The organism is Aureimonas sp. AU20, from assembly GCF_001442755.1.
In the GTDB taxonomy this organism is placed as follows: Bacteria; Pseudomonadota; Alphaproteobacteria; order Rhizobiales; family Rhizobiaceae; genus Aureimonas.
Genome location: NZ_CP006367.1, coordinates 1701947 through 1816735 on the forward strand (window position 1 = coordinate 1701947; position 114789 = coordinate 1816735).

General features: G+C 67.2%; 95 protein-coding genes, 3 tRNA genes and 2 pseudogenes (1 of these 100 running past the window's edge). 45 read left to right on the plus strand and 55 right to left on the minus strand.

Annotated features, from left to right (window positions below; translation table 11 throughout):
• Positions 1-206: 206 nt before the first annotated feature.
• From M673_RS07470 to cpdR, 4 genes are all read right to left on the minus strand, one after another.
• Positions 207-281, minus strand: a tRNA-Val gene (locus M673_RS07470).
• 128 nt (positions 282-409) lie between these two features.
• Positions 410-484, minus strand: a tRNA-Val gene (locus M673_RS07475).
• Positions 485-670: 186 nt separating this feature from the next.
• Positions 671-745, minus strand: a tRNA-Val gene (locus M673_RS07480).
• Between the two features lie 68 nt (positions 746-813).
• Positions 814-1179 carry a cell cycle two-component system response regulator CpdR gene (gene cpdR, locus M673_RS07485; protein WP_019996719.1) on the minus strand — a complete coding sequence of 122 codons (366 nt, stop codon included), beginning with the start codon at positions 1177-1179 and terminating at the stop codon, positions 814-816.
• A 154-nt stretch (positions 1180-1333) separates the two neighbouring features.
• Here cpdR and M673_RS07490 point away from each other — a divergent pair, with 154 nt between their 5' ends.
• Positions 1334-2242 carry an N-formylglutamate amidohydrolase gene (locus M673_RS07490; RefSeq protein WP_082639224.1) on the plus strand — a complete coding sequence of 303 codons (909 nt, stop codon included), beginning with the start codon at positions 1334-1336 and terminating at the stop codon, positions 2240-2242.
• 121 nt (positions 2243-2363) lie between these two features.
• Complete coding sequence (gene hisN, locus M673_RS07495) at positions 2364-3143, plus strand: histidinol-phosphatase (RefSeq protein ID WP_061974961.1); 780 nt, start codon at positions 2364-2366, stop codon at positions 3141-3143.
• Between the two features lie 19 nt (positions 3144-3162).
• Here hisN and M673_RS07500 read toward each other — a convergent pair whose 3' ends face one another.
• On the minus strand, positions 3163-4218 hold the full coding sequence (locus tag M673_RS07500) for an alpha/beta fold hydrolase (RefSeq protein ID WP_187301310.1): 1056 nt from the start codon (positions 4216-4218) through the stop codon (positions 3163-3165).
• A 525-nt stretch (positions 4219-4743) separates the two neighbouring features.
• Here M673_RS07500 and M673_RS07505 point away from each other — a divergent pair.
• Positions 4744-5205 carry an Hsp20 family protein gene (locus M673_RS07505; protein WP_061974965.1) on the plus strand — a complete coding sequence of 154 codons (462 nt, stop codon included), beginning with the start codon at positions 4744-4746 and terminating at the stop codon, positions 5203-5205.
• 137 nt (positions 5206-5342) lie between these two features.
• On the opposite strand, the gene M673_RS07510 is transcribed toward M673_RS07505, so the two are convergent.
• Together M673_RS07510 and M673_RS07515 are read right to left on the minus strand one after the other, a co-directional pair.
• Positions 5343-5555 (minus strand): Rmf/CrpP family protein, encoded by a 213-nt coding sequence (locus M673_RS07510; RefSeq protein ID WP_061974967.1) that lies wholly within the window; start codon positions 5553-5555, stop codon positions 5343-5345.
• 87 nt (positions 5556-5642) lie between these two features.
• Positions 5643-6692: a threonine aldolase family protein gene (locus tag M673_RS07515; protein WP_061974969.1), complete on the minus strand. Its 1050-nt coding sequence runs from the start codon at positions 6690-6692 to the stop codon at positions 5643-5645.
• Between the two features lie 575 nt (positions 6693-7267).
• Here M673_RS07515 and gltB point away from each other — a divergent pair.
• Positions 7268-11899, plus strand: a pseudogene (gene gltB / locus M673_RS07520) (glutamate synthase large subunit); the annotation flags it as partial.
• A 379-nt stretch (positions 11900-12278) separates the two neighbouring features.
• Positions 12279-13733: a glutamate synthase subunit beta gene (locus M673_RS07525; RefSeq protein ID WP_061974973.1), complete on the plus strand. Its 1455-nt coding sequence runs from the start codon at positions 12279-12281 to the stop codon at positions 13731-13733.
• 92 nt (positions 13734-13825) lie between these two features.
• Here M673_RS07525 and M673_RS07530 read toward each other — a convergent pair whose 3' ends face one another.
• Both M673_RS07530 and M673_RS07535 read right to left on the minus strand, forming a co-directional pair.
• Positions 13826-15220: an SGNH/GDSL hydrolase family protein gene (locus M673_RS07530; RefSeq protein ID WP_061974975.1), complete on the minus strand. Its 1395-nt coding sequence runs from the start codon at positions 15218-15220 to the stop codon at positions 13826-13828.
• A gap of 4 nt (positions 15221-15224) precedes the next feature.
• Complete coding sequence (locus M673_RS07535) at positions 15225-16445, minus strand: lytic murein transglycosylase (protein ID WP_061974977.1); 1221 nt, start codon at positions 16443-16445, stop codon at positions 15225-15227.
• Between the two features lie 228 nt (positions 16446-16673).
• On the opposite strand from M673_RS07535, the gene galU reads away from it, so the two are divergent.
• Positions 16674-17591, plus strand: coding sequence for a UTP--glucose-1-phosphate uridylyltransferase GalU (galU, locus tag M673_RS07540; RefSeq protein ID WP_061974979.1), 918 nt, complete (start codon positions 16674-16676; stop codon positions 17589-17591).
• A gap of 82 nt (positions 17592-17673) precedes the next feature.
• Here the strand turns inward: galU and M673_RS07545 are convergent, their stop codons facing one another.
• On the minus strand, positions 17674-19398 hold the full coding sequence (locus tag M673_RS07545) for an outer membrane beta-barrel protein (protein WP_061974980.1): 1725 nt from the start codon (positions 19396-19398) through the stop codon (positions 17674-17676).
• Positions 19399-19601: 203 nt separating this feature from the next.
• On the opposite strand from M673_RS07545, the gene M673_RS07550 reads away from it, so the two are divergent.
• A complete protein-coding gene (locus tag M673_RS07550) occupies positions 19602-20582 on the plus strand; it encodes a KpsF/GutQ family sugar-phosphate isomerase (protein WP_082639227.1) in 981 nt (326 codons plus the stop codon).
• A gap of 193 nt (positions 20583-20775) precedes the next feature.
• Positions 20776-21897, plus strand: coding sequence for a sensor histidine kinase (locus M673_RS07555; RefSeq protein ID WP_244493058.1), 1122 nt, complete (start codon positions 20776-20778; stop codon positions 21895-21897).
• Between the two features lie 4 nt (positions 21898-21901).
• Here M673_RS07555 and M673_RS07560 read toward each other — a convergent pair whose 3' ends face one another.
• Genes M673_RS07560 through M673_RS07615 form a run of 12 tightly spaced genes read right to left on the minus strand, consistent with a single transcriptional unit; the run spans position 21902 to position 33692 of the window.
• Positions 21902-22252 (minus strand): cytochrome C oxidase subunit IV family protein, encoded by a 351-nt coding sequence (locus M673_RS07560; protein ID WP_244493057.1) that lies wholly within the window; start codon positions 22250-22252, stop codon positions 21902-21904.
• Positions 22249-22878, minus strand: a complete 630-nt coding sequence (locus tag M673_RS07565; protein WP_061974986.1) for a cytochrome c oxidase subunit 3 family protein — start codon at positions 22876-22878, stop codon at positions 22249-22251. The genes M673_RS07560 and M673_RS07565 overlap by 4 nt, the downstream gene beginning before the upstream one ends.
• Positions 22875-24560: a cytochrome c oxidase subunit I gene (locus M673_RS07570; RefSeq protein ID WP_061974988.1), complete on the minus strand. Its 1686-nt coding sequence runs from the start codon at positions 24558-24560 to the stop codon at positions 22875-22877. The genes M673_RS07565 and M673_RS07570 overlap by 4 nt, the downstream gene beginning before the upstream one ends.
• Positions 24557-25519, minus strand: coding sequence for a cytochrome c oxidase subunit II (gene coxB, locus M673_RS07575; protein ID WP_061974990.1), 963 nt, complete (start codon positions 25517-25519; stop codon positions 24557-24559). The genes M673_RS07570 and coxB overlap by 4 nt, the downstream gene beginning before the upstream one ends.
• Complete coding sequence (locus tag M673_RS07580; protein ID WP_061974991.1) at positions 25519-26292, minus strand: hypothetical protein; 774 nt, start codon at positions 26290-26292, stop codon at positions 25519-25521. The genes coxB and M673_RS07580 overlap by 1 nt, the downstream gene beginning before the upstream one ends.
• Entirely contained in the window at positions 26292-26816 is a 525-nt protein-coding gene (locus M673_RS07585; RefSeq protein WP_061974993.1) for a hypothetical protein, read from the minus strand. Before M673_RS07585 ends, M673_RS07580 begins: the two co-directional genes overlap by 1 nt.
• On the minus strand, positions 26813-27826 hold the full coding sequence (locus M673_RS07590) for a hypothetical protein (protein ID WP_061974995.1): 1014 nt from the start codon (positions 27824-27826) through the stop codon (positions 26813-26815). The genes M673_RS07585 and M673_RS07590 overlap by 4 nt, the downstream gene beginning before the upstream one ends.
• On the minus strand, positions 27823-28344 hold the full coding sequence (locus M673_RS07595; protein WP_061974998.1) for a c-type cytochrome: 522 nt from the start codon (positions 28342-28344) through the stop codon (positions 27823-27825). Before M673_RS07595 ends, M673_RS07590 begins: the two co-directional genes overlap by 4 nt.
• The gene (locus tag M673_RS07600) at positions 28341-28865 is read right to left on the minus strand and encodes a DUF3341 domain-containing protein (RefSeq protein ID WP_061975000.1); all 525 of its coding nucleotides are present in this window, start codon (positions 28863-28865) and stop codon (positions 28341-28343) included. The genes M673_RS07595 and M673_RS07600 overlap by 4 nt, the downstream gene beginning before the upstream one ends.
• Positions 28862-30199, minus strand: a complete 1338-nt coding sequence (gene nrfD / locus M673_RS07605) for an NrfD/PsrC family molybdoenzyme membrane anchor subunit (protein WP_061975002.1) — start codon at positions 30197-30199, stop codon at positions 28862-28864. The genes M673_RS07600 and nrfD overlap by 4 nt, the downstream gene beginning before the upstream one ends.
• Complete coding sequence (locus tag M673_RS07610) at positions 30196-33039, minus strand: 4Fe-4S dicluster domain-containing protein (RefSeq protein WP_187301311.1); 2844 nt, start codon at positions 33037-33039, stop codon at positions 30196-30198. Before M673_RS07610 ends, nrfD begins: the two co-directional genes overlap by 4 nt.
• Positions 33036-33692, minus strand: a complete 657-nt coding sequence (locus M673_RS07615) for a cytochrome c3 family protein (RefSeq protein ID WP_061975006.1) — start codon at positions 33690-33692, stop codon at positions 33036-33038. The genes M673_RS07610 and M673_RS07615 overlap by 4 nt, the downstream gene beginning before the upstream one ends.
• A gap of 263 nt (positions 33693-33955) precedes the next feature.
• On the opposite strand from M673_RS07615, the gene M673_RS07620 reads away from it, so the two are divergent.
• The 3 genes from M673_RS07620 (at position 33956) to M673_RS07625 (ending at position 37276) form a co-directional block, all read left to right on the plus strand.
• Positions 33956-34294 carry a cupin domain-containing protein gene (locus M673_RS07620; protein ID WP_061975009.1) on the plus strand — a complete coding sequence of 113 codons (339 nt, stop codon included), beginning with the start codon at positions 33956-33958 and terminating at the stop codon, positions 34292-34294.
• 52 nt (positions 34295-34346) lie between these two features.
• Positions 34347-34499: a hypothetical protein gene (locus tag M673_RS24555; RefSeq protein WP_156421091.1), complete on the plus strand. Its 153-nt coding sequence runs from the start codon at positions 34347-34349 to the stop codon at positions 34497-34499.
• Positions 34500-34597: 98 nt separating this feature from the next.
• Complete coding sequence (locus M673_RS07625; RefSeq protein WP_061975010.1) at positions 34598-37276, plus strand: bifunctional acetate--CoA ligase family protein/GNAT family N-acetyltransferase; 2679 nt, start codon at positions 34598-34600, stop codon at positions 37274-37276.
• A 28-nt stretch (positions 37277-37304) separates the two neighbouring features.
• Here M673_RS07625 and M673_RS07630 read toward each other — a convergent pair whose 3' ends face one another.
• From M673_RS07630 to M673_RS07650, 5 genes are read right to left on the minus strand one after another with little or no spacing between them, the layout of a single operon-like run.
• Positions 37305-38381 carry an ABC transporter ATP-binding protein gene (locus M673_RS07630; protein WP_061975012.1) on the minus strand — a complete coding sequence of 359 codons (1077 nt, stop codon included), beginning with the start codon at positions 38379-38381 and terminating at the stop codon, positions 37305-37307.
• Positions 38382-38403: 22 nt separating this feature from the next.
• Entirely contained in the window at positions 38404-39513 is a 1110-nt protein-coding gene (locus M673_RS07635; RefSeq protein ID WP_061977722.1) for a Gfo/Idh/MocA family protein, read from the minus strand.
• A 14-nt stretch (positions 39514-39527) separates the two neighbouring features.
• Positions 39528-40400, minus strand: coding sequence for a carbohydrate ABC transporter permease (locus M673_RS07640; protein WP_061975014.1), 873 nt, complete (start codon positions 40398-40400; stop codon positions 39528-39530).
• Positions 40390-41346: a carbohydrate ABC transporter permease gene (locus tag M673_RS07645; protein WP_061975016.1), complete on the minus strand. Its 957-nt coding sequence runs from the start codon at positions 41344-41346 to the stop codon at positions 40390-40392. The genes M673_RS07640 and M673_RS07645 overlap by 11 nt, the downstream gene beginning before the upstream one ends.
• Before the next feature lie 3 nt (positions 41347-41349).
• Positions 41350-42636 carry an ABC transporter substrate-binding protein gene (locus M673_RS07650; protein ID WP_061975018.1) on the minus strand — a complete coding sequence of 429 codons (1287 nt, stop codon included), beginning with the start codon at positions 42634-42636 and terminating at the stop codon, positions 41350-41352.
• 120 nt (positions 42637-42756) lie between these two features.
• Between M673_RS07650 and M673_RS07655 the strand changes: the two genes are divergently transcribed.
• The 5 genes from M673_RS07655 (at position 42757) to M673_RS07675 (ending at position 48091) form a co-directional block, all read left to right on the plus strand.
• Complete coding sequence (locus tag M673_RS07655) at positions 42757-43446, plus strand: TetR/AcrR family transcriptional regulator (RefSeq protein ID WP_061975020.1); 690 nt, start codon at positions 42757-42759, stop codon at positions 43444-43446.
• Positions 43447-43597: 151 nt separating this feature from the next.
• Positions 43598-44758 carry a Gfo/Idh/MocA family protein gene (locus M673_RS07660; RefSeq protein ID WP_061975021.1) on the plus strand — a complete coding sequence of 387 codons (1161 nt, stop codon included), beginning with the start codon at positions 43598-43600 and terminating at the stop codon, positions 44756-44758.
• 11 nt (positions 44759-44769) lie between these two features.
• Complete coding sequence (locus M673_RS07665) at positions 44770-45939, plus strand: dihydrodipicolinate synthase family protein (RefSeq protein ID WP_061975023.1); 1170 nt, start codon at positions 44770-44772, stop codon at positions 45937-45939.
• A complete protein-coding gene (locus tag M673_RS07670) occupies positions 45936-46769 on the plus strand; it encodes a sugar phosphate isomerase/epimerase family protein (protein ID WP_061975025.1) in 834 nt (277 codons plus the stop codon). The genes M673_RS07665 and M673_RS07670 overlap by 4 nt, the downstream gene beginning before the upstream one ends.
• A 74-nt stretch (positions 46770-46843) precedes the next feature.
• Positions 46844-48091 carry a Gfo/Idh/MocA family protein gene (locus M673_RS07675; protein ID WP_061975028.1) on the plus strand — a complete coding sequence of 416 codons (1248 nt, stop codon included), beginning with the start codon at positions 46844-46846 and terminating at the stop codon, positions 48089-48091.
• A gap of 18 nt (positions 48092-48109) precedes the next feature.
• Here M673_RS07675 and M673_RS07680 read toward each other — a convergent pair whose 3' ends face one another.
• The gene (locus M673_RS07680; protein ID WP_061975030.1) at positions 48110-48739 is read right to left on the minus strand and encodes an alpha/beta hydrolase; all 630 of its coding nucleotides are present in this window, start codon (positions 48737-48739) and stop codon (positions 48110-48112) included.
• Positions 48740-48807: 68 nt separating this feature from the next.
• Complete coding sequence (locus tag M673_RS07685) at positions 48808-49749, minus strand: ring-cleaving dioxygenase (protein WP_061975033.1); 942 nt, start codon at positions 49747-49749, stop codon at positions 48808-48810.
• A gap of 110 nt (positions 49750-49859) precedes the next feature.
• Between M673_RS07685 and M673_RS07690 the strand changes: the two genes are divergently transcribed.
• Positions 49860-50753, plus strand: a complete 894-nt coding sequence (locus M673_RS07690; RefSeq protein WP_148639994.1) for a LysR family transcriptional regulator — start codon at positions 49860-49862, stop codon at positions 50751-50753.
• A 99-nt stretch (positions 50754-50852) separates the two neighbouring features.
• Here M673_RS07690 and M673_RS07695 read toward each other — a convergent pair whose 3' ends face one another.
• From M673_RS07695 to M673_RS07710, 4 genes are all read right to left on the minus strand, one after another.
• Positions 50853-51959, minus strand: a complete 1107-nt coding sequence (locus M673_RS07695; RefSeq protein ID WP_061975034.1) for a sn-glycerol-3-phosphate import ATP-binding protein UgpC — start codon at positions 51957-51959, stop codon at positions 50853-50855.
• A 10-nt stretch (positions 51960-51969) separates the two neighbouring features.
• A complete protein-coding gene (locus tag M673_RS07700) occupies positions 51970-52857 on the minus strand; it encodes an ABC transporter permease subunit (RefSeq protein ID WP_061975036.1) in 888 nt (295 codons plus the stop codon).
• Between the two features lie 10 nt (positions 52858-52867).
• A complete protein-coding gene (locus tag M673_RS07705) occupies positions 52868-53761 on the minus strand; it encodes a carbohydrate ABC transporter permease (protein ID WP_061975038.1) in 894 nt (297 codons plus the stop codon).
• Between the two features lie 73 nt (positions 53762-53834).
• Positions 53835-55172 carry an extracellular solute-binding protein gene (locus M673_RS07710; RefSeq protein ID WP_061975040.1) on the minus strand — a complete coding sequence of 446 codons (1338 nt, stop codon included), beginning with the start codon at positions 55170-55172 and terminating at the stop codon, positions 53835-53837.
• Between the two features lie 264 nt (positions 55173-55436).
• On the opposite strand from M673_RS07710, the gene M673_RS07715 reads away from it, so the two are divergent.
• A complete protein-coding gene (locus M673_RS07715; protein WP_061975041.1) occupies positions 55437-56321 on the plus strand; it encodes a glycerophosphodiester phosphodiesterase family protein in 885 nt (294 codons plus the stop codon).
• Positions 56318-57103 carry an inositol monophosphatase family protein gene (locus M673_RS07720; RefSeq protein ID WP_244493056.1) on the plus strand — a complete coding sequence of 262 codons (786 nt, stop codon included), beginning with the start codon at positions 56318-56320 and terminating at the stop codon, positions 57101-57103. The genes M673_RS07715 and M673_RS07720 overlap by 4 nt, the downstream gene beginning before the upstream one ends.
• A gap of 77 nt (positions 57104-57180) precedes the next feature.
• Here M673_RS07720 and M673_RS07725 read toward each other — a convergent pair whose 3' ends face one another.
• The 6 genes from M673_RS07725 to M673_RS07750 form a co-directional block, all read right to left on the minus strand.
• Positions 57181-58260 carry a tartrate dehydrogenase gene (locus M673_RS07725; RefSeq protein WP_061975044.1) on the minus strand — a complete coding sequence of 360 codons (1080 nt, stop codon included), beginning with the start codon at positions 58258-58260 and terminating at the stop codon, positions 57181-57183.
• A gap of 14 nt (positions 58261-58274) precedes the next feature.
• On the minus strand, positions 58275-59657 hold the full coding sequence (locus M673_RS07730; RefSeq protein WP_061975047.1) for an aminotransferase class III-fold pyridoxal phosphate-dependent enzyme: 1383 nt from the start codon (positions 59655-59657) through the stop codon (positions 58275-58277).
• A 145-nt stretch (positions 59658-59802) separates the two neighbouring features.
• Entirely contained in the window at positions 59803-61476 is a 1674-nt protein-coding gene (locus M673_RS07735; RefSeq protein WP_061975049.1) for an ABC transporter ATP-binding protein, read from the minus strand.
• Position 61477: 1 nt separating this feature from the next.
• On the minus strand, positions 61478-62365 hold the full coding sequence (locus M673_RS07740; protein ID WP_374755544.1) for an ABC transporter permease: 888 nt from the start codon (positions 62363-62365) through the stop codon (positions 61478-61480).
• Positions 62362-63318: an ABC transporter permease gene (locus M673_RS07745; protein WP_061975051.1), complete on the minus strand. Its 957-nt coding sequence runs from the start codon at positions 63316-63318 to the stop codon at positions 62362-62364. Before M673_RS07745 ends, M673_RS07740 begins: the two co-directional genes overlap by 4 nt.
• 65 nt (positions 63319-63383) lie before the next feature.
• Positions 63384-65003: an ABC transporter substrate-binding protein gene (locus tag M673_RS07750; RefSeq protein ID WP_061975053.1), complete on the minus strand. Its 1620-nt coding sequence runs from the start codon at positions 65001-65003 to the stop codon at positions 63384-63386.
• Between the two features lie 261 nt (positions 65004-65264).
• Here M673_RS07750 and argE point away from each other — a divergent pair, with 261 nt between their 5' ends.
• The 3 genes from argE (at position 65265) to M673_RS07765 (ending at position 68562) form a co-directional block, all read left to right on the plus strand.
• Positions 65265-66407 carry an acetylornithine deacetylase gene (gene argE, locus M673_RS07755; RefSeq protein ID WP_061975055.1) on the plus strand — a complete coding sequence of 381 codons (1143 nt, stop codon included), beginning with the start codon at positions 65265-65267 and terminating at the stop codon, positions 66405-66407.
• 124 nt (positions 66408-66531) lie between these two features.
• Positions 66532-67809, plus strand: a complete 1278-nt coding sequence (locus tag M673_RS07760) for an NAD(P)/FAD-dependent oxidoreductase (RefSeq protein ID WP_061975057.1) — start codon at positions 66532-66534, stop codon at positions 67807-67809.
• 39 nt (positions 67810-67848) lie between these two features.
• Positions 67849-68562, plus strand: coding sequence for a GntR family transcriptional regulator (locus M673_RS07765; RefSeq protein ID WP_061975059.1), 714 nt, complete (start codon positions 67849-67851; stop codon positions 68560-68562).
• Between the two features lie 21 nt (positions 68563-68583).
• Here M673_RS07765 and M673_RS07770 read toward each other — a convergent pair whose 3' ends face one another.
• The 4 genes and pseudogenes from M673_RS07770 to M673_RS23590 form a co-directional block, all read right to left on the minus strand.
• Complete coding sequence (locus M673_RS07770) at positions 68584-69519, minus strand: 2-hydroxyacid dehydrogenase (RefSeq protein ID WP_187301312.1); 936 nt, start codon at positions 69517-69519, stop codon at positions 68584-68586.
• Between the two features lie 14 nt (positions 69520-69533).
• Entirely contained in the window at positions 69534-70664 is a 1131-nt protein-coding gene (locus M673_RS07775) for an NAD(P)/FAD-dependent oxidoreductase (RefSeq protein ID WP_061975061.1), read from the minus strand.
• A complete protein-coding gene (locus M673_RS07780; RefSeq protein ID WP_061975063.1) occupies positions 70661-72034 on the minus strand; it encodes an FAD/NAD(P)-dependent oxidoreductase in 1374 nt (457 codons plus the stop codon). Before M673_RS07780 ends, M673_RS07775 begins: the two co-directional genes overlap by 4 nt.
• 80 nt (positions 72035-72114) lie before the next feature.
• Positions 72115-72336 (minus strand): annotated as a pseudogene (locus M673_RS23590) ((2Fe-2S)-binding protein); the annotation flags it as partial.
• A 309-nt stretch (positions 72337-72645) separates the two neighbouring features.
• Here M673_RS23590 and M673_RS07785 point away from each other — a divergent pair.
• The 6 genes from M673_RS07785 to M673_RS07810 all read left to right on the plus strand — a co-directional run bounded on the left by M673_RS07785 (position 72646) and on the right by M673_RS07810 (position 79087).
• Positions 72646-73314 (plus strand): haloacid dehalogenase type II, encoded by a 669-nt coding sequence (locus M673_RS07785; RefSeq protein ID WP_061975065.1) that lies wholly within the window; start codon positions 72646-72648, stop codon positions 73312-73314.
• Positions 73311-74048 carry a cupin domain-containing protein gene (locus M673_RS07790; RefSeq protein ID WP_061975067.1) on the plus strand — a complete coding sequence of 246 codons (738 nt, stop codon included), beginning with the start codon at positions 73311-73313 and terminating at the stop codon, positions 74046-74048. Before M673_RS07785 ends, M673_RS07790 begins: the two co-directional genes overlap by 4 nt.
• A 103-nt stretch (positions 74049-74151) precedes the next feature.
• A complete protein-coding gene (locus tag M673_RS07795) occupies positions 74152-75255 on the plus strand; it encodes an NAD(P)/FAD-dependent oxidoreductase (RefSeq protein WP_061975069.1) in 1104 nt (367 codons plus the stop codon).
• A 1-nt stretch (position 75256) separates the two neighbouring features.
• On the plus strand, positions 75257-76732 hold the full coding sequence (locus M673_RS07800; protein WP_061975072.1) for an aldehyde dehydrogenase family protein: 1476 nt from the start codon (positions 75257-75259) through the stop codon (positions 76730-76732).
• A gap of 11 nt (positions 76733-76743) precedes the next feature.
• Entirely contained in the window at positions 76744-78204 is a 1461-nt protein-coding gene (locus M673_RS07805) for an NAD-dependent succinate-semialdehyde dehydrogenase (protein ID WP_061975074.1), read from the plus strand.
• A gap of 31 nt (positions 78205-78235) precedes the next feature.
• The gene (locus M673_RS07810) at positions 78236-79087 is read left to right on the plus strand and encodes a GNAT family N-acetyltransferase (RefSeq protein ID WP_061975076.1); all 852 of its coding nucleotides are present in this window, start codon (positions 78236-78238) and stop codon (positions 79085-79087) included.
• Between the two features lie 57 nt (positions 79088-79144).
• Here M673_RS07810 and M673_RS07815 read toward each other — a convergent pair whose 3' ends face one another.
• The 5 genes from M673_RS07815 to M673_RS07835 all read right to left on the minus strand — a co-directional run bounded on the left by M673_RS07815 (position 79145) and on the right by M673_RS07835 (position 84445).
• Complete coding sequence (locus tag M673_RS07815) at positions 79145-79636, minus strand: Lrp/AsnC family transcriptional regulator (RefSeq protein ID WP_202814298.1); 492 nt, start codon at positions 79634-79636, stop codon at positions 79145-79147.
• 125 nt (positions 79637-79761) lie between these two features.
• Positions 79762-81750, minus strand: a complete 1989-nt coding sequence (locus M673_RS07820) for a putative bifunctional diguanylate cyclase/phosphodiesterase (protein WP_061975079.1) — start codon at positions 81748-81750, stop codon at positions 79762-79764.
• A gap of 232 nt (positions 81751-81982) precedes the next feature.
• A complete protein-coding gene (locus M673_RS07825) occupies positions 81983-83044 on the minus strand; it encodes a magnesium transporter CorA family protein (protein WP_061975081.1) in 1062 nt (353 codons plus the stop codon).
• A gap of 196 nt (positions 83045-83240) precedes the next feature.
• Positions 83241-83591 (minus strand): hypothetical protein, encoded by a 351-nt coding sequence (locus M673_RS07830; protein WP_061975082.1) that lies wholly within the window; start codon positions 83589-83591, stop codon positions 83241-83243.
• A gap of 134 nt (positions 83592-83725) precedes the next feature.
• The gene (locus M673_RS07835; RefSeq protein ID WP_061975084.1) at positions 83726-84445 is read right to left on the minus strand and encodes a L,D-transpeptidase; all 720 of its coding nucleotides are present in this window, start codon (positions 84443-84445) and stop codon (positions 83726-83728) included.
• A gap of 303 nt (positions 84446-84748) precedes the next feature.
• Here M673_RS07835 and M673_RS07840 point away from each other — a divergent pair, with 303 nt between their 5' ends.
• From M673_RS07840 to M673_RS07855, 4 genes are all read left to right on the plus strand, one after another.
• A complete protein-coding gene (locus tag M673_RS07840) occupies positions 84749-85627 on the plus strand; it encodes a branched-chain amino acid aminotransferase (protein ID WP_061975086.1) in 879 nt (292 codons plus the stop codon).
• A 120-nt stretch (positions 85628-85747) separates the two neighbouring features.
• Positions 85748-86350 (plus strand): superoxide dismutase, encoded by a 603-nt coding sequence (locus M673_RS07845; RefSeq protein WP_061975088.1) that lies wholly within the window; start codon positions 85748-85750, stop codon positions 86348-86350.
• A gap of 187 nt (positions 86351-86537) precedes the next feature.
• The gene (locus M673_RS07850) at positions 86538-86981 is read left to right on the plus strand and encodes a c-type cytochrome (RefSeq protein WP_061975090.1); all 444 of its coding nucleotides are present in this window, start codon (positions 86538-86540) and stop codon (positions 86979-86981) included.
• A gap of 12 nt (positions 86982-86993) precedes the next feature.
• A complete protein-coding gene (locus M673_RS07855; protein ID WP_061975092.1) occupies positions 86994-87932 on the plus strand; it encodes a c-type cytochrome in 939 nt (312 codons plus the stop codon).
• 49 nt (positions 87933-87981) lie between these two features.
• Here M673_RS07855 and M673_RS07860 read toward each other — a convergent pair whose 3' ends face one another.
• Together M673_RS07860 and msrB are read right to left on the minus strand one after the other, a co-directional pair.
• Positions 87982-90087, minus strand: a complete 2106-nt coding sequence (locus M673_RS07860; RefSeq protein ID WP_061977727.1) for a S9 family peptidase — start codon at positions 90085-90087, stop codon at positions 87982-87984.
• A gap of 93 nt (positions 90088-90180) precedes the next feature.
• Complete coding sequence (msrB, locus tag M673_RS07865) at positions 90181-90594, minus strand: peptide-methionine (R)-S-oxide reductase MsrB (protein ID WP_061975094.1); 414 nt, start codon at positions 90592-90594, stop codon at positions 90181-90183.
• Between the two features lie 199 nt (positions 90595-90793).
• Between msrB and M673_RS07870 the strand changes: the two genes are divergently transcribed.
• The 8 genes from M673_RS07870 to M673_RS07905 all read left to right on the plus strand — a co-directional run bounded on the left by M673_RS07870 (position 90794) and on the right by M673_RS07905 (position 97531).
• Positions 90794-93169: a putative monovalent cation/H+ antiporter subunit A gene (locus M673_RS07870; RefSeq protein WP_061975096.1), complete on the plus strand. Its 2376-nt coding sequence runs from the start codon at positions 90794-90796 to the stop codon at positions 93167-93169.
• Entirely contained in the window at positions 93166-93585 is a 420-nt protein-coding gene (locus tag M673_RS07875; protein WP_061975098.1) for an MnhB domain-containing protein, read from the plus strand. The genes M673_RS07870 and M673_RS07875 overlap by 4 nt, the downstream gene beginning before the upstream one ends.
• A 12-nt stretch (positions 93586-93597) precedes the next feature.
• Positions 93598-93975, plus strand: a complete 378-nt coding sequence (locus M673_RS07880; RefSeq protein WP_061975100.1) for a Na+/H+ antiporter subunit C — start codon at positions 93598-93600, stop codon at positions 93973-93975.
• Positions 93976-94087: 112 nt separating this feature from the next.
• Complete coding sequence (locus M673_RS07885) at positions 94088-95776, plus strand: proton-conducting transporter transmembrane domain-containing protein (RefSeq protein ID WP_061975102.1); 1689 nt, start codon at positions 94088-94090, stop codon at positions 95774-95776.
• Complete coding sequence (locus M673_RS07890; RefSeq protein ID WP_061975104.1) at positions 95776-96249, plus strand: Na+/H+ antiporter subunit E; 474 nt, start codon at positions 95776-95778, stop codon at positions 96247-96249. The genes M673_RS07885 and M673_RS07890 overlap by 1 nt, the downstream gene beginning before the upstream one ends.
• Entirely contained in the window at positions 96246-96614 is a 369-nt protein-coding gene (locus tag M673_RS07895) for a cation:proton antiporter (protein WP_061975107.1), read from the plus strand. The genes M673_RS07890 and M673_RS07895 overlap by 4 nt, the downstream gene beginning before the upstream one ends.
• Positions 96611-97021 carry a monovalent cation/H(+) antiporter subunit G gene (gene mnhG / locus M673_RS07900; RefSeq protein WP_061975109.1) on the plus strand — a complete coding sequence of 137 codons (411 nt, stop codon included), beginning with the start codon at positions 96611-96613 and terminating at the stop codon, positions 97019-97021. The genes M673_RS07895 and mnhG overlap by 4 nt, the downstream gene beginning before the upstream one ends.
• Before the next feature lie 135 nt (positions 97022-97156).
• Positions 97157-97531 (plus strand): DUF423 domain-containing protein, encoded by a 375-nt coding sequence (locus M673_RS07905; RefSeq protein WP_061975111.1) that lies wholly within the window; start codon positions 97157-97159, stop codon positions 97529-97531.
• Between the two features lie 51 nt (positions 97532-97582).
• On the opposite strand, the gene M673_RS07910 is transcribed toward M673_RS07905, so the two are convergent.
• Together M673_RS07910 and mprF are read right to left on the minus strand one after the other, a co-directional pair.
• Positions 97583-99016: a virulence factor family protein gene (locus M673_RS07910; protein WP_061975113.1), complete on the minus strand. Its 1434-nt coding sequence runs from the start codon at positions 99014-99016 to the stop codon at positions 97583-97585.
• Positions 99013-101589 (minus strand): bifunctional lysylphosphatidylglycerol flippase/synthetase MprF, encoded by a 2577-nt coding sequence (gene mprF, locus M673_RS07915; RefSeq protein ID WP_061977728.1) that lies wholly within the window; start codon positions 101587-101589, stop codon positions 99013-99015. Before mprF ends, M673_RS07910 begins: the two co-directional genes overlap by 4 nt.
• 359 nt (positions 101590-101948) lie before the next feature.
• Between mprF and M673_RS07920 the strand changes: the two genes are divergently transcribed.
• From M673_RS07920 to M673_RS07930, 3 genes are all read left to right on the plus strand, one after another.
• Complete coding sequence (locus M673_RS07920; protein ID WP_061975115.1) at positions 101949-103364, plus strand: NAD(P)-dependent oxidoreductase; 1416 nt, start codon at positions 101949-101951, stop codon at positions 103362-103364.
• Between the two features lie 32 nt (positions 103365-103396).
• Positions 103397-104740, plus strand: coding sequence for an NAD-dependent dihydropyrimidine dehydrogenase subunit PreA (gene preA, locus M673_RS07925; RefSeq protein ID WP_061975117.1), 1344 nt, complete (start codon positions 103397-103399; stop codon positions 104738-104740).
• Positions 104741-105040: 300 nt separating this feature from the next.
• Entirely contained in the window at positions 105041-107428 is a 2388-nt protein-coding gene (locus M673_RS07930; protein ID WP_148639995.1) for a putative bifunctional diguanylate cyclase/phosphodiesterase, read from the plus strand.
• A 23-nt stretch (positions 107429-107451) separates the two neighbouring features.
• Here the strand turns inward: M673_RS07930 and M673_RS07935 are convergent, their stop codons facing one another.
• Positions 107452-108099 (minus strand): TetR family transcriptional regulator C-terminal domain-containing protein, encoded by a 648-nt coding sequence (locus M673_RS07935; RefSeq protein WP_061975120.1) that lies wholly within the window; start codon positions 108097-108099, stop codon positions 107452-107454.
• 231 nt (positions 108100-108330) lie between these two features.
• On the opposite strand from M673_RS07935, the gene M673_RS07940 reads away from it, so the two are divergent.
• Positions 108331-109578, plus strand: coding sequence for a Zn-dependent hydrolase (locus M673_RS07940; RefSeq protein ID WP_061975122.1), 1248 nt, complete (start codon positions 108331-108333; stop codon positions 109576-109578).
• 27 nt (positions 109579-109605) lie between these two features.
• Complete coding sequence (gene hydA, locus M673_RS07945) at positions 109606-111054, plus strand: dihydropyrimidinase (RefSeq protein ID WP_061975124.1); 1449 nt, start codon at positions 109606-109608, stop codon at positions 111052-111054.
• Between the two features lie 54 nt (positions 111055-111108).
• On the opposite strand, the gene M673_RS07950 is transcribed toward hydA, so the two are convergent.
• A complete protein-coding gene (locus M673_RS07950; protein ID WP_061975126.1) occupies positions 111109-114264 on the minus strand; it encodes an efflux RND transporter permease subunit in 3156 nt (1051 codons plus the stop codon).
• On the minus strand, positions 114261-114789 hold the 3' portion of the coding sequence (locus M673_RS07955) for an efflux RND transporter periplasmic adaptor subunit (protein ID WP_061975129.1). It continues 719 nt past the right edge of the window; only the last 529 of its 1248 coding nucleotides appear in the window; its start codon lies off the right edge, out of view — the gene reads right to left on this strand; its stop codon occupies positions 114261-114263. Before M673_RS07955 ends, M673_RS07950 begins: the two co-directional genes overlap by 4 nt.

The window sequence follows — 114789 nt, forward strand, 5'->3', positions numbered from 1 at the left end:
TGAAAGCGAGTTTTCCGTGGCGAGCGTCAGTCCGTGCGGATCTCGTTCTTCTGACGGGTAAGAATAGCTTGTCAGCTCACTGATCCGACCTGCCAGGCCCTGCGAACGGGGAGAGGATGTTCATCTCAGCCGCGCCATAACGGCATCCCAGGGCAAACCGAAATCGGTTCAGAGACCAAATTCAGAGATAAGGGAGTTGGCTCGAATGGTGGGCGTGACAGGGATTGAACCTGTGACCCCTACGATGTCAACGTAGTGCTCTCCCGCTGAGCTACACGCCCATTCGATGGAGCGCATAGACCATGTTCTTGGCCTGTCGTCAAGAATGCGGAGAGGCGAAAACAGCCGCTCGGATCGTTTTTAGACGAAACGCATGTCGGATTTTTGAAGGCTGGTGGGAAGCGTCGAATGGTGGGCGTGACAGGGATTGAACCTGTGACCCCTACGATGTCAACGTAGTGCTCTCCCGCTGAGCTACACGCCCATTCGACGAGGCGGATAGACCATGTTCGGCCTGCGTCGTCAAGAATGGGAATGGACGGAAAAGGGAAGAAGGAGAAGGCGCGAAACGCGCCCGTCACCGATGCTGCAACGCGCGGTTCGCTTCGCTACCATAGTGCTACGTAAGCCTGAAAGAGGCTTCACGTCGACCGGATTGGGAAGGCTCGAATGGTGGGCGTGACAGGGATTGAACCTGTGACCCCTACGATGTCAACGTAGTGCTCTCCCGCTGAGCTACACGCCCATTCGATGACGCGCTTAGGCCATCTTGCGGCGGCGAGGTCAAGTGATTCCCGCCGCCTTGCCGATGCCTCAGGCAGCGTCCTGCAGCATCTTGCCGACCTCCTCGACCAGCTCGCGCAGGTGGAAGGGCTTGGACAGGATCTTGGCGTCCTTGGGGGCCTTGGAGTCGGGGTTCAGCGCCACGGCGGCAAAGCCCGTGATGAACATGACTTTCAGGTCCGGGTCGAGCTCCGTGGCGCGGCGCGCCAGTTCGATCCCGTCCATTTCCGGCATGACGATGTCGGTCAGGAGCAGCGAGAAGGGCTCCTCGCGCAGCCGCTCGTAGGCCGATCCGCCATTGTCGTAGGCCGTGACCTCGTAGCCCGCCTTTTCCAAGGCCTTGGCGAGGAAGCGGCGCATGTCGTTGTCGTCTTCGGCCAAAAGGATTTTGTACATTCGTCCATGTCCGTCTGCCGGGTGAGCCCGGATGGAAGCCCGTATCCGACGATCCTTTTAGCAGATTGCTTAAACAAGGGCTAAATGGAATGTTCAGGAGGCTTTGAGACCTTATATTCGACCAGGAAGGCTTAAGAAAGGGGAAGGAGCGACGTTGCAGACCGCCATACCGAGCTTTGAAACGGCGGCCGGCCCGTGCCCAGCCTTCGAGATCGTCGAACCTGTCGATCAGACGCTTCCCTTCGTCTTCTGCTCGCCCCATAGCGGGCGGGCCTATCCCAGCGATTTCGTGGCGCAGAGCCGGCTCGGGCCGGACGCGATCCGCCGCTCCGAGGATCTGTTCGTAGACCAGCTCTTCGACTTCGTGCCCGCGCTCGGCGCGCCCTTTCTTCTGGCGCGGTTTCCGCGCGCCTATCTCGACGTGAACCGCGAGCCCTACGAGCTCGACCCCGGCATGTTCGCCGGCGCCTTGCCCGACTTCGCCAACTCGGCCTCCGTGCGCGTCGCCGGGGGGCTCGGCACCATTCCGCGCATCGTCGCCGAGCGCGAGGAGATCTACCGCGCCAAGCTGCCGCTCGCCGAGATCGAGCGGCGCGTCGACGGTATCTACTTTCCCTTTCACGAGGCGCTGGAAGGGCTGATCGAGCGCACGCGCCGCCGCTTCGGCTTCGCCATCCTGGTGGACTGCCATTCCATGCCCTCCTCGGTGCGGCTGATGCCGGGCGGGCGGCGGGCGGACATGGTGGTGGGCGACCGGTTCGGAACCAGCGCGCTGCACGCCTATGTCGCCATGATCACCCAGCGCCTCGGCGCGATGGGTTACGAGGTGACGCGCAACAAGCCCTATGCCGGCGGCTTCATCACCGAGCGCTACGGCCGGCCCAGGCGCGGCGTCCATGCGATCCAGATCGAGATCAACCGGGCGCTCTATGCCGACGAGGCGGCCTTCCTGCCACATGAGGGGTTCGCGGCGCTGCGGCGCGATCTCTGGAGCCTCGTCACCTGCTTCGCGGACGAGGTGGAAGCCGGCTGGCAGGGCGAGGCGGCGGCCGCCGCGGAGTAGGGCGGCGCAGGGCTGCGGGCGCGTTCGCCGCTCTCAGCGCGTTCCGCGCGTCCGGCAGCCCCCTTGGCCTTGCGGGGCAAGCTGAGTCATATGGGCGGCGCCTCAGCCGAAGGATTCGTCCATGCAGCTTCCCGATGCCGACTTCCTGTTCCGCCTCGCCGACGTGGCGGCCAAGGAAACCTTGCCCCGTTTCCGCCAGCCGCTTCTCGTCCATAACAAGCCGCGCGAGGGCTACACGTTCGATCCCGTGACTGAGGCTGACCGCGAGGCCGAGAAGGCGATTCGCCGTGTGATCGAGGAAAGCTTCCCTACCCATGCCATTCTGGGCGAGGAGTTCGGGCGCACGGGCGAGGGCGATCTTCTCTGGGTGATCGATCCCGTTGACGGGACCCGGCCCTTCATCTGCGGCGTGCCGGTCTGGGGCACGTTGATCGGGCTGACGGTCCGAGGCGTCGCGCAGTTCGGGATCATGAGCCAGCCCTATACGGGCGAGCGCTTCTGGGCGACGCCGGAGGGCGCGTGGAGCGACGGACCGCTCGGCCAGCGAACGTTGCAGGTGCGCGATGTCGGCGGCCTGGAAAGTGCCACGCTGTTTTCGTCGGCGCCCGAACTGTTCAAGAACCCGTTGAAGGCGCGCTTTCAGTCCCTGGTGGATCAGGTGCAGCTGACGCGATTCGGCGCCGATTGCTATGCCTTCGCCATGCTCGCCTCCGGCCATGTCGACATCTGCGTCGAGCCCGGCCTGCAGCCCTACGACATTGTCGCGCTGACCCCTCTGGTAGAGAAGGCGGGCGGCGTCATCACCACGTTCAGCGGAGATCGGCCGGAAGAGGGCGGCGACGTCATCGCCGCCGCGACGCCCAAGCTGCATGAAGCGGCGCTGCGCATCCTGAACGGCTGAGCCGCCTTCGCTCCCAGCCTCAGTTGGCTCCGGCGGGAAGCGCTGCCACCAGCGCTTCTTCCACCAGCGCCGTATCCACGGCCGGCTCGGGAGGCCGCACCCGCGGCAGGGCGGAGTCGAGAAAGGCCTCGAAGGCGGAGAGGGTCGGCTCGCGAAAGCGGTCGGCCTCCTGCAGCAATTCGTGGCGGGCGCCCGGCACGCGCAGGAAATGCCCCGAGCGCATGCGCCAGGCCAGCCGCTCGGCGGTGCGTTTGGAGACGATGCGATCGGCCCCGGCCGCGATAAAGAGCGTCGGGATGCGCATCCGGGCGATACGATCGGAATCGTCGAGGCGCCGCTGCGCTTTCAGGACGGCCCGTAGCCACGAAGCCGAAAGCGAATCGACGAAGAGATCGGGCGCCGCGATCTGAAGCGCGAGATTGCGCTCGACGCGAGCGCGGTCGGAGGTCAGCGGATTGTCGGCGAGGCTGGCGCCCGGCTCGATGCGGCGGGCGCGGCGCAGCGGCACCCGGCCGAGCCCCGCCCAGTGCAGCGAGCCGGCGAGGAAGCCGATCAGCCGCGTCTTGAAAGCCGAGCCGGGCAGGCCGACGAAGGGCGCGAGCAGCACCATGCGCTCCACGCGCGGCTCCAGCCGTTCCATCGCTGCGAGCGCCACCAGCCCGCCCATGGAATGAGCAAGGATCGCGTAAGGGCCTGGGCAGCGCGCCAGCACGACCTCCGAAAAGACGCGTAGGAGATCGTCGGCGTAATGCCCAACGCGCGTGACGTGGCCGACCGTCGGGCTGCGCGTGCTGCGGAAGGAGCGGCCCTGGCCGCGCCAGTCGAAGGTCGCGACGCAAAAGCCGAGGCGGTTGAGATCCCGCATCGTCTCGAAATATTTCTCGCTCGCCTCGTTGCGCCCCTGAAGCAGGATCACCGTGCCACGGCTTGGACCGCCCTCCGCTCCGAGCGCCAGCGCATAGCGCAGGCGGCGCTCCCGGCCGAGATCCAGGAACCCGAATTCGACATCCGTGGGCGGCGGATTGTCCGGCGAGCCGACGAAGGGCGCGGCCAAGGGAGCGGAGGTTTCGGACACGAGATGACACTCCCTTCGAACGGCCATGCCGCCCGCCGCAACCAGGCGGGACGCCCGAAGCTTATAGCCAGGCCGAAGGGGGAAAGGCGAGGGCGTGAGGGTGGAGCGATCTCCTCGGGGCCGCTCAGGCGCGGGTGCGCAAGCGCGAAAGGGAGCCGACCTCGCATTGTGGACGAGGCCGGCTCCGCGCAACCCTGGCGGAAGGGACGGGACGCCAGGACTGTGTCCCCCCAGGCCTTTCGACCCAGCGGAGCCCGGAGATTGCGACATGGCGGATGAACGGAGGCGGAAGAGCCCGTTCAGGCGGCGTTCATCCGGTGCGCGAGCCGCAAGCTCTTGTTCCAAATGGTTGAAAAAATCCGCACGAAAAATTCGGAGGCAGGCTTGAAGGCCGATTTGGAGCTTACCATCTCCAACTCGTGGCCGCCGAACGGGGCCACTGACCCGAAGCCCTCCGCCGAAACGGGGAGGACAATCGCTTCGCGTCAAAGTCGCAAACCTGTTGCTTCCTTATGGAGAACGACCATGCGTCATGTTGATTTCGCACCCCTCTATCGCTCCACCGTCGGCTTCGACCGCCTGTTCTCGATGCTCGACACGTTGGGCTCGAACGAGGCCGCCCAGAGCTACCCGCCCTACAATATCGAGCGCACCGGCGAGAACGCCTACCGCATCACCATGGCCGTGGCCGGCTTCGGCGACGGCGAGCTTTCGATCGAGTCGCGTGAGAACACGCTGACCGTCAAGGGCGAGAAGGCGGAAGCCGAGGGCGAGAAGGCCGAATTCCTGTATCGCGGCATTGCCGGCCGCACCTTCGAGCGCCGCTTCCAGCTGGCCGAGCATGTCGAGGTAAAGGGTGCCAGCCTGAAGAACGGCCTTCTGCACATCGACCTTCTGCGGGTGATTCCCGAGGCGATGAAGCCGCGCCGCATCGAGATCTCGAACGCCAACGCCAATGCGAAGACGATCGAGGCCAACGCAGCCTGATCGGCCTGTTACTTTCTGAGCATGAGAACGGCGTCCTTCGGGGCGCCGTTTTCGTTGCCGCGCTCGGCTTAAAGACAAAAAAGGGCCGGGTGCGCGATTCACGCATCCGGCCCTTTGGAGTTCAGAGGCTCAAGGCGTCAGTGCCGCGCCTCGGAGGCCGTGCCTGTCGCGCCAGCCGTGGAGTCGCCCGCCGTGCTCGACCGGAAATGGCCGGGATCGGTGTTGCGGCTCTCGGTCCAGCCTGCCATCCATTCCGCCCGAAGGCTCGACCCGACGGGATATTCGCAGGACGACATCGGATGGTTGTTCTGGAAGGCCAGTTTGCCTTGATGAAATGCGTCGGTCGCCATGAGTTCCTCCTCGTTGACTGACGTCAGGAGAAAACTCGCGAAGCCGGCCTCCGTTCCCTGATTTTCAGCGAAGCGAATCTCGCAACCTCAGGCGATCAGCGATCCGAACCGGTCGACATCCGCCGCTTCCGTCGACCAGCTGGTGACGAGCCGGACGAGCTGCTCGTTTTCGCCGAGCCGCCCCGCGCTGCCATGGGGCATGTTCCAATCGTAGAACACGGCGCCCTCGGCTCGCAGCGCCTCGGCAGTAGGCCGCTCCAGGATCGCGAAGACCTCGTTGGAGCGCGTTTCCCAGGCTTGGCGCGCGTGGCTGGAAGCATCGATGCCGGCGCGCAGCCGGTGGGCCATCGCGTTGGCGTGGGATGCGAGTTCCAGCCAGAGCCCGTTTTCGAGATAGGCCATGAACTGCGCCGCCATGAAGCGCGTCTTGGAAAAGAGCTGCGCGCCGCGCTTGCGGATATAGGGGAATTGCCGGGCTTTGTCGGGGTCGAAGAAGACTACCGCTTCGGCGCACCAGCAGCCGTTCTTGGTGGCGCCGAAGGACAGGATGTCGATGCCCGCCCGCCAGGTCATGTCGGCGGGCGAGAGGTTGGTGGCCGCCAGCGCGTTGGCGAAGCGCGCCCCGTCCATATGGAAGGCGAGGTCCTGCTCGTGGGCGATGGCGGCGATGGCCGCAATCTCGTCCAGGCCGTAAAGCGTGCCGACCTCGCTTGCCTGGCTGATCGTCACCGCCATGGGCTGGCCGGCATGGATGAAGCCGGGGCGGAAGCGCGCAAGCTCGTGGCGGAGATGATCCGCGTCGATCCGACCGAGCGCGCCGTCCACCGGCGCCATGCGGGCGCCATGGGTGAAGAATTCCGGCGCGCCGCACTCGTCCTCCACCACATGCGCCTCGCGGTGGCACATCACCACACCGCCCGGCCGGTTGACGGCGGCGAAGCTCAGGGAGTTGGCCGCCGTTCCCGTGCCGACGAAGAACACTGCCACCTCGCGCTCGAAGATTTCGTTGAAGCGCCGCTCCACGGCCTTGTCGAGTTCGCTGGCGCCATAGGCGGCGGCCATGCCGGCACCATGGGTGGACAGGGCGGTGGAGATGGCCGGATGGGCGCCGGACCAATTGTCGGATGCGAAGATCATGAGAACCTTTCCCGCAGAAACCGCTTGAGAGCCTGTTTGATAAGTCTGCCGGTCCGGCCCTGCGGCTCTTTTGCGCCGAGGCTTCGTCGCCGATCCTCGCCGATGCCGCCAGCATCGGCGAGGATCGGCGCCTTGCGAGCTTTGAGAGATCGCTCGCCGACCTTTCGCCGCAGACCTATCAAACAGGTTCGAACCAGCCCTTGCGCGCTTCAAACCGGGCCGTCAACGAGTTAGAAACACTCTTGAAAAAATCCAGGGAACCTGCGATAAGCTCGGAAATATGGCAGCAATGCTGACCTAATTGTCGGCGCGAAGCCGCAACATCGAACCCCGCAGACAAACGGGGCCTTGGAGTTCGGGGCCAGGATTGGCCCCTGTCGAAACGGGATCGGTTTCGGGCGTGGCGGTTCTCAGTACCGACTGCGCCTCGTGGCCTGCCCGCAGGTTGAGCCCGCCTCGAGGCGCGGCTCGTGAAAGGGAGACGTGACGCGATGACGAAGACGCCATCCATTCTCGAGATCGAGGCCGCACAGGCTACGACCCCGCGTGTCGCCACCGTCAAACCCCGCACCTTGCCGGCGGCCCAGGGTCTCTACGATCCCGCCCGCGAGCATGACGCCTGCGGCGTCGGCTTCATCGCGCACATGAAGAATCAGAAGTCCCACTCGATCGTCGAGAAGGGTCTGAAGATCCTTCACAATCTGGAGCATCGCGGCGCTGTGGGCGCCGATCCGCTGATGGGCGACGGCGCGGGCATGCTGGTGCAGATCCCGCATACCTTCTTCAAGGCCGAGATGGCGACCCAGGGCGTCGAACTGCCCGAGGCCGGCCAGTACGGCGTCGGCTTCGTCTTCATGCCCAAGGAAGAAGAGCGCCGCCTGCACTTCAAGGACCTGTTCGAGCAGGCCGTGCAGGAAGAGGGCTGCGTCGTGCTCGGCTGGCGCGAAGTGCCGGTCGACAATTCCTCGCTGTCCAAGGCGCCCGATATCGCCGCCACCGAGCCGGCCCATCGCCAGATCTTCATCGGCCGCCCCGCCTCGGCGCAGACGGACGACGAGTTCGAGCGCAAGCTCTACATCATCCGCAAGGTCGTATCGAACCGCGTCTATGCCGAGGCGCAGTCGGTCGACACCGACTTCTACGTCGTGTCGCTGTCCTCGCGCACCGTGGTCTATAAGGGCATGTTCCTGAGCTATCAGGTCGGCGCCTATTACCGCGACCTGAAGGACGAGCGTTTCGAGTCCGCGCTCGCCCTCGTGCATCAGCGCTTCTCCACCAACACGTTCCCGTCCTGGCGCCTCGCTCACCCGTACCGGATGGTCGCGCACAATGGCGAGATCAACACGCTGCGCGGCAACGTCAACTGGATGGCGGCGCGTCAGGCCTCGGTGGATTCCGAGCTCTTCGGCAACGACATTTCCAAGCTCTGGCCGATCTCCTACGAGGGCCAGTCCGACACGGCCTGCTTCGACAACGCGCTCGAACTCCTGACGCAGGGCGGCTACACGCTCGCCCATGCGATGATGATGCTGATCCCCGAGGCCTGGGCCGGCAACAAGGAAATGGCGCCCGAGCGCAAGGCTTTCTACGAGTATCACGCCGCACTCATGGAGCCGTGGGACGGTCCGGCCGCCGTGTGCTTCACCGACGGGCGCCAGATCGGCGCGACGCTGGACCGCAACGGACTGCGGCCGGCACGCTATGTCGTGACCGACGACGATCTCGTGATCCTCGCCTCCGAGGCCGGCACGCTGGAAGTCGCCGAGGAGCGCATCGTCCGCAAGTGGCGCCTCCAGCCGGGTCGCATGCTTCTGATCGATCTCGAGAAGGGCCGCATCGTCTCCGACGAGGAAGTGAAGGGCGAGATCGCCACGGCCAATCCCTACCGGGACTGGCTGAAGTCGACGCAGCTTATCCTGGAAGACCTGAAGCCCGTGCAGCCGCGCGACTCGCGCGCCGACGTGTCGCTGCTCGACCGTCAGCAGGCCTTCGGCTACACACAGGAAGACACGAAGATCCTGATGGCGCCCATGGCCACGACCGGCCAGGAGGCCATCGGCTCCATGGGCACGGACACGCCGATCTCGGCCATGTCCGAGATGTCGAAGCTCCTTTACACTTATTTCAAGCAGAACTTCGCGCAGGTCACCAATCCGCCGATCGACCCGATCCGCGAGGAACTGGTGATGAGCCTCGTGTCCTTCATCGGACCGCGGCCCAACATCTTCGACCTGGAAGGCACCTCGCGCCGCAAGCGGCTGGAAGTGCGCCAGCCGATCCTGACCAATGGCGACCTGGAAAAGATCCGCACGATCGGCCACACCGAGGACCGGTTCGACACCAAGACGCTCGACACGACCTATCCGACCGAGCAGGGCGCGGCCGGCATGGTCGGCGCGCTGGAGCGTCTGTGCGAGCGGGCCGAGGCGGCGGTCGTCGGCGGCTACAACATCATCGTCCTGTCCGACCGACAGATGGGCCCCGATCGCATTCCGATCCCGGCGCTGCTCGCGACGGCCGCCGTGCATCATCACCTGATCCGCAAGGGCCTGCGCACCGCCGCCGGCCTCGTCGTGGAATCGGGCGAGCCGCGCGAGGTGCATCACTTCGCCTGTCTCGCCGGCTACGGCGCGGAGGCAATCAACCCCTATCTCGCCTTCGACACGCTGCTGGCCATGCATGCGCGCGGCGACTTCCCGCCGGAAGTCGACGTCAAGGAAGTGGTCGGCCGTTACATCAAGTCGGTCGGCAAGGGCCTGCTCAAGGTCATGTCCAAGATGGGCATCTCGACCTATCAGAGCTATTGCGGCGCGCAGATTTTCGACGCGATCGGCCTCAAGTCCGATTTCGTGAAGCGCTACTTCTTCGGCACCTCGACGACGATCGAGGGCGTGGGCCTGGAGGAGATCGCCCGCGAGACGGTGGAGCGGCACACGCGCGCCTTCTCGGCCGATCCGGTGCTCGCCCGTTCGCTCGAGATCGGCGGCGAATACGCCTACCGCATGCGCGGCGAGGCCCATATCTGGTCGCCCGACGCCGTGGCCGCGCTGCAGCATGCCGTGCGCCTCGATAGCTACGCGACCTATAAGGAATATGCCGCGATGGTGAACGGCTCGGCCGTCGCCAACCAGACCATTCGCGGCTTGTTCAAGATCCAGCTCGCCGAGGACTTGGGTCTCCAGCCTGTGCCGATCGAGGAGGTCGAATCGGCGGCCGACATCGTGCGCCGCTTCTCCACCGGCGCGATGAGCTTCGGCTCGATCTCGCGCGAGGCGCATTCGACGCTTGCCGTCGCCATGAACCGGATCGGCGGCAAGTCGAACACGGGCGAGGGTGGCGAGGAGCCCGATCGCTACGCCGTTCTGCCGAACGGCGAGGTGAACCCGGAGCGCTCGGCCATCAAGCAGATCGCGTCCGGTCGCTTCGGCGTGACGACCGACTATCTCGTCAATGCCGACATGCTGCAGATCAAGGTCGCGCAGGGCGCCAAGCCCGGCGAGGGCGGTCAGCTGCCCGGCCACAAGGTAGACGCGACGATCGCCAAGACGCGCCACTCGACGCCGGGCGTCGGCCTGATCTCGCCACCGCCCCATCACGACATCTACTCGATCGAGGATCTGGCGCAGCTGATCTTCGACCTGAAGAACGTCAACCCGGCGGCCGACATCTCGGTGAAGCTCGTCTCGGAAGTCGGCGTCGGCACGGTGGCTGCTGGCGTCGCCAAGGCGCGCGCCGACCACATCATCGTCTCTGGCTATGACGGCGGCACCGGCGCTTCGCCGCTGACCTCGATCAAGCACGCCGGCTCCCCCTGGGAGATGGGTCTGGCCGAAACGCAGCAGACGCTGGTGCTCAACGGGCTTCGCTCGCGCATCGCGCTGCAGGTCGACGGCGGTCTTCGCACCGGACGCGACGTCGTCATCGGCGCGCTTCTGGGCGCCGACGAGTTCGGCTTCTCCACCGGCCCGCTGATCGCGGCCGGCTGCATCATGATGCGCAAGTGCCATCTGAACACCTGCCCTGTGGGCGTGGCGACGCAGGACCCTGTGCTGCGCAAGCGCTTCAAGGGCACGCCAGAGCACGTCATCAACTTCTTCTTCTTCGTGGCGGAAGAAGTGCGCGAGATCCTGGCCGCCATGGGCGTTCGCTCGATGGCCGAGCTGATCGGCCGTTCCGAGCGGCTCGACAAGCGCGAGCTGGTCGATCACTGGAAGGCCAAGGGGCTCGACTTCACGCGCCTGTTCCACAAGCCGGACGCGCCGGTGGAGGAGACGCTTTGGACGCGCCGTCAGGAGCATCCGATCGCGGACGTGCTCGATCGCAAGCTGATCGAACAGGCCAAGGTCGCGCTGGAAACACGCCAGCAGGTGCGCATCGAGACCGCGATCTCAAACGTCGATCGCTCGGCCGGCGCCATGCTGGCGGGCGAGGTCGCCAAGCGTTTCGGCCATAAGGGGCTCGCCGACGACACGATCTCCGTGAAGCTGACCGGCACGGCCGGCCAGAGCTTCGCGGCCTTCCTGGCGCGCGGCATCACCTTCGATCTCGTGGGCGACGGCAACGACTATGTCGGCAAGGGCTTGTCGGGCGGCAAGATCATCGTTCGGCCGCGCGAGAACACCCGTATCGTGCCCGAAGAGTCGATCATCGTCGGCAACACGGTGCTCTACGGTGCCATCGCCGGCGAGTGCTACTTCCGGGGCGTGGCGGGCGAGCGCTTCGCCGTGCGCAACTCGGGCGCCATCGCGGTGGTCGAGGGCGTGGGCGACCATGGCTGCGAGTACATGACCGGCGGCGTGGTGGTGATCCTCGGGCATACGGGCCGCAACTTCGCGGCCGGCATGTCGGGCGGCATCGCCTATGTCTACGATCCCGAGGGCAACTTCGCCAACCGCTGCAACATGGCCATGGTCGAGTTGGAGCCGGTGCCGGAGGAGGACGACCTCCTGGAGAAGCTGCACCATCACGGCGGCGATCTTCAGCACAAGGGCCGGGTCGACGTGTCCTCGAACATGACCGGCCATGACGACGAGCGGCTCTACAAGCTGATCTCCAGCCATCTCCACTACACGGGCTCGACCCGCGCCAAGGAGATGCTGGACAATTGGGAGAGCTACCGCCCGAAATTCGTGAAGGTCATGCCGGTCGAGTACCGCCGTGCCCTTCTCGAAATGGAGCGGGCGCGCATGGGCGTCGCCGCCGAATAAGGCGATGCGGCTTTAGGGCCGGTTCCGTCAGGTGGTGGCGATCGCGATCGCCGCCGCCACTCCCCTCGGGGTCTGGTGGGTGAACGGCTTTCTGCCGCTGCCCGCCAAACTGCTCGGCGCCACGCTGGGTTTTTCAAATTGGGCTTGGTGGTCGCTTCGAGGCGTCTGACCTTTTCTCGATCGACTCACGGTCGGAGAAGGGGAGACGCCCCGGCGGGACCCCGACAATCGCTCGCGAAGTCTGGACGCGTTCTATTCTCGCGGAATTTGGTGTAATGCGACGCACGTCGACGCGGCCCGGTGGTTCGGGCCAGCGGGCGTCGCGCTGCGGTCTGCCGCCGCATGGCTCATGCGGCGGAACTGGAGACGGAGGGGCATTATGGGCAAGGTGACGGGCTTTCTCGAGATCGACCGCCAGACGGCGAAATACCAGCCGGCGTCCGACCGCATTCGCCATTTCCGCGAATTCACCCTGCCCATGTCGGACGAGGAAGTCGGCAAGCAGGCGGCGCGCTGCATGGATTGCGGCATTCCCTTCTGCCACGGCCCGACGGGCTGCCCCGTCCACAACCAAATCCCGGACTGGAACGACCTCGTCTATTCCGGCGACTGGGAAACGGCGATCCGCAATCTTCACTCCACCAACAATTTCCCCGAGTTCACCGGCCGCATCTGCCCCGCGCCTTGCGAGGAAGCCTGCACGCTGAACCTCGAGGATTCGCCGGTCGCCATCAAGACGGTGGAACAGGCGCTGGCCGACAAGGCCTATAAGCTCGGCCTCATCAAGCCGCAGCCGGCGGAGAAGCCGACCGGCAAGCGCGTCGCCGTGATCGGCTCCGGCCCCGCCGGCATGGCCGCCGCGCAGCAGCTCGGCCGCGCCGGCCACGACGTGCATCTGTTCGAGCGCGAGTCCCGCCCGGGCGGTCTGCTGCGCTACGGCATCCCCGACTTCAAGATGGAAAAGCACTGGATCGACAAGCGCGTGGAGCAGATGGAAGGCGAGGGCGTCACCTTCCATTGCGGCGTCGATGTCGGGCGCGACAAGACGCTGGCCGAGCTTCAGGCCGAGTTCGACGCGATCCTTTATTGCGGCGGCGCCGAGCGCCCGCGCGATGCCGGCATCCCGACGCACGGGCTGGAAGGCATCTATGACGCGATGCCCTATCTCGTGCAGCAGAACCGGCGCGTCGGAGGCGAAAAGGTCGAGAGCTCGGGCTGGAACGCGGGCGAGATCTGGGCCGGCGCCAAGCATGTCGTGGTGGTCGGCGGCGGCGACACGGCGTCCGACTGTGTCGGCACCGCCTTCCGCCAAGGCGCGGTGAAGGTCACGCAGCTCGACATCCGCCCGCAGCCGCCCAAGACCGAGAACAAGCTCGAAGTCTGGCCCTACTGGGCCACCAAGATGCGCGTGTCCTCGTCCCAGGCCGAGGGTGCGGTGCGCGAGTTCCAGGTCGCCACGCTCGAATTCGTCGGCGAGGACGGCCAGCTCACCGGCGTCAAGTGCGCCCAGGTGGACGAGAAGCGCAAGCCGATCCCCGGCACCGAGTTCGTCATCAAGGCCGACCTCGCCTTCATCGCCATCGGCTTCGCCGGCCCATTCATGGACGGGTTCATGGCGGATGCGGGCGAGGCGCTGAAGACCAAGGCGGACAGCCGCGGCAATGTCTCGGTGCTCGCCGACGACCAGCGCTATCTCACCTCGGTCGACAAGCTCTACACGGCAGGCGACGTGCGGCGCGGGCAGTCGCTGGTGGTCTGGGCCATCCGCGAGGGGCGCCAAGCCGCGCGCGCGATCGACCTCGACCTCATGGGCTCGACCACGCTGCCGCGCTGAACCAGCGAGACGTCAAACCGATCGGAAAGGCTCGCCTCCACGCCGGGGCGGGCCTTTTTTTTGACGGAAGCTCCGGGCCTGCGCCGATCCCGTCAGTTGACGACGGACGTGTCTGGCGTTCCCGCCTTTCCGGGGGCAGGGGCCGGCGCGGGGTCCTTGGGCTGGGGCGTGGCGGTGGGGCCGGGCGCGGGGAGGCGGAGCTCCTCCAGGCTCGTCGTGCCGCGAAAGACGATGGCATTGTCGCGCGTGACCGGGGAGACCGCCGTGTCGCGCCCGGTCCAGTTGAACTGGTCGGCCCGGCCGGCCATGGCCGAGGTGACGACGCCCTCGCGCACCAGCTTGTCGCGCGGCGAACCGGCCCCGCCGGCCGCCTGCTGCGGTCCGCCCAGCAACTGGTCGCCGCCATCGAGTCGGGGGTCGGCGAAGGAAACGGGGGGCGTGGCGATGGCGAGCGCGGCGTCGGCGGCGGTCGGCAGATCCTTGGCGGAGAGCTGCTGGGTGCCGAGGCTCGCCACGAAATCCTCGACATTCAGACCGAGCGCCTTGGTCACCGGCTTTTCCACGAAGAAGGCGAGCTTCTCCTGGCCCGCGCCGGTCAGCGTGATGCCGTCGGAATTGCGCAGGCGCACGCTCTGGCCGGCCGTGTCGGGGCCGGACGACACGAAGCTCCCATTGGCGTCGGTGAAGCCGTTCCAGATATCGACATATTCGCCGCCCGCCATCAGCGCCACGGTGCGGAACACGTCGTTGAAATAGACCATGTCCTCGGTCGCGCGGTCGGCCTGGAAGGCGGGCATGCCGACCCAAAGCAGCGGCACCTTGTGGTCCCGCACGGCCTCGGCCAACGCCTTGGCGCGCTTGGCGTAGAGATCGGCCCATTCCTGGCTGCGGAGTGGCAGGGCGCCGTCCGGCGCGCGGATCGCCTGCCGGTCGTTGGCGCCCAGCATCACCACCACGGCGGCGGGCTTGGTCTCGTCGATCAGGGCGCTGATGGTGGCCGGCCAGTCGCGATGGTCGTCGCGCACGAGGCCGGAGGAGCCGTCGACGCGACTGGTGACGCGGATGTCGCGGTTGTCGGCAAAGGCGTTGTCGAGCCCCTTGGCGAGCGAGCCGGCCATGAAGTCGCCAATCACCAGGACGTTTCGCGCCGTCTCGCTCTTCTCCACCGGGCCTGACGCGGCGGCCGCCGCCGCTGCGGCCGGGGCCGCGCGCGAGGGGCTGCGCCGGGTCTGCTGCTCGGCGGGCGCCTTCTTGCGCGGCTGCTGCTTGCGGATCACGCGTTGGGGTGGTGGCGGAGCCTCGTAGACGCGGTAGGACGGCCGGCTGTTGCGCGGCGGGCCGCCGAACAGCATGTCGAGAAGCGAGCGCGGGCGGTCCTGCGCCAGAGCCTCCCAAGGCAGAAGAACCACCGCCACGGCCAGCGCGAGAACCGGGGCCAGCCTTGGACGGCCCTTGTGCTTGGCTTTGTGCGGCGTGCGGTCCGTCATGCGATCATTGTCTCCGCAGAAGCTCCAAGAGCGCCTTCGAGGCGTTGCCGTCCTCTTCCATGCCGGCCCGGCGCTGGTAGGCGGTGATGGCGGATTTCGAGCTTTCGCCGATCTTGCCGTCGATCTTTCCGTCGTAGAGCCCATGCTGGGTCAGACGCTGCTGCACTTCGTAGCGCTCTTCCATGCTCAAGGGAACGTAGCCGCGCGGCCAGGGCTGCGCGAAGGCGCCGTAGCCGGCGATCCGGTCGGCCAGATGGCCGACGGCAAGGGCGTATTTGTCGGCATTGTTGTAGCGCTTGATGACGAAGAAATTCTTGGTCATCAGGAAGGCCGGGCCGTTGGCGCCTGCTGGCAACAGCAGATTGGCGCGGTCTCCGGGCGTCGGGAAGGCGCGGTTGCTGACGCGCTTGTAGCCGAGCTGCTGCCATTGCGACAGGGTCTTGGCGGCGCGCTCCTGCTTGGCCGCGCCGGCCGGGGCGACGACCTCGTAACCCCAGGTCTTGCCGCTCTGCCAGCCGTTCTTGCGCAGGAGATTGGCGGCGGTGGCGAGTGCGTCCGGCACAGAGCGCCAGATGTCGGGATGGCCGTTGCCGTCCATGTCCACGGCATAGGCCTGGTAGCTTGTCGGGATGAACTGCGTGTGGCCCATGGCACCGGCCCAGGAGCCGGTCAGCCCCTCGGGCGTGACATGGCCGTCCTGCACGATCTTGAGCGCGGCCAGAAGCTGCTGGCGCGCGAACTTGGCGCGCTTGGGGTCGAGATAGGCGAGCGTCGCCAGGGCGCGCGGCACGCTCTTCATCACGTCCTGCCGCTCCAGGATGCGGCCGTAGTTGGATTCCATCGACCAGATGGCGAGGAGAATGTGCCGGTCGACGCCGAAGCGCTGCTCGATCCGGTCGAGCCAGGGCTTGTACTTTACCAGCATGCGCCGACCTTCGGCGACGGATTCCTCGTTCACGCGGTTGTCGAGATAGTCCCAGATCCGGTCCTGAAACTCGGGCTGGAAGCGCGCCTTCTGAATGACGTCGGGATCGGGCTCGGACACGCCGTCGAAGACCCGCTCGTAGACGCGCCGGCTGATGCCGCTGGCGACCGCCGTCTTCTGGAAGCCCACGATCCAGTTGCGAAAGCCCTGATCGGCAAGTGCGGGGCTGGCGGCCAGACTCGCTAGAACGAGCGTGGCGGCGCCAATGCGGGCGAGGCGGGCGGTGATCGGTCCAGGCATAGGCGGATCCTTCGTCGGACTGGTCGGGGCTTTGACCTCGGAGCTTACGGACAGGATGTAAACGCTTCGTTTACCACGTCTGGACACGATAATCTGAAGTCGGTCTGGCAGCGACCACACCTTCCAGTTTTCTTGGGCTAAAACGGGGCATCGCGCCATGCCCGTCGACAGGTTATGCTTTCGTGATTTATGGGTTAGGTCGGGTCCACCCGTTGGAAGGATGAGTGTATGCGCAAGGTCAGAAAGGCCGTATTCCCAGTCGCAGGTTTGGGAACGCGGTTTCTCCCCGCCACAAAGGCCATTCCGAAGGAAATGCTGACGGTCGTCGACCGGCCGGTTATTCAGTATGTCGTCGATGAGGCCCGCCAGGCGGGGATCGAGCATCTGATCTTCGTGACGGGACGCAACAAGGGCGTCATCGAGGATTACTTCGATATTCAGGTCGAGCTGCAGAATACGCTGACCGAGCGCAACAAGCAGATCGAGCTGCAACTGCTGGACAGCATCCAGCCCAAGGCCGGCACGGCGAGCTTCACGCGCCAGCAGGCGCCGCTCGGCCTCGGCCACGCCGTCTGGTGCGCGCGCGATCTCGTCGGCCCCGAGCCCTTCGCGCTTCTCTTGCCCGACATGATCATGCAGTCCGAGGAAGGCTGCCTGAAGAAGATGGTCGAGCTCTACGAGCAGACGGGCGGCAACGTCATTTCCGTCGAGCAGTGCGACCCGGCCGAGGCCCACAAATACGGCATCGTCGGCAAGGGCGGCGAAGTCGGTTCCGGCTTCAAGGTCGACGGCATGGTCGAGAAGCCGAAGAACGAGGAAGCCCCCTCGAACTACTTCATCTCGGGCCGCTACATCCTGCAGCCGGAAATCTTCGACATTCTGTCGACGCAGGAAAAGGGCGCCGGCAACGAGATCCAGCTGACCGACGGCATGCTGAAGCTCGCCCAGAACCAGGACTTCTTCGCCTATCCCTTCACCGGCCGCACCTTCGACTGCGGCTCCAAGGAAGGCTTCATCCAGGCGAACGTCGCCTTCGCCCTGTGGCGTCCCGACATTCGCGGCAAGGTCTTCGACAATCTGCACGAGCTGATGGCGACGGTGGAGCCGCAGGAGCGCCGCGCCACGGAGCGCAAGGCGGCGGAGTAACGTCCCCCTCCATCCTTATCGAAAGGGGCGCCGTCGGCGCCCCTTTTTCATTCGGGCCGGTTTTCGTTCGGGGCTGGGCGCCTCAGTTCTGGAGGCGCACGCCAAGGCGCACGGAATTGGCGTCGTAGCTGTTGCCGGCAAAGGCGGCTTCGAACCGGTCGTAGCGATAAAGGCCGGTCAGCGCGAGATGCCGGTTCAGCCAGTAGGTGAACCCCGCTTCGCTGCTATAGACATATTCGTTGGCCAATCGCTCGCGGTCGCGAAGCCCGGCGATGAGCGTGCCGTTGAGGTCCAGCCGCGCGGTGGCGCGGTGACGAAGGCCGAGGCTGATCTGATAAAGCGTCGCCGTGTCGAGCCCCGTGGTCTCGGGCTCGAAGAAGGTCGCGCCGCGCAGGGTCACGTCGGTTCCGCGCCGGGGCGACCAGTTGAGAAGCGCGTCGATCGTCGGGCTGCCGATGGTCGGCAGGCTGTCGTCGTCCGGCAGGTTCCAGGCATAGCCGAGCGCGAGTTCGCCCGAAAACTTCTCGCCGCGATCGAAGCCGAGACCGCCGCGCAGCGCGGGGATGAGGCTGTCCCGGCTGAGCCCGCCCGTCGTCGCGCGGTCGAAGACGCGGCGGCCGAGGCTGGCTGCAAGAAACGGATGCAGCGCGGCGCGCTCGCTCAGCGTCGCCTTGAGGCCCGCCGTGTAGGTCGTGAAGCTGTCGTCCAGCGAGCGGTTGCCGCCGGCCCGGTCCGACAGGTCGTCGCGCACGGCCTGCAGCGAGGCGGTCGTGTCGAGCTGGCCGAAGCGCTTGTCGAGTTCAGCCCCGAAGGAATAGCGCAGAACATCGGCGCGCGAAGTGGCGTCCTGCGCCACGCCCGCCGTCAGATCGTCCTGCCGGCTGAAGGACACGGCGCCGCGCAGCACCGCCGTCGTGTCGCGCGTGAGATCCAGCCGCAGCCGGCCGTCCGCGTCGATCTGTGGTTCCTCCTCCAGCGGGCCGGCGAAGTTGCGCCGGTAGGTCGCGGCGGCGTTCAGCTCGGCCTCGTGGCGGGACCAGTCCGAGATCAGTCGGGCCGCGAGCGTGGTCTGGCTGAACGCGCCCTTCACGCCGTCGCGCGATACGGTGAGATTGTCCGACACGCCGAGGCTCTGGTCGAGCGTGAGATAGCCGAGGAACGAGCCGATGCGCGTGCCGAGCGGCGCGAAGGGCTCAGCCGTGCGGGCGCCGGGCACGATGCGGCGCAGGCTGGTGAGCCCGTCGGTCAGGCGCCGATTGCCGATTTCGTCGAGCGTCGGGCTGCGAACCGGGCCGATCGCCTGAAAGAGGCTGGGCGCGCTGGCCTCCGCCGCCTCATCCCGCACGGGCGCGGTGCGGCGGGGCGGCGCCTCGACATCTTCCGCTTCCGCCGCGCGTGCCGCCGCCGGATCGCGCCGGTTTTCCCGCTGCGAAACGCCGGGATTGTCCAGAAGGCTGGGCGCGGCGTCCGGCAGACGGGTGGAGGGGCCGCTGTCCGGCCGCTCCGAGCCGAGGCGCGCGCCGCGCCCGGTGGAAAGATCCAGGCTGCCGGGGTCCATGGGCGGGGCGAGAGAGGGGCTTTGCGAGCGCAAGGGCGCCACGAGCCGCTGGTCCGACAGACGGCCGTCGCCGTTTGCGAGCGAGCTTGGCGTGCCGCTTGCTGCATCGGAATCGTCCGTGCCCGCGGCTGCGCTGGAGGCGGCCGAGGTCGATCCCTGCTGGCCGAGGCTCGTGCCGGACAGGAGAGCCAGGCCGCAGGCGGCCAGAATTCCGCAAGCGACAGCGCGGTGTCGAACCCAGACGGCCATGCTCGGTCGGTGTCCTTAGCCTTCGCGCCGGATTGTCCGGCCAAACCAAATCTCACCAAAAGGTAAACCAGCATGGTTAAACCAACCTTGCGGCGGTGTAGGTCGAGGAAAGCGCGCGGCGGTACGGCAAGCGCTTCGGCGGTGGCATTCCCGGCCTCCGGCGGGTAGGACACGCGCATCGGCAATCCGAAATGGCGTTCCTCATGTCCGAGCTTACCCCCTCCGCCGGCATCGCATCGGCGCTTCGCACGGTGGCGACCGAGGCCGAAGGTCTGCGCGAACTGGCTCTGGCCTTGCAGGGGCCGCTCGGGCCCGCCTTCGAACAGGCGGTGGCGCGCATCGCCGCCGTGCCCGGACGGGTGATCGTCACCGGCATCGGCAAGAGCGGCCATATCGGCGCCAAGATCGCCGCCACCTTCGCCTCCACCGGCACGCCGGCCTCCTTCGTCCACGCGGCGGAGGCCAATCACGGCGATCTCGGTATGATCGCCTCGGGGGACGTGGTGCTGGCACTGTCGAAGGGGGGAGAAAGCGCGGAGCTGAAAAGCATCATCGCCTATACCCGCCGCTTTTCCATCCCGCTCGTGGCCATCACTGCCGCCGGCGACTCCACGCTTGGGCGGGAGGCCGATCTCGTGCTCCTCCTGCCGCCGGTCGAGGAGGCCTGTCCGCACGGGCTGGCGCCGACCACGTCGACGCTGATGCAACTGGCGCTAGGCGATGCGCTCGCAGTGGCGCTCCTGGAAGCGCGGGGCTTCTCGCCGAGCGATTTTCGCGTCTTCCACCCCGGCGGCAAGCTCGGCGCCATCCTCACCCATGTCGGCGACATCATGCATCGCGGCGAGGCCATGCCGCTCGTGGCGAGCGGCAGCTCCATGTCGGAGGCTATCCTGGCGATTTCGCGCAAAGGTTTCGGCTGCGTCGCCGTGATCGGCGCGGAGGACCGGCTGCTCGGCATCATCACCGACGGCGACCTGCGCCGCCATCTTGCGCCCGATCTCCTCAGCCGCACGGTGGACGAGGTGATGACCCGCGCGCCCAAGACGATCCGCCCCGACATGCTGGCGGTGAAGGCGCTGGAAATCCTTAATTCCTCCAACATTACCGCATTGATGGTGGTGGAACACGAGCACCCCGTGGGCATCCTCCACCTGCATGATCTCCTGCGGATCGGGGTGGCGTGACGCGACGGGGATTTACACGTATAGGTTTCATCGTTAGCCGAAAGACTTGAAGTCTTCCGGCTTTGCCGAAACAGTCGCCATAGGCCCGACCGAAGGCTGCTATGAAAGCCTTCGGCAAGGCATGTTGCGTGGAATGACGGATAGGGGCGAGGGGAGGCGGGCACAGATGGCGCCGAACGAGCCGATCAGGGCAATGCGGGTAGAAACGAACTCGATGCACGAGGATGGGGTGATCTGGGACGCCATTCGGTCGGTCGCCTGGGAGAAGACGTCGCTGGGTCCGATGGACGCCTGGCCCTTCACGCTGCGCGCCCTCCTGCGAAGCCTCCTCCTGTCGAAGCAGCCCATGTGCCTGTGGTGGGGGCCTGATCTCCTGCAGTTCCACAACGAAGCCTATCTGCCCATGCTCGGCGCGCGCGCCGACAAGTCGGTGGGCCAGCCCTTCGAGGTTCTGTGGAGCGACGTGCTCGACGGCGTTCTGCCCTATCTCAAGGAAGCGCTGGCCGGGCGCGGCACCTGGGTCGAGGACCTGCCGCTGACCATGATGCGCAACGGCTATCCCGAGGAGACCTTCTGGTCCTTCTCCTATAGCCCGCTCTTCGACGATGTCGGGCGGATCGCCGGCGTACTCAATGTCGTGACCGAAACCACGCGGCTGATGCGCGAGCGACAGGAACTGGAAGCGCTGAACCGCAGCCTGTCCGAAAGCCTCGCGCGCCAGGAGGAGGGCGAGCGCCAGCGCCGCGTTCTCCAGCGCGAACTCTCGCACCGCATGAAGAACACGCTGGCCATGGTGCAGGCCGTTGTGACGCAGAGCCTGCGCCACGCGACCTCGATCGAGGAAGCGACGGTGGTGGCCTCCTCGCGCATCCAGGCGCTCGGCCGCGCGCAGGACATGCTGACGGAAACCGACTGGACCATCGCCGACCTCCGCGCCGCCGTGGAAGCCGCGATCCAGCCGCATGTCGACCGGGAAGGGCGCTTCGTGCTCCAAGGGCAGACGCTCGATCTCTCGGCGCAGCAGGCCATGGGCATCGCCCTGGCGCTGCACGAGCTGGCGACCAACGCGGTGAAATACGGCGCGCTGTCGGTGGACGAGGGGCGGATTCACCTCAGCTGGGGGCAGGCCGAGGACGGCTCGTTCCAGTTCGAATGGCGCGAGGAGAACGGCCCCGAGGTGAAGCCCGCCAGCCGCAAGGGCTTCGGCACGCGCCTCACCGAACGGGTCGTGCCGGGCTATTTCAACGGTCAGGCGCAGACCGACTTCCAGCCGACCGGCGTCGTTTATCGCCTGCGCGGCCAGCTTTCGGTCTGATCTGCTACTTCCGCAGGAGAAGCGGCGCGTCGGCGGGTTGGCCGCCGGGTCTCGTCTGCCGCTGCTCGATCGGCTGGCGAAACGGGTAGTCGGTGAAGGTGAGTGCGCACAGCGCCGCCAGCCAGAACACGCCCGCGAAAGCGGCCAACCGAATCAAAGCCGGCGAGCGCCCCAGTTTCATGAAGACGAGCGCCACGAGACCGGCCTTCGCCAGCGCGATGCCGTAGCTCGCGACGCCGTTCAGCTGCCCAAGCGGGACGAAGGCGAGCGCGATGGTGAGCGCCAGAAGCGCCATCAGCGCCGCGCCCATCAGCAAGCCCTGCCGCCAGAGGCCGCCCTCGCGCGCCGCGCTCACGCTCGGCCGCCGAGGTAAAGCAGCGGAAACAGGAAGATCCAGACGACGTCCACGAGATGCCAGTAGAGGCCGAGCGAGGGCAGGAAGCCTGATCGGCCATAGGCGAGCGAGCCCCGCCGAATGCGCCAGATCGTGATGAGCACGATCACGATGCCGATCGTCAGGTGGATCGCATGGATGCCCGTCATCACCCAGTAGAAGCCGAAGAAGAGCTGGGCGCCGGGCTCGGTCAGGGCAAAATGCGGCCCCGGCACGAGGCGTTCGGCGATGTCCTCGCGATATTCAAAGAGCTTCACCACCAGAAAGCCGAGGCCGAAGGCGGCGGTGAGAGCGAGGCAGAGGATCGTCTCGCGCTTGCGCATCTGCTCGGCCGCCTTGTCCGCCACGGCCATGGTGACGCTGGAGGCCAGGAGAATGGCGGTGTTGACGCTGCCGAGCACGATGTTGGTTTCCCGCGCGGCGGCCAGCATGCCCTCCGGGTGCAGTTGCCGGTAGACGCTGAAGGCAAGGAACGCCGAGCCGAAGAACAGGATCTCGGTGGCCAGGAAGATCCACATGCCGAAGGCGGCCGCCAGTCGCTGGCGCTCCAAGTCCTCGAAGGGCTCGTGCAGGGCCTGCCCGCTCATGCCCCGGCGCCTTGCGGGTTATGAGGCCGCCGGCCCTCGGGCGCCTCGTGCAGCGGCGCCTCGGTTTCGGGGTGGTAGTCGTAGGCCTGCTCGCGCACCTGGGGCGTCTTGAGGAAGTTCTCGCGCGGCGGCGGCGAACTGGTCTGCCATTCCAGCCCCGTCGCGCCCCAAGGGTTGGCCTCGGCGCGCCGGCCCCAGATCAGCGACCAGCCGAGATAGAACATCGGCAGCGCATAGGCCGCCGCCAGCACCGCCGCCCCGGTGGAGGAGGCGACATGGTAGATCTGAAACTCCGGCGCATATTGGTGATAGCGCCGGTTCATCCCGAGATAGCCCATGAGGAATTGCGGGAAGAAGGTGAAGTTGAAGCCGAAATACATGAGGATGGCGGCAAAACGCGCCCATCCGTCCGGCGCCATGCGGCCGGTGATCTTCGGCCACCAGAAATGCAGCGCGCCGAAAAAGGCCGAAACCGCGCCGCCCACCATGATGTAGTGGAAATGCGCCACGACGAAATAGCTGTCGGTCACATGCACGTCGACCGGCAGCGAGGCGGTGAAGAGGCCGGACAGGCCGCCCGTCGTGAACAGGCCGATGAAGCCGAGCGCGTAGATCATCGGCGCCTCGAAATAGATCTGACCGCGATAGAGCGTGAAGGTCCAGTTGAAGACCTTGATGGCCGAGGGCACCGCCACCACGAAGGACAGGAACGAGAAGACCAGGGCGGCGAGCGGCGACATGCCGGCCACGAACATGTGGTGGCCCCAGACGAAGAAGCCGATCACAGCGATGCCGAGGATGGCGTAGATCATCGCGGTGTAGCCGAAGACGCGCCGACGCGAGAAACAGGCGACGAGCTCGGAGATCACGCCGAAGGCCGGCAGGATCATGATGTAGACGGCGGGATGGCTATAGAACCAGAACAGGTGTTGGAACAGGACGGGATCGCCCCCTTGCGCGGGGTCGAAGATCGGCAGCCCGAACAGGCGCTCGGCCATCAGGAGGAGGAGCGTGATGGCCAGAACCGGCGTCGCCAGCACGATCACCAAAGCGGTGGCATATTGCGTCCAGACGAAGAGCGGCAGGCGCATCCAGCGCATGCCCGGCGCGCGCAGCGTGTGGATGGTGACGATGAAGTTGATGCCCGTCGCGATGGTCGAGAAGCCGGCGACGAAGACGGCCATGGCCGCGAGGATGACGTAGCCATTGGCGAAGAGCGAGGAAAAGGGCGTGTAGAAGGTCCAGCCCGTGTCCACCCCGCCGAGCACGAGGCAGGCGATCACCAGGAGCCCGCCGACCGTGTTGAGATACCAGGAGAAGAGGTTCAGCCTGGGAAAGGCCATGTCCTTCGCCCCGATCATCAACGGCAGGAGGAAATTGCCGAAGGTGGTGGGGATCGAGGGCACGAGGAAGAACCAGACCATGACCACGCCATGCAGCGTGAACAGCCGGTTGTAGCCGTCGTTGGAGAAGAAGCGGCCCGACGGCGAGATCAGCTCCAGGCGCATCAGCGTCGCCGCCGCGCCGCCGACGAAGAAGAATAGCGTGATCGAGCCGAAATAGAGAAGTGCGATGCGCTTGTGGTCGGTCGAGAGGAGCCAGGAGCGCAGCGAGTGCCCGTCTTCGAGATAGGAGGGCAGTTCGTGTCCGCCGAGCGCGGGCGTCTGCAGGGATCGCGTCATGGGGCGGCGCTCCGCTGGGGGGCCAAAGAGGAGGAGGCAAGCGATCGGATATAGGCGACGAGCTTGGCCAGATCGCTTTCCGAAACGGTGCCTACGAAGCTCGGCATGATCGGCTCGAAGCCGGCGGCGATCTCGCGTCGGGGCTGGAGGATGGAGTCCCGGATATAGCGCTCGTCGGCCAGGACCTTGGTCCCGTCGCTCAAAGGGATTTCGCGCCCGTAGAGGCCGGCGAGGTCGGGCGCGTGGACGGCGGAGCGGCCGGCATGGCAGCCGGCGCAGCCCAGCTGAACGAAGAGCGCCTCGCCTTTCTTGCCGAGATCGTCGCCCTCCGGCTGCTCGGCCAGCCAGCGCGCATAGGCGTCCTTCTCCATCACGACGATCGACCCGCCCATCAGCGAGTGGTCGGTGCCGCAATATTCCGCGCAGAAGAGATGGAACGTGCCGGTGCGGTTGGCCTGGAACCAGCCCTGCGTCAGCCGTCCGGGCAGGATGTCCCGCTTGAAGCGGAAGGCGGGCACCCAGAAGGAATGGATCACGTCTTCCGAGGTCATGGCAAGGCGGATCGGCGTGTCCACCGGCATGTGCAGCGCGTTTATCTCCCGCGCGCCATTGGGATGCTGCGTCTTGAACATCCACTGCTTGGCCGTGACGTGGATCTCCATGGCGTCGCTCGGGGGCTGGAACTCGGACAGATTGGCCGAGCCCGCCCACCAGAAGACGAAGAGAAAGAGAAAGAAGGTCGCTGCCGTCCAGCCGATCTCGAACTCGCGCCGCGCGAGCCGGGGCAGGGCGCCGCGCTTCGCCTTGGAGCCGTGGCGATAGCGCACGGCGAAGGTGACGAGCAGCACGAGAACCAGGAGCAGCACGGCGCCCGACAGGGCGAGAAGCGCGAAGAACAGGCGATCCACCACGACGCCCTGCGTCGAGGCTGCGGGAAGCCAGAAGATCGGCTTGTCCATCACACCGCCTCCTTGCCTGCCGTGCGGCGCATTAGCAGGGCCAGCAGCAGGGCGAGGCCGAGCAGCGTCGCGACGCCCAGCGCGCGCAACACGAGCACGATGTCGGCGGTGTAGACTCCGCGCGCGGGGTCGAAACTATAGCAGCGCAGCGAGATGCGCTCGAACAAGCCCCCGGCATGGCCTCCGCTCGCCTCCACCAGGGCTTTCCGCAAAGTGTTGGGCATTAGCGCAAGCGCGCCGAGCGGGCGCACCACCCGGCCCTCTCTGGTAATGGAGAGAGCGGCGGCAGGGTGGGCGAATTGGTCGGTTTCGCTGTCGTACCGGTAGCGATAGCCGACCGCCTCGGTGAGCTTGGCGACGCTGGCTTTGTCGGTGCGGGCGAAGACGGCGCGCGGGTCGGCTGCGTTCCCCCAGGTTTCGGCCCGCATGCGCGCGGCGTCGGCGGCTGTGTCCTTCGGGTCCAGCCCGATGACTAGGAGGCCTGCGTCGAGATCCTGCATGTCGGGGCTAGAGAAGGCGGAGGCGGCGATGCCAAGTGCCGGGCCACAGACGCCGGCGCAGGTGTAGTCGGCAAAGACCAGAAGCCAAGCCGGCCGCGCGGCGAGGATCGCGCGAAGGGACGCATTCTGCTCCCCGACTTGCAGCGAGGTGTTTAGCGGCAGCGCGGCGCCGGGCGGCGGCTCCAGCGCCACGCCGTCGAGTGCGGCCGGCGCCAGCGCGGCCGAGGCTGGGCCAGCAAGGAGCAGGAGGAGAATCGGGAGAAGCCGGCGCATCATGGGTTTCGTCCCTGCGCCTGCTCGGCGGCGTTCACGGCGCGCGCACGGGCGTCGTCCGGCGCGCCGGCTTCGAGCGGCTGCCAGGCCCGCGCGCCCATCCCGGCCACGAGATCCATGGCCCGGCCGATCGGGATTTCGACGCGTCCTGTGGTTCGGTCCACCCAGCCCGTCCGGTTCAACCGTTCGCTCTGGGCAGCGCTGAGCTTCTCGAGATCGGACCGCGCGTCGATCTGAAGCCTCGGCTCGGGAAAGTCGCTCACCGTCTGCGACGCCGGCATGGGACGAACGACCTCCGCCGCCATCCAATAAAGACCTGTCAGCGCGGCGGCGAGAAACACGACCCAGCCCGCGAGGATCGTAAGGATCAGGCCGCTGCGCACGCCGGGCGGTTCGGGATCGTGGCCCTCCGGCTCGGCCCGGTGCAGCCAGCGTCGGGGCAGGGCGGCGAGCCGGCGCAGCGCCGCGAACACGGGGCGGGCGGCGAGGCTCTGCCGATGGTCGGAGGACGCTCCGCGGCTCATGCCCTTCGCTCCCCAGCCAGGGTCGGGATCGCGGCCGTGGCACCCAAGAGCACGAGCAGCACCAGCCAGAATAGAGCACCGGGCTCCCAACTCGGCACAGCGAACCAGAGGGCGCGCAGCCCGACCCCGACCGGCACGGCCACTGCGAGCGCTCGGCGCACTTCGGTGGCGCGGCGCCAGCTTTTGCGAAATACCGTCAGCACCGGCATGAGCGCCGCCAGCAGGAAGGCGAGGCCGAGAAGGGAAAGGACCCAGCCGCCCCGCGCGCCATACCAGCGCGCCTGCTCCGGCAGGTTGCCGTCATAGGCCACCAGAAACTGCATGGCGTCGAGATAGGTGAGGCCGAGCGCGAAAGTGGCGGTGAGCTTGGCCCAGTCCTCCGCCCGCTCTCCCGTTGCGCTTCCGCCCGCAAAAGCCGCGCTGGCCAGCAGGAACGAGATGGCAAGGCTCATGGGAAAGGCGGTGGAGCGCAGCGGCTCGGCCAGCGCCAGAACCCAATCCACGCCGGCTGTGCTGACGCTCACGCCGAAAAGGAGGAGGCCGAGACCCGCGAGCGCAGGCGAGGGACGCTCGCGTCGGATGACGAAGATCGCCAGCCCGTTCCACAAGCCGAGCGTGATCAGCGTGCGAAGCACGAGCGCCGGCGCGCTGAAGTAGAAGCGCGCCGCGTCGGCCTTAACGATCAGCTCCGGCGCGCCGGCCCAAAGGAAGACGGAGGGCATGAAAAGGAGCGGCGGCAGGGCGAGGCAGCAGACGAAGGGGAGGTAGCCCGCGCCGGCAAGCAGCGCCGGCCGGGCGCTGCGGCCCCATTCGCCCCCGGTCAGGGCATGGACGAGAAGAAGCAGGACGCAGCCCATCGGCGCCGGCAGGAAGGCGAGGAGCGCGGCATGGGCGAGGCGAGGCGCGGCGACGGGCGCGACCAAGAGCGAGACCGCCAGAAGGAGGGCGAGCGCCGCAGCGGGCAGGACCCAGCCGCGCCGGTGCGCGACAAAGGATGGCGACAGGCTCATCGCAGCGCCTCCGCCAGATCGGGCACGTCCGCCGCCGGGGCGTCTCGCGACAGTTGCAGGGCGCGGATATAGGCGGCGATCGCCCAGCGATCGCGTGGCTCGACGCGGTCTCCATAGGGCAGCATGGCGCCGTAGCCCTTTCCGATGACCTCGACGAAATGGCTGGCGGGCGCGGCGCGCAGCCGGGCCGAATGATAGGAGGGCGGCGGCGAGAAGCCGCGCTGCACGACGATGCCGTCGCCATCGCCCGCCAGTCCATGGCAGGGCGCGCAGAGGTCGCGATACATCCGCTCGCCTCGCTCCACCAGCGGCCGGTCCAGCGGCGGCGGCTCGGCGATGGCGAGCAGCCGCGCGCCCGCACCGCGCGCCACGACCCCCTCGGGCAGCGGTTGCCAGCTCGTGCCGCTGTGCCAAAGGGTGCTGGCCTCGTAGGGGCGCAAGGAGGGCTGCTTTTGCATGTCCTGGCCTGAACAGCCGGCGAGCGCGACAGCCGCGAGAAGGGGGATCGCGCGCCTCATACGGGCGGCACCTCGTGAACGGCGATTGCCCCGAGCGCGCCGAGATGCGCCCGCCCTTCCGCCTCGTCCGCCGGTTCGATCTCCAGGAAGAAGCGGTCCTGCGTGGCGCGGGTGAAGTCCGGCACGCCGAAGAGGGGATGGTGGAGCCGTGGCAGGCCGCAGCCGACGAGAAGAGCGACGAAGCCCGAGACGGCCGCGCCGAGAATGGCGAGCTCGAAGATCGCGAAGCCGAAATCCGGCCAACTGGCGAAGGGCCGCCCGCCGGCGAGGACCGGCAGGATCTGGGTGGCCGAGACCCATTGCAGCGCGACGCCAAGAGCCGCGCCGCCAAGACCGCCGAACAGAAGCGCCAACGGCAGGCGCGACGGACGGATGTCCTCGATCTCGGCGAGCAGCCCCTCGACGGGCAGGGGCGAATAGGCGTCGGTGACGCGGTGCGGGCTGGTCTGGCGCGTCAGGCGCGCGGCGTGGAGCAGCTGCCGGGGGCCGTCGAACTCGCCGAGGAGGCGGGGCGCGCTCATCGCTCGCCCTCCGGCACAAGCTGGCGGACCTCGTGCATGGAGACCGCCGGCATCAGCCGCAGGAAGAGGCAAAAGAGAAAGACGAAGAATCCGATCGAGCCGGCCAGCAGCAGCCCGTCCCAGAGTGTCGGCGCGTAGATCTGCCAAGTGGAGGAGACAGGCGGGCGCGAAAGCGTGTTGATGATGAGGAGGATGCGCTCGAGATACATGCCGACATTGACCAAAAGCCCGATGGCGATCAGCGCCGGGATGCTTCGGCGCATCGCGGGGAACCAGAGAAGCTGCGGCAGGGCGACGTTGCAGAGAAGCTGCGTCCAGTAGAGCCAGGCATAGGCGCCTGTGAACTCGAAGGCGACGAGCGTGCGGTCCGTCTCGCTCCCGGCCACCAGGGCTTGGAAGGATTCCGTCGCATAGGACAAGCCCATGACGATCGAGCCGGCAAGGAGGATCTTGGCCATGGCGTCGAAATGATCCAGCGTCACTAGCCCTTCGACCCGGAGAAAGCTGCGCACGGCGGCGGCGAGAACCAGCACCATGGCGAAGCCGGAAAACATGGCGCCCACCACGAAATAGGGCGGGAAGATCGACTCAGCCCAACCCGGCATGGTGCTGGCCGCAAAATCCATGCCCACCACGCTGTGTACGGAGACGACCAGCGGCACGCCGAGCGCGGCCATGATCCGGTAGAAGCTCTCGTAGCGCGCCCAGTGCCGCGCCGATCCGCGCCAGCCGAGCGCCAACACGCCGTAGAACACCTGCGCTCGGCGCGTGCGCGCCCTGTCGCGCAAGGTGGCGAAGTCCGGCAGGGCGCCGACGAACCAGAAGAGAAGGGAGAAGACGAGATAGGAGAGGATGGCGAAGAAGTCCCAGACCAACGGGCTCTTCCACTGCGGCCAGGCGCCCATCGTGTTGGGATAGGGCGCCACCCAGTAGAAATAGATCGGCCGGCCGAGATGCAGGATCGGAAACAGGCCGGCGATCGAGGCGGCGATCAGTGTCATCGCCTCGGCGAAGCGGTTGATCGAGGAGCGCCAGTGCTGGCGCGTCAAAAGCAGCATGCAGGAGATCAGCGTGCCGGCATTGCCGATGCCGATCCACCAGACGTAGTTGGCGATCGGAAAACCCCAGACCACAGTGGAATTGTTGCCGAAGATGCCGATGCCCCGAAACAGAAGCCAGAAGATGCTGCCGCCCATCAGCAGCGTGCCGGCGCAGCCGATGGCGAAGGCGATCCACCAGCCACGCCCGGCGCGCTGTTCCAGGAGCGGGTCCGATACCGCGGCGGTGACGGAGGCATAGCTGGCGCCTTTCGGCAGAAGGGCGGCGCCGCTCATCCCGCAGCCTCCTCCGGCCCGGCCGGATTGCTGACGGCGGCGAGATAAGTGGTGCGCGGCCGCGTGCCGAGCTCTTCCAGAAGCGTGTAATGGCGGGGGTCGTCGCGCAGCGCCCGGATTGCGGAAGCCTCGCCGTTCAGGTCCCCGAAGCGGATCGCCTTGGTCGGGCAGGCCGAGGCGCAGGCCGTGGTCACTTCGCCCTCCCGGATGCGCCGGCCTTCCGCCTCCGCGTCCCGCCGCGCGCCGGAAATGCGCTGGACGCAGTAGGTGCATTTCTCCATGACGCCGCGCCCCCGAACGGTGACGTCGGGATTGAGATGCGCGGGCAGCGGGTCCTTGCCGAGATTGGCGTATTCCTGGCCGTTGCCATAGCCGAAGAAGTTGAACCGTCGCACCTTGTAGGGGCAGTTGGCCTGGCAGAAGCGTGTGCCGACGCAGCGATTGTAGACCTGGTTGTTCAGCCCCTCGTGATCGTGGACGGAGGCGCCGACCGGGCAGACCGGCTCGCAGGGTGCCTTCTCGCAATGCATGCAGGGCACGGGCTGGAAGCGGGCGCGCGCTTCGCCCTCGGGCTCGCGATAGCTGTCGATGCGCAGCCAATGCATGTCGCGGCCACGGCGGATCTCGTCCGGCCCGACCACGGGCACGTTGTTCTCGGACTGGCAAGCGACCACGCAGGCATTGCAGCCGATGCAGAGATCGGTGTCGATCACCATGCCCCAAGCATAGGTCTCGCCCGGCGGCTGCGCCGCAGTCTCGTAGCTCTCAGTGGGATAGAAACTCTGAGGGGGAGGCGCGGCGGGCCGCAGGCGCTGGCCGGCCAGAAGATCACGCAGCGCCATCGCGGGCGCGACGTCCGGCCCGTGCTCGTCCAGCGTCCAAGGCGTGCGCGGCATGGCGTCGGCTTCGCCCGCAACGGTAAGCCGGACGCCGCCGATCTGCCATGGGCTGGCGGTCGTGCGCAGCCGGTAGGCGTCCGTGCCGAGCCCATTGCCGATGGCGCCAGCACGGGTGCGGCCATAGCCCAGCGTCAGGGTCAGCGCGCCGCGCGCCTGGGCCGGATCGAAGAGAAGCGGCGCCTCGACGGCGCGTCCATTCGCCTCGATCCGAACCGCGTCGGTCTCGGCCAGGTTGCGCGAGGCCGCGTCCTCCGGGTGGATGCGCAGGGCGTTGGTCCAGACCTCGTGCGTCACCGGACGGGGGCATTCCTGCAGCCAGGCATTGTTGGCATAGCGCCCGTCCCACACGCCGCTGTCGGGGCGCAGCGTCAGTGCGAGTTCGCTTGCAATGGCGGGCGGGGACCAAGGCGGCGGCACGGCGGGCGCGCTAAGTTTGAGGGGCGTCGCGGCCGTGCCGGGGATCACGCCGTCCTCCACCACGCGCAGCCACCAGCGCTCTAACTCCTCCGAGCCCTGCCGCTCCGCCCATGTCGCGCGCACGAGATCGCGCGAGGCGGCGTCCCGTTCGCCCAGGAGCAGCGCTATGAAGCGGTGCCGGTCCAGGGTCTCGTAGAGAGGGCGGATCAGCGGCTGCGCGATCGCCGCCGTGCCGTCCACGGCGCGAAGGTCCGACCAATGTTCCAGCGGATGGCTTTCCGGCACATGCCAGAGGACCTCTGCCGCCGTCTCGTCCGCCTGGAGTCCGAGATGAAGCGAAAAGCCGGCCTTGTGGATCTTCTGCGCAAAATCGAGATCGGCCGGCGCGTCGTAGGCCGGGTTGGCGCCGAGGATCAGCAGCGTATCGACCCGCCCGGCGTCGAGTTCGCCCGCGAGGGTCGCGATGTCTTCTCCGTGGCCGCGCGGATGCGGGTCCACCGGCTCGATCAGGTCCAGCGCCGTGCCGAAGCTGCCGAGCGCCCCGTTCAGCCAGAGGCCGAGCGCGTGAAGCTCCGGCGGCTGGTCTTCGCCCACGAGGACCAAGGCGCGCGGGCCGGCGGCCACGAGATCCCGCACCAGGGCCTCGATGATCGGATCGTCGCCGGCTTGGGCAAGGGGGGTCTGAAAGCGCCGCATCAGCGTGTCCGCGAAACGCGCGATAGCGTCGGGCGCCAGCGCCTGCCTGTGGTCGGCCACGCTGCCGGTCAGCGACAGCGCGGACTCGACGGCGTAGAGCCGCAGGCCGGGCTCCCGGCGGGCGCGCCGCGCGGCATAGCCCGCCGCATTGCGAAGCTGCGCCGGGCCGAAGCCGAGCGGATCGGCGCTAAGGCAAAGAACGAGGTCGGCCCGCTCCCATTGCGGCAGAAGGTCGAGCCGCCGGCCGAAGGCGATCTCGGCCCCCGCCTGTGCCTGATCGTCATGCACCGCCTCGTGGCGGTAATGCGCCATGGCGGGAAAGGCCGCCTGCAGCGCCGCCATCTGGCGCAGGAGCGTTGGCGAGGTGATCCGGCCGGTGAGGATCGCAAGACCCGCGCCGCCACTGGCCCGCAGCGCGTCGAGGCGCGGCGCGAGTTCCGCCAAGAGCCCGTCCAGCGTCGCGATCTGCCCTTGCTTCAAGACGGTTCGCGAGCGGCCGGGGTCGTAGAGGCCGAGCACGTCGGCCTCGCTGAAAATGTCGGTGGCCCCGAGGCTCGCCGGGTGCCGCTCGTTGCCGGATATCTTGATCGGCCGCCCGTCGACGGAAGTAGCGAGCACGCCGCGCCCATAGCCGCCGAGGGGCAGGGCGGTGGCGAAGCGCAGCGGCTCGCCGACGGGCAATCCGTCCGCCCAGCCGCCGGGGCCGGCGACGGCCGGAACGATCTGGGCGGCGGGCTTGCAGCCGGCAAGCGTCGCGGCCATGCCCCCGGCCAGAAGGCGCAGAGCGTCGCGGCGATTGAGCGGGGCGAGATCGAAAGCGCCGCTCATCGGTGGCACACCGAGCAGTCGGTGAGATGTTTCACGTCGATGCCATGCTCGGCGATCAGCGCGTGGCCGCGCGCCTCCTGGTCGGCTGGCGGGGTCCATTCGAAATCGTAGATGCGATCCTGCGGCCGCAATTGGCGCTCGGGCGCCTTGTGGCAGTCGAGGCACCAGCCCATGGTCAGCGGCGCGGCTTGGCGCATCAAGGGCATGGTCGGCACGTCGCCATGGCAGGAGGAGCAGCCGACGCCATTGGTGACGTGGACGCTGTGGTCGAAATAGACATAGTCCGGCAGGTTGTGGACGCGCTGCCAGACCAACGGCTTGTTCTCCGCCAAGCTGCGGCGCACAGGCGCCAGCATCTCGGCCGATGTCCAGATCTGCGAATGGCAACTCATGCAGACCTCGGTCTTGGGCATGCCGGCAAAGGCGGTCTTTTCCACCTGCGAGTGGCACATGGCGCAGCCGATGCCGAGTTCGCGCACGTGATGCTCATGGCTGAAGGGCGGGTTCTGGTGCAGCGTCAGCGACTGGCCCGTCACATGGTTGGAGTTCATCAGGGCATAGGCCAGGAGGATGGACACGACCGGCAGGACCGGGATCGCCACCAGCGCGAGGCGGGCGATCGTCGTCGCGCCGGGGGAGAAGATCTGGGCCATGCGCTGCGGGGCGGGCTATCGGACGCGCCAGCACGGCACTTTCCTCGGCACGGCCGCTCGATCTCGCGCCCGGCGCAGTCCCGCTTCCCGTCCCGCCATGCCGCATCCCCTTCAAGCCACCCCGCTCGAACCGTTCTAAAGTCTAGTTCACGAAAGCGTGTCGGCTAGCCCTTTCGCTCGTTTGCAACCGGTGAGTCGCAAGACCGGCCGGAACGGCGCGCGGCGGGCGCCGTTGATCGCAAACAGCAATTGGGACGGATGCGATGAGCAAGACGCAACTGAAGACGCGAGCCGGCGACAGTGCGCCGCAGGGAGACGACGGCGAAATCCGTCTGGCGGCGGGCGAGAGCCTGTCCATGCGCATGTGGAAGGACGAGGAGCCGAACGAGGATAAGCCGCTCCGGACCAACGACTACGAGACGGTCGGCTATGTCCTGTCCGGCCGCGCCGAACTGCTGGTGAACGGTGAGACGATCCCGCTGGAGCCCGGCGATTCCTGGTTGGTGCCAAAAGGCGCCGAGCACACCTATCGTATCCTGGAGCGCTTCACCGCGATCGAGGCCACGAGCCCGCCGGCGCTGAAAGCCGGGCACGGCGCCTAAGCCGGCCTGACGCCGCCCGAAACCGCTTTCACCTCATGGGAAATTCGACAGAATGGACAGTCAAAACGGCCAATCCGACCCGCTCCTGCGGATCTGGCGCCTCTTTTTCGGGGGCAGCGAAGCGTTGGGCATGACGCGCCTCATGGTGGTGCTGTCCGCCTTCATCCTCTTCGGGGGGCTTTTCTTCGGCATCATCACGCGTTGAATGAGCGTGTGGGCGTTGATCGCGATCAAGGCCCGCCGCCTCGCCCCGTGCTGAAACGAGGGCGGGACTGAAAGCCGGCGCCGTGAACGAGGACGAGCATGACCATCCGCAATCTCGACGCCGTGTTCGAACCCAAGGCCATTGCGCTGATCGGCGCGAGCAACCGGGAAGGTTCGGTCGGCGCGGTTCTGGCGCGCAATCTCTTCGGTTCGGGCTTCGCCGGGCCGGTCATGCCGGTGAACCCGCACGAGCGGGCGATCCGCTCCTCGGTGAACTTCCGCTCCGTCGCCGAGCTTCCCGAGGTGCCCGATCTCGCCGTGATCGCGACGCCCGCCCACAGCGTGCCGGGGCTGATCTCGGAGCTTGGAGAGCGCGGCTGCCGCGCGGCGGTGGTGATCTCGACCGGCTTTGCCGACAAGGGCCTGCGTCAGGCCCTCCTCGAGGCCGCGCGGCCGCATCTCCTGCGCATCGTCGGGCCGAACTGCATCGGCATCATCTCGCCCGGCATCGGCGTCAACGCGAGCTTTGCTCATCTCACGCCGCGCGCAGGGGATCTCGCCTTCGTCAGCCAGTCCGGCGCCATCGCCACGGCCGTGCTCGACTGGGCCGACGTGCGCGAGATCGGCTTCTCGCATGTCGTCTCGATCGGCGACATGAGCGATGTCGATATCGGCGATCTCCTCGACTATCTCGCGCTGGACACCAAGACCCGCGCCATCCTCCTTTACGTCGAAAGCATCACGAATGCGCAGAAGTTCATGACCGCCGCGCGCATCGCGGCGCGCACCAAGCCGGTGGTGGTCATCAAGGCGGGTCGCTCGGGCGCGGGCGCCAAGGCAGCCGCCTCGCATACCGGGGCGCTGGCGGGGCGCGACGCGGTCTATGACGCGGCCTTCCGCCGCGCCGGCATGTTGCGCGTCGGCTCGCTGCGCGAGCTCTTCGAGGCGGTGGGCACGCTCGCTTCCGGCATTCGACCCAAGGGCAACCGGCTCGCCATTCTCACCAATGGCGGCGGGGCCGGCGTGCTGGCGGCCGACACGCTCAGCGAAGCCGGCGGACAGCTTGCGGCGCTGTCGGCCGAGACGATGGAACGGCTGGAGGCGATGCTGCCGCGCGACTGGTCGCATGCCAATCCGGTGGACATTCTGGGCGATGCGCCTGGAGCGCTCTACGGCCGCGCGCTCGACGCGCTTCTCGAAGACCCCGCGCAGGACGCGGTGCTGGTGATGCACTGCCCGCAGGCCGTGGCGGACGGGCTGGATGCCGCGCGCGCCACGGTGGCCAGCGCCGCGCAGCGGCGCGGCGCTGCGGTGCTGACCTGCTGGTTGGGGGAGCGCGCGGCGCGCGAATCGCGTCGCCTCTTCGCCGCGCGGGGCATGCCGACCTACCAGACGCCCGACGAATCCGTGCGCGCCTTCATGCAGCTCGTGGATTACCGCCGCAACCAGGAGCTTCTGATGCAGACGCCGCCAGCCATTCAGCCCGGCGTGGCGGATGGGGAAGCGGCCCGAGCCATTCTCGCGCGCGCCGGGGACGAGGGGCGCGCCGTCTTGACGGAGCCTGAGGCCAAGGCGCTGCTGGCCGCCTACGGCATTCCCGTGGCGCAGACCCGGATCGCCCGCAGCCCGGAGGAGGCCGCGCGCGTGTCGGAGGCGATCGGCTACCCCGTGGCTTTGAAGATCCTGTCGCCGGACATCACTCACAAGTCGGATGTCGGCGGCGTGCGGCTGGAACTCGACAGCCCCGAAATGGTGCGCGAGGCGGCCGCGCATATGCTGAAACTCGTGGCCGAGCGCCGCGCCGACGCTCGTATCGAGGGCTTCACGGTGCAGGCCATGATCCAGCGCCCGCGCGCGCACGAGCTGATCCTCGGCGTAGACACCGACGCCGTGTTCGGCCCCGTGCTCCTGTTCGGCCGAGGCGGCACGGCGGTGGAGGTGATCGCCGACCGCGCCATCGGTCTGCCGCCGCTGAACCTGCCGCTCGCCCACGACATGATCGGCCGCACGCGCGTTTCGCGCCTCCTGAAGGGCTATCGAGACCGCCCGCCCGCCGACACGGACGCGGTCGCCGCGACGCTCGTCAAGCTCTCGCAGATGATCGCCGATTTCGACGAGATCGCCGAACTCGACATCAATCCGCTTCTGGCGGACGAGGCCGGCGTCATCGCGCTCGACGCGCGCGTCGTTCTGCGCGCGTCGTCCGGCGAGCCGCGTTCGCGCTTTGCCATCCGGCCCTATCCCAACGAGTTGGAGCAGGTCGCCCATTCCCGCTCCGGGTCGAGCTTCTTCCTGCGCCCGATCCGCCCGGAGGACGAGCCTGGCATCGTGGAGATGATCGCGCGATCCGACTCCGAGGACGTGCGCCTGCGCTTCTTCGCGCCGATGAAACGGATCGGTCATGCCTTCGCCGCGCGACTGACTCAGATCGACTATCGCCGCGAGATGGCCTTCGTGGCCACAAGGGCGGGCGAGCCGCATGGCGACATCCTGGGTGTCGCCCGAATCGTGTCGGACCCGGACGAGGAAAAGGCCGAGTTCGGCATCATGGTGCGCTCCGACCAGAAGGGCCGGGGGCTTGGCTGGCTCCTGATGGAGACGATCCTCGACCATGCCAGTCGACGGGGCCTCGCCCGTGTCTATGGCGAGGTCCTGGCCGAGAACCGCGCCATGCTCGCCATGGCCGAGGACCTCGGCTTCGTCCAAAGCCGCCATCCGGAAGACGTCGCGCTGCGCCGGGTCGAGGTGGACATGTCAGCCTATCGCCGAGGGCGATAGGCCGGTCACCCGGCGGGAACAGCGGGAATCAGACCCGTCGACCGTCGGCCCCGAAGAGATGCGCCTGAGCGGGATCGAAGCCGAGCGGGATGGTCTCGCCGGGGCGGATCGGCTGCTGGCCGTCGAGCAGCACCGTGGTCGCCTCGCCGGCTTTCGTGTTGGTGTAGACCACCGTGGAGCCGCCGAGATGTTCGACCAGCTGCACCGAGGCTTCGCCGAGCCCGGCGCGCGCGTCTCCGGCCCGCAGATGCTCGGGCCGCACACCGAAGGTCAGTTCCTCGCCGGCGCGCGCCTCCAGCGGCCGTTCGAACTCGACCCGCAATCCGCCGATGTCGATCGTGCGCCGCGACGGGTCGCCCTCGGCCATGCGCGCCTTAAGGAAATTCATCTTCGGCGAGCCGATGAAGCCGGCGACGAAGCGGTTGGCCGGGTGGTTGTAGAGATCGAGCGGCCGGCCCGCCTGCATGACGCGGCCTTCCTTCAGCACCACGATCTTGTCGGCCATGGTCATGGCCTCGACCTGGTCGTGCGTGACGTAGATCATCGTGTTGCCGAGTTGCTGGTGCAGCCGCGTCAGCTCCACGCGCATCTGCACGCGCAGCTCCGCGTCGAGATTGGACAGCGGCTCGTCGAACAGAAAGATCTTGGGCTCGCGCACGATGGCGCGGCCGATGGCGACGCGCTGGCGCTGGCCGCCCGACAGGGCCTTCGGCTTGCGCTGGAGGAGCGGGCCGATCTGCAGGACATCGGCCGCCTCCTTCACGCGGCGCTCGATCTCCGGCTTCTTCATGCCCGCCGTTTCCAGCCCGAAGGCGAGGTTCTTGTAGACGCTCATATGCGGGTAGAGCGCGTAGGACTGGAACACCATGGCGATGCCGCGCTTGGAGGCCGGCACGTCGTTCATGCGGGCGCCGTCGATCAGGAGATCGCCGCCCGAAATCTCCTCCAGCCCCGCGATCATGCGCAGAAGCGTGGACTTGCCGCAGCCGGAGGGGCCGACGAAGACGGTGAAGTCCCCGGGGTCGATCGCAAGGTCGATGCCGTGGATGACCCGAAGGCCGCCATAAGTCTTCTCGACGCCGCCGAGCTGGATGCTGGTCGCCATTGAGCACTCTCCCGATTGTCGTTCAGTCCTGCGGCTGCCAGCTCGCGTATTTCGGATGGTCCGGCCCGATCGGCAGTTCGACGTCGGTGCCTGAATCCGCCGAGGCATAGACGGCGGTCACGAGTTCCAGCGAGCGCCGGGCGTCGCGGCTCGTCACCGGCGGCGGCTCGCTCGCCATCAGCGCCTTGTGGAAGGCGGCCATCTGCCCCCGGAACCGGCGCCCCACCGGCTCGAAATCGCTCAACGCCTCCTCGATCGCCGCAGCCACCTCGTCGTTCGCCGGCAGGATCGTCCAAGGCCCGTCGCCGGGCGAATAGGGCTCGTGCGTGCTCTCGATGGTCACGTTCTCGAAATGGAGGCGCAGCCGGCTGATCTCGTCCTGACTGCCGAGCGTCGCGGTGGAGGAGAGGAACGCGCCGCTCTGCATGCGCCAGGAGGCCGAGACGCAGTCCTCCACCTCGATTGCGTTCACGCGCGTCGCCGTACGCGCGAAGACGCGGTCGATCGGGCCGAAGAGGAAGGTTGCGAGATCGTGGATATGGATGGCGTGGGTCATCAGGACGCCGCCGAGCTCGGTCTTCCAGCGCCCGCGCCAGGGATTGTCGTAATAGTCGGCGGTGCGCTTCCAGAAAGTCTCGGCGACGCCGACATAGGGCTTGCCGGCAAGGCCCGCGTCGATGATGCGCCGAGCCTGCATGGCGCCGTCGCCGAAGCGATACTGGAAGATCGGCATGAGCCGCCCCCGCGCCCGCGCCTCGGCCTCGATGATCTCGTCCACCTCCTTGAGGGAGCCGACCAGCGGCTTCTCGCACACCACATGCTTGCCGGCCGCCAGAGCCTTCAGAATCATCGACTTGTGCAGACCGGGCGGCGTGCAGATGTCGATCACGTCGATGTCGTCCCGCCCTAGCAGCGCGTCGAAATCAGTCACGCGATCGCGAACGCCGAACTCCTCGCCCACCGAGGCGAGGCGGGCCGGGTCGAGATCGCAGAGCGCGGCGAGATCAAAGCATTCGGGCGCCGGCTGGTAGCCTTCGACGATATGCGAGCGGCCGATGCCGCAACCGACCACGGCGACGCGAAGGCGCCGGGTGGGCGTGGCGATGGCTTGGGCGGGGAGCGTGACGTTCATCGGGTCAGGGTCCATCAGCGCTTCATGCCGGTCGTGGCGATGCCCTCGATTAAGAGGCGCTGGAAGAAGAGGAAGAACAGGAAGACCGGCAGGAGGGAGAGGTTCGACATGGCGAAGAGCGAACTCCAGTCCGACGAGCCGGTGGAATCCACGAAGGAGCGCAGGCCGAGCTGCACCGTGTAGGTGTCGATGTCGTTGAGGTAGATCAGCGGGCCGAAGAAATCGTCCCACGTCCAGATGAAGGAGAAGATCGCCGCCGTCGCCAGAACCGGCAGCGAGAGCGGCAGCATGATGCGGATGTAGATGCGCCAGGGAGAGCAGCCGTCCATGATCGCCGCCTCGTCCAGCTCGCGCGGGATGCCGCGAAAGAACTGCACCATCAGGAAGATGAAGAACGCGTCGGTTGCGAGGTATTTCGGCACGATGAGCGGCAGCGGCGTGTTCACCCAGCCCATTTCCAGGAACATGATGTACTGGGGAATGAGCACGACGTGATAGGGCAGCATGAGCGTGCCCAGCATCAGCGCGAACCAGAAGTTGCGTCCGGCAAAGCGTAGCCGCGCGAAGGCGAAGGCGGCGAGCGAGCAGCCCAGCACATTGCCGATCGTCGCCAGCACCGAGATGGTCAGCGAGTTCCAGAAGAACTGGCCGAAGCTCACCTGCAGCCCCGTCCAGCCCCGGACATAGGCGGAAAAGTCCACCGCCGAGGGGATCAGCGACGACGTGCCGAAGAGTTCCTCCTCCGGCCGCACCGAACCCGAGATCATCCAGAGGATGGGATAGAGCATCAGGAGCGAGGCGGCGATCAGCGCCGCGTGGGTGAGGACGGAGCGAACCGGAGAGCGATGGTCGTGGCGCCGGGGCGGGGGCAGGGCCTCAGTCGTCATAATGCACCCAATAGCGAGCCGACAGGAACGAGAAGGCGGTGAAGGCGGCGACGATCACGACGAGGATCCAGGCAAGCGCCGAGGCATAGCCCATGCGCAGGAATCCGAAGGCCTCCTGATAGAGATAGAGCGTGTAGAAGAGGGTCGAATTGATCGGGCCGCCCGTGCCTTCCGAGATGATGAAGGCCGGCGTGAAGGCCTTGAAGGCGTCAATCGTCTGGATCACCGCGTTGAAGAAGATCACCGGGGTCAGCAGCGCCAGCGTAATGCGGAAGAACTGCCGCGCCTTCGAGGCGCCGTCGATCTCGGCGGCCTCGTACATGTCGGCCGGGATCTGCCGAAGGCCCGCGAGGAAGATGATCATCGGCGAGCCGAACTGCCAGACGGCCAGCACCACCAGCGTATAGAGCGAATAGTCGGGATTGGAGATCCAGCTCGGCCCTTCGATGCCGAAGAACTGCCAGAGCGCCATGTTGACGAGCCCGTCGGAGGCGAAAAGCTGGCGCCAGAGAACCGCGATGGCGACCGAGGAACCCAGAAGCGAGGGCAGGTAGAAGATCGCGCGATAGACCGGCAGCGCCCTCAGACCCCGGTTGAAGGCCAGCGCCACGAGAAGCGCGAAGGCGAGCTTCAGCGGAACCGAGAGGGCGACATAGAGAAAGGTCACCGACATGGCCGATGCGAATTTCGGATCGGCCGTCGCGATGCGCACGTAGTTGGCCGCGCCGACCCAGTTGGGCGAGCGGATCAGATCGTAGTCGGTGAAGGAGAGATAGAGCGAGGCGAGGGCCGGCCCGAGCGTCAGGCCGAAGAAGCCGATCAGCCAGGGCAGGAGAAAGAGATAAGCCGGCCCGTTGCGCGCCCAGGAGCGCCGCGCCGCGCCGGGCGCGCTGGCCGCCGGCGCCTTCGCGCTCGGCAGCCCTGCGACCTCGGTGTGGATGCTCATGGCTCAGCCTCGCTTGAGAATGGCGCTCGCTTCCTTGACGAGATCCTCGCCGGCCTGCTTGGCCGTCTTGCGACCGAAGCCGACCTCCTCGTTGATGCGCTTCTGCACGAAGGCGACCTCGCCCGCGCCCGGCGGCGGGGAGGGCGGCAGCGGGCCGACATCGGGGGTGATGAGGGCGATATAGTCGACCATCGCCTTTTCCACGTCGGCAAGCTGCGGGGTCAGCAGCGCGCGCATGGATTCGGACGCCGGCACGCCGCGCTCGGTGCCCAGCGCCTTGATGCCCTCGGGGCTTGCCACCAGAAAATTGGCGAAGGCGAGCGCGGGCTCGGCCGGCGCGTTGGCCGAAAGGCTGATGAGCATGGAGGGCTTGAGGTAGTGGCCCGACGGCGCCCCGGCCGAAACGCGGGGATAGGGCGCCAGCGCCAGCTTGCCCTTGTTCAGCTTCTGATAGCCCACGAACTGGTTGGAATGCATGAAGGCGGTGGCCGCCTTGCCGGTGGTGATGGCGTTGGTCTCGATATTGAGCTGGTCCAGCGCCTGGATGTCGGCCGGCACGCAGGCCTTGCGCTCACGCAGGTCGGCCCAGAGCGCGAACCATTTCTCGGCGTCGGCCGGCTCGTAGCCCAGCGCCCCCTCGGCGGTGTAGAGCGACTTGCCGTTCTGGCGCAGCCAGAGCTCGAAGCTCGGCTCCACGCCGCCGGCGTCCGCCAGCGCGAAGATGCCGGGGCGAGCGCGGTTCTTGGCGAAGGCGGCCGCGCGTTCGCCGAGCTCCTCCCAGGTCATGCCCGCTTTGGGCGGCTCGGTCTTGGCCTTTTCCCAGACCGCCGCATCGTAGACCATGGAGGAGGAATTGACGCCGAGATTGATGCCGTAGAGCTTGCCGTCCACCCGGCCGGAATCGATGTTGGCCTGGCCGAAATCCTCGATCTTCAGCGCCTTGCCGATCTGGTCGTCCATCGGCATGAGCGCGCCGCGCCGCGCATATTCGAAGATGTAACGGTAATCCATCTGGATGAGATCGGGCGCGTTGCGGCCCGCGACCTGGGTGGCGAGACGCGGCCAGTAGTCGGACCAGCCTGCGAACTCGCCCACGATGTCGGTCTGCGGCGCCACGCCCTTGTAGGCCGAGATCGCCGCCTGTGTCCGATCGGCCCGCTCCTGGCTGCCCCACCAGAGGAAGCGGAGGCGCTGGGCCTGTGCGAAGGCCCGCCCGCCGCCCAGCGTGCCGAGGGCCAGGGCGGCCGCGCCGCCTTGCAAAAGGCTCCGCCGCGTCACCGAAAACGTCATCGCATTCCTCCCCAGAAACCCGCTCTCCCAAGCGGGGCGACGATCGGCTGGTTGCCGATTTATAACCGTTTGGTTACAAGAGTGACCATTGATCCCGGACCTTGTCAAGCAGGAGGGGGAATGGACGATCCATCCCTGGAACACGCCGAAGTTGAGGGTGAGGGCGCGCCGCCTTCAAAGGCCGGGGCGGAGCGCCCGACCCGCAACCCCGAGCGCACGCGGGCCGCGATCCTGGAGGCGGCGCGGCGCGAGATCGCGGAAAAGGGGCTGGCCGGGGCACGGGTGGATGTCGTGGCCCGCCGGGCCGGCACCAACAAGCGTATGATCTACCATTACTTCGGCGATAAGGACGCGCTCTACCTCGCCGTCCTGGAAGAGACCTACCATCACATCCGGCAGGCCGAGCGAAGGCTCGATCTCGCGCGCCGCGAGCCGGAGGAGGGGCTGGCCGAACTCGCGCTTTTCACCTGGCACTATTATCTCGACCACCCGGAATTCCTGAGCATTCTCGCCACCGAGAATCTCAACCACGCCCGCTATCTCCGGCAGGCGCCGGGCATTGCCGAAATGCACTCCAACTTTCTGAGCGAGCTTGCCGATGTGCTGCGGCGCGGCGCGGAAAAGGGCGTCTTCAAGGCGGCGCTCGATCCGGTGAAGGTCTATCTCACCATCGCCTCGCTCGGCTTCTTCTACCTCTCCAACCGCTACACGCTCTCCACCATCTTCCGGCGCGACCTGCAGGCGCGCGGCGAACTGGAGGACTGGGGCGAGCATATCGTGGCGACGGTCCTGGCCTCCGTTCGCATCTAACCTTGGTTGCGCTGCAAAAACGAGGGGCTGCTTTCGAAGGCGGTTGACAAGACGGCCGAACCATCCTCACAAATAACCAAACGGTTACAAGTGCTCCATTCGTGAGTGCGACAGGCCGGCGGCCGGGAGGGCCGCGTGGGGAGGACATCGGATGAAACGTATCGGCGTGATCATGCACGGCGTCACCGGGCGCATGGGCTACAACCAGCATCTGGTTCGCTCGGTGGTGGCGATCCGGGCCCAAGGGGGCGTGACGCTTTCGAACGGCGAGACGGTGATGCTCGACCCGATCCTGGTCGGGCGCAACGGCGCCAAGATCGAGGAGATCGCGCGCCGCCACGGCATCGAGCGCTGGACCACCGATCTCGACGCCGCGCTCGCCAACCCGGAGGACACGCTGTTCTTCGACGCCGGCACGACACAGATGCGCGGACAGCTGCTGACCAAGGCGATCAAGGCGGGCAAGAACGTCTATTGCGAGAAGCCGATCGCCGACACGATGGCCGAGGCGATGGAGGTGGCGGACCTCGCCCGGCGCTCGGGCGTCAAGCACGGCGTGGTGCAGGACAAGCTCTTCCTGCCCGGTCTTCGCAAGCTCGCCATGCTGCGCGATTCCGGCTTCTTCGGCCAGATCCTCTCGGTGCGCGGGGAGTTCGGTTACTGGGTCTTCGAGGGCGACTGGCAGCCGGCCCAGCGCCCCTCCTGGAACTACCGCTCGAAGGACGGCGGCGGCATCATTCTCGATATGCTCTGCCACTGGCGCTACGTGCTCGACAATCTGTTCGGCGAGGTGCGGGCGGTCTCCTGCCTCGGCGCCACCCACATTCCGCGCCGCGTGGACGAGCGCGGCCAGCCCTACGCGGCCGATGCCGACGACGCGGCCTATGCCACGTTCGAGCTGGAAGGCGGTGTCATCGCGCAGATCAACTCGTCCTGGGCGGTGCGCGTGCGGCGCGACGATCTCGTCACCTTCCAGGTGGACGGCACCCACGGCTCGGCCGTCGCGGGACTGACGAAATGCTGGACGCAGCACCGCGTCAACACGCCCAAACCCGTCTGGAACCCTGACCAACCGCAGGGGATCGACTTCTATCGCACCTGGGACGAGGTGCCCGACAACATCAGCTACGACAACGGCTTCAAGGCGCAGTGGGAGCAGTTCATCCGCCATATCGCGGAAGACGGCCCCTGGCCCTACGGGCTGATGGAGGGTGTGAAGGGCGTGCAGCTGGCCGAGCTCGGGCTGCAATCCTGGCGCGAGCGCCGCTGGCTCGACGTGCCCTCGCTGGGTGCGCGCTCCCTGGCGGCGTGAGGGCTCGAGACATGACGCAGATCCGCCTTCCGACCGGGGCGCGAGGGGGCGAGACCTATCGCCTGACCGGCACGCCCATCGCGCTCGAGCGCCGCCGGTCGCAGGATTTCAACCGCGTCGCCTATGCGGCGGCGCATGTCGTGGCCGATGCGTTGGGTGAGTCCGATCCTTGGCTGGAGCCGGCGATCGATTGGGATGCCACCCTGCGCTTCCGCCACCGGCTCTGGGATCTCGGCCTCGGCGTGGCGGAGGCGATGGACACCGCGCAACGCGGCATGGGCCTCGGCTGGCCGCAGGCGCAAGAGCTGATCCGCCGCTCCTTGCGGGAGGCGCGCACGCGCGACGACGCTCTCATCGCCTGCGGCGCGGGCACCGATCACCTCTCGCCCCGGCCCGGCCTGTCGCTCGACGACATCGTCTCGGCCTACGAGGAGCAGGTCGGCTTCGTGGAAGGCGAGGGCGGGCGCGTCATCCTCATGGCGAGCCGGGCGCTCGCCGCCGGCGCCAAGGGGCCGGACGATTATCTCGACGTCTATGGCCGCGTGCTGTCGGGCGCGCACCGGCCCGTCATCATCCATTGGCTGGGCGAAATGTTCGATCCGGCGCTGGACGGCTATTGGGGCGCGGCCGACCACGCCGCCGCGATGGACACCTGCCTCCAGATGATCGAGGCGAACGCGGCGAAGATCGACGGCATCAAGATCTCGCTCCTGTCGAAGGAGAAGGAAATCGCTATGCGCCGTCGGCTGCCGGCGGGCGTGCGCATGTATACGGGCGACGACTTCAACTATGCCGAACTGATCGCCGGCGACGAGCACGGCCATTCCGACGCGCTGCTCGGCATTTTCGACGCCATCGCCCCGGCAGCTTCCGCCGCCCTGGCGAGCCTGGAGCGCGGCAGCACCAACGAGTTCCACGACATTCTGGAGCCGACCGTCGCCCTGTCGCGCCACATCTTCCGGGCACCGACGCGCTTCTACAAGACGGGCGTCGTGTTCCTCGCCTGGCTTAACGGGCTGCAGGATCATTTCACCATGGTGGGCGGGCAGGAGAGCGCGCGCTCGACCCTGCATTTCACTGAACTGTTTCGCCTGGCCGACAAGGCCAATGGGCTGGCCGACCCGGACGAGGCGGCACGGCGCATGGGGCATTTCCTGGCGGTGCGGGGCGTGGCCCAATGAGCGTCAACGAGAACGTCGAAGGGCTTTCCATCAATTTCGCCACCGTGCGCCAGGGCGGCTCGTTCGGCGCCATCGTCGACGCCTGCCTTCGCCACGGCATCACCGCCATCTCGCCCTGGCGCGAGCATGTGGAGGCGGCGGGGCTCGGCGAGGCGGCGCGGATCGTCCGCGACAACGGCCTGCGCGTGTCCGGCCATTGCCGGGGCGGGTTCTTTCCCGCCGCCGACGAAGCGGGGCGGCGCGCGGCGATCGACGCCAACAAGCGCGCGGTGGACGAGGCGGCAGCGCTTGGCGCGGCCTGTCTCGTCCTGGTGGTCGGCGGCCTGCCGGCGGGCTCGCGCGATCTGCCGGGCGCGCGCGCCATGGTGGCGGAGGGCATGGCCGAGCTTCTGCCCTATGCGCGGGCAGCCGGCGTGCCGCTGGCGATCGAGCCGCTGCATCCCAGCTACGCCGCCGACCGCGCCTGCATCAACACGCTGAAACAGGCGCTCGACCTCGCCGATACGCTGGGCAAAGGCGTGGGCGTCGCGATCGACGTCTACCATGTCTGGTGGGACCCGGACTTGGAGACGCAGATCGCGCGTGCCGGCCGGAACGGGCAAATTCTCGCCTACCACATCTGCGACTGGCTGGTGCCGACAAAGGACCCGCTCAACGATCGCGGCATGATGGGCGACGGAGTGATCGACCTCAAGCGCTTCCGCGCGCTGATCGAGGCGGCGGGGTTCCACGGGCCGCAGGAGGTGGAGATCTTCTCGCACCATTGGGGCGCGCGGCCGTTGGACGAGGTTCTGGCGACCTGCGTGGAGCGCTTCCGCGCGGTTTGCTGACAGGCGAAGAGGCCGGGCGGGACGCCGCCGGCCCTTCGGAAACGTCGATCCGCCGAAAGCGGACGGGAGGGGTGATGGCACAGGGTATCAAACGCATCCGCTATGCGCTGGTCGGCACCGGCAATCGCGGCACCACCATGTGGGGCCGTGAGCTTCTGGCGGGCTGGAGCGAGTTCGTCGATCTCGTCGGCATCTGCGATCTCAACCTGATGCGGGCCGAGCGGGCGCGGGCGATGATCGGCTCCGACGCGCCGCTCTATGCCGATTTCGACGCTATGCTGGCGGAGCTGAAGCCCGCGCTTGTCGTGGTCTGCACACCGGACGATACGCATGACGACCTGATCGTCCGGGCGCTGGAAAGCGGCGCCGACGTCATCAGCGAAAAGCCGATGACCACGACGCCCGAAAAGGTCGCCCGCATCCGCGAGGCGGAGGCGCGCACCGGCCGGCGGGTGGACGTGTCCTTCAACTACCGCTTCTCCCCAACCTCGGCGCGGATCAAGGAACTGATCGAGGAAGGCGCAATCGGGGAGGTGACCTCGGTCGACTTCCACTGGTATCTCGACAACCAGCATGGCGCCGACTACTTCCGCCGCTGGCACGCCTTCACGAAACATTCCGGCTCGCTCTTCGTCCACAAGGCGACCCACCATTTCGACCTTCTGAACTGGTATCTCGATTCCGATCCGGTGGAGGTGAAGGGCTTCGGCCAGCTTCTGCACTACGGGCGCAACGGCCCCTTCCGGGGCGAGCGCTGCCGCACCTGCCCGCACAAGAGCGAGTGCGACTATTATTTCGACCTGTCGGCCGATCCGTTTCTCGACGCGCTCTACGAAGAGCCGTCCGGCGTCGATGGCTATGTCCGGGATGCCTGCGTGTTTCGCGAGGAAATCGACATTCCCGACACGATGACGGCGGCAATTCGCTATCGCAGCGGGGTTCAGGTCTCCTATTCGCTCAACACCTACATGCCGATCGAGGGGCACCACATCGCCTTCAACGGCCATCGCGGCCGGATCGAACTGCGCCAATACGAGCGCCAGCCCTGGAGCGTGCCGCCGGCGGACGAGATCGTGGTGATGAAGAGCTTCGGCGGCGGCACGGAGCGGATCTGGGTGCCGCACGAGCCGGGCGGCCATTACGGCGGCGACAACCGGATGCGCGACATGATCTTCAAACCCGGCTCCAACGACCGGCTGCGCCAGCGCGCGGGATCGCGCGCCGGCGCCATGTCGGTGCTCTGCGGCCTGGCCGCGTTGGAAAGCTCGCGCGCTGGCGGCGCGGTCGCCATCCAGCCGTTGTCGCCGGAACTGACGCGATAGGGCGGCAGCCGGCTTTTCTCAGGCGAAGGACGCGGCCAGCCATTCCCGCGCGATGGCGAGATCCATCTGGCCGAGCCCGTGGCCGGTCGGCAGGGTCTCGTGCGTCAGCGTGGCGCCGCCGGCCTGGAACTGGCGGGCGAGGCGCGCGGCGTTCTCGGCCGGCACGATCGGGTCCATGCCGCCCGACAGGAGCAGCACGGGCTTGCCCTGGAGGTCGAATTCCGGCGGCTCGGCGAAAGGCACCATGGCGCGGATCAGGACGGCGCCGGCCAGGGTCTCGGGCGCCAGCATCATCAGCGCGCTCGCGATATTGGCGCCGTTGGAGAAGCCCACCGCGATCGGCCGGTCCAAACCGTGATGCTCGCGCGCTTCTTCGATGAAGGCCCCCAGTTCGCGCGCCCGCAGCCGGAGGTCCGCCTCGTCGAACACGCCCTCGGCCAGGCGGCGGAAGAAGCGCGGCATGCCGTTTTCCAGGATGCGCCCGCGCGGCGACAGCAGCGCCGCGCCCGGCGACAGGAGCCCGCCGAGCGGCAGGAGATCGGTCTCGTCCCCGCCGGTGCCATGCAGGAGAAGCAGCGGCGCCAGCCCCTCCGCGCTTGCGGGAGAGAAGCGGTGGATCATGGAAAGATCGTTGCTGGGAAGGTCCATGGCAGGGCTCCGAACGGGAGAGGAGGGGGTGCCGGGGCGCCTTTGGGCGCCCCGGGCAAGGATGGGTCTCAGGCCGGCTCGCCCAGCGAAGGCAGGTGCCCTTCGATGCGCGAGCGATGCCCTTCCAGAAAGTCCGGCAGCTTCAGCGCCTGGCCGAGCGCGGCGGGCGCTTCGTCCACGGCGAAGCCGGGCTGGTCCGTCGCGATCTCGAACAGGACGTGGCCGGGCTCGCGGAAGTAGATCGAGCGGAAGTAGTTGCGGTCCTTCTGCTCGGTCGTCGCGATGCGATGGTTCTCCCGCAGCTTCTGCGCCATCGCCGCTTCCTCGGCGTCGTCCGCCGCGCGAAACGCGACGTGATGCACCGTGCCCGCGCCCGGGCGGGGCTTCAGGAAACCGCCGACGGCGCGAATGTCCACGATGCCGCCCATGGCCGTGCCCGGCACCTGGAAGCGCGTCACCGAGCCCTCCGTCGCGCCTTGCGCAAAGCCGAGCACGTCGGTCAGCACGGCGCCGGTGGGCGCCGCTTCCTCGAGGAGGAGGCTGACGGAGTGGAAGCCACGAATGGCATGCTCGGCCGGCACCTCACCCGCGCTCCAGCCCGGCTCGGCCTCCGCCCCGGGAACGGCAACCAGCGCCAGACGCATCCCGTCGGGATCACGGAACGCGAGCACCGTCTCGCCGAAGCGCTTGTCGATCGGATCGAAGGCCACGCCCTTTTCCAGGAAGCGATGCGTCCAATAGCCGATCGCGCCTTCCGGCACGCGGAAGACGGTCTCCTGCGTTTCGCCGACGCCAAGCCGCCCGGGCGCGGCGTGCTCCCACGGAAAGAAGGTGAGGATCGTGCCCGGCGCGCCGGCCTCGTCCCCGTAGTAGAGGTGCCACGTGCCGGGATCGTCGAAATTCACCGTGCGCTTCACCAGCCGCAGGCCGAGCGTGCGCGTATAGAAGCCGACATTGCGGCTGGCCGGGCCGGCGATGGCCGTGACGTGATGGATACCGTGCTGGCTCATGATGGATCTCCAAGGCTTGATGTCTTGGCTGAAACATAGTCGCAGTGATTTTCGGCTATAACCCCTCTATCCATTGCGTTAATGCAATGATGAGATTGCGGAGCAGGGTCTTGGCCGGGTTCGAGACATTGAGTTGGGATGACTTTCGGCTGATCCGAGCCGTGGCGGAAACGCGCACGCTTCCCGCCGCCGCCGAGAAGCTGGGCACGGCCCATTCCACCGTGTTCCGCCGGCTGCGCTCGATCGAGACGGCGCTCGGCTGCGCCCTGTTCGAGCGCAACAAGGCGCAGTTGGCCCCGACCGTGGCGGGCGAGGAGATCGCCGCGCTGGCGGTGCGGATGGGCGAGGAGGTCGATGCCGTCGCGGTGCGGCTGGCCGGGCGCGAGCCGCTGCCCTCCGGCGAGGTGCGGGTGACCACCAACGACTCGCTGCTGATTCATCTCCTGACGCCGATCTTCGCGAGCTTTCTCGCGGCCTGCCCGGCCGTGCGGCTCGACATCGCGCTCGGCAATTCCGCGCTGAACCTGTCGAAGCGGGACGCCGACGTCGCGATCCGCGCGACCGACAACCCGCCGCCCAACCTCGTGGGGCGCAAGGCGGCGCGCATCGCCTGGGCGCTCTACGGCGCGGGGGAGGAGGGGGAGGGGCCGCGCCGCTGGGTGACGCTGGGCGATGCCATGGGCGGCATGCGCGTGGTGCGCCATGTCATGAGCGAAGCGGGGGCGGAGGGCGTCGGCTACCGCGTCAATTCCGTTCTCGGCATGGCCGAGGCCGTGGAGGCGGGGCTCGGCGTCGGCTATCTCCCCTGCTTCGTCGGCGATCGCCGCCTGGGCCTCAAGCGGCTGGCGGAGCCGGACGAGCGTTTCGCCACCGATCTCTGGCTGCTCACCCACGCGGACCTGCGCCAAGTGCCGCGCGTGCGCGCGCTTCTCGACCATCTGGCCGAGGGCGTGGCGCACGAGAGGCCCCTGATCGAGGGCGAGAGGAAGCGCGAGCCCGCCTGAAAGCGCGGCCGCGCCCGGCCTTGCGCTCCGTGACGCGCGAACGGCGAAAGCGCTCCCGCGCGTCCGGACAGGCCCTGACACCCGCCGTCGCCGCCCGGCTCAGACCGGCTCCGGCACGCGTTCGCGATGAAGGTCCAGCCGCAGGCCGGTTTCGGCGTCGAAGGCATGGAGCCGATCGGCCGGCAGTTGCAGGCCGATCCGGTCGCCGCTGCCGATGGGCATGGCGTCTGTCACCGTGACGGCGAAGAGCGTGCCGCCGAGTTCGGCATAGACGACGCGCGAGGCGCCGAGTTCTTCGATGAAGTCCACCACCGCCTCGGCGCTGCCGGGCGCGCCGACCCGCGTCAGGATGGCGTGTTCGGGGCGGATGCCGATCTCGACGCGGCGCGCGCCGAGGCCGACGCGCGAGCCGACGGGAAGCGCGATGCGGTGGCCGTCCTTGAGGCGGATGGCGTCGTCGGCCTCGAGCTCGCCGGACAGGAGCGTCATGGGCGGCGAGCCGATGAAGCTCGCCACGAAGCGCGTCGCGGGCCGCTCGTAGATCTCGGCCGGCGAGCCGACCTGCTCGACATGGCCGGCGTTCATGACCACCAGCCGGTCGGCCAGCGTCATGGCCTCGACCTGGTCGTGCGTCACGAAGATCGAGGTGGCCGAAAGGCGGCGATGCAGCTTGCGGATTTCCGCGCGCATGGTGACGCGCAGCTTGGCGTCGAGATTGGACAGCGGCTCGTCGAACAGGAAGACGCTGGGCTCGCGCACGATGGCGCGGCCCATGGCGACGCGCTGGCGCTGCCCGCCTGAAAGCTGCGCCGGCTTGCGGTCGAGAAACTCGGCAAGGCCGACCACCGCCGCCGTCTCGCGCACCCGCCGCTCGCGCTCCGCCTTGGGCACACCCGCGACCTTCAGCGCGTAGCCGATATTCTCGGCCACCGACATATGGGGGTAGAGCGCGTAGTTCTGGAACACCATGGCGCAGCCGCGCTCGCGCGGCTCCAGCTTGTTGACGACGCGCCCGTCGATGGCGATCTCGCCGCCCGTGATGTCTTCCAGCCCGGCGATCATGCGAAGCAGCGTGGACTTGCCGCAGCCCGAAGGCCCGAGGATCACCACGAACTCGCCGGAGGCGAAGGCGAGGTCGATGCCGTGCAGCGTCGCCTTGGCGCCGCCATAGGATTTCCGAAGGTTCCGAATGTCGATCTGCGCCATGGCCCCCTCCTTATTTCTCGGTTGCGATGAGGCCGCGCACGAACCAGCGTTGCAGCACGGCGACGACGATGAGCGGCGGAAGCACGATGATCAGCGCGCCCGCATTGGTGACGTTCCAGTCCGGCAGCCCGTTCTCGGAGGGGCGGAGCGCGCGCAGCGCCGTCATGGCCGTGGAGTAGGAGGGGTCGGTCACCATCAGACGCGGCCAGAGATACTGGTTCCACGTGTCGGCGAAGAGGATGGTGGCGAGCGCCAGCATGTTGGTGCGCGACAGCGGCAGAAGGATGTCGACGAAGAAGCGCCAGGGGCCGGACCCGTCCATGCGCGCCGCCTCCGCCAACTCGTCCGGCACGGTCATGAAGAACTGGCGGAACAGGAACGTGCCCGTGGCGGTGGCGACCAGCGGCAGGGTGAGGCCGGAATAGGTGTTGAGGAGGTTCCAGTCGATGCCGACCTCGATGCCGGTCAGCGTCTGGATCAGGAGGCGGAAGGGCTGAAATGCGTCGGCGGCGATATTGTAGGTCGGCACGACGCGCACTTCGAGCGGCAGCATCAGCGTCATGAAGACGAGCCAGAAGAAGACCATGCCCCAGCGCGAGCGGAAATAGACGATGGCGAAGGCGCTGAGCGCCGACACGGCGATCTTGCCTGACGTCACCAGCCCCGCCATGACGAAGCTGTTGAAGAGGGCCAGGCCAAGGTCGGCGCGCTGCCAGGCGGCGGCGTAGTTCTTCAGCATCTCGCCGCCCGGCACGAAGCTGAAGGGCACGGCGTTGACCTGGGCGACCGACTGCGTGGAGGCGCAGATCACGATCCAGAAGGGAACCAGCACCAGCGTCAGCGCGACGAACAGGATCGCGTAGGTGACGATGTTGGCGAAGGGGGTTTTCTCGATCACGGCCAGCCCCTCAGCGATAATGCACGCGCCGCTCGACGAAGCGGAACTGGACGAAGGTGAAGACCATGATGATGGCGATGACCATGAGGCTCTGCGCGGCAGCGCCGGAATAGTCGAGCCCTTCGAAGGCTTTCGCCACGATGTTGAAGACCATGACGTTGGTGGCGTTGTTGGGGCCGCCATAGGTGGTGCGGTCGACGATGCCGTAGGTGTCCTTGCCGACGAAGCTTTCCGTCGCGATCAGAATCAAGAGGAGGAACAGCGTCGGCGTCAGCATCGGGATCTGGATGTCGATGGCGCGGCGCAGCGGGCCGGACCCATCCATGGCGGCGGCCTCGGTCAGCGAGCGCGGGATCGACTGAAGGCCCGCCAAAAGGAAGATGAAGCAGTAGCCGACCCATTTCCAGACGAAGCAGGTGATGATCAGGATCATCGCGTGGCTGCCGTATTTCGCCGGGTTCCAAAAGTCGGGATGCGCCGCGTTGACGATCGCCATCAGCCCACGTTCGGGCGAGAGGATGAAGAGAAAGGCGGTGCCGACCGCCGGTCCGGCCAGGGCATAGGGCCAGATGTAGAAGAAGCGGAAGAACTTCGAGCCCTTGAGCTGCCGGTCAACGGCGAGAGCCAGGACCAGGGCGAGGGCGAGCGTGATGAAAGTGCTGGAACAGGCGAAGATCAGGCTGACGCGCACCGAGTTCCAATATTGGGTGTCGGCGAAGACGGAGGTGAAGTTCTCCCAGCCGACGAAGATGCGCTCGCCCGCGCCGCCGAAGGCCGGCTCCAGCGTGAAGGCCCAATTCATGACCGAAACGGCCGGCCAGTAGAAGAAAAGGAAGATGAGCAGGAGCTGTGGCAGGGCGGCGACGGCCGGAACCCAGCGGCTCTTGAAGACGACGCGCTTCATGGGAGATATCCGCTATGAGGCGCGCCGCCGGCCCCTGACGGAGACCGGCGGCGCGGGTTGAAGGCAGGTCGGCTCAGTTCAGCGTCTGGCCGGCATAGGTCTTCTCGAAGCGGCGCAGCAGCGTGTTGGAGCGCGCGGCGGCTTCGTCGAGGCTCGTCTGGACGTCGGCGTTCTGCATGAAGATCGCCTCCAGCGCGGTCGAGAACTCCTTGCGGATCTGCGTGTAGTTGCCGAGGCGGATGCCGCGCGTGTTGTCGGAGGGCTCGGTGAAGCTCAGGCTCTCGATGGCGAGTTCGCGGCCCTTGAACTGCGGCTTGTCGTAGAAGCCGTTGGCCTTCATCGCCTGGAAACCGGTCTTGGTCACCGGGATGTAGCCGGTGACGGTGGACCACCATTCCACCATGTCGGGCTGGGCGATGAAGTTCAGGAAGGCGGCCGCGCCCTTGTATTCGGCCTCGGGGCGATCCTTCATGACCCAGAGCGATGCGCCGCCGACGAGCGACTTCTGGCGCTCGGTGCCCTCGAAGACCGGCAGCATGGCGACATGCCACTCGACGCCGGCGGGAATGGTCTTGCCGACCGTGCCGTGATCGGCGATCGAGCTCATGGCCATTTGGCAGGTCTGCGACGAGAAGGCCGGGATCGGGTCCATGCCGAGCGCCTTGGTCTTCACGACGAAGAGCTTCTCGTCCGCCTGCTTCTTCCAGAACTTGATCTCGTCCACGACCTTCGTCTTATTGAAGACGACTTCCGCGTCGAGGCCCTTATAGCCGTTGGCCTGGGTGGCGATCGGCTGGTTGTGGATGGCGGAGAACTGGTCCAGCGAGAACCAAGGGTCGAAATTGATGGCCATCGGGCATTCGAAGCCCGCGTCCTTCAGCTTGCGGGCGTCAGTCGCGACCTGTTCCCAGGTCTTCGGCGCGTCCGTGATGCCGGCCTTCTTGAAGGCGTCGGCATTGTAGTAGAAGACGGCGGTCGAGGAATTGAAGGGGAAGGACTGCAGCTCGCCCTTCGCCGTGGCGAAGTAGTTGGCAATGCCGGGGAAGTAGTTGTCCCAGTCGATCTTGTAGCCGCTGTCGGCCATCAGCTTCTTGGCGGGGACGAAGGCGTTCGACATCATGAGGTCGAGCGTGCCGGCGTCGTAGACCTGGGTGATCGCCGGGTGCTTCTTGGCGCGATAGGCGGCGATCGTGTTCTGCAGGTTGGTGTCGTAGGCGCCCTGGCTGACGCAGTTGATTTCGTAGTCCGTCTGCGAGGCATTGAACTTGGTGCAGGCTTCCTGCACCCGCTCGCCGAGATCGCCAGAAAGGCCGTGCCAGAACTCGAACTTGACCGGGGCGGCCTGCGCCGTGCCCGACAGACCTGCCAAAAGCGCAAGCGCGCTCGCCGCGCCGAAGATTTTCGTCAGCATCTTAGCCCCATCGATCCGAAAAATTGTTGCCGAACTCTTGTTGTTCGTCGCGGCGCTCTACTAGGTAATGGCGGACGGCGAGTACAATGAAGTTTGGATGACGGTCCGTGAAACAGACATTCGCGGTTTTGTTTCACATCCGTCAAAAATCCATGACGAGACTGTCACCGAGGTGACATGAGGTCCGTGCTAGCGCCCGGCTCGGCGTCCACCGCTTCTCGCCGTGAGATCAGCCTTTCCCCTTCACAAATCGTCCGAGCCCCCATGACCTCCCGTTTCGCCGCTCCCGCCGCCGAGCCGCTGTCGCTGCGCTCTCCCGTTCTGGATTTCGACCCGGCCGATATCCTGGTGATCGCCCATCGCGGCTCCTGGGCGCGGGCGCCCGAAAACTCTATCCAAGCCATTCGCGACGCCATCGCGCTCGGCGTCGGCATGGTGGAGATCGACGTGCGCCAAGCCGCCGACGGCGCGATGGTGGTGATCCACGACGACACGCTGGACCGCACCACGGAAGGAACCGGCCCCGTCCGCGCTGAGACGGGCGAGGCCATCCGCCGGATGCGGCTTCGTGAGCGGGGCGGCGGCAAGGGCGCGGCACTGACGGAGAAGCGGGTGCCTTCGCTCTTCGAGGCGCTGGAAGAGGCGCGCGGGCGCGTGCTCGTCAATATCGACACCAAGTCGGTGAGCGAGCTGCCGGCGGTCTCGGCCGAAATCCTCAGCGGCGGCTTCGGCGCCGGCGTGGTCGTAAAGGCCGAGCTGAAATCCGGCGAGCTGGCGCAGCTGCCGACCGATCATCCCGCCTTCGGCCCGCTGCCCTTCATGCCAGTCGTCGTCTCGGCGCCGCAGGGCTTTGCCGGCGATCTCGCCGCGCTGGCGCCGCTGTCGCCGTTCATGATCGAGTGCAAGCCCCATTGCGTCGCCGATCTGGAAACGGGCATGGAAGTGGCGCGCACGATCGGCGCGCGGATTTGGCTCAACACGCTGGACGTGGCTCACATGACCGACTTCAACGACACGGCGGCCATGGCCGACCCCGACGCCATCTGGGGGCGGTTGCTCGATCTCGGCGTCGGCGCGATGCAGACCGACGAGTCGCAGGCTCTCGTCGCCTATCTCGCCGGGCGCGGTCTTAAGAGCGCCCGTCCGTGACGCTCGCGCGCATGGCGCGCCGCGACGCGGCGAGCGAGATCGTGAAGGCCGCAGCGAACGACGCGCTCGGCTTCTTCTCGCAGCGCGCGGGGCTGGCGGTCGAGACCAAGGCCGGTCCGCGCGATTTCGTGTCCGACGCCGATCGCACGATCGAGACGCGCGTGCGCGCCCTGCTGGCCGAGCGCTTCCCAGGCGAGGCCGTGGTCGGCGAGGAAGCGGGCGGAGAGACCGCCGCGCGCTACTGGATCGTCGATCCCATCGACGGCACGTCGAACTTCCTCGCCGGCTCGCCGCTCTGGGGCGTGTCGCTCGGCTTCGTGGAGGAGGGCGAGCCCACCGTCGGCGCCATCGCCGCGCCGTGCCTCGGCGAGCTCATGGCCGGGGCCAAGGGGGCCGGCGTCCTGCGCAACGGCGTTCCGTTCGAGCGCCGGGTCACGGTCGAAGGGCTGGGTCTGGTGTCGCTTGGAGACAGTCCCGGCGAGGATTTGGAGGCCGCGATCGCGCTGCAGCGCCGCCTGCGCGAGCGGAACTGGATCGTGGAATCCTTTCACTGCACGTCGGTCTCCATGCTGTTTGCCGCGCTCGGTCGTTTCGACGGGCACATCCAGCCGGTGACGACGATGTGGGACATCGCCGGCGGCGCCGCGATCTGCCGCGAACTGGGGCTGGAGGTCGAGATCGGCCAGCACGCGGACGGCGCCTATGCCATCCATGCAGGGACGGCCGCGCTCCTGCGCGATGCGCTCGAAGAAGGCGAGAGGGCGGGCGTCGCCGCCCAATAGTCTCCCGCCGAACAGGCAAAAAGGCCCCCGTCGATCGCTCGGCGCGGGCTTTATTATGTCAGGGGATCGCGCCGAGATCAGCCCTCGAAGACGCGCAGCACGGCATCGCCAGCCTGGCCGGTCGAGGCCTCGCCCTTGAGATCGCGCGTGCGTCCCTCCGGCGTCTGAAGCGCGGTTTCGATCGCCGCGACGAGGGCCGCTGCGGCTTCCGTCTCGCCGAGATGCTCCAGCATCATCGCCGCCGTCCAGATCTGGCCGATCGGATTGGCGATGGCCTGGCCCGCGATGTCGGGCGCCGAGCCGTGGACCGGCTCGAACAAGGAGGGGAAGCGCCCTTCCGGGTTGATGTTGGCCGAGGGCGCGATGCCGATCGTGCCCGTGCAGGCCGGACCGAGATCGGAGAGGATGTCACCGAAGAGGTTGGAGCCCACCACCACGTCGAACCGGTCCGGGTTCAGGACGAAATGCGCGGTGAGAATGTCGATATGGTACTTGTCCCGCCGCACGTCGGGATAGTCCGCGCCCACGGCCTCGACCCGCGAATCCCACCAGGGCATGGTGATGGCGATGCCGTTGGACTTGGTGGCCGAGGTCAGGTGCTTCTTCGGCCGGGCCTTTGCCAGATCGAAGGCGAAGCGCAGGATGCGGTCCGTTCCGTGGCGGCTCATCACCGTTTCCTGGATCACCACCTCGCGCTCGGTGCCAGGGAACATGGTGCCGCCGACGGCGGAATATTCGCCTTCCGTGTTCTCGCGCACCACCATGAAGTCGATGTCGCCGGGCTCGCGGCCCTTCAGCGGGCAGGGCACGCCCGGCATGAGGCGCACCGGGCGAAGATTCACATACTGGTCGAACTCGCGGCGGAACTGCAGGAGCGAGCCCCAGAGCGAGATGTGGTCGGGCACTTTCTGCGGCCAGCCGACGGCGCCGAAGAAGATCGCGTCCATCGGCGAAAGGATCGCCTTCCAGTCGTCCGGCAGCATCTTGCCGTGCTGGAGATAATAATCGCAGGAGGCAAATTCGTGGTGCCGGAGGTCCAGCGTGAAGCCGAAGCGACGCGCCGCCGCCTCCAAGAGCTTGACGCCCTCGGGCATGACTTCGAGGCCGATCCCGTCCCCCGGGATCACGGCGATCGTGTAATGTCTGGTCTCGCTCATATCGACCCTCTCCCTCAAGCCGCCAGGGCGCCGCGAATGTCGGGGATCTCGAGCAGCCCGTCCAGCACCGCCTCGAACCGGTCGACGAGCAGGTCGATCTCCTCGATCGTGCAGACCAGCGGCGGGGCGAAGCCGACGATGTCGTCTGCGAAGGCGCGGAAGATCAGCCCCTTCTCGTAGCCGAGGCGGCTGAGATACTCGGCGACCTTGAGGTCGGCCGTGGGCTTCAGGCGCTTCTGCTTGTCGGTCACCAGCTCGACGCCCGCGAGCAGGCCGCGCACTCTGACGTCGCCGACCAGCGGATGGCTTTCCAGCGCCTGCAGGCGCTGCGTGAAATGGGCGCCCGAGCGCTGGCCGTTCGCCAGGATGCCGCCCTCGGTGTAGAGGCGCAGCACTTCGAGGCCGACGGCGGCCGAAACCGGATGGGCGGAATAGGTGAAGCCGTGGCCGATCGGCTTGCCGGCCGGCGCGTTGTCGGCGATCGCCCGGTAGATCGTGTCGGACAGGAGCACCGCGCCCATCGGCGAATAGCCGGATGTGAGGCCCTTGGCGACCGTCATCAGATCGGGCACCACGCCGTCATGCTCGCAGCCGAAGAGCGGGCCGGTGCGCCCGAAGCCGGTGATGACCTCGTCGGCGACAAAGAGAATGTCGAGTTCGCGGCAGGCCTCGCGCATCGCCTTCAGCCAGCCGTCGGGCGGCACGATCACGCCGCCCGAACCCTGCACCGGCTCGACGAAGAAGGCCGCGACATTCTCCGCCCCCAGTTCCTCGACCTTGGCGCGCAGCGCCGCGACGGAGGAGGCGATGACGCTGGCATCGTCCGATCCGTTCGGGTTGCGATAGGGATAGGGCGAGGCGATGTGGTGCTGGATCGGCATCGGCGCGTCGAACCCGTCATGGAAGACGGGGAGCGCGGTGAGGCCCGCGCCGACCGTGGAAGAGCCATGATAGCCGCGCTGGAGGGCGATCATGTGCTTCTTGGTCGGGCGGCCCGTCACATTGTAGAAATAGCGGATGAAGCGCACGGCCGAATCCACAGCGTCCGAGCCGCCGAGCGTGAAGTAGACATGGTTGAGATCACCCGGCGCCAGCTCTGCGATGCCGGCGGCCAGCCGGATGGCGGGCTCGGAGGAGAAGTGGAAATAGCCGGTGGCATAGGGCAGGCGGCGCATCTGCTCGGCCGCCGCTTCCACGATCGACTCGTGCCCGTAGCCGACATTGACGCACCAGAGGCCGGAGAAGCCGTCGATCAACTCGCGCCCCTCGCTGTCGGTCAGCATCACGCCCTTGGCCGACTGAAGCACGGTGGCACCGCGCTTCTCGTGCCCGCTCCAGGACACGACGGGGTGGATCAGGTGCTCGCGATCGAGTTCGATCAGGGAGTTGGCGCGCATGGGACGGGCTCCGGTGGAAAGGCTGGAGCCCGAGATTGATCCCGTTCGCGCGGAAGATGGTGCCGGGGCCGGCGCGTGCGCGGCCCATTTCGAAGCGTTTGCGGGCGGCGTTCCGGCAGAAGATCGCGGCTGAAGCCGCCCCCCGTCAGGCCGCCTGCTGGCGCTTGGCGTTCACCTCGTCCAGCCAGCCGGTGCGCAGTTCCGGCACGGAGGAAAGGAGCAGCTTGGTGTAGTCCTCGCGCGGGTTGGCGAGCAGCGTTTCGGTCGGCCCGCTTTCCACGATGCGCCCGTTCTGGAGCACCAGGACCTCGTCGCTGATGGCGCGCACCACGCCGAGATCGTGGCTGATGAAGACATAGGACACGGCGAGTTCGCGCTTCAGCTCGGCCAGAAGGTCGAGGATCGCCTCGGCCACCACCGTGTCGAGCGCCGAGGTGACCTCGTCGCAAAGGATCACGTCGGGATCGGCGGCGAGCGCCCGGGCGAGATTGGCGCGCTGCTTCTGCCCGCCCGACATTTCGGACGGCAGACGGTCGAGAACGCCGGCGGGCAGGCGCACGAGATCGAGCAGCCTCAACGTGCGCTTCTGTCGTTCGGCGGCACCGAGGCCATGATAGAAGGCGAGGGGGCGGCCGAGGATCTCGCCGATCGTCTGCGCCGGGTTCAGCGCCGTGTCGGCGTTCTGGAAGACGATCTGCACGCGGCGAAGCTCGTCGCGCGGGCGCTCGTTTAGGGACGGCGCCAGGACCTTGCCGGCGAGCCGCACCTCGCCCCGCGACGCCGGCAGGATGCCGGCGACGACGCGCGCGAGCGTCGACTTGCCCGACCCGGACTCTCCGATGACGCCCAGCGTGCCGCCCTTGGGCAGACGGAATCCGACATCGTCTAGAATGCGCACCTTGGGGCTGCCGTCGCGCTCGCGCTGGCCATAGCCGGCCAGAATTCCCTTGGCTTCCAGAATGGGCGCTGCGGCATGGTCCGGTCCGGGCGCGCCCTCGCGCCGGCTGGCGGGCTCGGCGGCGGCCAGGAGCTGGCGGGTATAAGGGTCCTTGGCGTCGGTGATGATCTCCTGCGTCGGCGCCACTTCCTTCAGGCGGCCGTCGCGCAGCACGGCGATGCGATCGGCGATCTGTGCCACCACGGCAAGGTCGTGGCTGACATAGATGCCGGTGATGCCGCGATCGCGCACCGCCTTCTTGAACGAGCAGAGAACCTCGATCTGCGTGGTGACGTCGAGCGCGGTCGTCGGCTCGTCGAAGATCACGAGGTCGGGGTCGTTCAACAGCGCCATGGCGGCGAGGAGCCGCTGCAACTGTCCGCCCGAGACCTGATGCGGATAGCGGTCGCCGATCGTGTCGGGATGCGGCAGGGCGAGTTCGCGAAACAGCGCCTTGGCCTTGGTTCGCGCCTCGTCCGCGCCCATCGAGCCGTGAATCACAGCGCTTTCGATGACCTGCGCCATGATCGTGCGGCTGGGATTGAACGAGGCCGCCGCGCTCTGCGCGATATAGGCGATGCGGTTGCCCCGGATCTGGCGTAGCGCCTTCTCGCCCGCCGCCGTGATGTCGGTGCCGAACACTTCGACATGGCCGGAATGGATGTGGCAGCCCTTGCGGGCATAGCCCATCGTGGCGAGCGCGATCGTGGTCTTGCCCGAGCCGGACTCGCCGATCAGCGCCAGGACCTCGCCGCGCTGGATGGTGAAGTCGATATTCTCGACGATCACGGTTTCCTCGCGCCGCTCGCGCGCCACGACGCGAAGGCCCTTGACCACGACCTGGCCGGAGGTGCGAAGCCCGCTTGCCTTGAGATCCGTCATGTCAGGCTTTCCCCGCGCCGGCCCGGCGGCGGCCGGGCAGATTGTCGATGAAGAGATTGACGCCGATGGTGAGGATGGCGATCGCGATCGCCGGGACGATGACGGCCGGCGCGCCATAGGGAAGGCCGGCGATGTTTTCGCGCACCAGCGAGCCCCAGTCGGCTTCCGGCGGCTGCACGCCGAGCCCGAGAAAGGAGAGGCTGGACAGGAGCAGAACGACGAAGACGAAGCGCAGGCCGAAATCCGCCAGAAGCGGCCCCAGCATGTTGGGCATGATTTCGCGCATCATGATGTAGCCGCGCCCTTCGCCGCGCGCCCGGGCGGCGAGCACGAAGTCTTCCTGCGCGATGTTGACTGCGAGCGCGCGCGTGATGCGGAAGCAGCCCGGCACGTAGATGAAGGCGAGCGTCAGCGTCAGCACGGGAAGCGACGAGCCGAGACCGGCCACCAGGACCAGCGCCAGCATCTTGGACGGGATGGAGGTGATTGCGTCCAACGTGCGCGCCAGGGCGCTGTCGGCAAGGCCGCCGATGACGGCCGCGAACAGGCCGAGCGCGATGCCGCAGGAGCAGGCGAGCGCGGTGGCGACGAAGGCGATGCCCACAGTGTAGCGAGCGCCGAGCAGGACACGGCTCAGCATGTCGCGGCCGAGATAGTCGGTGCCGAGCGGATAGGTGGCGCTCATCGGGCCGAACACGTCGAAATCTACGATCTCGCCGGCGTCATGCGGGGCCAGCGTGGTGCCGAACAGGGCGGTCAGCACGGCGAGAAGAATGAGAACCCCGCCGATCACCGTCATGGCGTTGAGATGAAGCCGGCGTTTGGGACGGGTCTCCGGCATGGGCTGGCTCACGGACACGAGGGGAGTGGAGCGGGCAAAGGGGCTCATCGATGACGCAGCCTCGGATTGGAGACGATGGCGATGATGTCGGCCATGGTCACGAGGAGGAGATAGACGGCGCAGAAGACGATGGCGCAGGCCTGCACGACGGGCATGTCGCGCATGGACACGCTGTCTACCATCAGCTTGGCGATGCCGGGATAGTTGAAGATCGTCTCGACGATGATGACGCCGCCGAGCAGATAGGAAAGGCTGAGCGCGACGGCGTTGGCAACCGCGCCCACCGTGTTGGGCAGCGCATGGCGCAGGACGACGCGAAGCGGGCTCGCGCCCTTGAGGATCGCCATCTCGACATAGGGCGCCTTCAGCGCCTCGATCATCGCGGCGCGGGTCATGCGCACCATCTGCGCGACGACCACGAAGGACAGGCTGACCACCGGCATGGCGACGGCGCGCAGGAACTGAAGCGGCGTCGCCGAGGGCGGCAGGAAGGAGAGGGCCGGCAGCCAGTGCAGATGCACGGCGAAGATCAGCACTGCCAGCGTCGCGACCAGGAATTCGGGAACCGACACGACCGAGATGGTGAGGATGCCGACCGTGCGGTCATAGGCCGAGCCGCGCCAGACGGCGGTGGTGATGCCCAGAAATAGCGCGAGCGGCACGGAGATGGCCGCTACGATGCCGGCCAGCGTCAGCGAGGAGGTCAGCCGCGTCCAGATCAGGTCGCTGACCGGCTGGCGGCTGACCAGCGAGAGGCCGGCGTCGCCTGTCACCAGGCCACCCAGCCAATGCACGAAGCGCAGGAGCGCCGGCTCGTCGAGGCCGAGCGCGGTGCGCAGGCCCGCGACGGCGTCCGGCGTTGCGCTCTGGCCCAGAATGGCCTGCGCCACGTCGCCCGGCAGGAGCTGCGTCGCGCCGAACACGACGAAGGACACGAAGAACAGAGTCCCCAGCGCCACCGCGAGGCGCCCGGCGACGAGTTTTCCGATGCGGCTGTTCATGCGCTTGGCCTTTCAAGAAACCGCCGGCGCCCCGTTTGGAGCGCCGGCCGGGACCTTTGTTCGGATCAGGCGTCGAGCCAGACGTGCTCGCCGAAGGCAAAGCCCATCATGGGGCCGGTGGTCATCGGCTTCATTCCCTTCAGCGTCTTGGAATGGACGTCGAGATTGGAGGTGAAGGCCGGGATGATGACGCCGGACTCGTCGTGGATGAGAGCCTGCGCGTCGTGGTACATCTGCTTGCGCTTGGCGTCGTCCGTCTCGGCGCGGGCGCCGACGACCAGCTGGTCGAACTTGGGGTTCTTCCAGCGCGACTCGTTCCAGTCGGCGTCCGAGAGATAGAAGAGGCTGAGCAGGAGATCGGCGGTCGGGCGCGGGTTGATGTTGCCGAAGCCGACCGGCGACTTCATCCAGTAGTTCGACCAGAAGCCGTCCGAGGGCACGCGCTGGATGTCCAGCGTGAAGCCGACCTTCTTGGCTTCCTGCTGCAGGAGGGTTGCCATCTCCACCGAATTGTCGGCGGCGGGCGAGGCGACGATCGGGATCGTCTGGCCAAGGACGCCGGCCTTCTCGAAGTGGAACTTCGCCTTGTCCGGGTCGAAGGCGCGCTGCGGCAGGTCGGCGTGGAAGCGGTTGGACTTGGGGATCGGCTGGTCGTTGGCGACCTCGGCATAGCCGCGGAAGATCGCCTTCTGGATCTGCTCGCGATTGGTCAGATACTTCATGCCCATCACGAAGTCGGGGTTCTGGCCCGGACCCTCGTCGAGGCGGATGATGAGATTGGTGTAGTTGCCGGCGTCCGTGCGCAGAACGTCGAAGGCGCCGGCGCCCTCGATCACCGCCAGCGAGCGCGGGTTGATCGTGGAGGCGAGCTGCACGTCGCCCGACATCAGCGCGTTGACGCGGGCCTGCTCGTCGGCGAGGCCGAAGAACTCGATCTGGTCGAGATAGGGCGCATTGGGGCGCCAGTAGTTCTCGTTGCGCAACGCGATCGTGCGCACGCCCGGCTGGAACTCGCCCAGCTTGAACGGGCCGGTGCCGACACCCTTGGAGAAGTCGGTCGTGCCGTCCGGCACGATCAGGAACTGGCTGGTGCCGAGGATCGTGGGGAAATCGGCATTGGCGCCGGTCAGCGTGATCTGGACTTCCGCGTCACCATTGGCCGAGATTTCGGCCATCTGAGCGGCGAGCTTCTGCGCCTTGGAGCCGATCGCCGGGTCGAGATGGCGCTTCAGCGAGTAGAGCACGTCCTTGGAGGTGAAGCTCTTGCCGTCGTGGAAGGTCACGCCCTTGCGCAGCTTGAAGACCCAGACCTTGGCGTCCTTGGTCTCGAAGCTTTCCGCCAGCGCCGGCTGGGGCGCGCCGCTTTCGTCGATCGTGGTCAGGCCGTTGTAGAAGAAGTTGCAGCGCGTGTAGTCGGAGGCGTTGGACGCCTTGGCCGGGTCCAGCGTGTCGGCCGTCGAGGCGGCGTAGCTGGCGACGCGGATGGAGCCGCCGCGCTTTGGCTCGGCGGCGAAAGCACGGGTCGCGCCGGCGAAAACCGAGCCGCCCATGGCGAGGCCCATGCCGGCGAGGCCGAGCATGGCGAGCACTTCGCGCCGGTTGGCGCCCCTGCGGACGGTGTCGAGAACCAGAGTGCGGTCCTTCGGCGACATGGCTTCGAATGCGTCTGCGTCGAGCTTCGACATCGTCGTCTTTCCTTCCGGCATGGCTGTTGGTGGCTGAAATGATGGCGGTGACGGAGGGCTATCGGCGTCCTTGTTGCAGCGCCGCATTTTTGCGCAGTCTCGCGTCGGCACAAACAAACAGCATCATCCTCGTAGGATTGTCAACAATCAGAACGGCGTGGTAACGCTTTTTGTGAGGGCGCCCCTCTTGCGGGCGCCTCCAGGCATCCCATCGACGCCGACCCGGCACGCGCCCTCGGCATCGCCCAGAGGCAGATCCGCATGTCCGAACTCCTTCCGCTTCTCGAGCGCCTCGTCGGCTTCCCCTCCGTCTGCCGCACGCCGAACGGCGAGATCGCAGGTTTTGCCCGCGACAGGCTCGCGGCCGCCGGCGGCGAGGTGACGATGATGACTGGCCCGGAGGGCGACCGGGTCAATCTCTTCGCCAGCTTCGGGCCGCGCGACGTGCCGGGCGTCATTCTCTCCGCGCATCTCGACGTGGTGCCGGCTCCGGCGGAGGGCTGGGGCGGCGATCCGTTCCGGCTGCGGCGCGAGGGCGATCGGCTGATCGGGCGCGGCGCGGCCGATATGAAGGGGTTCGTCGCCGCCGTCCTTTCCATGCTTCCCGAACTGCCCGAAAATCTCAGCCGCCCCGTGCATGTCGCCCTGTCCTATGACGAGGAGATCGGCTGCGTCGGCGTGCGCCACATGATCGAGCGGCTTCCCCAGCTTTGCGCGCCGCCGGAGGCCTGCATCGTGGGCGAGCCCTCCGACATGCGCCCCGTGCTGCGCCACAAGGGCAAGGTCGCGGGTCGCGTCACGATCCACGGGCGCGCCGGCCATTCCTCGCGGCCGGACCTTGCCGACAACGCCGTGCATCTGGCGGCGGACGTGATCGCCCTCGTTCGCGCTCTGCACGAGGAATATGCGGCGAAAGGCCCGTTCCATCCGCAGTTCGAGCCCGCAGCCTCGACGCTCCAGGTGGGCGTCGTCGGCGGGGGAACGGGCGTCAACATCGTGCCCGATCTCTGCCGCGTCGAATGGGAGGCGCGGGCCGTGCCGGGCGTCGATCCCATGGCGATCGCCACTGAACTCGACCGGTGCATCGCCGTGCTGCTGCGCCCGCTGCAAGTGGCGGGGCGCAGCCTGCGGGTGGAGAGCGAGATCCTCTCGGCCTATCCCGCGCTGGATCTTCCCGACGACGCGCCGCTGCGCGGGCTCGCCGAGCGCATCTCCGGCCATGCCGCACTCGGCGCGGTCAGCTACGGCACCGAGGCCGGCCTGTTCCAGGCGGCGGGCGTGCCGTCCATCATCTGCGGCCCCGGCAGCATCCGCGAGGCGCATCGCCCGAACGAATCCATCGGCCTGGACGATTTGGAAAGCTGCCGCGCGGCCCTTCGCCGCCTCTTCGCGGAGCTGACCTGACGCTGCGTCCAAAGGGTCGGACGACTTACGTTATAATTGTTGACAATCATACGATATAGATGAAGATGGGGCTGGATCTGCAAGGACGAACCTCGCAGCCGCTTCCCCCACAGGTGATTTGGCCATGAAGCTCGCATCCTATTGGCTCGATACGGCGCCGGCCTTCACGCTGGGCGCTGAAGGGCCCGTGCCCGGCCGGGTGGACGTGGCGGTGGTCGGCGGCGGCTTCACCGGCCTTTCGGCCGCCCTCGCGCTGGCCAAGCGCGGCGCGAGCGTCGCGGTGCTGGAAGCGGGCGAGGTGGGAGGCGCGGCCTCGGGCCGCAATGGTGGCCAGTGCAACAACGGCTTCGCGCTCGACTTCCGCTCGGCCTCGGCGATGCTGGGCGAGGAGCGCGCCGTCGCGCTCTACCATTCCTATGACGCGGCCGTGGACACGGTGGAGCGGCTGGTGCGCGAGGAGGGGATCGACTGCGATTTCCGCCGGGGCGGAAAGCTGAAGCTCGCCGCCAAGCCCGAGCATTTCGACAAGCTGCAGCGCACGTTCGAGGCCCTGTCGAAGCGGGCCGACCCCGACACGATGCTGGTCGCGCCCGGCGACATCCGCTCCGAGGTCGGCTCCGACGCCTTTCATGGCGGGCTCGTCTATAAGAAGAGCGCTGGCATGCATGTCGGCAAGTTCGCACGCGGCCTCGCCTCGGCCGCCGTGCGCCATGGCGCCGGCGTCTACGAACACGCGCCCGTGCGCGGCCTCAAGCGCCTTCAGGGCACGGCGCACGAGGTGGAGACCGCGCGCGGCACCCTGCGCGCCGAGCAGGTTCTGCTCGCCACAGGCACCTCGACCATCGGCCCGCTCGGCTGGTTTCGCCGCCGCATCGTGCCGATCGGCTCCTTCATCATTGCGACCGAGCCGCTGGCGCCGGACCTGATCGACCGCCTCATGCCGACCCGGCGCATGGCGACCGACTCCAAGAATGTCGGCACCTATTTCCGCATCACGCCGGACAACCGGCTCCTGTTCGGCGGGCGCGCACGCTTTGCCGTGTCCAACCCAGCGCAGGACGAGAAGAGCGGACGCGTCCTGCGCCGCACGCTCGACCGCGTCTTCCCCGAACTGGCGGGCACCCGCATCGACTATTGCTGGGGCGGCGTGGTGGACATGACCTCCGACCGCCTGCCGCGCGCGGGGGTGAAGGACGGGCTGTTCTATTCGATGGGCTATAGCGGCCACGGAACGCAGATGGCGACCCATATGGGCGGCGTCATGGCCGAGGTGCTGGAAGGGCGGGGCGAGCGCAACCCCTTCGCCGGGCTCGACTGGAAGGCCGTGCCGGGCCATTTCGGGCCGCCGTGGTTCCTGCCTTTCGTCGGCGCCTACTACCGCCTTCAGGATGTTCTGCACTAGAAAGACTGCGGGTCGAACGAGTTCGAACGGGATGATGCGATGAGTGCCGGAGCAGAGAAGCGTGCCCCCAAGCGCCTGGTGCGCACCACGCTTTCGGGACAGATCGCGGAGGGCATCCGCGCCTCGATCCTCGACGGCACCTTCGCGCTCGGCTCGCAACTCAACGAGATGGAGCTGGCCTCCACCTTCGGCGTCAGCCGTGGGCCGGTGCGCGAGGCCTTGCAGCGTTTGATCCAGGAAGGGCTGCTGCGTTCCGAGCCCCATCGCGGCGTGTTCGTGCCCGAGCTTTCGCCGGCCGACCTCCTCGACATCTATTTCGTACGCCGCTCGCTGGAGCTTGTCGCCATGCGCCGCATCATGGAGAAGCAGGATCGTCGCGCCGTGGTGGCCGATCTCAGCGCCATCACCGAGCAGATGAAGGACGCGCTGAAGCGCGAGGACTGGCTGCGCATCGCCGATCTCGACATGCAGTTCCACCGGCGCATGGTGGACGAGGCGCGCAGCGACCGGCTCAGCCGCTCCTTCGCCACGCTCCAGGCCGAAACGCGGCTCTGCCTGCAGATGCTGATGGGCGGCTACAAGGAAAACGCGCTTCTGGTCGAGGAGCACGAATGCCTCGCCCGGCTGATCGACGAGGGCAAGGTGGACCCGGCGCTCGCCGAGCTGGAGCGCCATTTCGGCGATCCGGTGCGCACGCTGGAGCGCGCCAACGCCCTGCGCAACAAGGAGAAGCTCGACGCGGAAGCGGCCTGACGCCGCCTCCGCTTCGACATCTCAATAGGCCCGGCTGCGATCCACCGTATTCTCGGCCTTCTGCCCGCTGCGCAAAGCCCGAATGCCCCGGATCACCTGACGCGCCGCGCCGGCCGGATGGGTCGCGCTGGCGATATGCGGGGTGATCCAGACCTCGGGATGCCTCAGGAGCGGGTCATCGGCGGCCGGCGGCTCGGCGGCGAGCACGTCCAGCACCGCGCCGGACATCTGACCGGTTTCGAGCGCGGCGAGGAGATCGGCTTCCACCAGATGCCCGCCGCGCCCGACATTCACCAGTGCCGCACCCTTCGGAAGCTGGGCGAAGAGGTCCGCGTTCAGGATGCCACGCGTCGCCTCCGTCAGCGGCAGGAGGCACACCAGACTATCGGTGCCAGCCAGAAACGCCTCGCGCTCCTCGCCCCCCGCGAAACACTCGACACCGGCAAGCGACTTGCGCGAGGCGCTCCAGCCGCGCACGGGAAAACCGAAGGCCTGCAACCCGGCGGCGACCGCTTGGCCCATGACGCCGAGGCCGAGAATGCCGACGCGCCGATCCGCCGCGCGGCGAAGCGGGCGCGCCTGCCAGCGCCCGGCGCGCGCATCCTCGACATAGAAGGGCAGGTCGCGGTGCAAGGCGAGCACGGCCATCACGACATATTCCACCATGGAGGCGGTGAGGTCGGGATCGACCATACGCACCACGTCCATCCCCGGCGGAAAGGCGGCAATCGGCAGATGGTCGATGCCCGCGCCGATGCAGAAGAAGGCCTCGACCTTCGGCATGGCGGCAGCGAGATTCTCGGGCGGCGTCCAGGCGACGAGATAGGGCGCACTCGCCGCTTCCCCCGCCGGGTCCCAGTCCACCAGTTTCATGTCAGGCGCCTCGGTGCGGAACACGTCGTGCCACACGGCGCCGCGCACCGGATCGGACTTGTAGGCGACGAGGATCGGGTCCATCGCGTTTTCCATTCTCAAGCAGCCGCGCCGCTGAAGCGGGCGATGGAATAGGGCTCGATCGGGGTCGTGGTCGCGCCCGTCGCAATCAGCTCGGCCATCACGTCGCCGACGCCCGGCCCAATCTGGAAGCCCGCGCCGCAGAAGCCGAAGGCGTAGAAGAGGCCCGGCGTCGTGGCGCTCGGCCCCATGATCGGCACGTCGTCCGGCAGGTAGCTCTCGACGCCGCTCCAGGTGCGGATGATGTTGACGCGGGCAAGCCCGGGGATCACTCGGCGCATCTGCTCGAACTGGCCGAGAATGTTCTCCGGCAGGACGCTCGCCCGGTTCGTCTCGTTGGAGGCGGGGCCGCGCGTCGAGCCGCCATAGACGACGTTGCCGCGCTTCACCTGCCGGAAATAGACGGTCTCCTTCACATGCGGCGTCGAGACACCGAAGGTCGGCCCCAGCCGATAGGGCAGGGGTTCGGTCACCGCCATCTGCGGCCCGTGCACGGCGAGCGGCACGCTTTCGCCGAACTGCGAGGAGAGCTTGTTGCCCCAGGCGCCGGCCGTCACCAAGACGATCGGTGCGCGGAACGTGCCTTTCTCCCATGTTTCCACGGTGAAGTCCGCGCCGGTCTTGCCGATCGACAGGACCTCGGTGCCTTCCTCGACCCGCGCGCCGGCGCGCGCCGCCGCCCGGCCGAAGGCGGGCGCGGTGAGGCGCGGATTGGCGTGGCCGTCGATCGGCGCGAAGCAGCCGGCGATCGCATCCCGCCCGAGATAGGGAAAGCGCGCGCGCAGCGCGTTGCTGCTGATCATTTCGAGAGCGAGCCCATAGGGGCGCGCGTCGTTGGCATAGGCTTCGAGCTTGGCGGCTTGTTCCGGCGTGTAGCAGATGCGCAGATGACCGGAGGCGACGAACTCGCAATCCTCGCCGATCAGCTCCGGCAGCCGGCCCCAGATGTCGCGCGCCCGGTTGGCGAGCGGCAGCTGGTGGAGATAGCGGCCCTGCCGGCGCACATTGCCGAAATTCGTGCCGCTGGCCTGCTGGCCGGTGAGCCCGCGCTCCAGAAGCGTGACCGACAGGCCGCGCCGGCGCAGGAAGAAGGCGGCCGAGCACCCCATGATGCCGCCGCCGACCACGATGACGTCGGACTGGTTCACGCGCTTTCCTCCGTAAGAGTGGCGACCGAGAGCGGCTTCACCGGCGCCTGTCCGCGCAGACGTCCGGCCTCGCGGAGGCTGGAGCCCGTCGCCTCGGCGAGGATTTCGGCCGCGGCCGAGCCGCAGAAGCGGCCCTGACAGCGGCCCATGCCGACGCGCGACAGGGCCTTTGCCCGGTTGAGCTCCGGCGCGCCCTTGGCCTTGGCCGCCTCGCGCAGGTCGCCGGCCGTGATCGCCTCGCAGCGGCAGAGGATCGTCTTGTCCTCGACGCGCCGCGCCAGATGCGCCGGCCAGGGAAAGGCCTCGGCCAGCCCGTCTCGAAAGCGCTCCATCACACTCATGGTGCGGCGAAGCTTGTCGCGCTCGGCCTCGTCCACCGGCAGGCCGAGATCGCCGAGCACGGCCAGCGCGGCGAGGCGCCCAGCCGTCTCGGCCGCGTCCGCGCCCAGAACGCGAATGCCGTCGCCCGCGAAATAGACGCTCGCGCGCGGCGAGCGTCCGTCCGTATCGATCTCCGGGCGGAAGCTCTGCGTCGTCTCGTCGAAGGTGAAGGGGCAACCGGCGAGATCGGCAAGCTGCGTTTCGGAGCGCAGGTGAAAGCCCATGCCGACCGCGTCCGCCAATGTGCGATGCTCCGCGCCCTTGGCGTCCCGCCACAGGACACCCGCCACGCTGCCCTCGCCCTCGATGGCGAGCGGCGTCACGCCGTTGTGGACGGGAACGCCCTTGGCTGCGAGCACGGCGCGGAAATAGAGCCCGCGCGCCAGGAATTCCGGCCGCACGGCAAGCTTGGGCAGGGCGCGCGCTTGAGCCGAGGCGGGCGAGGTGTCGAGCACCGCTGCCACCACGGCGCCGGCCTTGGCGTATTGATAGGCCACGAGATAGAGAAGCGGCCCCGTGCCGAGGAAGACGACGCGGCTGCCGATCGTGCAGCCCTGCGCCTTCAGCGCGATCTGCGAACCGCCGAGCGAATAGCAGCCCGGCTTGGTCCAACCCTCGACCGGCAGAAGCCGGTCCGTCGCGCCGGTCGCGAGAATCAGCGCGTCGAAACGCTCCGCCCGCGCCACGCCGTTCGAGACGAGATGCAGCGTTTGCTCGCGCAGGTTCCAGGCGAGCGTTTCGGGGTGGTAGTCGATACGGGGTTGAAGCGCCTCGAACACGTCATGCAGCGCCTTGGCCCGCCCGGCGTCGAAGCCGTAGAGCGCCTTGTGCGTGCGGCCGTGGGTGAGCGGCGGGCGGCGGTAGATCTGCCCGCCGGCGCGGGGCGCCTCGTCCACCACGATGGGCTTGAGGCCCGCTGCCACCAGCCGCTCGGCGGCGCGGATGCCCGCCGGGCCGGCGCCGACGACGATTTTGCGGGGAGTGGCCATGCGTCCTCCGAGGGAAAGCTGGTGACGATGCGCAGGCCTGGTTCGGCCGGCGTGGTGCAGGCGCGCAGGCGGTCGCCGTCCGGCGTCCAGACCCAGCAGTCCTGGCAGGCGCCCATGAGGCAGAAGCCGGCGCGCGGCCCGTCGCCGAACTCCGACTGGCGCAGCGTGCCGCGCGACAGGAGCACGGCGGCCATGACGCTGTCGCCCTCCAGAGCGGACACGGGCTGGCCGTCCACCTCGATTTCGATCGATCGCCGGCCGGTCTCGGCGACCCGGCGGAAGCGCGGCACCATCACCCGCATCTCCTTGTCTGGAACATGGAGTCATTCTAGGCGAATGCGCCGCCCAAGGGGATGGGGCGGGCGCCCCGCGACGGCACGTTCATGCGAAGCCAGGGAGGCCGGCGGCAAATCATGCTGCGAACCCGCCGCGAGACCCCTCTCTGGAGGCCGGATTTCGGGTGAAACGGGTGGCGTGGCAGCAGGACATGCTGAGCGCGCGGCGGAGAACGATAGGAACGGCGCGAAAAGGCGCGGGCTGCCCGGCGCGATCCGCTGCGGGCAGGCCTATGCTCTTCCCATCCGCCCCGCCGCCTTCCGAAGAGAGATCAGATGGCCCGCTTCGCCCCCAAGTTCATCACCTTCGACTGCTACGGCACGCTCATCTATTTCGAGATGGCCCCCGTCGCCCGCGCGCTCTATGCCGACCGCGTCGCCCCCGAAGCGATGGACCGCTTTATCGCGGACTTCTCCTCCTTCCGTCTGGACGAGGTCCTGGGCGCCTGGAAGCCCTACAAGGATGTGGTCGCCAATGCCCTGCAGCGCACCTGCAAGCTGAACGGCGTCGCCTATAGCGATTCCGACACGGACGCGGTCTATGCCGCTGTGCCGACCTGGGGCCCGCATCCCGACGTGCCCGAAGCGCTCGCCCGCGTCGCCAAGGAGTTCCCGATCGTCGGCCTCACCAATTCCATGGTGGATCTCATCCCGCCCTCGATCGAGAAGATCGGCGCGCCCTTCCACGCCGTCATCACGGCGGAGGAGACCGGCGCCTACAAGCCGCAGATGAAAGGCTTCGAGTATATGCTCGACAAGCTCGGCGCCCGCCCGGAGGAGGTAATGCACTGCTCCTCCTCGTTCCGCTACGACCTGATGACCGCCCATGACATGCATTTCGGCGCGCGGGTCTTCGTCAATCGCGGCCACGAACCGTCCAACCCGAAATACTCCACGCACGAGATCGCCGACATTCGCGGCCTGCCTGGGCTTCTGGGCCTGTGAGCGCGCTGGCTCAGAGCGCGAGCCAGCGCACGTTCCACGACCTTCGCGCCTTCGCGGGCGATCGCAAGGCCGGCACCGCCGTGGCGCCGGATGGCGACGCCTTCCTGTCCGCCCGCCGCCTGCTGCCGATCGAGAAGGGCGCCGTCACCGTCGCCGCGATCGACCTGCCGGCCGGCTCGGGCGAGGTGGCCTCCCTTGCGGCGGACGAGTTCGTCATCGCCGCCGAGGGCGAGGTGAGCTTCACCGACGCGGACGGACGCACGGTGGACCTCGCCGAAGGGCGCAGCCTCGTTCTCGCCAAGGGCGCGCGCTTTCGCTGGAGCACCGGCAGCGGGGCATCGCTTCTCGCCGTGACCTACTCCAATGGCGGTGGCTCAGTGAACGGCATCGTGCCGATCGACGAGACGGCCAAGCTCGAGGCGTCGAACCCGCCGCTCGCCGCGCTGCTGGTCGGCGAAACGCCGAGCTGCCGCAACCACACGGACTATCGCTCCGGCGACGGCGAGTTCGTCTGCGGCACCTGGGATTCCACGCCCTATCACCGCCTGCCCATGGTCTACCGCCATTACGAACTGATGCATCTCCTGGCCGGCTCCGTGACCTTCGTGGACGAGGCCGGGCGGGAAGGGACGTTCCGCAAGGGCGACATCTTCCTGGTCGAAGCCGGCGCGTCCTGCTCCTGGGACAGCCGCGAGCATGTCTCTAAGGTCTACGCCATCCATCGCCCGGCCTGACCGCGCCGACCATCGACCGGACGGCGTCCTCCCGTCGCCGCCCGGCTCTCTCCCCTTCTGCCGCCGGGCTTCGCCATGGCGGCGCCAGAGCCTGGAGTGTCCCATGAGTCGTGCCGTCATCATCGGGGGAGGGATCGTCGGTCTCTCGATCGCCCGCGCGCTTCTGAAGCGCGGCCACGAGGTGCACGTGATCGACCAGGGGCCGATCCCGAATCCCGAGGGCGCTTCGGTCGATCGCCATCGCATGATTCGGCCGCACTATGGCGCGGCCACCGGCTATGCCCGCATGGTGGCCCCGGCCTTCGAGGCCTGGGACCGGCTCTGGGCCGATCTCGGCGAAACGCATTTCGAGAACACCGGCGCGATCTCGATCTCGCTGGAGCCCGGCGACTATGCTGCCAAGACTCTGGCGAGCTTTCGCGAAGCCGGCATTCCGCATGAGGTGCTGGACAAGGCCGGCGTCGAGGAGCGCTGCCCGCAGCTGATCCTTCCCGAGGCCGCCTGGGGCGTCGTGGCCGAGCCGGCCGGGCCGCTCTTTGCCGACCGCATCGTGGCGGGCCTTGCCGATTGGCTGCGCTGCAACGGCGCGACGCTGGAGGAGAACTGCCGCATCGCCCGCGTCGAGCCGGACGCGGCGCGCGCCTGGCGCGAGGACGGCAGCGAGATCAATGGTGACCGGCTGGTGGTGGCGGCCGGCGCCTGGCTTCCCGGCCTGATGCCCGAGCAGTTTGGCGAGGCCCCGGCCTATCGCCAGGCGCTGCTCTATATCGACCCGCCGCAGGACTATGCCGAGGCTTGGCGCGACGCGCCGCCCATCGTCACGCTCGGCGACCACACCGGCTACACGCTTCCCGACCGGCGCGGCGCCGGCCTCAAGATCGGCTACAGCAACCACCGCCGCCGCGCCCGGCCCGATGTCGAGGGCTTCGCGTCCGACTTCGAGGCGGAGTCGCAGGCCATCTTCCAGCCGTTCGTGCCTTATCTGCGCAAGGCCGAGGCCTATCGGCCGCTGCGCCTGCAGCTCGGCTATTACGTGCTCTCGCCCGACCGGCGCTTCCGCTTCGAGGCGGCGGGCAAGGGGCTCGTCATCACCGATTGCGACGGGCAGATGTTCAAGTTCGGCCCACTGGTGGGGGAGCGCGTCGCCGGCATGTTCGACGGTGCCGAAAGCGCCGAGTCGCTGAAGCATTGGGCGGCGGGATACTGAGATGAGCCTGTCCTTCGATCCCGCCTCCGTTCGCCTTCCCAACGGCCATTTCATCGGCGGCGAGCTGGTGAGCGAGGGCGTCGATACGCTGCCCTTCGTGCGCCCGTCCGACGAGCGGGTGGTGGCCGACCTGCCGGTGGCCGATGCCGCGATCGTGGCGCGCGCCGTCGAGAACGCGCATCGGGCGCAGCGCGCCTCGGGCTGGGGCACGATGGCACCGCGCGATCGCGCCCGCCTTCTGCGCCGCTTCGCCGACCTGATCGAGGCCAAGGGCGAGGAACTCGGCCGCCTGGAGGCGGTGTCCTCGACACGCCCGATCACCGCCGCCATGGCCTATGATGTGCCGGCGACGGCGGAGGCGTTTCGCTTCTTCGCCGAATATGCCGACAAGTCGGGCGGCGAGGTCGCGGCCACGCGCGCCGATCATCTCGGCCTCATCATCGCCGAGCCCTACGGCGTCGTCGCGGCCATCACGCCGTGGAACTTCCCGCTCTCCATGGTGTCCTGGAAGGCCGGCGCTGCCATGGCAGCGGGCAATGCCGTGGTGGTGAAGCCCTCGGAGATGACGCCCTTCTCCACCGTTCGCCTCGCCGAGCTCGCGATCGAGGCCGGTATTCCGGCCGGCATCTTCAATGTCGTGCAGGGCGACGGACGGCGCACGGGCGACGCGCTCTGCCGCCATCCCCTGATCGCCAAGATCTCCTTCACCGGCTCCACCGCGACGGGCGCCGCCATCATGCGCGCCAGCGCCGAAAGCGGCACCAAGCCGGTGACGCTGGAACTCGGCGGCAAGAGCCCGCAGCTCGTCTTCGCCGACATTGCCGATATCGAGCGCACGGCCGGGCATGTCTCCGGCTCTATCCTCTACAATGGCGGCCAGGTCTGTGTCGCCGGATCGCGCCTCATCGTGCAGCGCGGCGTGGAGGCGCCGATGCTGGAGGCCCTGGCGCGGCGCTTCCGCGACATCCGCCCCGGCCCGACCTGGGAGGCTGAAACGAGCTTCGCGCCCCTCATCTCGCGCCGGCAGATGGAGCGCGTCGACGACATCGTGCGCCGCACGCTGGAGGCCGGCGCGACCGCGCTCGTCGGCGGCGCGCCGATGGCGGACCGCAACGAAGGCGCCTTCTATCAGCCGACCATCCTGACCGACGTCACGCCCGACATGCCGGCCGTGCGCGAGGAGGTCTTCGGACCGGTTCTGACCGTGCAGAGCTTCGAGACCGAGGCGGAGGGCATCGCGCTCGCCGACCATCCCGACTACGGTCTGGCTGCCGGTGTCCACACCTGCGATCTTGGCAAGGCCATGCGCGCCATGCGAGGCATTCCCGCCGGCACCGTCTGGATCAACCGATACGGACGCACCGCCGACTTCGCCATTCCGACCGGCGGCTTTAAGCGCTCCGGCATCGGCAAGGATTTGGGCCGCGCGGCCTTCGAGGCCAACCAGCGGCACAAGAGCGTGCTGATCGAATTCTGAGGAGGTTTCCGATGTTCACTAAGGACCAGCTCTCCGACCCGTCGCTTCTGCGCCAGGAGGCCTTCATCGCCGGCGAATGGGCGGGCGCGGCGAGCGGCGCGACGATCGAGGTCACCGACCCCGCCACCGGCGAGGTGATCGGCACCGTGCCCGACTGCGGCGCGGCCGAAACGCGCGCCGCGATCGAAGCGGCGGAAGCCGCGTTCCCCGCCTGGCGCCGCACCTCGCCCAACGAGCGCGCCGCCATTCTGGAGCGCTGGAACGACCTGATGCTCGCCCATGCGGACGATCTCGCCGCCATCATGACGGCCGAGCAGGGCAAGCCGCTCGCCGAGGCCAAGGGCGAGGTCGCCTATGGCGCGAGCTTCGCCAAATGGTTCTCCGAGGAAGCCCGGCGCATCTATGGCGATGTCTTCGTCGGCCCGACGGGAGACCGGCGCATCCTGGTTCTGCGCGAGCCGGTCGGCGTCTGCGCTGCCGTCACGCCCTGGAACTTCCCGATCGCGATGATCACCCGCAAGGCCGCCCCGGCCTTCGCCGCCGGCTGCCCGATCGTGGTGAAGCCGTCCGATCTGACGCCCTATTCGGCGCTGGCCCTGGCCGTGCTGGCCGAGCGGGCGGGCGTGCCCAAGGGTGTGTTCAGCGTCGTCACCGGCCAGGCCCGGCCGATCGGCGGCGAGATGACCGGCAACGAGACCGTGCGCAAGCTCTCCTTCACCGGCTCAACCCCGGTCGGGCGGCTTCTCATGGAACAGTCGGCCCCGACCCTCAAGCGCCTGTCGCTGGAGCTCGGCGGCAACGCCCCCTTCATCGTCTTCGACGACGCCGATCTGGAACTGGCCGTCGCCGGTGCCATGGCCTCGAAATTCCGCAATGCCGGCCAGACCTGCGTCTGCGCCAACCGCATCCTGGTGCAGGACGGGATCTACGATCGCTTCGCCGCGCGCCTCTCGGAAGCCGCGGCGAAGCTTCGCCTCGGCAACGGCTTCGAGGCGGGCGTCACCATCGGCCCGCTGATCAACGATGCGGCCGCAGAGAAGGTCACCCGCCATCTGGAAGACGCGCTCGCCAAGGGCGCGCGCATCGCCAACGAAGGCGCGGTGTCGACCAAGGGGCGCTTCGTCGCGCCTGTGGTCCTAACCGGGGCGGACACGTCGATGCTGCTCGCCAGCGAGGAGACCTTCGGCCCGCTCGCGCCGCTGATGCGCTTCGAGCGGGAAGAGGAGGCGGTCGAGATCGCCAACGCCACGCCCTTCGGCCTCGCCTCGTATTTCTACACGAGCGACATCGGCCGGGCATGGCGCGTCGGCGAGGCGCTGGAGTTCGGCATGGTCGGCCTCAACACCGGCGCCGTCGGCATGGACGCCGCGCCCTTCGGCGGCGTCAAGCAGTCGGGCCTCGGCCGCGAAGGCTCGGCCTACGGGATCGACGAATATCTCGAGATGAAGTCGTTTCACATGGGCGGGTTCTGAGCCCGCCGTCCCAGCTATGAGCGGACACGCCATGACCAAGTCGATGATCGACCTATCCGAAATCAGGCCGATGGAGCCCGGCGACATCGAAGCCGCCCACGGCTTGTCGGTCGAGGTCCGCTGGCCGCACCGCCCGGATGACTGGCGGCTGGCGCACGAGGTCGGCCACGGTCTCGTGGCCACCGACGAGGGCGGCCGCGTCATGGGCTCGGCCATGTGGTGGCCCTTCGGCGACAAGCTCGCGACCATCGGCATGGTGATCGTTTCGCCCCGTCTTCAGGGCAAGGGCACAGGCCGGCGCATGATGCGCCAGCTTTTCGAGGCGGCAGGCGAGCGGACCATCCGCCTCGTCGCCACCGCCGCCGGCCAGCGCCTCTACGAGTCGGAGGGTTTTCGCCCGACGGCCACGATTACGCAGTACCAGGGCACGGCCTCGGCCGGCCCGGCGGTGGAGAATGCCAGCGTTCGCCCGACTCGGGAGGGTGATTGGGATGCCATCGTGGCCCTGGACGCCGAGGCCTATGGCGGCGATCGCAACCGCATGCTGGCCGCCCTTCGACGCGTCGGCGAGGCCACGGTGATCGAGGAAGGCGGCGCGATCCGGGGCTATGCCGTGTGCCGGCCCTTCGGGCGCGGCCATGTGGTCGGCCCGCTGGTCGCCCAGTCGGTGGAGGATGCGATCGCGCTCGCCAGCCCGCATGTGAAGACGCATGACGGCGCCTTCCTGCGCATGGACACGCCCGAGCGCGAAGGCGCCTTCGTGGATTTCGTGGAAGGCTGCGGCCTCGCGCAGGTCGACCGCGTCGTGCAGATGACACGCGGCCCCGCGCCCCAGACCGGGCCGGCGCGGCTCTTCACGCTGACCAATCAGGCGCTGGGCTGAGGCGACATCGCGGCTCATGCAGCGAGGATCGGGAAGGCGGGGGAGACCCCGCCTCTTTCAGTTGGGGCGCACGGCCTCGCCGAACAGCGTGTCCAGCGGCAGTTCGCTCCGGCTGATCGGCGTGCGCAGGACGATGTAGCTGAAATATTTCGCGATGCCGATGTTGCGCTCCAGAAGCGCTTCGATCACGTCCTGATAATGCGGCAGGCCGCGCGTGACGAATTTCACGAGATAGTCGTAGCCGCCCGACACGAGATGGCACTCCATCGCTTCCTCGACGCCGCGCAACGTCTGCTCGAAGCGCTGGAAATACTCGCGCGTGTGGCCGGTCAGCGTGATTTCGGTGAACACGGTCACCGTTTCGCCGAGCTTGGGCAGGGCGACATGGGCTCCATAGCCGGTGATGTAGCCGCTCTGCTCCAGCCGCTTGACGCGGAACAGGCAGGGGCTTGCCGACAGGCCCACCGCGTCCGCCAGCGTCACGTTCGTCATGCGACCGTTCTTCTGCAGCTCGATCAGGATCTTCATGTCGATCCGGTCGAGCTTGATGGGGGCCTGGCTCACGTCGTCGTCCTCGCGCTGCGGGGGAGGGCATCCCTTGCGGAAAGCCGCTCCTGCCGATAGCGCAATCCGCCCTTGAGGTGAACAGCCTAGCGAGCGGCTGGCGGGCAAGGTCAGGCCGCGACGTTGGCTCTCCATGTCTTTGGCACCTCGGGCCGGCCCGTGAGATAGCCCTGCACCGCGTCGCAGCCGAGTTCCTTCAGAATGTGAAACTGCTCCTCCGTCTCGACGCCCTCGCCGAGCGTCGCGATGCCCATGTCCCGCCCGAGCTGAGTCACTGCGCGCAGCACGGCCATGGAATTGCGGTCGCTCGAAGCGGCGGCGACGAAGCTGCGGTCGATCTTGACTCGGTCGAGCGGCAGATCGCGCAAATGCGACAGCGAGGAATAGCCGGTCCCGAAATCGTCCATCGAGATTTTTACGCCGAGCGCGCGCAGGTCTTTCAGAACATGGGCGAGCTGTTTCTCATCCGAGACGATGGCAGTTTCCGTGAGTTCGACCTCGAGCCGCGCCGCCGGGAGGCCGCTGTCCGCGAGGGCCTGGGCGACATGGGTCATGAACATGGGCGAGCGGAACTGCAGCGCCGAGACGTTGACGGCGACATGCTGATGGATCGGCCAGCCCGCCGCCGCGCGGCACGCCTCTTCCAGCACCCATTTTCCGATCGGCAGGATCATGCCGGTTTCCTCGGCCAGCGGAATGAACTCGGCCGGTGAGATCGGGCCATGCTGAGGATGGTTCCAGCGGATCAGCGCCTCGTTGCCGATGGGCGACCGCGTGTGGATGTCCACCAGCGGCTGATAGGCGAGAACGAACTGGCGCTCGTCCAGGGCAGTCTTGAGGTCGAGTTCACGCTGGGTGCGGTCCGCCAGGGCCTCGATCAGTCCCTTGGTGTAGCGGGACACCTGATTGCTGCCGCGACGTTTGGAATCGCGCAGGGCCGCGTCGGCCAATTGCATGAGTTCATCGGGCGTTCGCGCATTGTCCGATGCGCAATGGCCGACATTGCATCCGAGGGTCAGCACCTGGCCCTTGATGGCATAGGGCGAGCGCAGGGCGATCACCACGTCGTCGCCCATCTGCAGCGCGTTGTCTCGCTTCCCGAAGACGAGCATCGCCATCTCGTCCCCGCCGACACGGAACACCAGGGCATCGGAGCCCGCCAAGTGCCGCAACCGGTTCGCGACCTCGATCAGAACCGCGTCCCCGACCCTCTTGCCGTGGTTCGAATTGACGAGCTTGAAATGGTCGAGATCGACAAGGAGCAGCTTGAACCAGCGATCGCTGGCGAAAGCCTCCGACAGGTGCGCCATCAAAACGTAGCGGTTCGGCAGGCCGGTCAGCGCGTCCCGGAACGCCGGGTTGAACAGCCGCCGGTTGAATCTTTGCGCCAAGCGCTCGTCGATGAGATAGCAGGCGATCCCGGTTGCGACGAGCAGTAAGGCGACCATGGCGACGGCCATCGTTGTCGCCAGACGCACGACCTCGTCGGGCGCCGTAGCACCTGCCAAGGGCACGACCTCCAAAGCCGAAACCAAGGCGGCATGAGAGGCCAAGATGGCGAGGATCGCGCAGAGGATCGATGGAATGCGCGTCTTGCGCCAAGTGCGCAGGGCCATGATGGCCAGAAACCAGAACAGGATGGGAAGCGCGATCGAAAGAAGAAGCTGGCCTTTATGCCAGATCACCAAGCCCCCGACCTGATGCCCGATCAAGCTGGTGTGATGCATGGCCGGGATCGACAGCCCCAGAAGCGTCGCGCCGATAAAGGCCGGGCCCAGGCTCCGGGAGCGGATCGTCACGCCAAGCCCGAGTGCTGTTCCGACAATCGCGACCGCTGCGGAGCCTATGGTGGAAAGAGGATTGAGCGTGAGGCCCATCTCCGGCCGAACGCCGAGGGTGACGATGAAGTAGGTCGCCCAGATCATCGCCCCGGCATAGAGCGAGGCCAGGGACAGCCATCCCGAGCGCGCGCACTGCTTGGCTTCATAGGCATGCTGCGCAAGCGATATGGCAATCGTCGATCCGAAGGCACAAAGGGCCGCACCGACGAGAAAAGATCCGAACGTATGGTCGTCTGCCAGGACGGTGAGAAGCCGCATGTCTTTCCCCTACTAAGGGAAGCATGCGACAGGATCGTTGAAAGAGTCCTATACGCGCTCGTCAAGGTTTTGACATCGAGAGGAGAAACGAGCGACAGATAGCCGTTCGCCGTCACTTCCAGCTTCCAAAACTATGCTAAGGTCGCTGCGCAATATGCTTCGTATTCCTTACGGAAAGTCGTGGCGGTTTGGATCGATCGTCCTGCGCATCTTCCCCGGCACGGCCCCGCCTTCAGAGCCACTTCTTATGGCGGAAATACATCAGAGGCAGCAGCGCCGAGAGCACCATGATGAGCAGCGCCATCGGGTAGCCCAGCGCCCATTTCAGCTCGGGCATATGCTCGAAGTTCATGCCGTAGATCGAAGCGACGAGGGTCGGCGGCATGAAGCCCACGGCGGCGACCGAGAAAATCTTGATGATCGCGTTCTGCTCGATCGAGATCATGCCGACCGTGGTGTCGAGCAGGAAGGTCGTCTTGTTGGACAGGAAGGACACGAAGTCGTTGAGCGAGGCGACGTCGCGCGCCATGGCCTTCACCCGCAGCTTCAGCTCCTTCTGCGGCTTGCGGCGGTCCATCACCAGCGACAGGAAGGGCAGGAGCCGGTCCATCGTGGCCAAGCTTTCCCGCGTGCGCGACGACAGGTCGCCCGCCGCGCCGAGGCGCTTCAGAAGCTGCTTGAAGTCGGCGGTCGCGGTCGGCGTGTTGGTGTCGGAGGAGCGGAAGATGTCGGTGCCAATCCGATCGAGATCGGTCGCGATCTGCTCCAGCATGTCGGCCATGCGGTCCACCACGGTTTCCAGAAGGCCGACGGCGATCGAATCGGCGGTCGGTCCCTTGGTGCGCGAGGGCTTGGGGGGCGCCGGCGGCGGGCCGTAATGGTCGGGGCTCGGCAGATGGCCGCTCTTGCCGCCATCGGCATTGCCTTCGCGGCAGAGCTTGGTCGAGAAAATCTGGAAGGAGCGAGGGTTGGTGTAGCGCAGCGTCAGAAGGCGGGGGCCAGCCAGAATGAACGTGACGGGGCCGAAATCGGGCTTGCCCTCGTCCAGCCCGTAGACGATCGACGCGGTCATGAAGTCTCCGCCGTCCTCGGAATAAAGACGGCTCGACACCTCGATCTCGCGCATCTCCTCGCGCGTTGGAACTTCGAGGCCACACAGTTCCTCGATCGCCTTTTCCTCTTCAGGCGTCGGGTTGCGCATGTCCAGCCACACGGCTTCGGGCGGAATCTCGTCGGCCCGCACGGCTCCATGGCGGCGAACCTGAGAGCCGAACACCGTGTAGGCATCGATCATGAGCCACTATCCTTGCATCGCACGCATTTCGTCGGGTGGTCCGAGACGGCGTGAGCGCCGCCGCCACGGCGGAACGGCGCGCTTCGCGACGGCGATATAGCTCCGCGGCGCGTCCATGCGCCACCGACTTTCTCGGCGAGCCTCGGAAGGCGGCGGCTTCGCGCAAGCCGCCGCCTTCCGATACGACGCAATTGTATCAGATGAATGGCGCGAGCGCGGGGACCGAAGCGATGGCGCGCGAGACCGTCGCCTCATCCGTGTGTGCCTTGGAGAAGGCCACGAGCTCTTCTCCGACGGTGCGGATCTGGCCCATGTCCAGGCCGAGGCCCATGAGCTTGGCGCCGAGCGCCATGATGCCGCCGCCGAACTCCGTGTCGCCGGCCGCGCCGATCGCCTCATCGGCGCCGGGCGTCTCAGCGATCATGGTCTCGACGGCGGGGTCGTCGCTCTGCGAGCGCAGGAAGGCAAGGATGTTGCCAACGGCCTCGCGCGCCGTTTCGGGCGTGAGGGAGGCCGATGCGCTAAGGCGGTCGTAAAGGTCGGACATGGGAAAACTCTGAACGGGTTGGACGGGCCGGTCGGCGCGCCACAGTGTCAGCGCGCGGAGCGCGGTGCAACGGGGAACGAGGCCGCGCGTTTCGGCGCAGCCTCGCGAAAATAGCGATCGTCAGGAGCCCGAGATCAGACCGTCGCGCCGCCCGGCTGGTTCACGATCACCGTCGCGCCCTGGTCGGCGCGATTGTAGAGATCGATGATGTCGTGGTTCATGAAGCGCACGCAGCCAGACGAGACGGCCTTGCCGATCGTCCACCATTCCGGCGTGCCGTGCAGGCGGTAGAGCGTGTCCTGCCCGTTCTGGAAAAGGTAGAGCGCGCGGGCGCCCAGCGGGTTCTTGAGGCCGGGGTCCATGCCCACCCCGCGATACATCTCGAGCTCGGGCTGGCGGTCGATCATCTCGTTGGGGGGCGTCCAGCGCGGCCATTCGCGCTTGAACTGTACGCGGGCGCGCCCTTCCCAGGCGAAGCCCTCGCGGCCGATGCCGACGCCGTATCGCATGGCCGTGCCGCCCGGCTGGATCAGATAGGCGTAGCGCGTCGGCGTATCGATGATGATGGTGCCCGGCGCTTCCGGCCCGGTATAAGCGACCTGCCGGCGCAGGAACTGAACGTTCATCCGCTTCAGGTCGATCGGCGGGATCTCGTAGCCGCCGTCGGAGATCGGGCCATAGGCCGTCGCGTATTCCGGGGGGATGTTGCCGGGAAGGCCGCCAAAGGCGGAAAGGTCGGCGATCTGCGCGCGGGGCGAACTCACGCAGCCTGTCAGCGTCGCAAGGGCGCCGAGGCCAAGGCCAGAGAGAACCGCGCGGCGAGGCACGGGGCGGGAAAAGGGATTTTGTGTCATCGTCCAGCCGGGAAGGGGGACGGAGGTCGGCTTTCTATGAAGCCTTCGGGCCTCCGGCCCTGGTTGTTGTCGTTGCGCATCAACGTCGAACCGGGCGGTTCGTTCCATGAAACGCGCCTGAAGCCAATTGCGACCGGCATTGCGGCAAGCCCGCGGCGTGGACGAGGCGGGGCTACGTGCGGGCTTCGAGTGCGGCTTCCATGTAACAGGGGAGCGGTGTGACAGGGGACGGTTCGGGTTGTAGAAAACGGCCGGCAGGATTGACGGCGCGCCGACGCCGGGCCCCGAGTGAAAGGCAGACCCATGGCAGACGGTTTTTCGCGCACCTTCACCTTTTTCGACGGCCAGTGGCTGGAAGGCAATCCCGGTCTGGTCGGGCCGCGCTCGCACGTGCTTTGGCTTGGCTCGTCGGTTTTCGACGGGGCGCGCTGGTTCGAGGGGCTGGCGCCTGATCTCGATCTGCACGCCGCGCGGGTCAACCGCTCGGCCGAGGCGCTGGGCCTCAGCCCGAAGATGGCGCCGGCCGAGATCGTCCGGCTGACGCATGAAGGGCTGGGAAATTTCAGCGGCGAGACGGCGGTCTACATCCGTCCGATGTACTGGGCCGAGGACGGCGGCTACATGGGCGTGCCCGCCGACCCCGAGACGACGCGCTTCTGCCTTTGCCTCTACGAATCGCCCATGATCGCGCCGGCCGGGTTTTCGCTGGGCGTCTCGCCGTTTCGCCGCCCGACGCCCGAGACCATGCCGACGCTTGCCAAGGCCGGCTGCCTTTATCCCAACAACGCACGAGCGATCTTGGAAGCCAAGCGGCGCGGCTTCGACAACGCGCTGGTGCGCGACACGATCGGCAATGTCGCGGAAACCGGCACGTCCAACATCTTCATGGTGCGCGACGGCGCGGTGTTCACCCCCGTTCCCAACGGCTCGTTCCTCAACGGCATCACGCGCCAGCGCGTCATCCAGTTGCTGCGCACTGACGGCATGGAGGTGGTGGAAGCCAGCCTCTCGGTGGAGGACTTCCTGTCGGCGGACGAGGTCTTCTCGACCGGCAATCATTCCAAGGTCGTGCCCGTCGTCGGGCTGGAGGAGCGCCGCTTCGAGGCGGGGCCGGTCGCCGCGCGGGCACGCGAACTCTACTGGCGCTTCGCCCGGGAGAACGGAAAGGCGGCGCGAGCATGAGTTTTGGAACGCAAGGCGGCTGACATCGGCGCCGAGAGGCCCTAGCTAAGGACCCGGCTCGTAAGCCCGGCGGCCCGCGATTCGCGACTTGTGGCCGCGGGCCCAACCAAGGAGACGGACATGGCCTTCACGCTTCCCGAACTGCCTTACGCCTATGACGCGCTGCAGCCCTTCATGTCGAAGGAGACGCTGGAGTACCATCACGACAAGCACCACCAGGCCTATGTCGACATGGGCAACAAGCTCGCCGCCGAGGCGGGCCTCGCCGACGCCTCGCTCGAAGAGATCGTGAAGCAGTCCTTCGGCAAGAACCAGCCGCTCTTCAACAATGCCGGCCAGCACTACAACCACATCCATTTCTGGAAGTGGATGAAGCCGAACGGCGGCGGCAAGTCCCTGCCGGGCAAGCTGCAGACGGCCTTCGATTCCGATCTCGGCGGCTACGACAAGTTCCGCACCGACTTCGTCGAAGCGGGCAAGGGCCAGTTCGGTTCGGGCTGGGCCTGGGTCGCGGTGAAGGACGGCAAGCTTCAGATCGTCAAGACGCCGAACGGCGAGAACCCGCTGGTGCACGGCGCGGAGCCGATCCTCGGCGTCGACGTCTGGGAGCATTCCTACTACATCGACTACCGCAACGCCCGCCCGAAATATCTCGAGGCCTTCGTCGACAGCCTCGTGAACTGGGATTACGTGCTGGAGCGCTACGAGGCCGCTACCGCCTGATCCGCGCTTAGCGCCGCATACGCCAAGCTTCGAGCCCCGTCTTCCTTTGGAAGGCGGGGCTTTTGCCCTGGGAAGGTTGCGACGAAATTTCCGCCTTCTCCCGCCCTTTCACATGGACGGCGGGTGAAAAACGGGCTTTCATCCAATTGGAACGATTCCATTTGGCCGAGAGCCCGGAGTGATTGCCATGCGCCTGTCCGCCCTGATCGTGGGACTTTGCGTCGCCGCCTCGGCCGCCCTGCCGGCATTGGCGCAGAACGAAAGCGTCATCCGCGAGCGCCAGCAGTTGATGAAGAACAACGGCAAGGCCTCGCGCACCGCGTCCGAGCTCATCAAGGGCAGCCAGCCCTTCGACGCCGCCGTGGCGGCGGGCGTGTTCCAGACGCTGAACGACGACGCGAAGAAATTCGCAACGCTCTTCCCCGAGGATTCCAAGACCGGCGGCAAGACCGAGGCCTCGCCCGCGATCTGGGAGAAGCCGGCCGAGTTCAAGGCGGCGAACGACAAGTTCATTACCGAGACGCAGGCCGCGATCGACGCCAAGCCCGCCGATCTAGAAAGTTTCAAGGTGGCCTTCACCAAGGTCGCCGCCAATTGCCAGGGCTGCCACCAGCAGTTCCGGCAGCGCTGAGCGGAGCGCCTCTTGCGGCGCCGACCGGTCTTCGCGCTCTTGGCCGGCGTCGTCGCGGTGGTCGTGGCCGGCGCGTATAGTCTCCTGCGTCCCGTGCGGCTCGAACCCGCCGCCATCGCGCAGGAAGGCTCGGGCGACGCCGGGCGGGGCGAACGCGTGTTCTGGGCCGGCGGCTGCGTGTCCTGCCATGCAGCGAGCGTAGCGCCGGGCGCCGAGGCGACAGATCGCCCGGTTCTCTCCGGCGGCCCTCCGCTGGTGACGCCCTTCGGCACGTTTCACGGCCCCAACATCTCGCCCGATCCTGAGCATGGGATCGGCCGCTGGAGCTTGGCCGACTTCGCCAATGCCCTCCAGCGCGGGGTCGATCCGGCGGGGCGCCATCTCTACCCCGCCTTTCCCTACACGTCCTATTCTCGCATGACGCCGGCGGACGTGGCCGATCTCTACGCTTTCCTGCGCACGTTGCCGCCCTCGCAGGCGGATGCGCCGCCCAACGACCTGCCGTTCCCCTTCAACTTGCGCATCTCGCTCGGCCTGTGGAAGGCGCTGTTCCTCAACCCCGAGCCGGTCGTAACCCTGGCCGCCGATGCGTCCGACGCGGTACGGCGCGGGCAATATCTCGTGGAAGGGCCGGGCCATTGCGGGGAGTGCCACACGCCGCGCCGTCTCAGTGGCGCAGGCGGGCTGGACACCTCTCTCTGGCTGGCGGGCGGTCCGGCGCCGGAAGGCGACGGGCGAATTCCCAACATCACGCCGGGCGGCGAGATCGCCGACTGGAGCGAGGACGATCTCGTCAATTATTTCGAGACCGGCTTCACGCCTGATTTCGACAGCGTCGGCGGCTCGATGGTCGAGGTGCAGCACAATCTGGCGCGTCTGCCGAAGGAGGATCTCCAGGCCATCGCCGCCTATCTTAAGGCGGTGCCGGCGATCGAAAGCGACGCTCAGTAGCGAGGCGAAGCGCTTCGGAGGCGGCCGCAGCCGCCTCCGACTTCCAGCCTCAGAGCCCGGCCTTGCCCATGAGCTTCAGCGCGAAGCTGTAGATCATGGCGATCTCGTCCAGCTTGGCGAAGCGGCCCGAGGCGCCGCCATGGCCGGCGCCCATATTGGTGCGCAGGATCACGGGGTTGGCGTCGGTCTTGCGGGCGCGCAAGCGCGCCACCCACTTGGCCGGTTCCCAATAGGTCACGCGCGGGTCGGTAAGGCCGGCGAGCGCCAGGATGGGCGGATAGGCCTTGGCCTCCACATTGTCATAGGGGCTGTAGCTCGCGATCACCTCGTAATCGGCCTCCGACAGGATCGGATTGCCCCATTCCGGCCATTCCGGCGGCGTGAGCGGCAACGTGTCGTCGAGGATCGTGTTGAGCACGTCGACGAAGGGCACGACGGCGATGATGCCACCGAACTTCTCCGGCGCCATGTTGGCGACCGCGCCCATCAGCAGGCCGCCCGCCGAGCCGCCCTGCGCCACGATCCGGTCATGGCGCGTGAAGCCCTCGGAGACGAGATGATCGGCCGCCGCGATGAAGTCGGTGAACGTGTTGCGCTTGTGCTCGCGCCGACCCGCCTCGTACCAGCGAAAGCCCTTGTCCTTGCCCCCGCGAATATGGGCGATGGCGTAGACGAAGCCGCGATCCACAAGGCTCAGCACATTGGTGCTGAATGAGGCCGGGATGGAATGGCCGTAGGAGCCATAGCCGTAGAGCATCAGCGGCGCCGAGCCGTCGAGCGCGACGTCGCGGCGATAGACTAACGACACCGGCACGGTCTCGCCGTCCGGCGCGGGGGCGAAGATGCGCCGCGCGACATAGAGGGCAGGGTCGTGGCCGGACGGCACTTCCTGCGTCTTCAGGAGGCGGCGCTCGCGGGTTTCCACGTCGTAGTCGAAGGTCTGGTTTGGCGTGGTCGGCGAGGAATAGGAGAAGCGGATCGAAGTCGTGTCATATTCGTAGGTGCCGCCGAGGCCCAGCGAATAGGCCTCTTCCTCGAAGGCGACGGAATGCTCGGCCCCGTCGGCCAAGCGGCGCACGACGATGCGCGGCAGGCCGTCGCGCCGCTCCAGCCAGACGAGATGGCGTTTGAGGACGAGATGCGACAGGATCAAGCGCCCGTCCTCGTGCGGCACGAGATCGGTCCAGTTCTCGCGGCTCGGCGCGTCGGCCGGGGCGGTGACGATCTTGAAGTCCCGCGCGTCGTCGGCATTGGTCAGGATGAAGAGCGTGCCGTTGCCCTCGTCCACGTCGTATTCCAGCCCCTTCTCGCGGCGCGACACGAGGCGCGGCTCGGCGGCCGGGTTGGCGGCGGGGATGAGCCAGGCTTCCGACGTCTCGTGGTCGTGAATGTCGATCACGACATAGTCGCCGCTCTGCGTCTTGCCGACGCCCATGAAGAAGCCGGTGTCGGTTTCCTCGTAGACCAGCGGATCGGCGGCCGTTTCGCTTCCCAGGGCATGGTAGAAGACGCGGCTCGGCCGGTGGTTGGCGTCGAGTCTGGTGTAGAAGAAGCCGTGCGAGCGCGCGTCCCAGGTCGCATCGCCGCTCGTGTCGCTGATGCGGTCGGGCAGGTCGGCGCCGGTCTCCAGATCGCGCAGGGCGATCTCGTAGAATTCCGAGCCCTTGTCGTCGAAGCTCCAGGCGAGCCTTGAGTGGTCGGGCGAATGCTCGACGCCGCCGATCGAGAAATACTCGATGCCGTCCGCCTCTTTATTCGCGTCGAGCGTCACCTGCTCCGACCCGCCTTCGCGCTTCACGCGGAAGAAGCGGGGATATTCGGCGCCAGCCTCGTAGGCGACGCCGTAGCTATAGGGACCATCGGGGGAGGGGACGGAACTGTCGTCCTCCTTGATGCGCCCGCGCATCTCGGCCACGAGCTTGGCCTTCAGCCCCTCGACATCGGCGAGCGCGGCGTCGGCATAGCGGTTCTCCGCCTCCAGATGGGCGCGGATCATGGGGTCGAGCAGGGTCGTGTCCTTGAACATCTCCTGCCAGTTGGCGACGCGCATCCAGCTGTATTCGTCGGTTCGCGTGCGGCCATGCGCGGAAAGGTCCACCGGGCGCTGCGGCGCGCGGGGCGGGGCGGGAAGGTCGGCACGGAAGACTGAGGACATGAACACACCGTAGGACGCGGACAGAATCAAGCCGCCGGAGCTTTCGTCCGGCGGGCGGCAAAGGCAAGCCGAAAGGGCTAGATCGACGAGGCTTCAGTCCTGGTCGAACTGCAGCGCGTAGCCGTTCATGCAGTAGCGCAGGCCCGTCGGGCGCGGCCCGTCCTCGAAGACATGGCCGAGATGGGCGTCGCAATCGGCGCAGCGCACTTCGGTTCGTGTCATGAGGAAAGAGCGGTCGACATGCTCGCTCACCGACTCGCGCTCGACCGGCTCGTAGAAGCTCGGCCAGCCCGTGCCGGATTCGAACTTGGTCTCCGAGCGGAACAGCGGCTTCTCGCAGCACACGCAGCGATAAAGGCCGGGCGCCTTCTGGTCCCAGTTCGGGCCGGTGAAGGGGCGCTCCGTCCCGTGACCGCGCGCGACCTTGTATTGTTCGGGTGTCAGGATCTCCTGCCACTCGGCGTCGGTCTTCTCGACCTTCAGGGAATGTTCGCTCGCGCTGGCCATGGACCGGGCCTCCTCCGTCTCGTTGCGGGAGGAGGTAGGGCTGCGGACGGCCGATCACAAGCCGGTCAGATCGCCCCGCTACCACCCTGCGGAGCATTTTCTAGGCCGCTTTCGACTTGATCGAAGCCCGGCGCGACCTAATGTTGCGGTCGTTGGAAGCGGCCCAGAGGGCGGTGCATCGAGGAAACGCTGAGCCGGTATGAACAGCCTGTCGAGTGGACTTCTTTATCTCGTGCTCGCCCTGCCGTTCATCGGCGCCCTCGTAGCCCCTCTCTCGCTGATCGCTCTTGGTCGTTTCGGTTCCCTGGTTCTGGCGTGCTTCCCCGTTGGGGCGCTGGCGATTCTGTTTCAGCAGAGCGCGCAGGTGCAGAGCCGCGTGCCGATCCTCTTCGGCTTCGACTGGATTCCGAGCTTCGGCGTGCGCTTCGCCTTTCGGCTCGACGGCCTGTCCTTCGGCTTCGCCTTCCTGATCCTGTCGATCGGCGCGCTGGTTGTGCTTTATTCCGGCGGCTACATGCCCAAGGGCTCCAAGCGCGGCCGGTTCTTCGCCTATATCCTGATGTTCATGGGCGCGATGCTCGGCCTCGTCCTGTCGGACGACCTCATCACGTTCTTCGTCTTCTGGGAGCTGACCTCGATCACCTCCTTCCTCCTGATCGGCTTCAATTTCGAGAAGGAGGCGGCGCGGCGTGGCGCCATGCAGGCGTTGGTCATCACCGGCGGCGGCGGCCTGGCGCTGCTGGCCGGCCTGCTTCTCATCCGCGAGGCGACGGGCCTCACCAGCCTGACGGCGCTTCTGGAGCAGCCGGAGGCGGTGAAAGCCTTGTCGATCTATGGCCCGGCGCTGGTGCTGATCCTGATCGGCGCCTTCACCAAGTCGGCCCAGATGCCGTTCCACGTCTGGCTTCCCAACGCCATGGAAGCGCCGACGCCTGTCTCGTCCTACCTTCATTCCGCGACGATGGTGAAGGCCGGCATCTACCTTCTCATGCGGCTGTTCCCGGTCATGGGCGGAACGCTGGCCTGGGAGCTGATCCTGCCGCTCTTCGGCGGCGTGACGCTGGTGATCGCGGCGATCCTCGCCATGCGCCAGAGCGACATCAAGCTCATGCTGGCCTATACGACGGTCGCCTCGCTCGGCCTTCTCGTCATGCTGATCGGCATCGGGACGGAGCTCGCGATCGAGGCGGCCGTCCTCTATCTCTTCGCCCATTCGCTGGCCAAGGCCTGCCTCTTCATGGTGGCGGGGTCGATCGACCACAGCGCCGGCACGCGCGACATTCGCGCCCTCGGCGGTCTTGCCCGCAAGATGCCGCTGACCTTCGCCGCCGCCGTTCTCGGTGCCGCCGCCATGGGCGGCCTGCCGCCGCTCTTCGGCTTCCTCGCCAAGGAGGAGGTCTATGCCGCGACCGCGACGCTGGACCTGAAGGGCGTGTTGACCACGATCGCCGCTGTTTCGGGCAACGCGCTGATGTTCGCCGTGGCGCTGGTGGTCGCGATCAAGCCATTTGCCGGCACGATGCCGAGCGGGCTGCGCAAGGCACATGAATCGACGCCGCTGATCTGGATCGGGCCGATCGTGCTCGGCGTCGTCGGCCTGCTCGCTGCGATCTTCTCGCAGACCACGCACCAGTTCATTTCTAATCCCATGTCGCCGCCAGGGCTCGACGGGGCGGTGGCGGTGGACATCGCGCTCGGCTTCCATTTCGGCCCGGCACTGATCCTCTCCATCGTCACGGTCGCGGCGGGCGTCGTCCTGTTCCTGCGCGCCAGTCAGATGCGCTCGCTGATCGCCGATGCGCTCGGGCGCATCGGCTGGGGGCCGGACAAAGGCTTCGATCAGTTGATGCGCGCGCTGGTCGTCGGGGCCTTCCATCTCACCGTCAAGCTCCAGCCCGGCCGGCTCGACATCTACATGAAGGTGACGATCGCGGTGATCGTGGCGACGCTCTGGATCACCATGATCTGGGCCGGCTCGCTGCCGACGCGCCCGGCCATGCCCGATCTCTATTTCTACGAATGGGGCGTGATCGGCCTCGTCGTGCTCGGCGCGGTCGTGGTGGTTCTCGCCAACAACCGCCTGACGGCGATCGTCTCGCTCGGCATTCAGGGCCTTGCCGTCGCGCTTCTCTTCATGCTGCTCGGCGCGCCGGACCTGTCCTTCACCCAGTTCATGGTGGAAATACTGTCGGTCGCCATCCTCGCGCTGGTGATGACGCGGCTGCGGCTGATGCCGGCCGACCGGCGGCCCTGGCGCAACATCGTGCCGGAAGCGGCCCTGGCGATCGCCGGCGGCCTCGGCTTCGCGCTCTTCCTTCTGCACATCACGCAGCGCCCCTTCGACACGGTGATCGGCGACTTCTACACCCGCTACAGCTACGTCATCGCGCACGGCCGCAACATCGTGAACGTCATCCTGGTGGACTTTCGCGGTGTCGACACGATGGGCGAGATCGCCGTGGTGCTGACCACGGGCGCCGCCATCCTGGCGCTGGTGCGCATCCGCGCCGTGAAGACGAGCGACACGCGCTTCTCGCGCAAGCGACGCCGCCGGGCAGGGGAGTTGCAGCCATGAGAACCCTCATCTTTCGTGTCACGGCCCCCTATCTCACCGCGCTGATGCTGCTCTTCTCGCTTTTCGTCCTGCTTCGCGGGCACAATGAGCCGGGCGGAGGCTTCATCGGCGGGTTGATCGCCTCCTCCGCCATTGCGGTCTACGGCATGGCCTGCGGCGTCGACGCGGTGCGCCGCGCGCTGCATTTCCACCCGATCGCTTATGCCGCCTTCGGCCTCATCGCCGCCGTCCTGGCCGGCTTTCTGCCGCTGTTCGGACGGGCGCAGTTCATGACCGGGCTCTGGGTCTTCGTTGACATCGCCGGAAGCGAGCTGGCCCTATCGACCACGCTTCTGTTCGATGTCGGCGTGTTTCTGGTGATCGTCGGTGCGATCAGCGCGATCGCCCTGTCGCTCGAAGAACGCTATTCGGACTGAGGAGAGAGCCCCATGGAAGTCGCCCTGGCCGGCCTCGTCGGCATTCTCTTCTCGATCTCGATCTACCTCCTGATCTCGACTTACATCATCCGCATGCTGCTGGGCGTGGTGCTGCTCGGCACGTCGGTCAATCTCTCGGTCTTCGTGGTCGGGCGGATCGGGCCGATCGCGCCGCCGCTCATTCCCAACCATCTGGAAGTGCCGCCGCAGGCGATCGCCAATCCGCTGCCTCAGGCGCTGATCCTGACGGCAATCGTCATTTCGTTTTCCTTCTTCGTCTTTCTGCTCGTGCTCACCTATCGCGCCTATCAGGACCTGGAGACCGACGACACCAACGACATGCGCGTCGCCGAACCCGAGAACGAGGGGCTGCCGCCCCTCGGCTACTGAGGCATTTCCGATGAAGACCAATTCATCGCAAATGATCCAGGGTTCCGATCTTGCCGCATCGTCCGACGGCAAGGCTTATTCGCCTTGCCGGGAAATGCTCTAGGAGGCCGCCATGGACGAGACCCGCGACTACATCGCCGAGGCCATGGTGTTCGGCACCTTTCGGCCCGACCAGTATCTCCTGATCTTGCCCGTGCTGATCTGCTTCGTCTTCGCGGCGGGGCTCCTGATGATGCGCCGGCGCATGGACCGCCATCCCATTGTCGCCATCGCCGGACTGGTTCTTCTGCTCGTCTGCGACCTCGCGCTGCTCGTGCGCATCGCCGAGGGCGGGCCGATCTCCATGGCCATGGGCGGGTGGAAGCCGCCCTACGGCATTTCCTTCACGGCCGATCTTCTCAGCGCCTTGTTCCTGTCGGTGGCGGGCTTCGCGGGCCTTGCCTGCGGCATCTATGCCGGCGCCTCGATCGATGCGGAGGGGCGGCGCTACGGCTTCTATCCCTTCCTGTTCATGGTCATGGCGGGCGTCTCCGGCGCCTTCCTGACCGGCGACATCTTCAATCTCTATGTCTGGTTCGAGGTGATGCTGATCGGCTCCTTCGGGCTCCTGATCCTCGGTTCGGAGCGCGAGCAGCTCGACGGCGCGACCAAATACTGCTTCCTGAACCTCATCGGTGCGACGCTCTTCCTGCTGACCATCGGCTATCTCTACGGCGTGTTCGGCACGCTCAACATGGCCGATATTGCGGTGAAGTCGGCGGCGCTGGAGGGCAACGGCGTCCTTCTCACCATCGCCTCGCTCTTCCTCGTCGCCTTCTCCATGAAAGCGGCGGCCTTCCCGCTGAATTTCTGGTTGCCGGCCTCCTATCACACGCCACGCTTCGTCGTGTCGGCGTTGTTCGCGGGCCTTTTGACCAAGGTCGGCATCTACGCGCTGATCCGCGTCGTGCTCATGCTGTTTCCGCCCGAGCGCGGCGGGCTCGGCTTCGTCATCGCCTGGATGGCTGCGCTCACCATGCTGATCGGCGCGCTCGGCGCCCTGTCGCAGACCGACCTTCGGCGCATGTTGAACTATGTCGTGATCGCCGGTATCGGCACGATCCTCGCCGGCCTCGCCATTCCCCCGGTCATGGAATCTCGCACGGTCGCCATCACCACAGGCGCTGCCGGCGTGCTGCGTGAGGCGGCGGAAGGGGCGGGTTTCAACAACGGCGTGTCGCTCGACGGGCCGCTCGCCACCGGCCTGTCGGGCGCGGTGTTCTACGCCCTCCATTCCGTCGTGGTCATGACGGCGCTCTATCTCGCAGCGGGCGTCGCGGCCTTTCGAAACGGCTCGTCCTCGCTGCATGAGATGGGTGGCCTCTGGAAGCGCCATCCCCTGTTCTCGGCCATGTTCCTCGTGCTGCTGCTCGGCGTCTCCGGTCTGCCACCCTTTTCGGGCTTCTGGCCTAAGATGCTGCTCGTGCGCGCGGCCATCTCGGCCGATCTTCCTTGGCTTGCGGCCTCGGTGCTCGTCTCCGGCTTCCTTCTGACCATCGCCTGCATCCGCGTCTTCTCGCTGGCCTTCTGGCGGCCTCTTCCGGCGCTGGCGGAGGCGGGCGAGGGGCATCCTCCGGAAGAGGTGTTCCGCGCACCGCAGCCCGGCCGCCCCTTGGCGCTCATTCCGCTGGTGGCGCTGTGCCTCTTCGTCGTCGTGGTCGGCGTCTGGCCGGAGCCGCTGGCCGAACTCACCTATGAGGCCGCGCATCAGATCCTCAAGCCGAGCGCCTATCTCGCCGTGGTTCTGGGGGGAACGCCGTAATGAATCCCTTCGTCGCCAACCTTCTCCTGGCCTTGGTCTGGCTGGTCATCACCGGTGGCTTCAGCCTCGGCAATCTCATGTTCGGCTTCTTTCTCGGTGCCGGATCGCTCTTTCTGATCCGCGAGCAGATCGGCGCTCAGGGCTATTTCCAGCGCGGCCGCAAGGTTCTCGGGCTCATTCTCTTCCTGATCTACGATCTCGCCGTGTCGGCCTGGCGCGTCGCCAACGTGGTTCTGGCGCCCAAGCTCGACGTGCGCCCCGGCGTCTTCCTCTACAAGCACCGGGTGGAGACCGACTTCGAGATCGCCCTCCTGTCCAATCTCGTGGGGCTGACCCCGGGCACGCTGATCTTTGACCTGTCGGAGGACGGTTCGACGCTCTTCGTCCACGCGCTCGACTGTTCCGATCCGGACGAGCGGCGACGCGAGATCGCGGAGGGCTTCGAGCGGCGCATTCTGGAGGCGTTCCGATGAGCTTCGCGCAGTTCTCCGAACGCTTTCTCGATATCGCGCTCACCGTGGCATTGTTCTTGCTCTGCGTTTCCTTCCTCTGCACGGTGATCCGCATCTGGAGAGGCCCGACCTTGCCGGATCGTGTGCTCGGCCTCGACGTGCTGACCTCGTCCTCGATCGGCTTCATCGCCGTGATCGGCATCGACACCGGCTTCACGCTTTATGTCGACATCGCTATCGCGCTCGGCCTCGTCGGCTTCCTCGCCACGATCTCGTTTGCGCGTTTCATCATGGCGCGCGGCGACACAGAGCGCTCGCCCGTCGCCGCCGCGACGGAACCGGAAGCGGACCTGAAGCTTCTCGGCGAGAAGGACCAGATGCCATGACGGCGGCGATCGGTAATATTCTGGCGGGCATCTTCGTCGTCATGGGCGCGCTCTTCGCGCTGGTCGCCTCGATCGGCATCCTGCGCCTGCCCGACTTCTACACCCGCATCCATGCCGCCTCGAAGGCGGGAACGGTCGGCTCCGTCCTGGCGCTTGTCGCGCTCGCCATCGTCTCCGTGCAAACGGCCGAAGTGCTGCGCGCCATCGCCGCCATCGTCTTCTTCTTCCTCACCGCGCCGATCTCGGCCCATCTTCTGGGCAAGGCTGCCTATTCGGCGGGATATCGCATGTGGTCGGGCTCGGTGCTGGACGAGATGGACGAGGACTTGGAAGCGCCGCCCAGCGCCCTGACGCAGGGCGACGACAGGGAAACGGCCTCCTGGCCGGCCGATCCCAACCGTCGCTGATCGCCGATCGTTTTCCAACCGACAGCCCAAGCTCCGATTGGTGGTGGTCGGGTAGGAAAGGCTGCTTGCCTCGCCGGCTATTTCGGGCTGAGAAGGGCGGAAACGCTCTAATCCCGGCAGACTGGAAAAACATTTATGATGCGATGGCCCTTCCGAACCGCCCTCGGCTTTGCCGGCCTGTTCGGCGCGGCAGGAACCGCAGGTGCGGCCTATGCCGCACATGGGGGAGGGGATGCGAGCCTCGCCGCAATCGCCGCCGCCATCGCCTTCGTCCACGCGCCGACGCTCCTGGCGCTCGGCCTTGCCGGCGAGCGGCTGCGCGGTGCGGCTCTGCCGATCCTCGGCCTGATCGCGGGCGTGCTTCTGTTTTCGGGAGATTTGGCGATGCGATTGGCAACCGGAGGCCGGCTCTTCGCCATGGCCGCGCCGACCGGCGGCACGGTGCTGATCCTGTCCTGGCTGCTGCTCGGCGTTCTCGCCCTGCTTCCCGCGCGTGGCGGGAAACTTTGATCGCGTAAGCGCTTCGCCGCCGACTCGTGATGGGCGGCGAAGGCGTTGGGGTCAGCGCGCCGGCGTCGCCGGTGTGGCGGCGGCCGCCTCCGTGGGGGCGGCAAGGGCGGCGGCCGGACCGCTCTTGATCGCGTTCAGCAGGCGTTCGGCGAGCGCTTCGTAATTGCCGTCGAAATGGTGCCCGCCCTCGATCGAGAGTTTGGCCGCATCGGCCAGCTGCGGCGCGAGGCAGGCGGTGTCCGCTTCGTCCTCGGTGCCGTAGATGCAGAGCAGCTTGGAGACGGGAACGGCTTTCAGTGCGTTCACCACGTCGCTCGCGCCCGTCGACATGCCGAGCCAGCCACCGACGGAAATCTCGAAGCCCGTCTTCTGCGAGGGCGCGAGAAGGCCGATCAGGTCGATCCGGTCGGTCCAGATCTGCGGTAGCTTGGGATAGGCGAAGGGCAGCGTGTCGGCGCCGAAGGAATAGCCGAGCAGCGCTACCGGGACGCCCGGCTTCGGATTGGCCTTGCCGAGCATAGTTTCCATGTCGGTCGCCATCTGCTCCGGCGTCTTTTCCGACCAGAAATAGCGCAGCGCGTCGACGCCGATGACCTCGACGCCATGCTCGCTCAGCCAATCGCCGATCGTCTTGTCGAGATCGCGCCAACCGCCGTCGCCGGAGAAGAAGAGCGCCACCGCGATCGGCTCGCCCTTGGGCTTGGTGACGATGATCGGCAGGGCCGAATTGTCGGCTTGGCTGATGTTGTCGGCCGCCGCGACCACGGCGTCCAGGGCGGTCGCCGGGTCCTTCGCCACGACGGTCGCGGCCTTGTAGGGCGCGGTTGGGGCAAGGTCGGTCGAATGGCCCTCGGGCTCGATGAAGACGAAGGGCTGAATCAGGTCGGCTGTGCGATCGTAGGCGAAGCCGCCGCGCCCGGCGGGCGTCGCCTTGGCGCCGGCGCAGACCGGAAGCGTCGAGCGGGCCGAAGGGGCGGCGTTCAGCGCGACGCCGCCGGCCATGGTCGCCGCCGGCGTGTCGGCCACCGCCGCATACGCGACCGTGCCGCCCACGCCGCGCCCGACCACGACGGGGTGGAAATAGGTCTGAAGCTCCAGGGCGCGCAGGGCTTCCTTAGCGATGCCCTCGATGTCCGAGCCGAGATAGATGCAGTCGTCGCCGTCCTCGATCCCTTCCTCCAGCGCGGCGCGCCAGCGAACGAGATCGATCTGCACGACGATCTGTCCGCCGTCCACGAGCTTGGCCGCCAGCTCGCGGTCCTCGCGCGCGATCCCGCCCTCGTCAGACAGGAGCACGGTCAGGCCGACCGGATCGCTGTCCGGCTCGAAGACGGGAACCCCGGCCATGTTTTCGTAGGTGACGACGGCGGCCGGCACGGCGGCGGCCGCGTTGCTCTTGACGCGCGACAGAAGAACGCCGGCCCCCACCCCACCCAGAAGGATCGGTGTGAGAAGTGCGGCAAGAAGAAGAGGGGCTCGCTTCATGAATCCTGCTTGGGTCGGCCGGAGATAAGGGTCGTCACGTCTACCAGAACCTTGGCTGTGTCGAAGCCGCCGGGACAGACGAGGTAATGCGGCGTCCAGACGGGCGCGAATTTCTGCTTGAAGGATTTCAGCCCGTCAAATCGATAGAAGGAACCGCCGCGCCGATAAAGGAAGGAGCCGAAACGGTTCCAGCGCGAGGCGCCGCGCCGGTCCACCAGGCCCGACAGGGGCGCGGCGCCCAGGTTGAACCACTTGTATCCCTCGTCCTTCGCATAGAGCATGAGCTTTGCGAAGAGCGCGTCCATGATCACTTTCGAGACATTGGGCAGGAAGCGCATCAGGTCGATCGAAATTTCTTCCTTGTTCGCGCCGCGCCAGATATTGGCGAAGGCGACAATGGCCCCGTCCTTCTTCAGGACAGCCATGTCGAAATGCGAGAGGTAGGCTCGGTCGAAATAGCCGAGCGAGAAGCCCTTTTCAGTGCCGGACTTCATCTCGAGCCACGCGTCGGACACGGCGCGCAACTCATCCATGCTGGCGACGACCTCCTCGCGCGAGATCACCGAGAAGACGAGGCCTTCGCGCTCGGCCCGGCGCGTCGCGGTGCGAAGGTCCTGCTTCTTGGCACCTTCCACGGAGAAGGTGGTGAGATCGACGCGGGCGACCTCGCCGAGCTTCAGGGCGACGAGGCCCATGTCGAGAAACAGCGGCAGGCTTTCGGGCGAGACTTCGTAGAAGACCGGACGCTCGGCCTGCGCATCCGCCAAGTCGCGGAAGGCCCAGGCCAGATCGTGCACGACCTCGGGGGGGCCGATCGGCTCACCCAGCGCGATCAGGCTGCCGCCCGAGCGCGCGTACATGACGAAGCCGCGCTTGTCCGGCGAGAAGAGGAAGCGCTTGTCGCCCAGGAGCGCGAGCGCCGCGTTGGTGTTGGGCGAGGCGTCGACGATGGGCGACACGTCGTCGGGAATGCGGCTGCGGCGCTGGATGCGGTCCGTCCGGCGGTGGATGGCGACGTCAAGCCCGACGAAGGCGATCACCACGAAGGCGACGACGCTGGCGCGCAGGAAGCGCGGCGCGTCCGCCGAGAGGGCGAAGTCCCACCACATCGTGTTGGCGTATTCGACATGGCGATAGGCGAAGAAGCCGAGCCAGACGCTGGCGATCACGGTTGCCGAAACCGCCGCCAGCCAGCTCCAGTTGACGGCGAAGAGGCCGCGCATGGATCGACGGTAGAAGGCGTGGCGGAAGCCGATCAGAAGGCCGGCGACGAGAACGAGGACGAAGGCCTCTTCCCAGTCCAGACCCTTCGAGATCGAGAAGACGGCGCCGGCCACGAGCAGCCCGAAGGCCACGACCCAGGCGCGCCAGAGGCGCTTGGCGAGACCGCGCGAGACCACCAGAAGCGCGACGCCGACGAAGCTCGCCGCCAGATGCGACATCTCGATGAAGGGCAGGGGGACGAAATCGCTGAGAAGATCGAGGCGCGTCGCCTGGCCGGGCGTCGCGCCCGAGAAGAGGAGAACGAGACCGCCGCCGAAAGCCAAGACCGCCGTGGCCGGCGGGACCATAGGCTCCAGCGCGCGAGAAAGTTCCTTCATCGGCCCCTTCATCACGCCGCGCCGGCGCACCGCCTCCACCACGAGAAGGCCGGCGACCGTCACCAGAAGCGGCAGCAGCGTGTAGATCAGGCGATAGACCAGGAGCGCGGCCACGACATCGGCGCGCTGCGACAGGCCGAGGCTGGCGATGATGGTCGCCTCGAAGGCGCCGAGGCCGCCGGGCGCGCTGGAGGCGACGCCCACCACCACGGCCACCGAGAAGACCAGAGCGAAGAGAATGAAGCTGTCGACCGTGTCGGCCGGCATGAGCACGTACAGCGTCGCGGCGGCCGCGCCGACATCGATGATGCCGGCGACGAGCTGGACGATGGCGCCCTTGTGCGAGGGCAGGGGCAGCGTGAACTTGCCGAAGCGGGCCGTGCGCTCGCCGCCCGACAGCCAGACCACGAAGCCGGCGACCAGCGCCACGAGAATGATGCCGATCGCCGCGTCCACCACCGGGCCAGCGTCGCGGAACACGGGAACGCCCTGCGGATCGACGATCAGCGCGACGCCGAGCATGATGGCGAGCGCGAACCAGAGCGCGAACCAGGACGTACCGACGATGCGGCCGATATCGGCAAGCTCGATACCGCCCGACTTGTACACGTGGTAGCGCAGCGCGCCGCCGGTCAGCAGCGGAAAGCCGAGCGCGTTGGAAATGGCGTAGCCGGCCGCACCGACCGTCGCGGCGACGGGCTTCGACACGCGCCCCGGCGCGATCGTCTCCACCGCCACCACGTCGTAGAGCGAGACGGCGGCGAAGGAGATCACCGTGAAGACAAGAGCCAGGATCAGGTCCAGACCCGACACCGCGTTCACCGCGCCGCGAACCTGATCGAGCGTCAGCGTGTGGACCATGCTGCCGAGCGCCGCGAAGGCCGCCACTGTGATGGCGAGCCCCAACGCGGCGGGGACATATCTGCGCCAGGCGCGAGCGGAATGACGTTCGGCTTTGGCCTCGGTGGTCATGTCGATTCCCAATGGTCCCGCATTGTCCGGCCATACCGGAGCGATGGGCATTTACCCCGTCGCACCGCTTGAGCAAGCCCATGCGGCGCGATTGCGTAAATTTCAGGACGGACGCTTATCGATCGAGCATGAAAATTAGATGCATTGCCGCAAGGAAAGGCAGTCATTTCTTTATTTTTGACCAAACGATAAAAACTTTTGACGACCTTGAATCTTCGAAGCATTCTGATCTGGAACGGTTCGAAACTCGGGGCCGACGGGGCGCCGAAGCCTTCCGCCGTCATGCCGCCATCGCCTTTCGGACCGCCGCCTCCGGCGCTGTCGAAAGCGCCGTGCCATCTCGTCCAGAAGGGTTTCCCATGTCCGAAATCCGCATGACCTCTCCCGACATCGCCGCCGGTCGGCTCGGCCCCGATCTGCTCGCCCAGGGCTTCTCCGACATTCATCCGCCGCTGGAGGCGCACGAGGCGCTGGTGGAGGCGGATCGCTGCTACTTCTGCTTCGATGCGCCCTGCATGCAGGCCTGCCCGACCTCGATCGACGTGCCGCTGTTCATCCGCGAGATCCAGGCGGGCAACCCGGTCGGCGCGGCCAAGACGATCTTCCAGGCCAATATTCTGGGCGGCATGTGCGCCCGCGTCTGCCCGACGGAAACGCTCTGCGAGGAAGCCTGCGTGCGCGAGGCGGCGGAGGGCAAGCCGGTGCGCATCGGCCTGCTTCAGCGCTTCGCCACCGATCACCTGATCGAGGCGGGGCGGCATCCGTTCGAACGCGCAGCATCGACGGGCCGCCGCATCGCCGTGGTCGGCGCCGGGCCGGCGGGCCTGTCCTGCGCCCATCGACTGGCCCAACTCGGCCATGACGTCACCCTTTACGACGCGCGGGAGAAGCCGGGCGGCCTCAACGAGTACGGCATCGCCGCCTATAAGGCGACCGACGGCTTCGCCCAGGCCGAAGTGGACTTCATTCTGGCGATCGGCGGCATCACGCTGGTCAACGGGCGTGCACTCGGGCGCGACCTGCATCTGGACGAGCTGCGCGAAAGTTTCGACGCGGTGTTTCTGGGGTTCGGCCTCGCCGGCGTCAACGCGCTCGGCCTCGAGAGCGAGGCGAGCGCCGGCGCGCACGATGCGGTCGCCTGGATCGCCGAGCTGCGCCAGACGCGGGACCTGTCGGATCTGCCGGTCGGGCGGCGCGTCGTGGTGATCGGCGGCGGCATGACGGCGGTGGACGCAGCCGTGCAGGCCAAGGCGCTGGGCGCGGAAGAGGTGACGCTCGCCTATCGGCGTGGCCGCGAGAGCATGAACGCCTCGCTCTACGAGCAGCAGATCGCGCAGACGCGCGGCGTGCAGATCCGTTGCCATCTCGCGCCCCGCCGCATCCTCGCCGAAAACGGCCATGTGCGGGGCATCGAGATGGAGCGAACGCGCCTCGTGAATGGGCGCCTGGAGCTGATCGGCGAGACGGTGACGATCGAGGCCGATCAGGTGTTCAAGGCGATCGGCCAGCAGTTCCGCCTGGAAGGGCTGGAGCCCGAGGCGGCGGGGCTGGTGCTGGAAGGCGGGCGCATCCGCGTCGATGCCGAGCGGCGCACCAGCCTGCCCGGCGTCTGGGCCGGAGGGGACTGCGTGGCCGGCGGCGAGGATCTGACCGTCGTCGCGGTCGAGGACGGCAAGCGCGCCGCGCTTTCGATCGACGCGGCATTGCGAAACGCGGCCCTCACGACCCCTGAGCAAGCCGCATCCCCGCCGGCCTTCGCCGCCGCCGCGCGCTGAGCCTCACCCCGGACGATTGGGAACCCAAGATCATGGCCGACCTCGCGACCGACTTCATCGGCATCCGCTCGCCCAACCCTTTCTGGCTGGCCTCCGCGCCGCCGACCGATAAGGAATACAATGTCCAGCGGGCCTTCGAGGCCGGCTGGGGCGGCGTCGTCTGGAAGACGCTGGGCGAGGGCGACCCTGTCGTCAACGTCAACGGGCCGCGCTATGGCGCGATCCACGGGCCGGACCGCCGCCTGCTCGGCTTCAACAATATCGAGCTCATCACCGACCGCTCGCTGGACCTCAATCTCGAGGAGATCGCCCGAGTCAAGCGCAACTGGCCTGACCGCGCCGTGGTCGTCTCGCTCATGGTGCCCTGCGAGGAGCGGAGCTGGCAGGCGATCCTCGCACGCGTCGCCGATACGGGCTGCGACGGGGTGGAACTCAATTTCGGCTGCCCGCACGGCATGTCCGAGCGCGGCATGGGCTCGGCCGTGGGCCAGGTGCCCGAGTATATCGAGATGGTCGCCGCCTGGTGCAAACAGCATTCCAGCCTGCCGGTCATCGTCAAGCTGACGCCCAACATCACCGACATCCGTTATCCCGCCCGCGCGGCCAAGCGGGGCGGGGCCGACGCGGTCTCGCTCATCAACACGATCTCCTCCATCGTCTCGATCGACCTCGACAATTTCGCGCCGACGCCGACGATCGACGGGCGCGGCAGCCATGGCGGCTATTGCGGACCGGCGGTGAAGCCCATCGCGCTCAACATGGTGGCCGAGATCGCCAGGGACCGCGAAACATACGGCCTGCCGATGTCCGGCATCGGCGGCATCACCACCTGGCGGGATGCGGCGGAGTTCATCGCGCTCGGCTGCGGCAACGTGCAGGTCTGCACCGCAGCTATGACCTATGGTTTCAAGGTCGTGCAGGAAATGACGGCCGGCCTGTCGGACTGGATGGACACGAAGGGCTATCGCACCATCGAGGATTTTCGCGGCCGTGCCGTGCCCAACGTCACGGACTGGCAGTATCTCAACCTGAATTACGTCACCAAGGCCCGCATCGACCAGGACCTCTGCATCAAGTGCGGGCGATGCCACATCGCCTGCGAGGACACGTCGCATCAGGCGATCACGAATCAGGTGGACGGACTGCGCCATTTCGAGGTGATCGACGCCGACTGCGTCGGATGCAACCTCTGCGTCAATGTCTGCCCGATTGAAAGCTGCATCACGATGGAGCAGATCACCGGCCATGATCCACGCACCGGCCTGCCCATCCCGCCGGACTATTCCAACTGGACGGTGCATCCGAACAACCCGTTGAAACGAGAGACGATTCAGTTCGCGCCCGAGCCGATGGTGCTGCCCGACGCGGCGGAATGACGGACGGAAGCCTCGTCGTTCGTATGAGCGCATGGCGTGTGGTCAGACTCTCGGCGCGCCGGGTACGGCGGCCTTTTCTCTATCAATTTCCGGTGTCTTCCCGTCGATGCGACGATCCCAAGCAGCCCGGCTGTAACGGAACACTAATGTCATGATGCGAAGCTCGGGGTGAAAGTCGAAGATGGTCGGCCATCGATTGGTCGATCGTCGGCAGGAGCATGAGTTGGTGTTGTGAAATCGATAAACGCCAAACTTCTTGTCAGCGCGCTCCTCATCGCGCTTCTGGCAGGGTTCGTCGGAATGTTGGTGCTTCGCAGCAATCGCGACGCGGCGGACATCGCGACGGCCATGTTCGACCATGGCATCGATCCGCTCGACCGGCTCGAACAGGCGTCTCGCGCTTTGAACGATCTGGAGAAGCGCTTCGTCGACACGCCGACGGCCCTGACCCATTCCGGTGCACTGCAGAGCGATGACGGCGCGGCGCTTCTGACGGGGCTGACCGATATCGTCGGCAGCGTGCGCGGCGCCATCGGCTCGCTGCCCGACGGTGACCTGACCCACCAGCTCGACACGCTGCTCTACTCCATCAACCGCCTTCGCACCGCCGACGGCGATGTCACGCATCGCTTCGTCAAGCGAGAGCTGGCCGACATCGTGCGAGACGTGGAAGGCGCGATCAACGTGATCCGCAGGGATCTGATCGCGATGCGCGACTTGTCCCTGCGGGAGCGCCAGGCCATCGACCGAGCGGTGCTAGCCGGCGGCGCATCCGGCCTCGTCATCGGTCTCCTCCTTCTGGCTTATCTCTCCCGCAGCATTTCGCGCCCCATCCGAAACGCCGCGTCGGCGCTGCGCATGGTCGGCGGCGGCGCGATGGCGGGAAAAGGCGCTCTGCCGGGCGACATGATGGTGGATCTGGAAGCGGCCATCCGCTTCGTGGAAACGGTGATCGAGAACAAGGATCGTTCGTCCCGCCTGCAGAAGAACAGCTCGGCCGCCCATCTCCTGGCGACGGTCGAGCGCCAGCAGAAGCGCCTGCGCGTGGCGCTGGACGCCCTGCGCAAGCCGCTCTGCCTCGTGGACGACAAGGGCCGGCTGACGGACGCGAACCAAGAGTTTCTTCGCCTCTTCCCGGGCCTTCGGGCGGGAACGGCGGTGGCCTCCTGGTCCGAGCATCCGGGGCTGGCGGCGGCGCTGCTGGCCGGCACCGAAGACGAGGTCCTGGAACTGGAAGACGGGTCGAGCTGCCGGATTCGCTGCCATTCCAACCCGATCGACAATGGCATCATCGCCGTGTTCGACGAACTGGCCGGGGAAGAGAGCGCCCAGCGCGAGTTGGAACGGCTGACGCTGCAGGACTCCCTGACCGGCCTGCCCAATCGGGACGCCTTCTACAACGCGCTGCAAAAGGCGCTTCACACCGGAGCCGACCCGATCTCGGTCTTCGTGATCGACGTCGTGGCCTTCAAGAACATCAACACGACCCTGGGCCTGATCGCCGGCGACGACCTCCTGCGTCAGGTCGGCGAGCGCCTTCGCACCCTCGCCGGGCCGGACAGCATCACCGCGCGTCTGGCGGGCGACGAGTTCGGCCTCATCCTGCCCGGCGCCGGCGAGGCGATGGGGCCGGAGCGCTTCGGCCGTGGCATCGTGCAGGACTTCGCCCGGCGGCCGATCGCCGTGGCGGGGCGTCCGCTGACGATCCGTCTCGCCGTCGGCGTGGTTCCCGACATCGCCCCCGGCGGCGGCATGGATGCGCGCACCGTGATGCGGGACTGCGAGATCGCGCTGGAAACCGCCAAGAAGCGCAGCACTGACCCGTTCTGCGTCTATGCGCCGGAGATCCAGAAGGAGCACCAGCGGCGCCAGGATATGGAGCGCGATCTGCGCGAGGCGCTGACGCGGAGCGAGTTCGAGCTGCATTTCCAGCCCTTCGTGGACTCCAAGCGTCGGCGCGTGTCGGGCTTCGAGGCGCTGGTGCGCTGGAACTCGCCGACGCGCGGCCGCGTCTCGCCCGGCGTCTTCATTCCGATCATGGAGGAAACCGGGCTGATCGTCTCGCTCGGGCAGTTCGTGCTGCGCGACGCCTGCCGGCAGGCCGCCCGCTGGCCCGAGGGCTTAAGCCTGTCGATCAACCTTTCGCCCCGACAGTTCGACTCCGGCAACATCGTGGCCGACGTTCGCGACATCCTGGCGGAGACCAAGCTCGACCCCAAGCGTCTTCAATTGGAAGTGACGGAGTCGCTCTTCCTCTCCGACGCCGATAAGGTTCTGGACATTCTCAATGCGCTTCGTCGGATGGGAATCACGATCTCGATGGACGATTTCGGAACCGGCTATTCCTCGCTCGGCTATCTCAGCCGCTTCCCCTTCGACAAGATCAAGATCGACCAGTCCTTCGTGCGCGATCTCACGCGCCGGGAGAACATGGCGATCGTTCGCGCGGTTCTGGGCCTCGGCGCGTCCATGAAGCTTTCGGTCATCGCCGAGGGAGTCGAAACCGTGGAGCAGATGCGCGTTCTGGAGAGCGAAGGCTGCGAGGAGATGCAAGGCTATCTCTTCTCGCCCCCCCGCCCGGCGAGCGACCTTGCCAAGATCCTGGTGGAAGTTCGGGAGGGCTTCCAAGACGGTCGCTTCGGACCCTCCACGCCGCTGGACGCGCCCTCAGCCGCCCTGCGGGCCTGATTGCAAGGGCTGACGGCGAGGCCCTAACTCCTTGCCTCGGCGCGGGAAACGCCGTTGAGGACGATGGAGAGGATTGCCTCGGTTGTCTCGGTCAAGAAGTTGGGACTCTTGGCCCGATCGCCCAGAACCGCTTTGATTTGGGCCGCGAAATCGGCATAGTGCTGGGTGGTCGCCCAGATCAGGAAGATCAGATGCACGGGGTCGACGGTCGCGATCCGCCCCCGCTCCACCCAATGCGCGATCACCTCGGCCTTCGCCTCGACCAGCGCCCGCAGATCGGTCTCGAGGAAGGGGCGGATTACGGGCGCGCCGTTCAGCACTTCGTTGGCGAAGAGCCGCGAGGCCTCGGGCTGCTCGAAGGACATGCGCAGCTTAGCGCCGATATACTGGCGCAGCTCCGTTTCCGGGTCGCCGTCTCGCTCCAGCATACGCAAGGGCGCCAGCCATTCGGCAAGCGTGCGCTGGAGCAACGCCTCATAGATCTCCTCCTTGCGCCGGAAGTAGTAAAGCAGATTGGGCTTCGACATACCGGCGCGCTTGGCGATCTGGTCGATCGTCGTGCCGCGATAGCCATAGGTCGCGAAGATCGGGAGGGCGGCGGCCAGGATGGCCTCGCGATTGGCGGTCTGGATGCGTGTCGCCGGGCGTTCAGGGCGAAGCGGCTGATCCATGGTCAAGCCTTCCTTGCCTTATCTTTTTGCGCAGCGATGGCCTGCTCTCGAATCATGCAAATTCGCCTTGACCGTCTTCCGCCGAGCTTCTAGCCTCCCTTTTGACCATATAGTCAACAATCGGGAAACGGCTGATGTCGAGGCCTGCCTCGTCTGGCGGCGCCTCGGCGGAGCGGCGGGGATGTTGGGTCCGAACATCGCGCCTGGCAGCAAGCAGGGATCGTGGATCGTATGAGCCTTCTTTCCAATCTCCAGTGCAATAGCGACCGGCTGTGGACCACGCTGGAGGAGATGGCGAAGATCGGGCCGGGGATCGCCGGCGGCAACGATCGCCAAGCCCTGACCGATGCCGACGGCAAGGGGCGCCACCTCCTGGCCCATTGGGCGAAAGAGGCCGGCCTGACCCTGGCGGTCGATACGATGGGCAACATGTTCCTGCGCCGCGAGGGCGCCGAGCCCGATCTCGACCCCGTCTATATGGGCTCGCATCTCGACACGCAGCCGACGGGCGGGCGCTATGACGGCGTCTTGGGCGTGCTCGGAGCGCTGGAAGTCGCTCGCACGCTCGACGATCTCGGTATCCGAACCAAGCGGCCCTTGGTGATCGTGAACTGGACCAACGAGGAGGGAACGCGCTTCGCCCCGGCCATGCTGGCCTCCGGCGTGTTCGCCGGGCTGCATGACGAGGCCTGGGCCAAGAGCCGGGTGGATGCCAAGGGCAAGCGCTTCGGCGACGAACTGGCCCGCATCGGCTGGGAGGGCACGGAACCCGTCGGCGACCGCCGGATCCACGCCTTGTTCGAGCTGCATATCGAGCAGGGGCCGATCCTGGAGGACGAGGGCGTCCAGATCGGGGTGGTGACACACGGCCAGGGCCTGTTCTGGCTGGAGGTGACGCTGACCGGCCGGGAGAGCCACACCGGCTCGACGCCCATGCTCAAGCGCCGCAATGCCGGGCTGGGCCTCGCGCGCGTCACCGAACTCGTCCACGCAGCGGCCATGGCACGCCAGCCGGGCGCGGTGGGGGCGATCGGCCATATCGAGGTCTATCCCAACTCCCGCAACATCATCGCCGGCCGGGTCACCTTCACGGTCGACATCCGCTCGCCGGACAAGATGGTGCTCTACGCCATGCGCGAGGAGATCGAGGCGGGGATCGCGACGATCGCTTCCGACCTCGGCTTGGAGGCGAAGGTGGAGGAGGTCGGCCATTTCGACCCCGTCGTCTTCGACGAGGGCTGCGTCGAAGCCGTGCGCGCGGCGGCCGGCCGGCTCGGCTACAGCCACCGCGACATCGTCTCCGGCGCCGGCCACGACGCCTGCTGGATCAACCGCGTCGCGCCCACGGCCATGATCTTCTGCCCCTGCGAAGGCGGGCTCAGCCACAACGAGGCGGAGGCCATCACCAAGGACTGGGCCAAGCAGGGCGTCGACGTCTTGCTCGGCGCGGTGGTCGAAACCGCCGGAATCGCGGCCTAAGCCCAAAGAAACCCGGGAGTTCGAAGCATGAGCATCGCGATCAAGGGCGGCACGATCGTTACCGCCGATCTGACCTACCGCGCCGATCTTCTGGTGGAGGGTGGGCGCATCGCCGCGATCGGGCCGGACCTTTCGGGCGACGAGGTGATCGACGCCTCCGGCGCCTATGTCATGCCGGGTGGGATCGACCCTCACACCCATCTCGAAATGCCCTTCATGGGCACGCATTCCTCCGATGATTTCGACACGGGCACGGCCGCCGCTTTGGCCGGAGGCACGACCATGGTGGTCGATTTCTGTCTGCCCGCGCCGGGCCAGGGGCTGATCGACGCGCTGGGCGAGTGGCACCAGAAGGCCGGCAAGGCGCGGACCGATTATTCCTTCCACATGGCCATCACCTGGTGGGGCGAGGAGGTCTTCGCCGACATGCCGAAGGTGGTGGCGGAGGGCATCAACACGTTCAAGCACTTCATGGCCTACAAGGGCGCATTGATGGTGAACGACGACGAGATGTTCGCCTCCTTCTCGCGCTGCGCCGAGATCGGCGCCATGCCGCTGGTGCATGCGGAGAACGGCGACGTGGTGGCTTTTCTCCAGCAGAAGCTGCTGGGCGAGGGCAACAACGGGCCGGAGGCCCATGCTTACTCCCGCCCGCCGGAGGTGGAGGGCGAGGCGACCAATCGCGCCATCATGATCGCCGATCAGGCCGGCGTGCCTCTCTATGTCGTGCATGTGTCCTGCGAGGAGGCGCACGAGGCGATCCGCCGGGCGCGGGCCAAAGGCATGCGCGTCTTCGGCGAGCCGCTGATCCAGCACCTGACTCTCGACGAGAGCGAATACGCCCATCCCGACTGGGACTATGCCGCTCGCCGCGTCATGAGTCCGCCCTTCCGCAACCGAAAGCACCAGGATTCGCTCTGGGCGGGCCTTCAGTCCGGCTCGCTGCAGGTGGTCGCCACCGACCATTGCGCCTTCACCTCGGCGCAGAAGCGCTTCGGGCTTGGCGACTTCACCAAGATTCCGAACGGCACGGGCGGGTTGGAGGACAGGATGGCGGTGCTCTGGACGCGCGGCGTCAATACCGGGCGCCTGACGATGAACGAGTTCGTCGCCGCGACCTCCACCAACATCGCCAAGATTCTCAACATCTACCCGCGCAAGGGTACCATTCTGGTCGGCGCCGACGCCGATCTCGTGATCTGGGACCCGGCGGCAACCAAGACCGTCTCGGCCGCCGCACAGCATTCGGCGATCGACTACAACGTCTTCGAAGGCTTCGAGCTGACCGGCCTGCCGGCCGTCACGCTGTCGCGCGGGCAAATCGCCTATCGCAACGGCGAGATCCGCGCCGAGACGGGGGAGGGACGCTTCGTCCAGCGCCCCGCCAACGCGCCTGTTGCCAAGGCGCTTTCGACCTGGAAGGAACTCACCGCGCCGCGCAAGGTCGAGCGTTCCGGCATCCCCGCCGGCGTTTGAACCAGGGCGTTGGTGCAGAGGAGGCGAGGGCAACGGCCGCCCGCCTCCTAGCCGTCAGCTCCGCGAGGCTTCACCGCCAAGCTGCAGGCGCTCCGCGGCGAGGACATCGCGCCGGATTTCCGCCGCGCGCTCGCCCGCCGGCTTAGAGAAGCGGGCGAGAAGCAGGTAGGCGACGGGGGTCAGGAACAGGGTCGCGACCGTGGCGAGGCCGAGGCCGCCGACGATGACATAGCCCAGCGTCACGCGCGCTTCCGCGCCCGCGCCGGCCGAAAAGATCAGTGGCACACCGCCGACGATGGTGGCGATCATCGTCATCAGCACAGGGCGCAGGCGGATGATCGAGGCTTGCTCCACCGCCTCTCGAACCGAAAGGCCCGTTTCGCGAAGCTGATTGGCGAACTCCACGATGAGGATGCCGTTCTTGGCCATGATGCCGACGAGCAGCACCAGGCCGATCTGCGAATAGAGGTTCAGGCTCTCGCCGAAGAAGCCCATGGAATAGATCGCGCAGGCGACGCCGAAGGGCACGGTGGCGATGATGATGAGCGCCGACACGAAGCTTTCGAACTGCGCGGCGAGAACCAGGAACACCACGACGATGGCGAAGCCGAAGACCAGCGCCAGTCCGCTCGACGTCTCCTGCAAGGTCGCCGCTTCCGCCAGCGGCACCAGCCGCATGTCGTCCCCCAGCCGCTCGGCCGCGAAGGACTGGAGGTCCGCCCAGCCTTCGCCGATCGAATACCCAGGGCGAAGATCGGCCGAAAGCGCGACGGAACGCGACTGGTTTTCGCGTGCCAGCGAGGGCGCGATGGCCTCCTCCTTCACGGTCGCGATGGAGGACATGGGAATGAAGCGCCCGTCCGTGCTCCGGATGAAGATGTTGGCGAGGTCGGACGGGTCGTTGATCGGCTGCGCGGTGGAGATGATGTGGATCGGCACCGAGCGATCCTCGACATAGGTCGTGCCGATCTCGCGCCCGTCGAGCAGCGACTGCATGGCCGCCGACAGGGCGTTGATGTCGATGCCGAGATCGGAGGCCTTCTGCCGGTCGATGGCGACGGAAAGCTGCGGCTGGGTCGTGTCGAAGGCGAGTTGCACGCGGCCCCAGCGTCCGTCCTCGTTCATCGCCGCTTCCAGCGCCTCAGCCGTGTCGGAAAGGCCGGCATAGCTCGGTCCGGCCAGCGCGAACTGGAGGCCCCGGCCGCCGCCGCGAATGCCGAGCGAGTTCGGCTGGATGGCGCGCGCCTGAACGCCGGGAATGTCGCGGAAGGCGCGGTTGAGTTCGCTTGCGATCTCCTGCTGCGTGCGCTCGCGGGCGCCCCAGTCGGTCAGCGTCATCACCATGAAGGCGCCGTTGCCCGTGCCTGTGCCGATCCGGGCGTAGACGCTGGTGGCCTCGCCGCTCTCGACATAGCGCAGCACGATCTCCTCCACCTGCCGCATCTGCTCGTTGGTGTAGGCGAGGCTGGCGCTTTGGGGCGCGGAAATGCTCATAAGAACCGAGCCGCGATCTTCTGCGGGGGTCAACTGCTGCGGCAGGCCGGCGAAGACACCGATCGCGCCGACCGCGAAGACGATCGAGGCCGCCAGAACCGGCAGGGGATAGCCGAGGCAGAGGCGCAGGAGCTTGGCGTAGCCGGCCGCAAAGACGCCGCCGAGCCGCGTGACGCCACGCTTCAGCGGGCCGGCCTCCGGCTCCTTGTCGCTGAGCATCGAGGCGGCCAGCATGGGGCAGAGCGTCAGCGCGATGAAGGCTGAGAGCGTGACCGAGATCGCGAGCACGAAGCCGAACTCGCGAAACAGACCGCCCGCGACACCGGGCAGGAAGGAGATCGGGATGAAGACGGCGGCGAGCGTCGCCGTGGTGGAGACGACGGCGAAGAAGACCTCTCGCGTGCCGATGACCGCCGCCGCGCGCACGCTCATGCCGAGATCGCGCTGGCGGATGATGTTTTCCAGAACGATGATGGCGTCGTCCACCACCATGCCCGTCGCCAGAACCAGCGCCAGAAGGGTGATGATGTTGACGGAGAAGCCAACGAGATAGATGCCCGCGACGACGCCGATCAAGGCGATCGGAATGGTGAGCGTTGGGATCAGCGTCGCTCGCGCGTTCATCAGGAAGGCGTAGATGACGCCGACCACGATGATGATGGCGAGGATCAGCGTCAGCTCGACCTCGTGCAGCGAGCCGTTGATGAAGGTCGCCTCGTCCGACGTGACGACGATGCGCGTGCCCTCCGGCAGGCTGGCGTTGAGCTCCGCCACGGCGGCGCGCACGCCTTCGGAAATCGCGATGGTGGACGAGCCGGCCTGGCGCACGACGTCGAGGCCGATGCCGGTCTGGCCGTTGACGCGCAGGAGCGAGGCCGCCTCGTCCGGCCCGAAGCGCACAGTCGCGACATCGCGCAGCCGCGTGTTGGGATTGAGGAGGACGGCGCCGAATTCCTCGGGCGTCGTCAGGCTGGCGCTGGCGCGCACCACGAGATTCTGCGTCGGCGATTCCAGCGAGCCGGCCGGTTGGTCGAAGGAGGCATTGGCGAGCGCGGTGGAGACGTCGGCCAGCGTCAGGCCGCGCGTCGCCAGATCGTCCGGCCTTATATCGATATAGACGAGCTTCTCGCGATCGCCCGACGGATCGACATTGGCGACGCCTTCGACGGCGGCCACCCGGTCCGCGATCCGGTCGTTCACCAGCGTGGTCAGGTCCTCGATCTTCAGCGTCGAGGAAAGAACGGCAAGGCGCATGATCGCGTCGGCATCGGCGTCCGCCTTGACGATGCGCGCCTCGTCCGCATCGTCGGGCAGCGAGTTGGCGATGCCGGCCACCGCGTCTCGCACGTCGCTCGCCGCCACGTTGAGGTCGGTGGAGTCGGTGAACTCGATGGTGACGCGGCTCTGGCCGAAGCGCGAGGAGGAGGAGATCGAGGCGATGCCCGGCACGCGGGCGACGGCGCTTTCGATCTCGTCCGTCAACTGGCGATCCACCACTTCGGGCGAGGCGCCCTCGAAGCTGGTGGAAACGGTGATGACGGGCCGGTCCACATTGGGCAGTTCGCGGATTTCCACCGCGTTGAAGGCCGCAAGCCCGGCGACGATCAGGAGAAGATTCAGGACGATGGTTAGAACGGGGCGACGGACGAACAGGGAGGTGAGCGCGGTGAGCCCGTCGATACGTCCTTCCCCACCCTTGTCCGGCGCGCCGCTCATCGGGCAAGCTCCGCCCGGCGTCCGTTCGCCGGATCGGCGGCGGCGGAGGGAACGGGCGCGGGCGCGTCTGTGGCGTCGGCCGGGACGGGCGCCTGCACCGGTTCGCGCACCCGCACGTTCAAGCCCTCGCGCAGCTGCTGTAGACCCTCGCGCACCACGGGTTCGTTGGCCTTCAGCGTATCGGAGGCGACGAGGATGCGGTCCACATTGCGCTCGATGATGCCGACGGGCTTCTTCACCGCCTTGCCGGCCTCGACGGTCCAGACATATGACCCCGCGCGCTCCCACTGGATGGCGAGCGGATCGACCGAGACATAGGTCTGGCCGGGAAATTCCATGGAAATGCCGAAGGACATGCCGGGGCGAAGAAGATCCTCCGCATTGTCCACCACCGCTTCGGCGCGCAAGGTGCGGCTGGCCTCGTCGATGCGGCTGTCCAGCGCCGTCAGACGGCCCTGGAAGACGCGGCCCGTCCGCGTGGTCGGCTCGGCCGTCACGGTTTGGCCGATCGCCAATTCCGCCGCA

Bases quoted from the DNA above. Each gene is read 5' to 3' on its own strand.
- M673_RS07530 (WP_061974975.1), bottom strand. From the start codon at position 15,220: ATGACGGACCGCACGCCGCACAAAGCCAAGCACAAGGGCCGTCCAAGG.
- M673_RS07830 (WP_061975082.1), bottom strand. From the start codon at position 83,591: ATGTCCGACCTTTACGACCGCCTTAGCGCATCGGCCTCCCTCACGCCC.
- hisN (WP_061974961.1), top strand. From the start codon at position 2,364: ATGCAGCTTCCCGATGCCGACTTCCTGTTCCGCCTCGCCGACGTGGCG.
- M673_RS07555 (WP_244493058.1), top strand. From the start codon at position 20,776: ATGCGGGTAGAAACGAACTCGATGCACGAGGATGGGGTGATCTGGGAC.
- cpdR (WP_019996719.1), bottom strand. From the start codon at position 1,179: ATGTACAAAATCCTTTTGGCCGAAGACGACAACGACATGCGCCGCTTC.
- M673_RS07910 (WP_061975113.1), bottom strand. From the start codon at position 99,016: ATGAAGCGAGCCCCTCTTCTTCTTGCCGCACTTCTCACACCGATCCTT.
- M673_RS07730 (WP_061975047.1), bottom strand. From the start codon at position 59,657: ATGCGCGCCAACTCCCTGATCGAACTCGATCGCGAGCACCTGATCCAC.
- M673_RS07515 (WP_061974969.1), bottom strand. From the start codon at position 6,692: ATGATCTTCGCATCCGACAATTGGTCCGGCGCCCATCCGGCCATCTCC.
- M673_RS07760 (WP_061975057.1), top strand. From the start codon at position 66,532: ATGAAGCTCGCATCCTATTGGCTCGATACGGCGCCGGCCTTCACGCTG.
- argE (WP_061975055.1), top strand. From the start codon at position 65,265: ATGTCCGAACTCCTTCCGCTTCTCGAGCGCCTCGTCGGCTTCCCCTCC.
- M673_RS07630 (WP_061975012.1), bottom strand. From the start codon at position 38,381: ATGGCGACCAGCATCCAGCTCGGCGGCGTCGAGAAGACTTATGGCGGC.
- M673_RS07845 (WP_061975088.1), top strand. From the start codon at position 85,748: ATGGCCTTCACGCTTCCCGAACTGCCTTACGCCTATGACGCGCTGCAG.
- M673_RS07625 (WP_061975010.1), top strand. From the start codon at position 34,598: ATGACCATCCGCAATCTCGACGCCGTGTTCGAACCCAAGGCCATTGCG.
- M673_RS07585 (WP_061974993.1), bottom strand. From the start codon at position 26,816: ATGAGCCGCGGAGCGTCCTCCGACCATCGGCAGAGCCTCGCCGCCCGC.
- M673_RS07860 (WP_061977727.1), bottom strand. From the start codon at position 90,087: ATGTCCTCAGTCTTCCGTGCCGACCTTCCCGCCCCGCCCCGCGCGCCG.
- M673_RS07565 (WP_061974986.1), bottom strand. From the start codon at position 22,878: ATGAGCGGGCAGGCCCTGCACGAGCCCTTCGAGGACTTGGAGCGCCAG.
- M673_RS07580 (WP_061974991.1), bottom strand. From the start codon at position 26,292: ATGCGCCGGCTTCTCCCGATTCTCCTCCTGCTCCTTGCTGGCCCAGCC.
- M673_RS07930 (WP_148639995.1), top strand. From the start codon at position 105,041: ATGTTGGTGCTTCGCAGCAATCGCGACGCGGCGGACATCGCGACGGCC.
- M673_RS07650 (WP_061975018.1), bottom strand. From the start codon at position 42,636: ATGACGTTTTCGGTGACGCGGCGGAGCCTTTTGCAAGGCGGCGCGGCC.
- M673_RS07785 (WP_061975065.1), top strand. From the start codon at position 72,646: ATGGCCCGCTTCGCCCCCAAGTTCATCACCTTCGACTGCTACGGCACG.
- M673_RS07850 (WP_061975090.1), top strand. From the start codon at position 86,538: ATGCGCCTGTCCGCCCTGATCGTGGGACTTTGCGTCGCCGCCTCGGCC.
- mnhG (WP_061975109.1), top strand. From the start codon at position 96,611: ATGACGGCGGCGATCGGTAATATTCTGGCGGGCATCTTCGTCGTCATG.
- M673_RS07590 (WP_061974995.1), bottom strand. From the start codon at position 27,826: ATGAGCCTGTCGCCATCCTTTGTCGCGCACCGGCGCGGCTGGGTCCTG.
- M673_RS07795 (WP_061975069.1), top strand. From the start codon at position 74,152: ATGAGTCGTGCCGTCATCATCGGGGGAGGGATCGTCGGTCTCTCGATC.
- M673_RS07725 (WP_061975044.1), bottom strand. From the start codon at position 58,260: ATGAGCGAGACCAGACATTACACGATCGCCGTGATCCCGGGGGACGGG.
- msrB (WP_061975094.1), bottom strand. From the start codon at position 90,594: ATGGCCAGCGCGAGCGAACATTCCCTGAAGGTCGAGAAGACCGACGCC.
- M673_RS07615 (WP_061975006.1), bottom strand. From the start codon at position 33,692: ATGGCCCAGATCTTCTCCCCCGGCGCGACGACGATCGCCCGCCTCGCG.
- M673_RS07840 (WP_061975086.1), top strand. From the start codon at position 84,749: ATGGCAGACGGTTTTTCGCGCACCTTCACCTTTTTCGACGGCCAGTGG.
- M673_RS07905 (WP_061975111.1), top strand. From the start codon at position 97,157: ATGATGCGATGGCCCTTCCGAACCGCCCTCGGCTTTGCCGGCCTGTTC.
- M673_RS07600 (WP_061975000.1), bottom strand. From the start codon at position 28,865: ATGAGCGCGCCCCGCCTCCTCGGCGAGTTCGACGGCCCCCGGCAGCTG.
- M673_RS07885 (WP_061975102.1), top strand. From the start codon at position 94,088: ATGGACGAGACCCGCGACTACATCGCCGAGGCCATGGTGTTCGGCACC.
- M673_RS07890 (WP_061975104.1), top strand. From the start codon at position 95,776: ATGAATCCCTTCGTCGCCAACCTTCTCCTGGCCTTGGTCTGGCTGGTC.
- M673_RS07825 (WP_061975081.1), bottom strand. From the start codon at position 83,044: ATGATCGATGCCTACACGGTGTTCGGCTCTCAGGTTCGCCGCCATGGA.
- M673_RS07635 (WP_061977722.1), bottom strand. From the start codon at position 39,513: ATGAACGTCACGCTCCCCGCCCAAGCCATCGCCACGCCCACCCGGCGC.
- M673_RS07675 (WP_061975028.1), top strand. From the start codon at position 46,844: ATGGCACAGGGTATCAAACGCATCCGCTATGCGCTGGTCGGCACCGGC.
- M673_RS07750 (WP_061975053.1), bottom strand. From the start codon at position 65,003: ATGTCGAAGCTCGACGCAGACGCATTCGAAGCCATGTCGCCGAAGGAC.
- coxB (WP_061974990.1), bottom strand. From the start codon at position 25,519: ATGGACAAGCCGATCTTCTGGCTTCCCGCAGCCTCGACGCAGGGCGTC.
- M673_RS07510 (WP_061974967.1), bottom strand. From the start codon at position 5,555: ATGGCGACCGACGCATTTCATCAAGGCAAACTGGCCTTCCAGAACAAC.
- M673_RS07765 (WP_061975059.1), top strand. From the start codon at position 67,849: ATGAGTGCCGGAGCAGAGAAGCGTGCCCCCAAGCGCCTGGTGCGCACC.
- M673_RS07820 (WP_061975079.1), bottom strand. From the start codon at position 81,750: ATGCGGCTTCTCACCGTCCTGGCAGACGACCATACGTTCGGATCTTTT.
- M673_RS24555 (WP_156421091.1), top strand. From the start codon at position 34,347: ATGGACAGTCAAAACGGCCAATCCGACCCGCTCCTGCGGATCTGGCGC.
- M673_RS07940 (WP_061975122.1), top strand. From the start codon at position 108,331: ATGAGCCTTCTTTCCAATCTCCAGTGCAATAGCGACCGGCTGTGGACC.
- M673_RS07920 (WP_061975115.1), top strand. From the start codon at position 101,949: ATGTCCGAAATCCGCATGACCTCTCCCGACATCGCCGCCGGTCGGCTC.
- M673_RS07550 (WP_082639227.1), top strand. From the start codon at position 19,602: ATGTCCGAGCTTACCCCCTCCGCCGGCATCGCATCGGCGCTTCGCACG.
- M673_RS07770 (WP_187301312.1), bottom strand. From the start codon at position 69,519: ATGGACCCGATCCTCGTCGCCTACAAGTCCGATCCGGTGCGCGGCGCC.
- M673_RS07595 (WP_061974998.1), bottom strand. From the start codon at position 28,344: ATGAGGCGCGCGATCCCCCTTCTCGCGGCTGTCGCGCTCGCCGGCTGT.
- M673_RS07655 (WP_061975020.1), top strand. From the start codon at position 42,757: ATGGACGATCCATCCCTGGAACACGCCGAAGTTGAGGGTGAGGGCGCG.
- M673_RS07740 (WP_374755544.1), bottom strand. From the start codon at position 62,365: ATGAGCCCCTTTGCCCGCTCCACTCCCCTCGTGTCCGTGAGCCAGCCC.
- M673_RS07805 (WP_061975074.1), top strand. From the start codon at position 76,744: ATGTTCACTAAGGACCAGCTCTCCGACCCGTCGCTTCTGCGCCAGGAG.
- M673_RS07715 (WP_061975041.1), top strand. From the start codon at position 55,437: ATGACCTCCCGTTTCGCCGCTCCCGCCGCCGAGCCGCTGTCGCTGCGC.
- M673_RS07660 (WP_061975021.1), top strand. From the start codon at position 43,598: ATGAAACGTATCGGCGTGATCATGCACGGCGTCACCGGGCGCATGGGC.
- M673_RS07680 (WP_061975030.1), bottom strand. From the start codon at position 48,739: ATGGACCTTCCCAGCAACGATCTTTCCATGATCCACCGCTTCTCTCCC.
- hydA (WP_061975124.1), top strand. From the start codon at position 109,606: ATGAGCATCGCGATCAAGGGCGGCACGATCGTTACCGCCGATCTGACC.
- M673_RS07670 (WP_061975025.1), top strand. From the start codon at position 45,936: ATGAGCGTCAACGAGAACGTCGAAGGGCTTTCCATCAATTTCGCCACC.
- M673_RS07705 (WP_061975038.1), bottom strand. From the start codon at position 53,761: ATGAAGCGCGTCGTCTTCAAGAGCCGCTGGGTTCCGGCCGTCGCCGCC.
- M673_RS07810 (WP_061975076.1), top strand. From the start codon at position 78,236: ATGACCAAGTCGATGATCGACCTATCCGAAATCAGGCCGATGGAGCCC.
- mprF (WP_061977728.1), bottom strand. From the start codon at position 101,589: ATGACCACCGAGGCCAAAGCCGAACGTCATTCCGCTCGCGCCTGGCGC.
- M673_RS07665 (WP_061975023.1), top strand. From the start codon at position 44,770: ATGACGCAGATCCGCCTTCCGACCGGGGCGCGAGGGGGCGAGACCTAT.
- M673_RS07620 (WP_061975009.1), top strand. From the start codon at position 33,956: ATGAGCAAGACGCAACTGAAGACGCGAGCCGGCGACAGTGCGCCGCAG.
- M673_RS07525 (WP_061974973.1), top strand. From the start codon at position 12,279: ATGGGCAAGGTGACGGGCTTTCTCGAGATCGACCGCCAGACGGCGAAA.
- nrfD (WP_061975002.1), bottom strand. From the start codon at position 30,199: ATGAGCGGCGCCGCCCTTCTGCCGAAAGGCGCCAGCTATGCCTCCGTC.
- galU (WP_061974979.1), top strand. From the start codon at position 16,674: ATGCGCAAGGTCAGAAAGGCCGTATTCCCAGTCGCAGGTTTGGGAACG.
- M673_RS07535 (WP_061974977.1), bottom strand. From the start codon at position 16,445: ATGCCTGGACCGATCACCGCCCGCCTCGCCCGCATTGGCGCCGCCACG.
- M673_RS07545 (WP_061974980.1), bottom strand. From the start codon at position 19,398: ATGGCCGTCTGGGTTCGACACCGCGCTGTCGCTTGCGGAATTCTGGCC.
- M673_RS07875 (WP_061975098.1), top strand. From the start codon at position 93,166: ATGAGAACCCTCATCTTTCGTGTCACGGCCCCCTATCTCACCGCGCTG.
- M673_RS07895 (WP_061975107.1), top strand. From the start codon at position 96,246: ATGAGCTTCGCGCAGTTCTCCGAACGCTTTCTCGATATCGCGCTCACC.
- M673_RS07745 (WP_061975051.1), bottom strand. From the start codon at position 63,318: ATGAACAGCCGCATCGGAAAACTCGTCGCCGGGCGCCTCGCGGTGGCG.
- M673_RS07710 (WP_061975040.1), bottom strand. From the start codon at position 55,172: ATGCTGACGAAAATCTTCGGCGCGGCGAGCGCGCTTGCGCTTTTGGCA.
- M673_RS07735 (WP_061975049.1), bottom strand. From the start codon at position 61,476: ATGACGGATCTCAAGGCAAGCGGGCTTCGCACCTCCGGCCAGGTCGTG.
- M673_RS07685 (WP_061975033.1), bottom strand. From the start codon at position 49,749: ATGAGCCAGCACGGTATCCATCACGTCACGGCCATCGCCGGCCCGGCC.
- preA (WP_061975117.1), top strand. From the start codon at position 103,397: ATGGCCGACCTCGCGACCGACTTCATCGGCATCCGCTCGCCCAACCCT.
- M673_RS07505 (WP_061974965.1), top strand. From the start codon at position 4,744: ATGCGTCATGTTGATTTCGCACCCCTCTATCGCTCCACCGTCGGCTTC.
- M673_RS07780 (WP_061975063.1), bottom strand. From the start codon at position 72,034: ATGGCCACTCCCCGCAAAATCGTCGTCGGCGCCGGCCCGGCGGGCATC.
- M673_RS07870 (WP_061975096.1), top strand. From the start codon at position 90,794: ATGAACAGCCTGTCGAGTGGACTTCTTTATCTCGTGCTCGCCCTGCCG.
- M673_RS07570 (WP_061974988.1), bottom strand. From the start codon at position 24,560: ATGACGCGATCCCTGCAGACGCCCGCGCTCGGCGGACACGAACTGCCC.
- M673_RS07610 (WP_187301311.1), bottom strand. From the start codon at position 33,039: ATGAGCGGCGCTTTCGATCTCGCCCCGCTCAATCGCCGCGACGCTCTG.
- M673_RS07835 (WP_061975084.1), bottom strand. From the start codon at position 84,445: ATGACACAAAATCCCTTTTCCCGCCCCGTGCCTCGCCGCGCGGTTCTC.
- M673_RS07950 (WP_061975126.1), bottom strand. From the start codon at position 114,264: ATGAGCGGCGCGCCGGACAAGGGTGGGGAAGGACGTATCGACGGGCTC.
- M673_RS07645 (WP_061975016.1), bottom strand. From the start codon at position 41,346: ATGAGCATCCACACCGAGGTCGCAGGGCTGCCGAGCGCGAAGGCGCCG.
- M673_RS07695 (WP_061975034.1), bottom strand. From the start codon at position 51,959: ATGGCGCAGATCGACATTCGGAACCTTCGGAAATCCTATGGCGGCGCC.
- M673_RS07880 (WP_061975100.1), top strand. From the start codon at position 93,598: ATGGAAGTCGCCCTGGCCGGCCTCGTCGGCATTCTCTTCTCGATCTCG.
- M673_RS07640 (WP_061975014.1), bottom strand. From the start codon at position 40,400: ATGACGACTGAGGCCCTGCCCCCGCCCCGGCGCCACGACCATCGCTCT.
- M673_RS07935 (WP_061975120.1), bottom strand. From the start codon at position 108,099: ATGGATCAGCCGCTTCGCCCTGAACGCCCGGCGACACGCATCCAGACC.
- M673_RS07800 (WP_061975072.1), top strand. From the start codon at position 75,257: ATGAGCCTGTCCTTCGATCCCGCCTCCGTTCGCCTTCCCAACGGCCAT.